This is a genomic window from Phyllobacterium sp. TAF24, from assembly GCF_052113785.1.
In the GTDB taxonomy this organism is placed as follows: Bacteria; Pseudomonadota; Alphaproteobacteria; order Rhizobiales; family Rhizobiaceae; genus Phyllobacterium.
Genome location: NZ_JBFRDN010000004.1, coordinates 1 through 115,343, shown reverse-complemented (window position 1 = coordinate 115,343; position 115,343 = coordinate 1). Strand labels below are relative to the sequence as shown.

At 54.4% G+C, this 115,343-nt stretch carries 101 protein-coding genes (1 of these 101 running past the window's edge); 49 read left to right on the top strand and 52 right to left on the bottom strand.

Annotated features, from left to right (window positions below):
- The 3 genes in view from AB4Y96_RS05340 to AB4Y96_RS05330 are tightly spaced (at most 11 nt apart) and all read right to left on the bottom strand, a layout consistent with a single transcriptional unit that may run on beyond the window.
- Positions 1–49, bottom strand: the beginning of a protein-coding gene (locus AB4Y96_RS05340; protein WP_441916160.1) for an SDR family NAD(P)-dependent oxidoreductase. The gene continues 755 nt to the left of window position 1, outside the view; only the first 49 of its 804 coding nucleotides appear in the window; it begins with the start codon at positions 47–49; its stop codon lies beyond the left edge, outside the window.
- The gene (locus tag AB4Y96_RS05335) at positions 49–1,950 is read right to left on the bottom strand and encodes a TRAP transporter large permease (protein ID WP_441916159.1); all 1,902 of its coding nucleotides are present in this window, start codon (positions 1,948–1,950) and stop codon (positions 49–51) included. The genes AB4Y96_RS05340 and AB4Y96_RS05335 overlap by 1 nt, the downstream gene beginning before the upstream one ends.
- An 11-nt stretch (positions 1,951–1,961) precedes the next feature.
- The gene (locus AB4Y96_RS05330; protein WP_441916158.1) at positions 1,962–2,978 is read right to left on the bottom strand and encodes a TRAP transporter substrate-binding protein; all 1,017 of its coding nucleotides are present in this window, start codon (positions 2,976–2,978) and stop codon (positions 1,962–1,964) included.
- Between the two features lie 213 nt (positions 2,979–3,191).
- Here AB4Y96_RS05330 and AB4Y96_RS05325 point away from each other — a divergent pair, with 213 nt between their 5' ends.
- Both AB4Y96_RS05325 and AB4Y96_RS05320 read left to right on the top strand, forming a co-directional pair.
- Positions 3,192–4,070, top strand: a complete 879-nt coding sequence (locus AB4Y96_RS05325; RefSeq protein ID WP_441916157.1) for an IclR family transcriptional regulator — start codon at positions 3,192–3,194, stop codon at positions 4,068–4,070.
- Complete coding sequence (locus tag AB4Y96_RS05320; RefSeq protein ID WP_441916156.1) at positions 4,067–5,674, top strand: acyl-CoA synthetase; 1,608 nt, start codon at positions 4,067–4,069, stop codon at positions 5,672–5,674. The genes AB4Y96_RS05325 and AB4Y96_RS05320 overlap by 4 nt, the downstream gene beginning before the upstream one ends.
- On the opposite strand, the gene AB4Y96_RS05315 is transcribed toward AB4Y96_RS05320, so the two are convergent.
- Together AB4Y96_RS05315 and AB4Y96_RS05310 are read right to left on the bottom strand one after the other, a co-directional pair.
- Entirely contained in the window at positions 5,675–6,295 is a 621-nt protein-coding gene (locus AB4Y96_RS05315; protein ID WP_441916155.1) for a class GN sortase, read from the bottom strand.
- Positions 6,292–8,550, bottom strand: a complete 2,259-nt coding sequence (locus tag AB4Y96_RS05310; RefSeq protein ID WP_441916154.1) for a marine proteobacterial sortase target protein — start codon at positions 8,548–8,550, stop codon at positions 6,292–6,294. Before AB4Y96_RS05310 ends, AB4Y96_RS05315 begins: the two co-directional genes overlap by 4 nt.
- A 179-nt stretch (positions 8,551–8,729) precedes the next feature.
- Between AB4Y96_RS05310 and AB4Y96_RS05305 the strand changes: the two genes are divergently transcribed.
- Positions 8,730–9,509: a helix-turn-helix domain-containing protein gene (locus AB4Y96_RS05305; protein WP_441916153.1), complete on the top strand. Its 780-nt coding sequence runs from the start codon at positions 8,730–8,732 to the stop codon at positions 9,507–9,509.
- On the opposite strand, the gene AB4Y96_RS05300 is transcribed toward AB4Y96_RS05305, so the two are convergent.
- From AB4Y96_RS05300 to AB4Y96_RS05285, 4 genes are all read right to left on the bottom strand, one after another.
- Complete coding sequence (locus AB4Y96_RS05300) at positions 9,506–10,474, bottom strand: ABC transporter permease (RefSeq protein WP_112526249.1); 969 nt, start codon at positions 10,472–10,474, stop codon at positions 9,506–9,508. The two genes, AB4Y96_RS05305 and AB4Y96_RS05300, sit on opposite strands and share 4 nt — an antisense overlap.
- The gene (locus AB4Y96_RS05295) at positions 10,471–11,985 is read right to left on the bottom strand and encodes a sugar ABC transporter ATP-binding protein (RefSeq protein WP_441916152.1); all 1,515 of its coding nucleotides are present in this window, start codon (positions 11,983–11,985) and stop codon (positions 10,471–10,473) included. The genes AB4Y96_RS05300 and AB4Y96_RS05295 overlap by 4 nt, the downstream gene beginning before the upstream one ends.
- A 92-nt stretch (positions 11,986–12,077) precedes the next feature.
- Positions 12,078–12,977 (bottom strand): substrate-binding domain-containing protein, encoded by a 900-nt coding sequence (locus tag AB4Y96_RS05290; protein WP_441916151.1) that lies wholly within the window; start codon positions 12,975–12,977, stop codon positions 12,078–12,080.
- Between the two features lie 208 nt (positions 12,978–13,185).
- Positions 13,186–14,346, bottom strand: a complete 1,161-nt coding sequence (locus AB4Y96_RS05285; protein WP_441916150.1) for an FUSC family protein — start codon at positions 14,344–14,346, stop codon at positions 13,186–13,188.
- Between the two features lie 182 nt (positions 14,347–14,528).
- Between AB4Y96_RS05285 and AB4Y96_RS05280 the strand changes: the two genes are divergently transcribed.
- From AB4Y96_RS05280 to arsH, 5 genes are all read left to right on the top strand, one after another.
- Positions 14,529–15,914 carry an FAD-containing oxidoreductase gene (locus AB4Y96_RS05280; protein ID WP_441916149.1) on the top strand — a complete coding sequence of 462 codons (1,386 nt, stop codon included), beginning with the start codon at positions 14,529–14,531 and terminating at the stop codon, positions 15,912–15,914.
- 136 nt (positions 15,915–16,050) lie between these two features.
- Entirely contained in the window at positions 16,051–16,353 is a 303-nt protein-coding gene (locus tag AB4Y96_RS05275) for an ArsR/SmtB family transcription factor (RefSeq protein ID WP_441916148.1), read from the top strand.
- A gap of 155 nt (positions 16,354–16,508) precedes the next feature.
- Positions 16,509–17,570 (top strand): ACR3 family arsenite efflux transporter, encoded by a 1,062-nt coding sequence (arsB, locus tag AB4Y96_RS05270; RefSeq protein WP_441916147.1) that lies wholly within the window; start codon positions 16,509–16,511, stop codon positions 17,568–17,570.
- Positions 17,570–17,992, top strand: a complete 423-nt coding sequence (gene arsC / locus AB4Y96_RS05265; protein ID WP_441916146.1) for an arsenate reductase (glutaredoxin) — start codon at positions 17,570–17,572, stop codon at positions 17,990–17,992. The genes arsB and arsC overlap by 1 nt, the downstream gene beginning before the upstream one ends.
- Positions 17,967–18,695: an arsenical resistance protein ArsH gene (gene arsH / locus AB4Y96_RS05260; RefSeq protein WP_441916145.1), complete on the top strand. Its 729-nt coding sequence runs from the start codon at positions 17,967–17,969 to the stop codon at positions 18,693–18,695. The genes arsC and arsH overlap by 26 nt, the downstream gene beginning before the upstream one ends.
- A 188-nt stretch (positions 18,696–18,883) precedes the next feature.
- Here the strand turns inward: arsH and AB4Y96_RS05255 are convergent, their stop codons facing one another.
- The 4 genes from AB4Y96_RS05255 to AB4Y96_RS05240 form a co-directional block, all read right to left on the bottom strand.
- On the bottom strand, positions 18,884–19,852 hold the full coding sequence (locus AB4Y96_RS05255; protein WP_091882568.1) for an ABC transporter permease: 969 nt from the start codon (positions 19,850–19,852) through the stop codon (positions 18,884–18,886).
- A gap of 48 nt (positions 19,853–19,900) precedes the next feature.
- Positions 19,901–21,475, bottom strand: a complete 1,575-nt coding sequence (locus AB4Y96_RS05250; RefSeq protein WP_441916144.1) for a sugar ABC transporter ATP-binding protein — start codon at positions 21,473–21,475, stop codon at positions 19,901–19,903.
- A gap of 32 nt (positions 21,476–21,507) precedes the next feature.
- Entirely contained in the window at positions 21,508–22,500 is a 993-nt protein-coding gene (locus tag AB4Y96_RS05245) for an ABC transporter substrate-binding protein (protein ID WP_441916143.1), read from the bottom strand.
- A 134-nt stretch (positions 22,501–22,634) separates the two neighbouring features.
- Positions 22,635–23,621: an aldo/keto reductase gene (locus AB4Y96_RS05240; RefSeq protein ID WP_441916142.1), complete on the bottom strand. Its 987-nt coding sequence runs from the start codon at positions 23,619–23,621 to the stop codon at positions 22,635–22,637.
- 193 nt (positions 23,622–23,814) lie between these two features.
- On the opposite strand from AB4Y96_RS05240, the gene AB4Y96_RS05235 reads away from it, so the two are divergent.
- Positions 23,815–24,726, top strand: coding sequence for a GntR family transcriptional regulator (locus tag AB4Y96_RS05235; RefSeq protein WP_441916141.1), 912 nt, complete (start codon positions 23,815–23,817; stop codon positions 24,724–24,726).
- Here the strand turns inward: AB4Y96_RS05235 and AB4Y96_RS05230 are convergent.
- Positions 24,723–25,388: a TetR/AcrR family transcriptional regulator gene (locus AB4Y96_RS05230; protein ID WP_441916140.1), complete on the bottom strand. Its 666-nt coding sequence runs from the start codon at positions 25,386–25,388 to the stop codon at positions 24,723–24,725. The two genes, AB4Y96_RS05235 and AB4Y96_RS05230, sit on opposite strands and share 4 nt — an antisense overlap.
- Positions 25,389–25,629: 241 nt before the next feature.
- On the opposite strand from AB4Y96_RS05230, the gene AB4Y96_RS05225 reads away from it, so the two are divergent.
- The 5 genes from AB4Y96_RS05225 to cysE all read left to right on the top strand — a co-directional run bounded on the left by AB4Y96_RS05225 (position 25,630) and on the right by cysE (position 31,785).
- On the top strand, positions 25,630–26,106 hold the full coding sequence (locus AB4Y96_RS05225; RefSeq protein WP_441916139.1) for a (2Fe-2S)-binding protein: 477 nt from the start codon (positions 25,630–25,632) through the stop codon (positions 26,104–26,106).
- Positions 26,103–27,086 (top strand): FAD binding domain-containing protein, encoded by a 984-nt coding sequence (locus tag AB4Y96_RS05220; protein ID WP_441916138.1) that lies wholly within the window; start codon positions 26,103–26,105, stop codon positions 27,084–27,086. Before AB4Y96_RS05225 ends, AB4Y96_RS05220 begins: the two co-directional genes overlap by 4 nt.
- On the top strand, positions 27,083–29,377 hold the full coding sequence (locus AB4Y96_RS05215; protein ID WP_441916137.1) for a xanthine dehydrogenase family protein molybdopterin-binding subunit: 2,295 nt from the start codon (positions 27,083–27,085) through the stop codon (positions 29,375–29,377). Before AB4Y96_RS05220 ends, AB4Y96_RS05215 begins: the two co-directional genes overlap by 4 nt.
- Before the next feature lie 258 nt (positions 29,378–29,635).
- Positions 29,636–30,967: an NAD(P)/FAD-dependent oxidoreductase gene (locus tag AB4Y96_RS05210; RefSeq protein WP_441916136.1), complete on the top strand. Its 1,332-nt coding sequence runs from the start codon at positions 29,636–29,638 to the stop codon at positions 30,965–30,967.
- An 8-nt stretch (positions 30,968–30,975) separates the two neighbouring features.
- Positions 30,976–31,785, top strand: a complete 810-nt coding sequence (gene cysE, locus AB4Y96_RS05205) for a serine O-acetyltransferase (RefSeq protein WP_441916135.1) — start codon at positions 30,976–30,978, stop codon at positions 31,783–31,785.
- Positions 31,786–31,806: 21 nt separating this feature from the next.
- Here the strand turns inward: cysE and AB4Y96_RS05200 are convergent, their stop codons facing one another.
- Positions 31,807–31,968 carry a hypothetical protein gene (locus AB4Y96_RS05200; protein ID WP_162700364.1) on the bottom strand — a complete coding sequence of 54 codons (162 nt, stop codon included), beginning with the start codon at positions 31,966–31,968 and terminating at the stop codon, positions 31,807–31,809.
- 289 nt (positions 31,969–32,257) lie between these two features.
- Here AB4Y96_RS05200 and AB4Y96_RS05195 point away from each other — a divergent pair, with 289 nt between their 5' ends.
- The 8 genes from AB4Y96_RS05195 to AB4Y96_RS05160 all read left to right on the top strand — a co-directional run bounded on the left by AB4Y96_RS05195 (position 32,258) and on the right by AB4Y96_RS05160 (position 41,052).
- The gene (locus tag AB4Y96_RS05195) at positions 32,258–33,232 is read left to right on the top strand and encodes a GAF domain-containing protein (protein ID WP_441916134.1); all 975 of its coding nucleotides are present in this window, start codon (positions 32,258–32,260) and stop codon (positions 33,230–33,232) included.
- A 195-nt stretch (positions 33,233–33,427) separates the two neighbouring features.
- The gene (adh, locus tag AB4Y96_RS05190) at positions 33,428–34,945 is read left to right on the top strand and encodes an aldehyde dehydrogenase (protein ID WP_441916133.1); all 1,518 of its coding nucleotides are present in this window, start codon (positions 33,428–33,430) and stop codon (positions 34,943–34,945) included.
- A 65-nt stretch (positions 34,946–35,010) separates the two neighbouring features.
- Positions 35,011–35,367, top strand: coding sequence for a DUF779 domain-containing protein (locus AB4Y96_RS05185; RefSeq protein ID WP_441916132.1), 357 nt, complete (start codon positions 35,011–35,013; stop codon positions 35,365–35,367).
- 208 nt (positions 35,368–35,575) lie between these two features.
- On the top strand, positions 35,576–36,580 hold the full coding sequence (locus AB4Y96_RS05180; protein WP_441916131.1) for a LacI family DNA-binding transcriptional regulator: 1,005 nt from the start codon (positions 35,576–35,578) through the stop codon (positions 36,578–36,580).
- A gap of 72 nt (positions 36,581–36,652) precedes the next feature.
- The gene (locus AB4Y96_RS05175; RefSeq protein ID WP_441916130.1) at positions 36,653–38,029 is read left to right on the top strand and encodes an ABC transporter substrate-binding protein; all 1,377 of its coding nucleotides are present in this window, start codon (positions 36,653–36,655) and stop codon (positions 38,027–38,029) included.
- 27 nt (positions 38,030–38,056) lie between these two features.
- Complete coding sequence (locus AB4Y96_RS05170) at positions 38,057–38,983, top strand: carbohydrate ABC transporter permease (protein ID WP_441916129.1); 927 nt, start codon at positions 38,057–38,059, stop codon at positions 38,981–38,983.
- A complete protein-coding gene (locus AB4Y96_RS05165; RefSeq protein ID WP_441916254.1) occupies positions 38,976–39,827 on the top strand; it encodes a carbohydrate ABC transporter permease in 852 nt (283 codons plus the stop codon). The genes AB4Y96_RS05170 and AB4Y96_RS05165 overlap by 8 nt, the downstream gene beginning before the upstream one ends.
- Before the next feature lie 28 nt (positions 39,828–39,855).
- Positions 39,856–41,052, top strand: coding sequence for a glycoside hydrolase family 172 protein (locus tag AB4Y96_RS05160; RefSeq protein WP_441916128.1), 1,197 nt, complete (start codon positions 39,856–39,858; stop codon positions 41,050–41,052).
- Between the two features lie 25 nt (positions 41,053–41,077).
- On the opposite strand, the gene AB4Y96_RS05155 is transcribed toward AB4Y96_RS05160, so the two are convergent.
- Both AB4Y96_RS05155 and pepT read right to left on the bottom strand, forming a co-directional pair.
- Complete coding sequence (locus tag AB4Y96_RS05155) at positions 41,078–42,118, bottom strand: LacI family DNA-binding transcriptional regulator (RefSeq protein WP_441916127.1); 1,041 nt, start codon at positions 42,116–42,118, stop codon at positions 41,078–41,080.
- Positions 42,119–42,268: 150 nt separating this feature from the next.
- Positions 42,269–43,501, bottom strand: a complete 1,233-nt coding sequence (gene pepT, locus AB4Y96_RS05150) for a peptidase T (RefSeq protein ID WP_441916126.1) — start codon at positions 43,499–43,501, stop codon at positions 42,269–42,271.
- 364 nt (positions 43,502–43,865) lie between these two features.
- Between pepT and AB4Y96_RS05145 the strand changes: the two genes are divergently transcribed.
- The gene (locus AB4Y96_RS05145) at positions 43,866–44,255 is read left to right on the top strand and encodes a nuclear transport factor 2 family protein (protein ID WP_441916125.1); all 390 of its coding nucleotides are present in this window, start codon (positions 43,866–43,868) and stop codon (positions 44,253–44,255) included.
- 94 nt (positions 44,256–44,349) lie between these two features.
- Here AB4Y96_RS05145 and AB4Y96_RS05140 read toward each other — a convergent pair whose 3' ends face one another.
- The 3 genes from AB4Y96_RS05140 to AB4Y96_RS05130 all read right to left on the bottom strand — a co-directional run bounded on the left by AB4Y96_RS05140 (position 44,350) and on the right by AB4Y96_RS05130 (position 46,901).
- Positions 44,350–45,804 carry a DHA2 family efflux MFS transporter permease subunit gene (locus tag AB4Y96_RS05140; protein WP_441916124.1) on the bottom strand — a complete coding sequence of 485 codons (1,455 nt, stop codon included), beginning with the start codon at positions 45,802–45,804 and terminating at the stop codon, positions 44,350–44,352.
- 208 nt (positions 45,805–46,012) lie between these two features.
- Entirely contained in the window at positions 46,013–46,558 is a 546-nt protein-coding gene (locus tag AB4Y96_RS05135) for a hypothetical protein (RefSeq protein WP_441916123.1), read from the bottom strand.
- A gap of 100 nt (positions 46,559–46,658) precedes the next feature.
- Positions 46,659–46,901 carry a YciI family protein gene (locus tag AB4Y96_RS05130; RefSeq protein WP_441916122.1) on the bottom strand — a complete coding sequence of 81 codons (243 nt, stop codon included), beginning with the start codon at positions 46,899–46,901 and terminating at the stop codon, positions 46,659–46,661.
- Positions 46,902–47,226: 325 nt separating this feature from the next.
- On the opposite strand from AB4Y96_RS05130, the gene AB4Y96_RS05125 reads away from it, so the two are divergent.
- Entirely contained in the window at positions 47,227–48,342 is a 1,116-nt protein-coding gene (locus AB4Y96_RS05125) for a branched-chain amino acid ABC transporter substrate-binding protein (RefSeq protein ID WP_441916121.1), read from the top strand.
- Between the two features lie 83 nt (positions 48,343–48,425).
- Here AB4Y96_RS05125 and AB4Y96_RS05120 read toward each other — a convergent pair whose 3' ends face one another.
- Entirely contained in the window at positions 48,426–49,571 is a 1,146-nt protein-coding gene (locus AB4Y96_RS05120) for a helix-turn-helix transcriptional regulator (RefSeq protein WP_091882503.1), read from the bottom strand.
- 375 nt (positions 49,572–49,946) lie between these two features.
- On the opposite strand from AB4Y96_RS05120, the gene AB4Y96_RS05115 reads away from it, so the two are divergent.
- The gene (locus AB4Y96_RS05115) at positions 49,947–50,636 is read left to right on the top strand and encodes a GntR family transcriptional regulator (RefSeq protein WP_244518403.1); all 690 of its coding nucleotides are present in this window, start codon (positions 49,947–49,949) and stop codon (positions 50,634–50,636) included.
- A 252-nt stretch (positions 50,637–50,888) separates the two neighbouring features.
- Positions 50,889–51,260 (top strand): hypothetical protein, encoded by a 372-nt coding sequence (locus tag AB4Y96_RS05110; protein ID WP_441916120.1) that lies wholly within the window; start codon positions 50,889–50,891, stop codon positions 51,258–51,260.
- 53 nt (positions 51,261–51,313) lie between these two features.
- On the opposite strand, the gene AB4Y96_RS05105 is transcribed toward AB4Y96_RS05110, so the two are convergent.
- Positions 51,314–51,838 carry a DUF1003 domain-containing protein gene (locus AB4Y96_RS05105; protein WP_441916119.1) on the bottom strand — a complete coding sequence of 175 codons (525 nt, stop codon included), beginning with the start codon at positions 51,836–51,838 and terminating at the stop codon, positions 51,314–51,316.
- Positions 51,839–51,976: 138 nt separating this feature from the next.
- Positions 51,977–52,891, bottom strand: coding sequence for a LysR family transcriptional regulator (locus tag AB4Y96_RS05100; protein ID WP_091882496.1), 915 nt, complete (start codon positions 52,889–52,891; stop codon positions 51,977–51,979).
- A gap of 87 nt (positions 52,892–52,978) precedes the next feature.
- Here AB4Y96_RS05100 and AB4Y96_RS05095 point away from each other — a divergent pair, with 87 nt between their 5' ends.
- On the top strand, positions 52,979–53,812 hold the full coding sequence (locus tag AB4Y96_RS05095; protein WP_441916118.1) for an NAD(P)H-dependent oxidoreductase: 834 nt from the start codon (positions 52,979–52,981) through the stop codon (positions 53,810–53,812).
- 18 nt (positions 53,813–53,830) lie between these two features.
- Here the strand turns inward: AB4Y96_RS05095 and AB4Y96_RS05090 are convergent, their stop codons facing one another.
- The 11 genes from AB4Y96_RS05090 to AB4Y96_RS05040 form a co-directional block, all read right to left on the bottom strand.
- Positions 53,831–54,508, bottom strand: coding sequence for a DUF2161 domain-containing phosphodiesterase (locus tag AB4Y96_RS05090; RefSeq protein ID WP_441916117.1), 678 nt, complete (start codon positions 54,506–54,508; stop codon positions 53,831–53,833).
- Between the two features lie 90 nt (positions 54,509–54,598).
- Entirely contained in the window at positions 54,599–56,224 is a 1,626-nt protein-coding gene (locus AB4Y96_RS05085) for a GMC family oxidoreductase (RefSeq protein ID WP_441916116.1), read from the bottom strand.
- Complete coding sequence (locus AB4Y96_RS05080) at positions 56,221–57,750, bottom strand: FGGY-family carbohydrate kinase (RefSeq protein WP_441916115.1); 1,530 nt, start codon at positions 57,748–57,750, stop codon at positions 56,221–56,223. The genes AB4Y96_RS05085 and AB4Y96_RS05080 overlap by 4 nt, the downstream gene beginning before the upstream one ends.
- Before the next feature lie 32 nt (positions 57,751–57,782).
- Positions 57,783–58,625 (bottom strand): class I fructose-bisphosphate aldolase, encoded by an 843-nt coding sequence (locus AB4Y96_RS05075; RefSeq protein WP_441916114.1) that lies wholly within the window; start codon positions 58,623–58,625, stop codon positions 57,783–57,785.
- Positions 58,609–60,345 (bottom strand): FAD-dependent oxidoreductase, encoded by a 1,737-nt coding sequence (locus AB4Y96_RS05070; protein WP_441916113.1) that lies wholly within the window; start codon positions 60,343–60,345, stop codon positions 58,609–58,611. The genes AB4Y96_RS05075 and AB4Y96_RS05070 overlap by 17 nt, the downstream gene beginning before the upstream one ends.
- A 12-nt stretch (positions 60,346–60,357) precedes the next feature.
- Positions 60,358–61,353, bottom strand: coding sequence for an aldo/keto reductase (locus tag AB4Y96_RS05065; protein WP_441916112.1), 996 nt, complete (start codon positions 61,351–61,353; stop codon positions 60,358–60,360).
- On the bottom strand, positions 61,350–62,354 hold the full coding sequence (locus AB4Y96_RS05060) for a sugar-binding transcriptional regulator (protein ID WP_441916111.1): 1,005 nt from the start codon (positions 62,352–62,354) through the stop codon (positions 61,350–61,352). Before AB4Y96_RS05060 ends, AB4Y96_RS05065 begins: the two co-directional genes overlap by 4 nt.
- Positions 62,355–62,356: 2 nt before the next feature.
- Complete coding sequence (locus AB4Y96_RS05055) at positions 62,357–63,346, bottom strand: ABC transporter permease (RefSeq protein WP_441916110.1); 990 nt, start codon at positions 63,344–63,346, stop codon at positions 62,357–62,359.
- Positions 63,347–63,371: 25 nt separating this feature from the next.
- Positions 63,372–64,919, bottom strand: coding sequence for a sugar ABC transporter ATP-binding protein (locus tag AB4Y96_RS05050; RefSeq protein ID WP_441916109.1), 1,548 nt, complete (start codon positions 64,917–64,919; stop codon positions 63,372–63,374).
- Between the two features lie 66 nt (positions 64,920–64,985).
- Complete coding sequence (locus AB4Y96_RS05045; RefSeq protein ID WP_441916107.1) at positions 64,986–66,014, bottom strand: substrate-binding domain-containing protein; 1,029 nt, start codon at positions 66,012–66,014, stop codon at positions 64,986–64,988.
- A gap of 185 nt (positions 66,015–66,199) precedes the next feature.
- Positions 66,200–67,687: a carboxypeptidase M32 gene (locus tag AB4Y96_RS05040; RefSeq protein ID WP_441916105.1), complete on the bottom strand. Its 1,488-nt coding sequence runs from the start codon at positions 67,685–67,687 to the stop codon at positions 66,200–66,202.
- 517 nt (positions 67,688–68,204) lie between these two features.
- On the opposite strand from AB4Y96_RS05040, the gene AB4Y96_RS05035 reads away from it, so the two are divergent.
- The 3 genes from AB4Y96_RS05035 (at position 68,205) to AB4Y96_RS05025 (ending at position 75,315) form a co-directional block, all read left to right on the top strand.
- Positions 68,205–71,423 carry a M10 family metallopeptidase C-terminal domain-containing protein gene (locus AB4Y96_RS05035; RefSeq protein ID WP_441916104.1) on the top strand — a complete coding sequence of 1,073 codons (3,219 nt, stop codon included), beginning with the start codon at positions 68,205–68,207 and terminating at the stop codon, positions 71,421–71,423.
- Between the two features lie 215 nt (positions 71,424–71,638).
- Positions 71,639–73,819 (top strand): type I secretion system permease/ATPase, encoded by a 2,181-nt coding sequence (locus AB4Y96_RS05030; RefSeq protein WP_441916102.1) that lies wholly within the window; start codon positions 71,639–71,641, stop codon positions 73,817–73,819.
- Positions 73,816–75,315: an HlyD family type I secretion periplasmic adaptor subunit gene (locus AB4Y96_RS05025; protein WP_441916100.1), complete on the top strand. Its 1,500-nt coding sequence runs from the start codon at positions 73,816–73,818 to the stop codon at positions 75,313–75,315. The genes AB4Y96_RS05030 and AB4Y96_RS05025 overlap by 4 nt, the downstream gene beginning before the upstream one ends.
- Before the next feature lie 41 nt (positions 75,316–75,356).
- Here AB4Y96_RS05025 and AB4Y96_RS05020 read toward each other — a convergent pair whose 3' ends face one another.
- The 4 genes from AB4Y96_RS05020 to AB4Y96_RS05005 all read right to left on the bottom strand — a co-directional run bounded on the left by AB4Y96_RS05020 (position 75,357) and on the right by AB4Y96_RS05005 (position 79,501).
- Complete coding sequence (locus AB4Y96_RS05020) at positions 75,357–75,869, bottom strand: hypothetical protein (RefSeq protein WP_441916098.1); 513 nt, start codon at positions 75,867–75,869, stop codon at positions 75,357–75,359.
- 26 nt (positions 75,870–75,895) lie between these two features.
- The gene (locus tag AB4Y96_RS05015; RefSeq protein WP_441916096.1) at positions 75,896–76,486 is read right to left on the bottom strand and encodes a tetratricopeptide repeat protein; all 591 of its coding nucleotides are present in this window, start codon (positions 76,484–76,486) and stop codon (positions 75,896–75,898) included.
- Positions 76,487–76,673: 187 nt separating this feature from the next.
- On the bottom strand, positions 76,674–78,761 hold the full coding sequence (locus AB4Y96_RS05010) for an ATP-binding protein (RefSeq protein WP_441916094.1): 2,088 nt from the start codon (positions 78,759–78,761) through the stop codon (positions 76,674–76,676).
- Positions 78,758–79,501 carry a response regulator transcription factor gene (locus tag AB4Y96_RS05005; RefSeq protein WP_441916093.1) on the bottom strand — a complete coding sequence of 248 codons (744 nt, stop codon included), beginning with the start codon at positions 79,499–79,501 and terminating at the stop codon, positions 78,758–78,760. The genes AB4Y96_RS05010 and AB4Y96_RS05005 overlap by 4 nt, the downstream gene beginning before the upstream one ends.
- 232 nt (positions 79,502–79,733) lie before the next feature.
- Between AB4Y96_RS05005 and AB4Y96_RS05000 the strand changes: the two genes are divergently transcribed.
- The 5 genes from AB4Y96_RS05000 to AB4Y96_RS04980 all read left to right on the top strand — a co-directional run bounded on the left by AB4Y96_RS05000 (position 79,734) and on the right by AB4Y96_RS04980 (position 91,058).
- Positions 79,734–80,753: an ABC transporter substrate-binding protein gene (locus tag AB4Y96_RS05000; protein ID WP_091882447.1), complete on the top strand. Its 1,020-nt coding sequence runs from the start codon at positions 79,734–79,736 to the stop codon at positions 80,751–80,753.
- Between the two features lie 70 nt (positions 80,754–80,823).
- Positions 80,824–82,980, top strand: coding sequence for an ABC transporter permease (locus AB4Y96_RS04995; protein ID WP_441916090.1), 2,157 nt, complete (start codon positions 80,824–80,826; stop codon positions 82,978–82,980).
- 22 nt (positions 82,981–83,002) lie between these two features.
- Positions 83,003–84,103, top strand: a complete 1,101-nt coding sequence (locus tag AB4Y96_RS04990) for an ABC transporter ATP-binding protein (protein WP_441916088.1) — start codon at positions 83,003–83,005, stop codon at positions 84,101–84,103.
- 1 nt (position 84,104) lies between these two features.
- The gene (locus AB4Y96_RS04985) at positions 84,105–84,596 is read left to right on the top strand and encodes an SRPBCC domain-containing protein (RefSeq protein WP_441916087.1); all 492 of its coding nucleotides are present in this window, start codon (positions 84,105–84,107) and stop codon (positions 84,594–84,596) included.
- Positions 84,597–84,722: 126 nt separating this feature from the next.
- Entirely contained in the window at positions 84,723–91,058 is a 6,336-nt protein-coding gene (locus AB4Y96_RS04980) for a DUF4781 domain-containing protein (protein ID WP_441916085.1), read from the top strand.
- A 35-nt stretch (positions 91,059–91,093) separates the two neighbouring features.
- Here the strand turns inward: AB4Y96_RS04980 and AB4Y96_RS04975 are convergent, their stop codons facing one another.
- Positions 91,094–91,906, bottom strand: a complete 813-nt coding sequence (locus AB4Y96_RS04975) for a helix-turn-helix domain-containing protein (RefSeq protein WP_441916083.1) — start codon at positions 91,904–91,906, stop codon at positions 91,094–91,096.
- Positions 91,907–92,115: 209 nt separating this feature from the next.
- On the opposite strand from AB4Y96_RS04975, the gene AB4Y96_RS04970 reads away from it, so the two are divergent.
- Together AB4Y96_RS04970 and AB4Y96_RS04965 are read left to right on the top strand one after the other, a co-directional pair.
- Positions 92,116–92,586: a hypothetical protein gene (locus AB4Y96_RS04970; RefSeq protein WP_441916081.1), complete on the top strand. Its 471-nt coding sequence runs from the start codon at positions 92,116–92,118 to the stop codon at positions 92,584–92,586.
- Between the two features lie 517 nt (positions 92,587–93,103).
- Positions 93,104–93,601, top strand: a complete 498-nt coding sequence (locus AB4Y96_RS04965; protein WP_091882428.1) for a PaaI family thioesterase — start codon at positions 93,104–93,106, stop codon at positions 93,599–93,601.
- Between the two features lie 11 nt (positions 93,602–93,612).
- Here the strand turns inward: AB4Y96_RS04965 and sctT are convergent, their stop codons facing one another.
- The 12 genes from sctT to AB4Y96_RS04905 are packed head-to-tail and all read right to left on the bottom strand — an operon-like array spanning position 93,613 to position 101,624.
- Positions 93,613–94,434, bottom strand: coding sequence for a type III secretion system export apparatus subunit SctT (sctT, locus tag AB4Y96_RS04960; protein ID WP_091882426.1), 822 nt, complete (start codon positions 94,432–94,434; stop codon positions 93,613–93,615).
- 8 nt (positions 94,435–94,442) lie between these two features.
- The gene (sctS, locus tag AB4Y96_RS04955; protein ID WP_091882423.1) at positions 94,443–94,709 is read right to left on the bottom strand and encodes a type III secretion system export apparatus subunit SctS; all 267 of its coding nucleotides are present in this window, start codon (positions 94,707–94,709) and stop codon (positions 94,443–94,445) included.
- A 4-nt stretch (positions 94,710–94,713) separates the two neighbouring features.
- Entirely contained in the window at positions 94,714–95,367 is a 654-nt protein-coding gene (sctR, locus tag AB4Y96_RS04950) for a type III secretion system export apparatus subunit SctR (protein ID WP_091882420.1), read from the bottom strand.
- The gene (locus AB4Y96_RS04945) at positions 95,360–96,409 is read right to left on the bottom strand and encodes a FliM/FliN family flagellar motor switch protein (RefSeq protein WP_441916079.1); all 1,050 of its coding nucleotides are present in this window, start codon (positions 96,407–96,409) and stop codon (positions 95,360–95,362) included. Before AB4Y96_RS04945 ends, sctR begins: the two co-directional genes overlap by 8 nt.
- Before the next feature lie 2 nt (positions 96,410–96,411).
- On the bottom strand, positions 96,412–96,855 hold the full coding sequence (locus AB4Y96_RS04940) for a hypothetical protein (RefSeq protein WP_441916077.1): 444 nt from the start codon (positions 96,853–96,855) through the stop codon (positions 96,412–96,414).
- Positions 96,856–96,896: 41 nt separating this feature from the next.
- Positions 96,897–98,210: a FliI/YscN family ATPase gene (locus AB4Y96_RS04935; RefSeq protein ID WP_441916076.1), complete on the bottom strand. Its 1,314-nt coding sequence runs from the start codon at positions 98,208–98,210 to the stop codon at positions 96,897–96,899.
- Positions 98,211–98,239: 29 nt separating this feature from the next.
- A complete protein-coding gene (gene sctL, locus AB4Y96_RS04930; protein ID WP_441916074.1) occupies positions 98,240–98,848 on the bottom strand; it encodes a type III secretion system stator protein SctL in 609 nt (202 codons plus the stop codon).
- Positions 98,848–99,498 (bottom strand): hypothetical protein, encoded by a 651-nt coding sequence (locus AB4Y96_RS04925; protein ID WP_441916072.1) that lies wholly within the window; start codon positions 99,496–99,498, stop codon positions 98,848–98,850. The genes sctL and AB4Y96_RS04925 overlap by 1 nt, the downstream gene beginning before the upstream one ends.
- Positions 99,495–100,289, bottom strand: coding sequence for a type III secretion system inner membrane ring lipoprotein SctJ (gene sctJ / locus AB4Y96_RS04920; RefSeq protein ID WP_441916070.1), 795 nt, complete (start codon positions 100,287–100,289; stop codon positions 99,495–99,497). The genes AB4Y96_RS04925 and sctJ overlap by 4 nt, the downstream gene beginning before the upstream one ends.
- Positions 100,290–100,308: 19 nt before the next feature.
- On the bottom strand, positions 100,309–100,719 hold the full coding sequence (locus AB4Y96_RS04915) for a hypothetical protein (RefSeq protein WP_441916069.1): 411 nt from the start codon (positions 100,717–100,719) through the stop codon (positions 100,309–100,311).
- Positions 100,720–100,754: 35 nt separating this feature from the next.
- A complete protein-coding gene (locus AB4Y96_RS04910) occupies positions 100,755–100,940 on the bottom strand; it encodes a hypothetical protein (RefSeq protein ID WP_091882401.1) in 186 nt (61 codons plus the stop codon).
- 12 nt (positions 100,941–100,952) lie between these two features.
- Complete coding sequence (locus AB4Y96_RS04905) at positions 100,953–101,624, bottom strand: type III secretion protein (protein WP_441916067.1); 672 nt, start codon at positions 101,622–101,624, stop codon at positions 100,953–100,955.
- Between the two features lie 358 nt (positions 101,625–101,982).
- On the opposite strand from AB4Y96_RS04905, the gene AB4Y96_RS04900 reads away from it, so the two are divergent.
- The 7 genes from AB4Y96_RS04900 (at position 101,983) to AB4Y96_RS04870 (ending at position 107,874) form a co-directional block, all read left to right on the top strand.
- Positions 101,983–102,153, top strand: a complete 171-nt coding sequence (locus tag AB4Y96_RS04900) for a hypothetical protein (RefSeq protein ID WP_162700357.1) — start codon at positions 101,983–101,985, stop codon at positions 102,151–102,153.
- Between the two features lie 102 nt (positions 102,154–102,255).
- Positions 102,256–103,161, top strand: coding sequence for a SctD/MshK family protein (locus AB4Y96_RS04895; RefSeq protein WP_441916065.1), 906 nt, complete (start codon positions 102,256–102,258; stop codon positions 103,159–103,161).
- Between the two features lie 19 nt (positions 103,162–103,180).
- Positions 103,181–103,576 carry a hypothetical protein gene (locus tag AB4Y96_RS04890; protein WP_441916063.1) on the top strand — a complete coding sequence of 132 codons (396 nt, stop codon included), beginning with the start codon at positions 103,181–103,183 and terminating at the stop codon, positions 103,574–103,576.
- Complete coding sequence (locus AB4Y96_RS04885) at positions 103,557–103,916, top strand: tetratricopeptide repeat protein (RefSeq protein WP_091882391.1); 360 nt, start codon at positions 103,557–103,559, stop codon at positions 103,914–103,916. Before AB4Y96_RS04890 ends, AB4Y96_RS04885 begins: the two co-directional genes overlap by 20 nt.
- 2 nt (positions 103,917–103,918) lie before the next feature.
- Positions 103,919–106,030: a type III secretion system export apparatus subunit SctV gene (sctV, locus tag AB4Y96_RS04880; protein ID WP_441916061.1), complete on the top strand. Its 2,112-nt coding sequence runs from the start codon at positions 103,919–103,921 to the stop codon at positions 106,028–106,030.
- Between the two features lie 52 nt (positions 106,031–106,082).
- Positions 106,083–107,420, top strand: coding sequence for a type II and III secretion system protein family protein (locus tag AB4Y96_RS04875; protein WP_441916059.1), 1,338 nt, complete (start codon positions 106,083–106,085; stop codon positions 107,418–107,420).
- 10 nt (positions 107,421–107,430) lie between these two features.
- Positions 107,431–107,874 (top strand): hypothetical protein, encoded by a 444-nt coding sequence (locus AB4Y96_RS04870; protein WP_441916057.1) that lies wholly within the window; start codon positions 107,431–107,433, stop codon positions 107,872–107,874.
- 41 nt (positions 107,875–107,915) lie between these two features.
- Here AB4Y96_RS04870 and AB4Y96_RS04865 read toward each other — a convergent pair whose 3' ends face one another.
- Complete coding sequence (locus AB4Y96_RS04865) at positions 107,916–108,710, bottom strand: tetratricopeptide repeat protein (RefSeq protein WP_441916055.1); 795 nt, start codon at positions 108,708–108,710, stop codon at positions 107,916–107,918.
- A 133-nt stretch (positions 108,711–108,843) separates the two neighbouring features.
- Here AB4Y96_RS04865 and AB4Y96_RS04860 point away from each other — a divergent pair, with 133 nt between their 5' ends.
- From AB4Y96_RS04860 to AB4Y96_RS04840, 5 genes are all read left to right on the top strand, one after another.
- Entirely contained in the window at positions 108,844–109,881 is a 1,038-nt protein-coding gene (locus AB4Y96_RS04860) for an EscU/YscU/HrcU family type III secretion system export apparatus switch protein (RefSeq protein ID WP_441916054.1), read from the top strand.
- A 63-nt stretch (positions 109,882–109,944) separates the two neighbouring features.
- A complete protein-coding gene (locus AB4Y96_RS04855) occupies positions 109,945–110,511 on the top strand; it encodes a L,D-transpeptidase (protein ID WP_441916253.1) in 567 nt (188 codons plus the stop codon).
- A 151-nt stretch (positions 110,512–110,662) separates the two neighbouring features.
- The gene (locus tag AB4Y96_RS04850; protein WP_441916052.1) at positions 110,663–110,941 is read left to right on the top strand and encodes a metal/formaldehyde-sensitive transcriptional repressor; all 279 of its coding nucleotides are present in this window, start codon (positions 110,663–110,665) and stop codon (positions 110,939–110,941) included.
- Positions 110,938–111,882 carry a CDF family Co(II)/Ni(II) efflux transporter DmeF gene (gene dmeF, locus AB4Y96_RS04845; RefSeq protein ID WP_441916051.1) on the top strand — a complete coding sequence of 315 codons (945 nt, stop codon included), beginning with the start codon at positions 110,938–110,940 and terminating at the stop codon, positions 111,880–111,882. Before AB4Y96_RS04850 ends, dmeF begins: the two co-directional genes overlap by 4 nt.
- Positions 111,883–112,276: 394 nt before the next feature.
- The coding region (locus AB4Y96_RS04840) for an autotransporter outer membrane beta-barrel domain-containing protein (RefSeq protein ID WP_441916049.1) at positions 112,277–115,343 on the top strand (3,067 nt) is incomplete at its 3' end.

The following is a 115,343-nucleotide window of genomic DNA, read 5'->3' as shown; positions in this document are numbered from 1 at the left end:
AGCCCGCCCCGAAAACGATGGCGATTTTGTCTTTCAGTCTTTCAGTCATTACAGGAAGCCAATCGAAATCCACGGAACGGCAGCCACAAGAATGATGCCGAGAATAAGAGCTGCAAGATAGCCCCATATGGGTCGCATACCCTCATCCGGGTTGACCCGGCCAATGGCGCAGGCGGCATAATAGCCGACGCCAAAAGGCGGCGCGAAAAGACCGATACCCATCGAAAGAATGACGACCATGGCGTAATGCACCTCATGCACGCCGACCTGCCGGGCAATGGGGAAAAGCAATGGTCCGAACAGAACAATGGCGGGAATGCCTTCAAGCACACTGCCAAGAATGATGAAGGCCACAATCGAGACTGCAAGGAAGGTTATAGGCCCACCGGGCAGGCCTGTCATTGCGGCAGCAAGATCGCGCGAGAAACCGGATTGCGTCAGTGCCCATGCCATTCCGGTTGCGGCGCCGATGATGAGCAGGATTGCGCCGGAAAGTGAGGCGGTATCAACGAGCATCGGTTTCAACCGCGCCCAGTCAAACTGCCTGTAAATAAAAAGCCCCGCTAGCACCGAATAGACAATACCAATGGTTGATACTTCAGTGGCAGTCGCCACGCCTTCAACCACGGAAGCGCGGATGATGAAGGGCAATGCAAGGGCGGGCAGGGCAATGATAAATGCCCGTCCGATTTGCCGTCCCGTCGCGCGGGTCACATGCGACAGGTCTTCGTGGCGATAGCGCCGCCAGACGACGAAGCACAGCATGACAGCCAGAACCACGCCGGGCAAAAGGCCGCCCGTGAAGAGTGCCGCGATGGAAACGCCTGTCACCGAGCCGATGGTGATCAGCACGAGGCTGGGCGGTATAGTCTCGGTCTGCGCGCCGGTGGCCGAGAGCAGCGCAACCAGATCACCGGGCTTCGCACCGCGGGCTTTCATTTCGGGAAAGAGGACGGGCGCAACGGCGGCCATATCGGCAGCTTTAGCGCCTGAAATGCCTGACACCAGATACATCGCGCCGATGAGCACGTAGGAGAGGCCGCCACGCACATGCCCGAGCAGGCTTGCCAGAAATTGCACCATGGCGCGTGCCATGCCGGTCATTTCGATGAGCACACCCAGAAACACAAACAGGGGCACGGCCAAAAGAATGAGATGCGACATGCCTTCATCCATGCGGCCGATAACGACGATCATCGGCACATTTGTCGTCAATGCCAGATAACCAAACGTGGCGAGGCCAAAGGAAAAGGCGATGGGAACGCCGCTGAGCACAAGCGCTGCAACGACGCCAACAAAGAATATCAACAGATTGATGTTGCCGAGCGGTTTGAAGAAGGGCCCAATCAGCCAAAACGCCAGCGTCAGACCGCCTATAAGCGCAATTGCCGCCACAACATTGCGCAGGTTCGAGACCTGAAAGAGCTTGATCAGAGCCGAGATAATCATGAGGCCAGCACCCACAGGCAATGCTGCCGCGCGCCACGCATTGGTTATCTCCAGTGCCGGGGTGGTGATGTAGGTTTCCTCATGGGCGTAGTCATAGGCGGGGTAAACAATCAGCAGCAGAAATGCCATCGCACCGACAATGGCAATAACATCGAAAAAGGCTCGGCGCTGCGGGCTCATCATGCCGACAAGTGCCGTCATGCGCATATGTTCGCCGCGCCGGAACGCGACGACGGCGCCAAGCATGGCGAGCCAGAGAAACAGGATTGAAGCCAGTTCATCCGACCAGATCAGCGGTTGGTGCACGACATAACGGGCGATGATACCGGCGAAGAGAATGACCACTTCGGCAACGACGAGAATAGCCACCGGAAACTCGACAAGATGGCCAAGCAGCCGGTCGAGTTTGGAGGCAATCGAGTGGTCATTGCGCGGTGGCGGCGAAAGAATACTTTCGCCTTCCGCCGCAACGGCGCCTTCGGTCAATCTGATCCCTGCCATCGGGTTCGCCCCTATGCCAGCTGGCCGACGACTTTTTCCAGAAGGCCCCAGGCCTCTTCGCCATATTTGCCCTTCCATTCAGAATAGAAGCCCGCCTTGCGCAGGGCGTCACGGAAAGGAGCGGAATCGGGTGTATTGAATGTAAGCCCTTTTGATTTCAGGTCGGCCTGCAAGGTTTCCGTAAGTTTTGCGACATCATCGCGCTCGGCAAGACCGGCAGCATTGATATGTTTGGCAACAACAGTCCTGATATCATCGGGCAATGCTTCCCAAGCACGACGGTTCGACAGGAACCAGAAACCATCCCACATATGGCTCGTCAGTGAACAATATTTTTGCACTTCGTAGAGTTTCGCTGTGGAGATGATCGCGAGCGGGTTTTCCTGGCCCTCAACAACTTTGGTCTGCAGCGAGGAATAGACCTCATTGAAATTGATGCTGGCTGGTGAAGCCTGGAAGGCCGTGAACATCGATGTCCAGAGCGGGCTGACCGGAACGCGGATCTTGAAATTCTTCAGATCGTCAGGCGTTACAATCGGCTTGGTGCTCGATGTGATGTGACGGAAGCCATTGTCCCAGATTTTTTCCATGGCAACGAGATTGGATTTCTCGATCTGCTTGCGCACATGGGCGCCCAGTTCGCCATCCATCGCTTTCCAGACGGTGGCGCTGTCAGGGAAGGCGAAGCCAATACCATTGATGGAAGCGGCTGGAACCAGTGTGGACAGGATCAGGCCTGATAGCGTGAAGAATTCAACCGCGCCGGAGCGAAGCTGGCTCAGCGTGTCCGTGTCCGAGCCGAGTTGGCTCGACGGGAAGATCGATAGCTCAAAGCGTCCGCCGGTTTCTTCCTTGATCTTATCAGCGGCTTCCTGCGCGCGCAGGTTCATCGGATGCGTAACCGGCAGGTTATTGGCATATTTATAAGAGAATTCGGCTGCAGCGGCCGGACGCCTGAGGATGAAGGGGCTGGCAACGAGCGTTGCGGCAGTGCCGATCAATACCTTGCGGCGTGACAGATTATTCATGTGATTTCCTCCCGAACAGCGTGATGCATTCTTGCGGAACTCATTGAGCGGGTGCAACCTCCATTGCATCAGCTCAACTCATAGGTCCATATTGTAGAATGCAATTCCTCTTTGAACTGGATAAAACCATAAACAAATGCTGACATCTTGCAATATTTTTTATGTCATTGTTCAATAGTTCGACAAAATGATCCACAATATGGATCGACAAACATGTGGGGAAGCATGGAGGAACGGATCACGGCACCAGCCAGTCTCAGCGGATCGCAAAGCGTCGATAGGGCGCTGGGCCTCCTCAGCCTTGTCAGCTATTTCGGTGATCAGGGTGGATCGCTGAGCGAGATTGTCGAGCAGAGCGGTCTGAACAAACCGACGACGCGCCGGTTGTTGCTGGCTCTCATCCGGTCCGGTCTGGTTGAGCAGGACGTGCAAACCCGTCGATATTATCTTGGACAGGAAGCCTATGTGCTTGGCACGCTGGCAACCCGCCGGTATGGATTGCTGCAGATCGCTCGCGACAGTTTGAGCATTCTTTCGGCCAAGACGCAGGACACGAGCTTTCTATCCATCCAGCGCGAAACCTATACCGTGTGCCTGCATCGGGAGGAAGGGACCTATCCGATCCGCACCCATGCGCTACAGGCGGGTTATCGCCATCCTCTTGGTGTCGGCGGCGGTTCTCTGGCTATTCTTGCCACAATGCCCGATGACGAGATCGATATTATTCTGGCGGCCAATGAGACAGTGCTTCTGGCTGATTATCCCAATCTTTCGCCACGACAGATCAGGGAAGATATCGCAACGGCACGGGAGCAGGGTTTTGCGCTTAACCCCGGGCGCATCCTTGCCAATTCCTGGGGTATCGGCCTTGCGATCCGTTTCCCTGATGGCAGAGCTGCCGGTGCGCTGAGCATAGCGGCCATTGACAGTCGAATGCAGCCCGAACGTCAGCTGGAACTGGCGGAGCTTATGCGTATTGAAGCGAAAAAGATCGAGGCGCGTCTGGCGCATTTGCAGCCGCTAAGCGACCGGCCAAAACGCCCGATAACACCAGCAATGAAATCCAGAAGACCGGAACGGATGAAGGTATGAGCAGCAAGGATGCGGTCCTGATTACGGCCATGTCAAAACGCGTGATGAACCTGTCGGGCTTTCTGGCGCAAACCGCGCGCCGCCTGCCTGAGGAAATCGGATTCGTCTGGGGCGAAAAGTGCTGGAGCTGGGGGACGTTGCAGCGACGTGTTGATGCGATGGCTGCGGCGCTGCAAAGCGAATTCGGCGTGGTCAAAGGCGACCGTATTCTGATCCAGTCGCAGAATTGCAATCAGATGTTTGAATCCATGTTCGCCTGCTTCCAGCTGGGCGCGGTATGGGTGCCGACAAATTTTCGCCAGACGCCGGATGAGGTGGCCTATCTTGCCAAGGCGAGCGGTGCCAAGGGGATGATCTGCGGTCATCTTTTCCCCGAGCATGTGGTCGCAAGCCGGAATATGAACTCTGATCTTGGCTTTGTGATTGCGATCGGCAAGGCGGACTTCGGCGAGGATTACGATAACATTGTTGCGCGCTTTGACGGTCAAAGAATTGCGACTGCTGCGGTTGATCACGATGATCCCTGCTGGTTCTTTTTCACCTCAGGCACGACGGGACGGCCCAAGGCTGCGGTCCTGACTCATGGCCAGATGGCGTTCGTCATCACCAATCATTTGTGTGATCTCATGCCGGGCACAACGGAAAAAGATGCCTCGCTTGTCGTGGCCCCTCTTTCCCATGGCGCAGGCGTCCATCAACTGACGCAGGTCGCACGCGGTTCGAAAACGATCCTGCTGCCGACGGAAAAGTTCGATATCGCCGAAGCGTGGCGGTTGGTTGAGAGATGGGGGGTGAGCAATATGTTCACCGTGCCGACAATCCTCAAAATGCTGACGGAACATCCTGCTGTGCATGAGCGCGACCACTCATCGTTGCGCTACGTGATCTATGCCGGAGCGCCCATGTATCGGACCGATCAGATTCATGCCTTGAACACATTAGGTCCTGTGATTGTCCAGTATTTTGGTCTTGGCGAGGTAACAGGCAATATTACCGTCCTGCCACCCACCTATCACAACGTAGAAGATGGTCCCGATGCACGCATCGGCACCTGCGGCTTTGCGCGGACAGGTATGCAGATTGCGATTCAAGATGAGACCGGGCAGGAGGTCAAGCCCGGAGAAACCGGCGAGATTTGCGTTATCGGTCCAGCGGTGTTTGCCGGTTACTACGACAATCCGGAAGCCAATGCGAAAGCCTTTCGCGATGGCTGGTTCCGCACCGGTGATCTCGGCCATATGGATGAGCCCGGTTTCGTCTACATCACGGGCCGGGCGTCGGACATGTATATCTCCGGTGGTTCCAACGTTTATCCGCGGGAGATTGAGGAGAAGATCCTGACCCACCCGGATATCAGTGAAGTCGCTGTTCTCGGTATTCCTGATCCGGTTTGGGGCGAAGTTGGACTGGCCGTATGTGTAGCCCGGTCCGGCAGCGCCCCGGATGGTGACGCGATCACGGCGTGGCTCAATGGCAAGATGGCGCGTTATAAACTGCCGAAGCGTTTTGTCTTCTGGCCGGAGATGCCGAAATCCGCCTATGGCAAGATCGCGAAAAAGCTGATCAAGGAAGAGTTGATCCGCCGTAATGAGTGGGATGGGTAGTCATTCCGCAATCTGTGCTTTTACCAGATAGCGCATTGGACCCGAGGTCGTGGCATTGAACGGCCAGCAGGTGGCGAGAACCAGATTCTTGCCGTTGGCATTGCTATCAATGCCTGACTGGTCCCAGCGCACAACGGATGTTTCCGTAACCTGATAGGTGAAGGCTATGCCGTCACGCCGGGTAACCTTGATCTTATCTCCGATCTGGACATTCTTCAGAAAGGCAAAATGCGTGTCGCGGTGTGCTGCATAAACAGCTGTGCCATTCTCACCGGCCTCGGCACTGCGATCCACATGACCGGGGCCAAAGGCCAGCGCCTGCCCGCTTGCGCCATGCAAAGCGATAGACGTCTCACCAATACGTGGAAATTCAATACGGGCAACCGGCCATGTATCGGCCCATGACCAGGGCTTTACGGGCTGACCGGTCTCGATGCTTTGGGTGAAGGCGCGATCAAGAAGCACCTGCGCCAGAATGGCTTTCGCATGAATCCATATCCCTTGGCTGAACAACAGAAGGCCAAACAAAGCCATCGCAATCATTCCGGCCCGGAGAGCAGGGCGGATAACCGCCCTGCCTTTCTGCTTTGAACCATTATTGATTGTTACGGTCGCACTCATGATGCTTTCCCAGTTGTCTTGCGGGTGAAGAAGAACAGTCCGGCGCTTGCCAGCAACATCATCAGGCCAGCGATTATGCGCAGTTCCGCATCTGTTGCTGTCTGTGGCAGAGGGAGTTCGTCGGCAGGTGCCTGTTTGGTCACTGGCTTGTTGCCTTGAACCAGCTTGGCCAACTGGATGTTCGAGTCGCTCTCAAGACCGGCCTTGCGTGTGGTCTGTTCACCAAACACCTTGTCGAAATCCCAGCCTGCAGGCAGGTTGAGTGGAACATCGGCGCGGGTCAGCGGCTTATCCTGCGACCGGGTTACGGTCTTGTCGACGGCAACCAGACTGGTCAGGCGCGAGACGAGGCTGTTTTCAAGGGCGAGTTTGAGGATGCGCTTGTCGGCTTCTTCGCGGCTGATTTTGCCGAGCGTGCTTTCCACTTCCGCATCGGAAATCTTGCGGCGTGCCCAGAGTTTCGATAGGCCTTCGCCTTCAGCAGCCTTGGCAACTGGCAGGGTAACTTCCCATGGCTGTTTGCCGATCATGCCCTTGATTGTCAGCGTACCAGACAACGAACCAAGCTTGGCCGCAATAACCAGCGGCTCGCCACGATAAAGGTCCGGCAGGATGGCTGGCGTTACGTCCGCATTGCCGGCAGAGAATGTTGCAACGAGGTTGGTGATCACAGGGCTTTCCAGCTTGGCAAACAGGTTGCGCATACGCTCATCCACCTGATCGGTCGAGCCGATGGAAGTGAACGTGCCACGGCCAAGTTCGGCAGCGCGGTTCATCAGGTAGTTGTTGGGTGCAGAGCCAATGCCGACCATGAAGACCCGCGAACGGCCAAGCTTGGCAGCAATCGTATCGAGCAACTGTTGTTCATTGCCGATCGCGCCGTCGGTCAGGAATACGATCTGGCGAACAAAAGCCTGATCATTGGGGCGTTTGTCATTCAAAGCTGCTTCGAGCGGTGCGAGCATTTCAGTGCCGCCGGATGCTTCGAGGTCGCCGACAAATTCGCGGGCAGTGGAGACGTTATCGCGGTTGGCAGTGACTGTATCTTGAAACAGCGCGGTCATGGTGTCGTCAAAGCGGATGACGTTGAACCGGTCGGCTGGTTTGAGACGGCTCAAGGCATAATCAAGGCTGGCTTTGGCCTGATCCATGGATGTGCCGCCCATCGAGCCTGAATTATCGATGACAAAGACAATCTCACGCGGACGTTCTTCCTGCTTCTGCTCGACAACAGGCGGTGTAACATAGGCAAGCGCATAGTCGTTCTTGCCTATGGTTTCGCGAAACAGGCCAACAGCAGGGGCTTTGGAATTTTGTGGCTTCCAGGTCAGCTCAAAGTCGCGATCCGCATGGTTCTGGCCGGTGAGCGCAACGATTTGCGTCTGTGCGTCAACGGTTTCGGTCCTGATGGAATGGTGGGGGCTTTTGACTTCACCCAAGGCAAAACCGGCCTGCAAGCGTACTTTGATGGTAACCGGATTGACTGGTGCATTGATGCGGGGGTCAAGCGCGGGCGGGGTGATCTTGTCACGATCCGGAACAGGATCAGCTGTTGTGCCCCAGCCGGAACCATCCGCAGCAAGATTGGCTGTTTGTGTTATCGGCGCGGGATTGTAACGGGGTGCTACAACGAGCGGCACACGCAGGGAGAATTCATCGCCGGAGAGGCGGACGGGTTCCTGATAGTCGATCTGAACCACAACCTGCTCATGCGGACCGATATTGGCAACGGAGTTGGTGAAGAGGTTGGGGCGTTCCTGCTCAACAAGGCTGGCTTTCTGGCCTGCGGCCTTAGCCGTTTCGTAAATTGCCTTGGCTTCCTTTTTCTCTTTGATATCGCCAATGATCACGCGCTTGCCGATGACCATTTTAAGGGCATGGACGGCACTTTCTTCCGGCAGGGGATAGGCATAAACAGCCTCTACCCAGCCATTGGAAGGGTTAGTAAAAATCTGGGTGATGCGGGCGCGCACGATCGGGCCGCTGACGATGATATCAACATCGGTGGCAACGCGCGGGGCCTCGATATAGCGGCCAGCTTCGGAGCTTTTTAGCAGCAGCGTACCGGATTTGACCTCATCCATGGTGATGAGGGGAGATTGGGCTGTTTCGGCGCGGGCGGGTCCGGCAAGGAAGACAGCCAGAAGCGCCACGAGCGGCAAGACAACAATGTTGATGAGCCAGACGGCCTGGCAAGTGTAGCGCAGCCAGCTTGGCAGGGGTTGCGGGGAAGGTGAGTGGGTTACAATTTTCATCGGGAAAGCTCCTGTTGGTGCTCCCATCGGGAAGCTTTCCCCATTTCATACATGGGCCTTTTCCGCGCCAGCGTAAGCTTCGGGAATGTTCCGCACGGCTGCGTCACATCATGTCTTGCTCCTGATGGACTTGTGTGGATATGTGAAGGAATGTACGTGATTGGGAAAGCAGGGGCATCATGGCCGGGGATATAGACAGCCAGTTATCGGACCGGCAGAACGATACGGTCGCCACGAAAATCCGCGAGGAAATGGCGCGCCGGCGGATTTCGCGGCAGTATCTGGCCGATCAGGCGAAAATCAGCCTTTCCACGCTGGAGAAGGCTCTGTCAGGCCACCGTCCATTCACGCTGGCAACAACGATCAGGCTTGAAGAGGCGCTTGGCATGCGTCTGCGCGGGGCTGACAGTCATGATAACCCACCGCTGCCAAGCCACGGTCACGCCAGCGAGGATTTTGGTGCCTACTCCCGCGCCGCCGTCGGATGGATTGAGGGCCGCTATCTGACTTTGCGCCCCTCATTCGGTGATCCGAAAGCCATTTTTGCCTATTGCACCGAAATTGGCTGGAACGATGCCTCATCCAACCTGCGTTTCATCGAAAAGGAACGGCTGGATGCTGCCTTTACCCAGCAGGGTACAGTGGCCATTCCAAACCTTTCAGGTCATATCTACCTTGCGACCAATACATCGGGTCAGCATCGCCTGATCATCATCTCGCGCCCGTCCATCACAGGGGAGATGTATGGCATCCTTACCACATTGCAGGCCGGGCGCGGTGCGCAACTGACACCGGTTTCAGCGCCAATTGTGCTCATTCCGATGGGATCGGCACCGGATGCACAGTTCGGGCGTATCGCCCCTGATCACGCCAGCTATGCATCTTATCTCGCCTATCTCAAGCGCACGGTGGAGGAACCCTTTGCCGTGTTCCTGCCCGGACCGGCTGCAGTCGATTAAGTGCGCATCGACTTGCTGCGCACATCGAGCCAGACAGCAAAGAGAATAACGATACCCTTGAAGATGAGCTGGTAGAAATACGGAACCGCCAGCATATTCATGCCGTTGTTGATAACGCCGATAATCAGCGCGCCAAGGATGGTCCCAACCATTGTGCCGACACCGCCTGCAAGACTGGTGCCGCCAAGCACAACAGCGGCAATCGCATCCAGCTCATAGCCCATGCCCGCATTGGTTTGTGCCGAGGAAAGCCGCGACGACAGCAGGATTCCGCTGATAGCTGCCATCACGCCGGAGATCATGAAAATGATAATCTTCAAGCGGTCAACGCGAATGCCGGAATAGATTGCAGCCTCGCGATTGCCACCAGCAAGATAGGCACGGCGGCCGAAGATCGTGCGGGACAGGACAATGTGATTGATCGCGAAGAGCGCAATGACGATCCAGATGATAATGGGCAAGCCAAGCCAGCTTTCGCTGCCAATCGCCAGCCAGGTTTCGTTGTCGATGGAAGCCGGTGCGCCATTGGTCGGCAGGCTGACGGCTCCGCGATAGATACCCATCGTGGCGACCGTAACGATAAATGAAGGCAACATGAGTTTTGCCGAGAGAACACCGTTAAGCCCGCCCATGATCGCACCAGCTGCAAGCGTTATGAACACTGTTGGGACAAACCCAAAACCCATGGAAAAGGCTTGCGCAGCGACCATGCCCGCCACGGCAATGATCGAGCCGACTGAGAGGTCAATATCGCCAAGCAGGATCACATAGGTCATGCCATAAGCAGCAACAGCAATCACAGCCACTTGCTGCATTATGTTCATGAAATTGTTGAAGGCAAGGAAGCGCGGGCTGATCGTTGAAAAGACCAGACACAGGATGATCAGCGAGATGACAATGCCACCATATTGCCGGATGAGGGGGGAAGCCAGAAGCGCCTGCTTCGTCTCGGTAGAATTGGTCATTGGTGTATTCCTGCTGCGTAGGTCATAACGGTTTCGGGGCTGAGGCCCTGCGCGTCCAGCATTTTTGCCACGCGCTTGTTGTGCATGATGACGAGCCGGTCGCTGAGGCCAAGCACTTCGGGCAATTCTGAGGATACCATCAGGATGGCGGTGCCAGCGGCGGCAAGCTCGCGGATAATACGGTAAATCTCGAACTTGGCACCGACATCGACACCACGCGTTGGCTCGTCAAGGATCAGTATTTTGGGTCGGGTCTGCAGCCATTTGGCGATGACGATTTTCTGCTGATTGCCACCGCTGAGCGACCCGGCGGGCGTTTCCATCGATGCGGTCTTGATGGCAAGTCGCAGGATTTCCGTCTTCGCTGCAGTGCGTTCACAGGCAGGGCGGGTGAAACCGAACTGTCCGGCGAGTTGACCCAGCGCAACCATGTTGATGTTGCGCTCGACACTATGCTGCAGCACGAGCCCTTCTTCCTTGCGGTTTTCGGTTACGAAGGCAATTCCGTGGCGGATCGCATCGGCCGGGGAGCGCAAATGCACCGGATTACCATTGAGGCGAATGGTGCCGGTTGGTTGCCCGAAACCGAAGAGTGCCTTCATCACATCAGAGCGGCCTGAGCCGATGAGACCGAACAGTCCAACGACTTCGCCGGGGCGGACATCGAGCGAAACATTCTCAAACCTGCCTGCTTCCGAGAGATTCTCAACCGCAAGGACAGGCACGATTGCAGACGAGGGACGCTCGACCAGACGTGGCGGATAGATATCCTTCATCTCGCGTCCGACCATCAGGGCGATCAGGCCTTCAATGCTGGTGTTCTGCTTTTCTGTCGTTGCCACAAAGGAACCATCGCGGATGACTGTAATATCATCAGAAATCCGCATGATTTCTTCCATGCGGTGGGAGATATAGATGATCGCGGTACCCTTGGCCTTCAGCCGGTCGATGATGGTGAAAAGGATTTCCGCTTCGCTGTCCGACAGCGAGGATGTCGGTTCGTCAAGGATGACCACATCGGCGGGACGGCTAAGCCCCTTTGCAATTTCGACGAGCTGACGCTGGGCAATGGAAAGGTCACCCACCTTGGTCCTCACATTGACCGGCAAGCCAAGCTCACTGACAATCTGCGCCGCCTGCGCATTGAGATCGCGCTCTTTGATGAAGCCAAAACTATTGGGCTCATGCGTGGCCAGAATGTTCTCGGCAACTGACAGATTGCGGCAGAGGCTGAGTTCCTGAAACACGATGCTCAATCCCAGTGCTTTCGCCTCGATAGGGTTTTTCGGCGCATAGAGTTTGCCGCGCAGGGTGATCGATCCGGAGGTCGGCTGGAACAGACCGACAAGAATTTTCATCAGCGTGGATTTGCCCGCGCCGTTCTCACCAAGCAGCGTGTGAACACGTCCGCTCCGGACGGAAAGGTTCATGCGCTTGAGCGCTGTCACCGGACCAAAAGTCTTGGCAACATCCTTGATTTCAAGCACGGGGGCATTGGGTGAAGCGATCATGAACGACAATCCCTACCGGAGGTCTTTCCATACGGCCACCCGCGAAGATGTATTCGCGCGGGTGGCATTATTGAGTGGAGACCTTTGCGAGGTTACTTTTCTTCGCCAGCCTTGGTGACGACACCAGGAACGATTGGCTGCATGGCTTCAACGGTCTCGCCCTTGATGATCTTGCCCGCGGTCTCGACCGCGACTTTGCCCATCTGGTCCGGATACTGCGCAATAACGCCAACCATAACAGGGTCGTTCTTCACCGCATTGCGGGCTTCTTCCATACCGTCAAAACCGATGACCTTGACCTGTTCCTGAAGCTTTGCCGACTTGACTGCAGAAGCAGCGGCCAGCGCCGCATCATCGCCAAAACCGAAAATGCCGACCACATCCGGGTTTGCCTGCAAAATGTTCTGGGCAGCGGCTAGTGCCTCCGGCCGGGTAATGCCGGTCTGGATGGAGACGATCTTGATATCAGGATGTGCAGCAATTGCCTTCTTGAAGCCTTCGACGCGATCCACGACGGATTGCACTGTCGGGTAGTCGATAACCGCAACATTGCCCTTGTCGCCGATCTGCTTGGCCATCAACTCGCCCGCCTTGACGCCGCCGGTGTAATTGTCGGTACCGACATGCGAAGTCACTTCAACACCCTTGGCGGGAACATCCACGGTGATGACCTTGATGCCTGCCTTCTGGGCTTTGGTGATGGCGGATTTTACGCCCGTGCTATCTACAGGCGAAATGATGATGACACTGACGCCCTTGGTGATGAAATCTTCCACATCGGCGAGCTGCTTGTTCAGATCCTGATTGGCAATCGCAATTTCAAGCGGCACGTTTTCCGCCTTGGCTTCTGCGGTCATGGCGGAAGCAAGCGAGATGTAGAATGGATGCTGCTGCGTGAGCAGGGAAGCGCCGATGCCTTCGGCATAGGCACCTGTAGCCATGAGCGCTACTGCGCCGGCAAGAAGCAGTTTGGTAAAATGGGTGCGGATCATTGTTCCCTCCAGAACAGTTGTTTTCTAGAAATCCGGCGGTTGGGCATTGGCGCAATATTGCCGGACACTGCACAGCCTGTTTGCCGTGCTCAAGTCCATTGGCGATGGCCATGCTCCTCCCACCTTCGTCCACTGCATGGATGTGCAATTTATATTGCTATGTCAATATAAAAATTGTCGCGCGTAAAGTTTTGCGCAAGGATGTGGCTTACTCGTTTGATGATGGCTGCTTCATCTCGATGCCGTCATTCCGGGGTGGATGATCGCGAAACAGATAGTGGGAGATGAGCAGGACCGGCTCGAGAATAACCACACCAAACAGGATGCCAGCAAGGCGCTCCATGCCGGGTTCAAGCGCCGCATTGGTATAGGTATCAGGCACAAGCACAACAAGAAAAGCCAGAACAAATTGCGTGCCGATATAGCTGATCGACGAGTTGCTGTTTTCGATATGCCGTCCGACAAGAACACCGATACAGACACCCATTGTCATGAGAATGGGCGACTGATGACTGCTCAGCAGAATTGCGGTGGCGATCAACCCACCCACGCTGCAACCGACGAAGCGCAGGATCAGCCGCGATGTGATCGGGTTCAGCACACTGGTTGATAGGCTGGTCACGGGGATCATCATCACGGCCATGATTGTGATGCTCGACTGGCTCAGTGAAGTGATGCCGGTCCATACCCATATCCATGGAATGAGCCCGAGAGCGATTGCCGCCTGTACCGAATGCTTTGCTGCGCCCTTATGCCAGACGACGGAGTGTCTTATGGCCGCTTGAACGGGCGTTTCCTTTGATTGTCGCGGCAATCTGCGCCTGATTGTGAAGGTCGAGACAGCACTGACTAGAATGCAGGCCAGGGTTCCCGCAAGGATTTCAACAAGACGCGATTGGGCAAAGGGTAAAACTGACCCTGATGGGTGCTTCATGCCATCGATCAGTACCATGCAGAATGTCAGTCCTGTAAACAGCCAGGCGTAGCTGCGTTTTCCAACAAGTGCGAAGTAGAGTGTAACCCCACCAAAAATGACAAGGGATAGGCTTAAAAGTAATGGATTGCCGATAACCAAAGGCGCCAAACCCAGAGCCGCGCCTGCGCCTGCTGACGTTCCGATGATGCGCAAAATCCCTCGGGTGAGACTTTCCGATACATGGGACCGCATGACCATGTAACCGCTGAAGGCAGCCCAGCCGACATTCTGTGCGCCAAGAATATGCGCGAAGATGATGGCGAGGAGAACGGATACAACGCATTCGAATTCATCGACCATTCTTGGTCCGGGCTTTGCCAGTGACCGGAGTTCCCGTACGCTTGTCGTCGCGAAAATGGAAAGGCTGGCTATGGCTTGCCTGACATAGTTCATTGTTTGCTTCTAACAGAATGTGGATTGGTTTGTGCAGATGGAACCATTTTCTTTCCGCTGTTCTAAAGGTCTTGCATACGGGTGTCGATACGTTCACTCCGCAGCATGAATGCCGAACCACGCCTTTCATGACGACCTCACTGTTGCTACCTTATCCCAATCTTTCTTGATGGAGCATTGCCATGAGCCAGTCATTTGACGCGATCATTATCGGTGCCGGACAGGCAGGTCCATCGCTGGCGGGCCGGCTGACCACTTCGGGTATGAAGGTATTGATGGTCGAGCGAAAACTGTTCGGCGGCACCTGCGTCAACACCGGCTGCATGCCAACAAAGACGATGGTCGCCAGCGCCTATGCGGCGCATCTCGCCCGCCGGGGTGGGGACTACGGCGTTGTCATCGAGCAACCCATTCGGGTTAATATGCAACGGGTGCGGCAAAGAGCCGATACCGTTACTCTTAACGCCCGCACAGGTGTAGAGAACTGGCTGCGCGGCATGAAGAATTGCACTGTTATTGAAGGTCATGCCCGATTTACTGGCCCGCATACGATCAGCATTGACGGGGTGCTCTTTGATGCTCCTCGCATTTTCCTGAATGTGGGCGGGCGTGCCAATATCCCTGACATGCCGGGTATCGGTGATGTCGACTATCTTACCAACACTGGCATGATGCAGCTTGATGTTCTGCCGAAACATCTGGTGGTGATCGGTGGCAGTTACATCGGCCTCGAATTTGCGCAGATGTACCGGCGTTTTGGATCGCAGGTGACCATTGTCGAAAAAGGTCCTCGCTTGGTCGGGCGCGAAGACGAGGATGTTTCCGAAGCCATAAAGGATATTCTGGAAAACGAAGGTATTTCCTGCCGTCTCAACGCAAACTGCATCGCTTTCAAACCCCATGAAGGCGGTACGGAAGTTCACCTTGATTGCGACTCTGACGAGCGCAGTGTTGTCGGTTCGCATGTGCTTCTGGCGATTGGTCGCCGTCCCAATACTGACGATCTCGATCTGGAAAAGGCGGGTATTGCCACCGACGAGCGGGGCTACATCAAGGTCGACGATTATCTCGCAACAAGCGTTGAAGGCACATGGGCTCTTGGAGATTGCAATGGCAAGGGTGCTTTCACCCACACGGCCTATAATGATTTCGAGATTGTCGCGGCCAATCTTCTGGACGGGGAAGACCGCAGGGTTAGCGAGCGTGTGCAGGGCTATGCCCTCTATATCGATCCGCCACTTGGCCGGGTGGGAATGAGCGAGACGCAGGCCAAGGCAACGGGTCGCCCTATTCTTGTATCCAAACGACCGATGACGCGTGTTGGCCGCGCTGTGGAGAAGGACGAAACACAGGGCTTCATGAAGATCGTTGCTGATGCTCAGACAAAGCAGATATTGGGCGCGGCTATTCTGGGAACAAGCGGTGATGAGGCGATCCACGGGATACTCGATGCCATGAGCGCGAAGATGGACTATCCAACGCTCAAATGGGCAGTGCCGATACACCCGACAGTCTCCGAGCTTATTCCAACCGTCTTGGGCGATCTGGCGCCTTTGGATCATACATAGCAAGGCGTCTGACCGCTGATTGACGAATGCTCACATGGGATTGACTTGACAGTCTGATATTATATCGTTAAATCCAGATATATGGAAAAAAAAGCAAACCATTGAGGCTTTTTCGGCCCTTGCCCAATCATCACGCATGGATGCATTCAAGCTGATTGTCATGCATGAACCGGAAGGAATAGCAGCAGGAGAGATATCGCGACTGCTGGATATTCCGCAAAACACGATGTCGGCGCATCTGGCGATATTGTCGCGCGCGGGACTGATCTCTTCTGTCCGCCACAGCCGTTCCATTATTTATCGCGCGAGGTTCGAGAATCTTCGCGCTGCGATCAGTTATCTGCTGAAGGATTGCTGCGCAGGTCATCCGGACATTTGCACTCCGCTCATCACTGATATCGTTCCATGTTGCCCGCCCAAGGAGAAGTTCAATGACTGATCGCGTCTATGATGTCCTGTTCCTGTGTAGAGGCAATTCTGCACGATCCAACAGCGGGTGCCGTGCCGTTTGACATTCTGCCTACGCTGCAAGTCCTGAGGCTGTGTCCGGCCCCAATATCCATTTTGACGCGATCCGTTTCTATAGGAAAGCCAATGTCTGTCTTTGAACGCTATCTCACTCTGTGGGTTGCCCTATGCATTGTTGCTGGGATTGCGCTTGGCCATTTTATTCCGGGCGTGTTTCAGGCTATCGGCTCTGCCGAATACGCCAAAGTGAACATTCCGATGGCTGTTCTCATATGGTTGATGATCATTCCGATGTTGCTGCGTATCGACTTTGCGTCGCTGCGTACGGTCGGCGCTTATTGGCGTGGAATTGGTGTAACCCTGTTTATCAATTGGGCTATAAAACCATTCTCCATGGCGTTGCTTGGCTGGCTATTTGTCGGCTGGCTCTTTCGACCATATCTGCCTGCTATACAGATCGATTCCTATATTGCTGGGCTGATTATTCTAGCTGCTGCACCTTGCACAGCCATGGTTTTTGTCTGGTCGAACCTCACTAAGGGCGAACCACATTTCACCTTGTCTCAGGTGGCTTTGAACGATGCGATTATGGTCGTTGCGTTTGCCCCTATTGTGGGCCTGCTTCTTGGTCTTTCGGCAATCACCGTGCCATGGAATACGCTTATCCTGTCGGTGGTTCTATACATCATTGTTCCGGTCATCATCGCCCAGATCATTCGCCGGTGGTTGCTGGCAAATGGAGGCAAGGCGGCCTTTGATCGATTAGTCGGTATTCTTCAACCGCTATCGCTTGTGGCATTGCTGACGACATTGGTGATGCTCTTCGGCTTTCAGGGGGAGCAGATTCTCGCTCAACCGCTGGTGATTGCGCTTCTAGCCGTACCGATCTTGATACAGGTCTATTTCAATTCAGGCCTTGCCTATCTCCTTAATCGTATCAGTGGTGAGCAGCATTGTGTCGCCGGGCCGTCTGCATTGATTGGGGCAAGTAACTTCTTCGAACTGGCGGTGGCCGCTGCGATTAGTTTGTTTGGTTTTAACTCCGGCGCCGCACTCGCTACTGTCGTCGGTGTTTTGATTGAAGTGCCAGTGATGTTGTCGGTGGTGTGGATCGTCAACCGAAGCAAGAATTGGTACGAGCGCGGCGCCGCCGTCCAGAGCCTTCAAAAAGCGGAAAGGGCCATCTAATGACTGTCACCATTTATCATAATCCTGCTTGTGGCACGTCGCGCAATGTGCTCGCAATGATCCGGAATGCAGGTATTGAGCCAACCATAATCCAGTATCTGAAGACACCTCCAGCACGTCAGGAGCTGAAAGATCTCATTCGAAGAGCAGGGTTGACGGTGCGCGAAGCCATTCGCGAAAAAGGCACGCCCTATGCGGAGCTTGGGCTCGATGACCCGGATTTGACAGATGAACAATTGCTGGATGCGATGGAGGCCCATCCGATCCTGATTAACCGCCCGTTTGTGGTGACTGAAAAAGGCGTACGCCTAAGCCGACCGTCTGAGCTTGTCCTTGACATACTCCCGAGCCCACAAAAGAGGGCTTTCACCAAGGAAGATGGCGAAGTGGTCATTGATGCTAAAGGAAAGCGCATTGTCTGATTTAGCCAATACTCTATCCGAGGCCCTGCAGATTCCCGATCCTGAAAAGTTATCTGTTCAGCTCTCGACACACCGGCCGCGTATCCTGTTGCTTTACGGCTCCATCCGGAAGGTGTCCTACAGCCGCTTTCTAACGCAAGAAGCAGCGCGCCTGTTGGAGTATTTTGGTGCGGAGACTCGCGTCTTTGACCCAGCAGGGTTGCCTTTACCGGATGACGCGCCCGTTGATCATCCAAAGGTGCAGGAACTGCGCGACCTTTCACTCTGGTCCGAAGGGCAGGTCTGGACCAGTCCCGAGCGGCATGGTGCCATGACAGGTGTCATGAAATCACAGATCGACTGGATACCACTTGCCATGGGCGCGATTCGTCCTACTCAGGGGCGAACGCTTGCGGTTATGCAGGTTTCTGGCGGGTCACAGTCGTTTAATGCAGTCAACCAGATGCGGGTTCTCGGACGGTGGATGCGTATGGTCACAATCCCGAACCAGTCATCCGTTGCCAAAGCCTATCAGGAGTTTGACGAAAACGGCCACATGAAACCATCGGCCTATTACGATCGCGTTGTGGATGTCATGGAGGAGCTTATGAAGTTCACGCTGCTGACACGCGACGTGTCGGATTATCTCACCAACCGTTATAGCGAGCGTAAGGAAAGCGCCGTGGCTCTTGCACGGCGCGTTAATCTCACGGGTGTCATATGAACTCTGTTTCCGCCGCCGCATCCTGTGAGAAACGGCAGTCTCTAGTGGATAGAACGAGGTCTGGGAGTATCGAAGGATGAAGTTCCACGATGGCTCGACCAGACCTCTGACGAAAGCAAGAGCTCTCCCAAAACTCACTCTCGGTATTATAGAAACCCTTGAATAGGTCAAATGTTCCCGAATAACGCCTATCTTCGCCTACGGCGCAGCTGATCGAAGTACACAATAACAATGATCAGAACGCCTGTTATAACCCGCTGCCAGAATGAATTGACGTTGAGCAGGTTGGCGCCATTGTTGATTGTCGCCAGAATGAAAGCGCCCAGCAGCGGCCCATGAATGGAGCCGACCGCGCCGAAAAGACTGGTGCCGCCGATAACCGAGGAAGCGATGGCTTGCAGTTCCCATCCTTCGGCCTGCATTGCATTGCCAACGCCGATGCGGGAGGCAAGCAGCAATCCTACGAATGATGCGCAGACGGCTGATAATGTGTAGGCGAGATAGATCGTCCCTTTGACATTGACGCCGGACAGACGCGAGGCTTCCGCATTTGATCCCACGGAAAACAGATAACGTCCCCAGCGGCTGTGACTTAGAAAGATGTAGGCAGGAATGCCGACGAGGACCACCATCAGGAACAGGTTGGGTACTCCGGCAAAATCATTGCGGGAGAATTCGGTAAATGGGTCATTGTCGATTGAGATCGTGTTGCCATTGGTGATCAACAGGCCGATGCCGCGCAATGACGTCAGCGTTGCAAGCGTGATGATGAACGGGGGAAGTCCGAGACGTACGATGCCGAAACCGTGGAAAAGCCCGATACACACACCGATGCCCAGCGTAATCAGGATCGCTGCCCAGACCGGAAAACCATGGGCTAAAAGCCAGGCAACGATAACACTGGTGAAGCCAACAATCGCGCCAACAGAAAGATCAATGCCGCCGGTAATGATGACGAAGGTCTGGCCGATGGCGAGGATTGCAATCATCGAGCCTTGCCGCAGCAGATTGGAAATGTTGTTTCCGGTCCAAAAACTATCTGTTGCAAGGCTAAGGACAAGCCACAGCACCAGCAACAGGGCAAAAAGCGTCAGTCCGAACAGGACATTGAAGCGCCGCTTTGGGGTGGTGCCGGTGTCTTTGGTTTCAAGGCTCATCGGGACAAATCTCCAGATAGTCGAAGCGAATAATCGCGGCGGAACAGATCAATTGCGTGTGCTGGCGTCGGTTGATGCAGAGCCGAGCGCTTGGGTCAGGATATCTTCGTGCGTGACGGATTTGTGAGGATGGCTTGCCACCAGATGTCCACGCCTGAAGACATGCAGTGTATCGGCAAGCTCATAAACTTCGGGAAGATAGGACGAGATCAGAATGATACCGGCGCCGTTTTCAAGAAGGGTCGAGAACAGCCGGTAGATTTCGGCCTTTGTGCCCACATCGACACCCACCGTAGGTTCGTCAAAAATAAAAAGCTTGGCACCGTGGTTGAGCCATTTGCCGATGACAATTTTCTGCTGGTTGCCGCCGGAAAGGCTGGCAGCGCTGGCACTGCGCGAGGACGTCTTGATGCGAAGGTCCGAGATCTGATTGTCCGCATGTCTGGCTTCTTCGCGATGGGAAATCAGAACGTTCCTGCTGAGCTGCTTGTAGATCGGCAGATTGAGATTGAGCGACACGGGCAAGGACAGGCATAGGCCCTGATCGCGGCGGCTCTCCGGTGCCAGAGCGATGCCAAGTTTGATCGCATCGCGCTCGCGCTCGATACGCACCTCTTTGCCGTCCCAGAGAATTTTGCCTGAAGATTTCGGATGGCGTCCAAAGATGGTTGTAACGAACTCACTGCGACCAGCGCCAATCAAGCCGTAGAGCCCGACAATTTCGCCCTCACGCACGTTAAGACTGATATCTTCAAAGCCATTGCCGGTGAGATTTTGTGTCTCAAGGATTGTCTTGCCAAAGGTAAATGGCACCTTGTGATAAATCTGCTCGATTGAACGATTGATCATCAGGCCGATCAGTTCATTCTCGTTGGTTTCCCCGATGTTGCGCGTGCCAACCAACCGTCCGTCGCGCAGAATGGAAACCCGGTCGGCGAGTTCAAACACTTCCTCCATCCGGTGGCTGATATAGACAATGGTGACGCCGCTTTTCTGCAGACGGCGGATCAGCGCAAAGAGCTGCGCTGCTTCCTCGCGCGTCAAATAGGCAGTTGGTTCGTCGAAGATGAGAAAACGTGCGCCGCGTGTTGCTGCGCGCGCCGTTGCGATCAATTGCTGCTGCCCGATGGTCAGGTCGCTTAGCAGCGCATGGGCCGGTAGTGCAAAGCCAAGATCATCAAGGATTTTTTGTGCTTCCCGGATCATATGGCGATGCTGCAGGAGACCGAAACGGCGCTGTTCCTCACCCAGAAAGATATTGGCGGCAACGGTCAAATGCGGGCAGAGCACGACCTCCTGATGCACGGCATTGATCCCATGCTGGATCGCTTCCAGCGGTGTCGTCAGCGCTACGGGTTCGCCTCGAAACAATATCTCGCCGGCGGTGCGGGGGATGACGCCGGTCAAAAGCTTGATCAGCGTCGATTTTCCTGCGCCGTTCTCACCGACAATGGCGTGAATTTCTCCAGCCTTGAAAGCAAGATCGGCAGGTTTTAGCGCGTGGGTTCCAAGATATTGTTTCTCAAGCCCACGCAATTCCAGAATAGGCAGGTGGGCCGCCGCTGCGGATACATCTTCACTTTGCCCGCTGCTGGAGCGATGCGAAATATCATGATCTGTCATGGCGACCCCACTGACTGTTGAGCAAATCTGGATCAGTCCAGCTTGGGGTTGAGCAACTCCTGCGCGCGTTTGTCGTTCATATTGGCTTTGGTGATCAGGTTTGCACCGGTATCGACATTGGCCTCTGTCTTTTCGCCTTTTGAGGCGGCCAAAGCGGTCTTGATGCCATCATAACCCATGCGGTAGGGGTCCTGAACGATCAACCCGGCCAATGTCCCGTTTGACAGGAACTTGACCAGCTTTTCGTCGCTGTCGAAGCCGATAACCTTGATCTTGTCCTGCGCCTTGTTTTCGGCAATGGCCTGACCCGCGCCCTGAGCCATGATCAGGTTGGATGTGAAGATACCGCGCAGGTTTGGATTGGCAGTAATCAGATCAGTCGTGATGTTGAGACCCGTCGTGGCCTGACCGTCAGCAACCTTGTCGGCAATCAGCTTGAGACCGGGATATTTGGCTGCAAGCTGTTCTTTGAAACCTTTGGCGCGCTGGTCGAGCGAACCGACACCGGGAAGTGCCGTGATGAGAGCCACTTCGCCTTCAGCCTTGCCATATTTTTCTGTGATTGCTGCAGCGAGACCGTCGGCTGCCACACGTCCACCCTGTACATTGTCCGTTGTCAGGAATGACGTGAATGATTTGGAATCCGCAGCGGAATCGATGCCAATGATTTTGACGGATTTCGCCGCTTCATCAATGGGCTTGCCGAGTGCTTTGAACTCGGTGGGGGAGATGACGATGGCAGCCGGTTTGCCGGAGACGGCATTTTCAAGAATGGAAATCTGACCGTTAATATCGGATTCAGCCTGGGCCCCAAGCTCGGGTACTTTGACACCGAGATCCTTGCCCGCCTTGCGCGCGCCGGCAAGGACGATCTGCCAATAGAAAGACGTCGTGTCCTTGACGATAATAGGGATGGTTACATCCGCGGCACGGACCGGTGCGACGGATATCATTCCTGCCAGCAGAGCCAGAGCGGCGGTACCAAGAACGGTTCTGCGATTGATGCACTTTCCTGTAGAAATCATGGTTGTGTTCCTCTCGTAGCGCCGGTTTTATTTGCTTATGTCCGGATTGAGAGGGCGCTTTTCAATCCGCTCTTTATCGATAAAAAACATCGATCATGCGAAGCTAATTTAAATGCGTATTCTTTGCAAGCATCTCAGCGGATCGTGAAGGGTTCACATTCTGCGTAGACGCTTTCAGGGACTTTTGTTGAAAGAAGCTCGATATTTCGGGTGAGACTCGACGGTTTTGCGGTACCGATCAGCACATTCGCCACCACCGGCTCGCGGAACGGAAACTGAAGTGCCGCTGCCGCCAACGGTACATGATGGTTCGTTGCAACTGCCTGCATTGAGCGCACGCGATCCAGAATGTCCTGTGATGCGGGCCCATAGTCAAAATTTGCACCGGTAACCGGGCCGGTTGCCAGAATGCCTGAGTTAAAGACGCCGCCAATCACCAGTGATATTTGCTGTTTCCGGCAGATATCCAGCAAGCCGCGTTCGGCCGAACGGTCGAGCAGGGAATAGCGCCCTGCGAGCAGAATGCAGTCAATCGGGTGTCTGGCGGCGACCTCAAGGCACACTTCGACCTCGTTGACGCCGAGGCCATAGGCTGAGATCGCACCCGAAGATTTAAGCTCCTCCAATGCCTTCAGTCCGCCTCCAAGCAGTTGGGCCATGTAGACGGCGTTCTTGTCGGCACCATGGGTGTAGGCGCCAATATCATGCACGTAAAGTATATCGATCCTGTTCAGGCCCAGCCGCGCAAAGCTGAACTCGAAGGACCGCATGATACCGTCATAACTGTAGTCATAGTCGACAGCGAAGGGCAGGGGATTGACGTAGGAATGATCGGGGACCTGATCTTCCGGAACAGGTCGCAGAAACCGGCCAACCTTCGTTGAAAGAACATAGGTTTCACGCGGTTTGTCGCGCAGAAAATCACCCGTTCGCCGTTCTGAAAGGCCGAAGCCATAAAAGGGCGCCGTATCGAAATAGCGTAATCCAGCATCCCACGCGGCCTGCAGCGTTTCCATCGCTGCGTCACGCGTGCACTCGCGATAGAGCCCGCCAATAGCTGCCCCACCAAAGCCGATCGTTGTCACGGCCAGCGGCGTTTTACCAATCTTCCGGATATCCAACTGTTCCTCCCAGAACAAACCAATGGTGCGAGCACTGAGCTAACATGTCAATATCTGCACAATTCGTCTTTTATCGACAAAATACATTTTGCCGTCAACGCCTCTTACGGATAAAACACAAATCAGCTCGAACTATAGGCGGAACTGCAAGTCCCGGTCGGATTGGGTCGGTTCTGGATCATGAAAGAATAGAATGTCGAAGCAGAATACGGTGTTCAAGGAGGGCTACAACAGGTGTCTTCGCCTTCTCAAAGATATTGAGGAGCTTCCATCAGAACCCGAGCTTGGAACACGCCTTGGCATCAGCCGGACCACGGTTCGCGCCATTCTTGGTGCTTTGGAGGAAAAAGGCCTGATCGAATGGACAAAGCGCAGCAAGACAGTTCTGCGTAAGCCTGTCAAATCAGACTATTTTCCCGATGAGGAAACGGACTCATTGTCGGAGATCATCGAGCGTAGTTTCATGCAGCGCATTCTGGCTGGCGGAGCCCAGCCCGGAATGCAGATCAATGAGCTTGAACTTGCCCGCGATATTGGTGTCGGCACGTCAAGCGTGCGCGAATTTCTGATCCGGTTCAGCCGGTTCGGGCTGATTGAAAAACGCAAGAACAGCCATTGGGTGTTAAAGGGGTTTACCCGCTCATTTGCGCTTGAACTCTTTGAAATCCGGGAGATTTTTGAGCTGCGCTCCGCCGTTGCTTTCCTGAACTTGCCCGATGATCATCCTGCTATTGAGGAACTGGATGTTCTGGAGGCCGACCACCTTGCGCTGCTACGCGATATTGATACGCGCTATATGGATTTTTCCGCGCTTGATGAGCGGTTTCATCGCATGATCCATTCCGCTTCGCGCAATCGCTTTGTCATTGATTTCTACGACGTCATCGCGATCGTGTTTCACTACCATTATCAATGGAGAAAGGTGAACGAACGGGCTCGCAACGCCAAGGCTCTGGAAGAGCATCTGGCGTATATCGATGCCTTGCGTTCGCGCGATGCGGCAAAAGTTGACATTGCCTGCCGTAATCATCTGCGCTCGGCTCGCGAAACCCTGCTCCAGTCCATGCCCGCCGATGAGGCGGTATCGGACATCATGGGGTCCTAGCCATTGCGAGGGCTCTCATCGCGTTGGGCTGTGCTCCTGTCACGAGCGCCCCACCGCAATCCGTCCATCAGCAGCTTTACCAGGCGGCGCGACCGGTCATGCCAATCGGGAGCGTCGGGGATGGAATAGATTGTAAACAGGGCGTGCAGCAGGTCAGTGCTGTCAATATCCCGGCGGATAAGATCATCATTGGCCGCTGCTTCGACGAGATTTCGAAGCGAGACGGCGACCATACCCGAACTTCCGGCAAACAGCTCGGAATTGCTGGTAACGAGTATGCGCAGACTGTTTGCCATGCCACGCTTTGCAGCGATATATCCGACAAAGCGATGCATCCATTCTTCAAGCGCAACATCCGGCGGGTGATGCAGCGATAATTCCCCCGCTGCCGCACAAAGGTTCTCAACCTCGCGTTTGTAGACGACCTCCACGAGATGTTCGCGGGTCGGAAAATGCCGGTATAGCGTGCCAATGCCAACGCCCGCCCGCCGGGCGATATCTTCAAGAGAGCCTTCCACGCCATGTTCGGAGAAAACCACGGCGGCCACTTCGAGCAGCTTTTCCCGGTTGCGACGCGCATCGGCGCGCATACCTTTCACACTCAAAGGCGCTGGCTCGGCATTCTCTGATGGCTTGGCGACCAAATTCTGCTCCACGCTCATGGGGGCTTGACCATGAGCAACAAGTTCTTAAGATAAGCGGAGGCCCCTCCGTTTAAGTGGAGTCCTTTTGCCTTCTTATCGCAGAATGGGTCCCAATGTCATGTCTCTAAACACAGGTAAACTCGATTCGACCCATCTGACAGGTAGGTAAAGCGCACAGCGATGTGAACTTCTCCTGACGCTTGGCGTTTGGGTATCGGGCTGTCGAATGAATCTGCATCCGCAAAGCAGGAGCGATATAATGACCGGAACAATCAACTTGAAGCTGGATATAAATGGCAGGAGTCGAGAGCTTGCCGTTGAACCGCGCGTCACTCTGCTGGATGCGCTGCGCGAGCATCTTGACCTTACCGGGACCAAAAAGGGCTGTGATCAGGGCCAGTGTGGTGCCTGTACTGTTCATGTTGATGGCAAGCGGGTGCTTGCCTGCTTGACCCTTGCAGCACAGGTTGAAGGGCGGACAATCACAACGATTGAAGGTCTCGCCGATGGCGATGGTGGCTTGCATCCCGTTCAATCTGCATTTCTGGAGCACGACGCCTTTCAGTGCGGCTATTGTACCCCCGGCCAGATCATGTCGGCGGTTGCCTGTATCCGCGAAGGGCACACGAAATCCGACAACGAAATCCGCGAATATATGTCCGGTAATCTTTGCCGGTGCGGTGCCTACTCGCACATCGTGGCCGCAGTACGCGAAGCAGCGGAGGCAGCATCATGAAGAATTTTTCCTATCTTCGCGCCCATTCTGCCGATGAAGCCCGCAGGGCCGCCGCGCTGGCGGGCAATATGGTGCTTGCTGGCGGCACGACGCTGCTCGATCTGGCAAAATGCGGGATTGCCGAACCTGACACCGTTGTCGATATCACCCATCTTGCTGGCCTTGACGGCATAGAGGTTGACGAAACGCAGGCATCCATCGGGGCGCTTGCCCGCATGAGCGCGGTGGCGGATCACCCCGCCGTTCAAAAAGGCTTTCCGGCTGTAGCGGAATCCCTCGCGCTGGCCGCCTCGGCACAAATCCGCAATATGGCAACTATCGGCGGTAATCTGTTGCAGCGGACGCGTTGTTCCTATTTCCGCGATGCGGCGGTGTTTCCCGCATGCAACAAGCGTCATCCGGGCTCCGGCTGCTCTGCTCTCGGGGGCGTCACCCGCAATCATGCGGTTCTGGGGACGAGCGATGCGTGCATTGCTGGCTATCCCGGCGATCTGGCCGTTGCGCTGGTGGCTTTCGATGCAATTGTGCATCTGGGCGAAAGACAAGTGGCGGTGGATGATTTCTTCAGGCTTCCCGGAAATACACCGGATCGCGAGCATGCGTTTGAGCGCGGCGAAATCATTACGGCAGTGACAATACCCGCCTCGGCTGCTGCGAGGCGCTCGACCTATATCAAGGTGCGCGACCGGCAATCCTACGAGTTCGCCGCTGCCAGTGCAGCGGTAGGACTTGAGCTTGAAGCGGATGGCACGACTGTCCGCGACATACGCATAGCCCTTGGCGGCGTTGCAACCAAACCTTGGCGAGCCCGCACGGTTGAGGCGGCGTTGATTGGCAAAGTGCTGGAACCGGAATTGGTCCGCAAGGCCAGTCTGCTTGTCATGGAGGGGGCGATTGATCACGGTGCAAACCACTACAAAATCGATCTTGCTCCACGCGTTATCACGCGTGCTGTTCTGAAAATGGGAGGTCTGGCATGACTTTCGTAACGCCTAAACCCAAACATGGTGATGCGTCCGATGGCAATCTCGGCGGGCGCCTGTCACGTATCGATGGCCCGGAAAAAATTACGGGACGCGCCACCTACGCGATCGAACATCAGATCGAAGGGCTGGTCTACGCCGTTACCGTGCAGAGCACGATTGCTGCCGGGACAGTGAAATCAGTCGATAGCAAGGCAGCGGAGGCATCGCCCGGCGTCCTGTTGGTCTTGACACCAGATAATATCACCCACCTGAAATCAGCGACGACATGGGCCGGCACGCCGGGACCTGAAGGCCCGTTTTTGGCACTGCCGAAGACCGTCAGCTTCAATGGTCAGCATGTGGTGGCCGTTGTGGCGGAAACGCTGGAGCAGGCCACGGCCGCTGCTGCCCTCATCAAGGTAAGCTATGAGGAAACGGAGCATGTCTATGGTCTTGAGGACCCCAAGGCCGGTGAGGGCGTACCAATTGATCCCATGACCAAGTCGTGGGGGGATGCGGAGACGGCATTCGCCGAAGCACCCGTGCGTATTGAACAGGAATACAAAACCCCGCGCGAATACAATGTTGCTATCGAACCGCATGGCATTATTGCGCAATGGGAGGGTGACAAGCTGACCCTCTGGGAGCCAAGCCAGTGGGTGGACGGCATGGCCCGCTCCTATGCTGAATGGTTCGGTATACCCTTTGAAAATGTGCGGATGATTTCGCCCTATATTGGCGGAGGATTTGGTTCCAAAGCATTGTCGCTGCCGCATGGGGCCGTGGCAGCAATTGCTGCGCGCATGCTCGGCAAGCCGGTCAAACTTGCGGTCACACGGCCGCAGACATTTACTGCGTATGGCGGTCGTCCGGCCACCCGTCAGACATTGGCACTTGGCGCGACGAAGGAGGGGAAACTCCTTTCCATTATCCAACACGGGGTCAACGAGACATCCAAGCTTGGAATGGCAGTCGAGCCACTGGGATCAGTCACCGCGATCATGTATGCGGTGCCCAACTTCAGCTCCCGCCAGAATGTCATTCCACTGAACACGGTTACTCCGGGGGCCTTGCGGGCACCCGGCGAAAACCCGAGTGCTTTCGGCATTGAATCGGCAATCGACGAGCTTGCCTATGAAATCGGCATGGACCCTCTGGAAATCCGGTTGCTGAACTATGCTGAAGAGGACCCGCACGCAAAAATACCGTGGTCAACACGGCAGTTGCGGGAAGCCTTTTCCGAAGGCGCAAAAGCCTTTGGCTGGTCGAAACGCACACCGGCGCCAAGATCAATGCGGGATGGAAACCAGCTCATCGGCTGGGGTGTTGCGGCTGGCACCTATCCGGTGCGGCGCACACCGGGCGAGGCTCTGGTTCGTATTCTCGCAGATGGTACGGCGGAGGTGGCAAGCAGCAGCATCGATATGGGGCAGGGAACCTATACAATCCTCGCCCAGACAGCGGCCGAAGTTCTGGGTATTCCGGTTGAACAGATCCGTGTGAAGCTTGGAGATTCTGCATTGCCACGGGCACCGGTGGCGGGCGGCTCGCAACTTGCCAACCTTATGACCGGTGCAGTGCATAAGGCAGCGCTTGCCGCACGCGAGGAATTGATTGGCCTCGCGCTCAATCATCCCAACTCGCCGTTCCTCGATCTCCAGTTGAATACACTCACTATCGCGGATGGTACGATCTCGACGCCGCGCGGCGAACGGGCAGATATTTCAATCGCCGATTTCATGCAGCATATCGGACAGGAAAAGATTGAGACCCTGCGCGATACCCTGCCGGAGGAGAAAAAAAACACCGTAGATCGCTATAATAACTTTACGACCATGATGGCGATGAAGTCACCAACGGAAGGTGGCTACTCGCTTCACAGTTGGTGCGCGCACTTTGTTGAAGTGCGGGTTGATGAGGACTTTGGCACGGTCCGGGTCTCGCGCATGGTGTCGGCGCTTGATTCAGGCCGCCTGTACAACCCCAAACTCGCCGAAAGCCAATGGCGAGGCGGTATTATCATGGGCATCGGGCAGGCTCTGCTTGAGGAAGGAATTATTGATCCGCGCAACGCCCGGGTGATCAATAATAATCTGGGCGACTATCTGGTGGCGACGAACGCGGATATTCCCGATCTTCAGGTGATCTCTGTCGGCATTCCGGATCACCATGCCTCGGTGCTCGGGGGCAAAGCTGTTGGTGAATTGCCCATTGTTGGTGTGGCACCAGCCATTGCCAACGCGGTCTTCCACGCGACAGGAAAACGCATCCGCGATCTGCCGATCACGCTCGATAAAATCCTCTAAACCTGGCTCAGCGCTCGATGCTTCGTATCCTTGCGAAGTGTCGGGCGTTGACAGCAAATCTGAGTGCGTGAGAACTTCATTTTGAGCATGTTTCCACTGAAATAAACATTTATTCGCAAAAAGATGCCTCCCTTCACGATGGTTCTGCTCTACCTTCCGGCAGCGGGGATAGAGAGGTACGATTGGAAGTGCCTGCGCACGACCTTGCAATACTGATACAGCTGCGCAATCGTCCATTCGTGAAGAGGTACCCATTCAATGCCCGGCCCCTATGTTGTGCGTGTTCACGGTGATGAAGAAATCCCGAAAAAAGTGGATGTTGTTGTTATCGGCGGTGGTATTATCGGGGCGTCGACAGCACTGGAACTGGCAGAACGCGGCCTGAAGGTCGCCCTTTGCGAGAAGGGTGGTATCGGTCAGGAACAATCGAGCCGCAACTGGGGCTGGGTGCGCATCTCTCGCCGCGACCCGCGCGAAGTGCCGCTCATGGCGGAAGCACTGCGTCTATGGTCGGGCTTTGACAAGCGCCTTGGCCGCGATACGGGTTACAAGCGTGCGGGCATTCTGTTCACATCCCCTGACGATAAATCCTATGAGGACAATGAGCGCTGGCTGCAAAACCTTGAGGGATATCAGCTGGAAAGCCGTATGGTCAGCGGCAAGGAACTCGATGATCTGCTGCCGGGCGGCAAGATGAACCTCAAAGGCGCGCTATACACACCTGTTGATGGCCGAGCCGAGCCGCAAAAGGCAGCACCGGCAATTGCCGAGGCAGCGCGCGACAAGGGTGCTTCCATTCTTACTGAATGTGCGGTGCGCGGCATCGAGACGGCAGGCGGCAAGATCTCCGGTGTGGTCACAGAGCGCGGAAGCATTGCCTGTGATGCTGTCGTGCTTGCGGGCGGGGCCTGGTCCAACCTGTTTTGCGGTCTTTACGGGATTGATCTGCCACAGCTTAAAGTGCTGAACACGGTCATCCGCACCAAACCGCTTGAAGGCGGGCCTGAATCGGCGCTCTGGTCCAAAGATTTTGCCATCCGCAAACGGCAGGATGGCGGTTACACCATCGCATCAGGTGATGAGAACATTGTCGATATTGTACCGAAATCATTCCGCTACGCGTTCAAATTCCTGCCAGCCCTGAAACTGGAATGGAGTTCGCTGTCTTTTCGCCTTGGTGGACGCTTTTTCGATGAAGCGCGTATTCCGACAAAGTGGAAAATGGATGAGGCAAGCCCGTTCGAATATAACCGCGTGCTTGATCCCAAGCCGTCGCTCAATCTGTCAGACAGATTTTTCGATAGTCTGAAGGCCGCATTTCCGGTGTTCAACCAAGCCGAGATTGCGCAGCGTTGGGCCGGATATATCGATGTCACTCCGGATGCTATTCCTGTTATCTCCGCTGTTGACGCGGTGCCCGGCTTTCATATTGCCACTGGCTTTTCCGGGCATGGCTTCGGAATTGGGCCTGCTGCGGGTCGTTTGATGGCCGATATCGTAACGGGACGCTCGCCTGTGGTTGATCCAAAGGATTTTCGATTTTCGCGTTTCAGTGATGGCTCAAAGATCACGCCACTCACCGGGTTTTAAGGTGCAACATGACCAATGCAGCAGCGACGTCAAAAAGCCGATCCCTGTGGTCGCGTATCCTCTTCGAGGCGCTTGCAACGAGTGAACGTGAGCCGACACTGGCTCCGGTCCTCCAGCATTCGGTGATACGCTTTGACAGGCTGGAACACGCTTTGTGTTTTCAGTTGGCAGAGGTCTTGGCCAGCCAATTGGTGACGAGCGAAAGATTATTCGATCTTTTCAGTGATCTGCTGCAACAGGACCCTACGGTGCTCGCCGGTGCCGAGAGAGATATCAATGCGGTTCTGGAGCGGGACCCGGCGACCAAAAGCGTGCTGCATGTGCTGCTCTATCTGAAGGGTTTTCACGCCATCCAGATCCATCGGTTTGCTCATCTCCTGTGGGGAACAGGCCGTGAGGACCTTGCCGCCTATTTGCAATCGAGATCATCGCGCGTTCTGCAGGTCGATATTCATCCGGCTGTACGGCTGGGAAAGGGCGTCTTTTTTGATCATGCCACCGGTATTGTCATTGGGGAAACGGCTGTTATCGAAGACAATGTTTCCATTCTGCAGGGCGTCACATTGGGCGGCACCGGAAAAGATACCGGCGACCGGCACCCCAAGGTAAGGCATGGTGTTCTCATTGGTGCCAATGCCACCGTGCTTGGAAATATCGAGATCGGCGTCAATTCAAAGATTGGTGCCGGATCGGTTGTACTCAAATCCGTTGAGAACAGGAAAACAGTAGCGGGCGTTCCCGCCAAGGTTATTGGCGGCGTACAAGAAAGAGAGCCTGCTCGTTCGATGAACCAAATTCTCTATGATGTCGGGCTTTGAGACCGGCAAAGGCAAGCGAAACTATTTGATATCGGAATGCCCGGCTGGATTGTCGTTGGCTGTGCCGCGATTATCGGGTTCTTTCAACCGCGCCATCGAGAATTTCAGAACGTTTTGTATGACATCGAGTTCATGGCGGCCGGTGGATGTAGCACCCCGCGCATTTTCGGTGAGCTTCAGCATTTTTCTGAACAGCTCGCGAATTTCCAATTCGGATAATGTCGCCGTCGATTGAATGTCTTTTATATGCATCATCCTGCCGTAACAGTCGTCAAACACTTCAGCGCCATTGAAATACTTTTAGGCGTGCATGTCTGGATATGAGATTCCCTAACTTGCTCAAGAACTGGAAATTTTATCTTTCGGGAGCGATTAGACCAGATGACAGCGGCGTCGATTGTCTTGACCAGAACGTCAACTAGCTTAACGTAAGGGAACGCATGAAGGGCGCCTGGACTTTGGGAGGAGACCAATGGCTACGCGACATGATGGACAGCATGCCGAACAAATTCAAGCCGCGCTCACCGGAAGTGCCGCTGCGCAATCCGCGCTCGTGGCATCCTGGGGGCGTTCCATGCGCCTTTATGGCTTGAACCCGGAAGAGGGCGCACCACCTGATTTTCTCGGTGAACGTGAACTTGCTGATGCCCGCGAGCGCTTGGGATCGTTGATCACGACTGCGCAAGCAACGCTGGACCGGCTTTATTCCGCCGTTGGCGGTGCCGGTTGCTGCGTGCTTCTGGCGGATAAGGATGGCGTTCCGGTTGATCGCCGCGGCAGCGTGTCTGACGATGACACCTTCTGCAAGATCGGCCTTTGGACAGGGGCTGTGTGGAGTGAAGAGCGTGAGGGCACGAACGGCATCGGTACTGCGCTTGCCGAGCAACGCGCCCTGACAATCCATAGGGATCAGCATTTCCGCAGCCGCAATACGGCGCTATCCTGCACCGTTGCTCCCATATTTGACCATTGCGGACGCCTGATGGCAGCAATCGATGTTTCGTCGGCGCGCCGGGATCTCACCGAAGACTTTGTCAAACTGATTGCTGTTGCTGTTGTCGATGCGGCGCGCCGGGTGGAGGCGGAGAATTTCCGTCTGGCTTTCCCAAAGGCACGGATCATGCTGGCAAAGCTTGGGCCGGATGTGAGCTATGAACGCAGCGCAAGCGCGCTGATTGCCGTGGATGAGGATGATCTCGTTATTGGCGCGTCCCGGACTGTCCGGCATTATCTGGGTCTCACGGATGAAACCTTGAGCAAGCCGCTGCCTGCCGCCAATCTTCTCGGGCAGAACATGGGAATAGATCAGGGGTTTGCCGCAGCCGAGCGCAGCGTCATCCAGCGTGCCCTTGCCAATGCGGGCGGCAACATATCGACCGCCGCCACCATGATGGGAATGGGCCGTGCCACGCTGCACCGCAAGCTGAAAAAGCTCGGGATCAACTGAAGCCAAGGCGGCTTGCTGAATCCAATCCGGCATTGTCTCAAAAGTGAGACAACGGGCAATGCCCGGTCATTGGTGCAGGGTGACACATGTCTATCCGCGCGCGATCCTTCCTCAGCCGCAGGAGGCGGCATTAATCAGTGCGCACAGGCAAGTGGAGCTTTTGCTTTGCAAGCCTCTGCGCCAGGGAGGAACACAATGAACAAGGTAGAATTTAACCGCACAGTTCGCCCGAATTTCAAAAAGCGCTACGGCAATTTCATCGGCGGCAAGTTTGTCGAACCAAAGTCCGGGCGTTATTTTGACAATACCTCGCCAATCAACGGTCAGGTCCTCTGCGAAATCGCGCGGTCCGATGCGAGCGATGTTGAGGCCGCTCTCGATGCTGCCCATGCCGCCAAGGATGCCTGGGGCCGCACTAGCGTTGCCGAGCGCAGTGTTATCCTGAACAAGATCGCGCAGGTGATGGAAGACAATCTGACCCTGCTGGCACAGGCCGAGACATGGGACAATGGCAAGCCGATCCGCGAGACAACCGCTGCCGACCTGCCTTTGGCCATTGACCACTTCCGCTATTTTGCCGGCGTTATCAGGGCACAGGAAGGCGGAATCTCGGAAGTCGACCACGACACCGTCGCCTACCACTTCCATGAGCCGCTGGGTGTTGTTGGCCAGATTATTCCATGGAATTTTCCCCTGCTAATGGCGATCTGGAAGCTTGCCCCGGCACTCGCCGCCGGAAACTGCGTCGTCTTGAAACCGGCGGAACAGACGCCCGCTTCAATTCTGGTACTGGCTGAACTCATCGGCGATCTTTTGCCGCCGGGCGTTCTTAACATCGTCAACGGATTTGGCCTTGAGGCAGGCAAGCCACTCGCGTCCAGCCCGCGCATCGCCAAGATTGCTTTTACCGGCGAAACGACAACCGGCCGTCTGATCATGCAATATGCCAGCCAGAATCTCATTCCGGTGACGTTGGAACTGGGCGGCAAATCCCCCAACATCTTCTTCAAGGATGTGACATCAGAAGATGATGATTTCTTTGACAAGGCGATTGAAGGTTTTGTCATGTTCGCGCTCAATCAAGGCGAGGTATGCACTTGCCCGAGCCGCGCTCTGATCCACGAATCCATCTATGACGAGTTTATGGAGCGTGCGCTCAAGCGCGTTGAGGCGATCGTTCAGGGTGACCCGCTTGATCCTGCCACCATGGTCGGCGCGCAGGCTTCCAGTGAGCAGCTGGAGAAGATCCTTTCCTATATCGATATCGGTAAACAGGAAGGCGCCGAGATTTTGACCGGCGGTGAACGCAATATGCTGGCGGGTGATCTGGCCGGTGGCTTCTATGTAAAGCCGACCGTGTTCAAGGGCCACAATCGTATGCGGGTCTTTCAGGAAGAGATTTTCGGCCCCGTCGTTTCAGTCACCACCTTCAAGGACAATGACGAAGCGCTGTCGATTGCCAACGACACACTTTATGGCCTCGGCGCGGGCATCTGGAGCCGGGATGCAAATACCTGTTACCGCTTTGGCCGGGCCATTCAGGCCGGTCGTGTCTGGACAAATTGCTACCATGCCTATCCGGCGCATGCGGCCTTTGGCGGCTACAAGCAGTCAGGCATTGGGCGGGAAAACCATCTGAAGATGCTGGATCACTATCAACAGACCAAAAACATGTTGGTGAGCTACAGCCCGAAGAAGCTTGGCTTCTTCTGATCACTGTAGAGTCATAAAGCTGGTGGCGCTCGTGTGGCGCCGCCAGCTCCATCTTGGAGGGCATCATGAAAAATCAGGTCAGCGCCACAAATGCTGCTCTCGATCTTATAAAAACACTGCAGGCTGAGTACGGAGCGATCATGTTTCATCAGTCCGGTGGCTGCTGTGATGGCTCTTCACCCATGTGCTACGCGCAGGGTGATTTTATTGTTGGTGATAATGATGTCTGTCTTGGCGAGATTGGTGGCGCGCCTGTCTATATCAGTGCATCGCAATATGATGTCTGGAAGCACACCGAACTGATTATTGACGTCGTTCCGGGCCGGGGCGGTATGTTCTCGCTCGACAATGGCCGGGAAGTGCGGTTTTTGACGCGATCAAAAGTTTGCGCTGTTGATACGGATATCTCAGCAACACAATAGCAATCGCTTTGATTGCCGATGATCCAAGAAAACCAAATGCTGTGTGGCGCCCGGGAAACAGGTGTGCGCCAGCCCCCACATAAGACAATGAAACGTTTCATCACTGCATTCCTTTGAAAGAGGAGGAATGCCTTATCTCACGATGAATTACCCAAAATTATTTGCAAATCGATTTGCAAATGCATTCAAAGCGCGATATTTTGCAATTATGAGCACAATAGCGGAAGTTGCAGAACGCGCGGGTGTGTCAAAGACAACGGTTTCGCATGTCATCAATCATGCGGATCGCGTGTCGAAATCTCTGCGGGAACGCGTTCACCGTGCAATCGATGAGTTGGGCTATGCGCCAAACCCGCAAGCACGCAGCTTGAGGACCGGGCGCACAAACATCATCGCCATGCTCATTCCGGATATACGCAACCCGTTTTATCCGGAGCTTGTAAAAACCGCACAATCGGAGCTTGAGGCAATCGGCTTTGACACGCTGATTTTCAACACGGATGTTCCCGGCGGGCGGTCGCAGGACCATGGCCGGGAATATCTCAGCCAGATCAGCAACAAACGCGTCGACGGACTTATCGTCGGTGATTTCGCCCTGCATGGCATGCACGATGCCCTGCTGAAGATCGATATCCCATCCGTCTTCATTGGGCATCTTCCAAATCAGGCAGTCGACAGCGTCAAAATCGACGACCACGGGGGTGGTTATCAAATGGGGGAATATCTTGCGAAAAAAGGCCATCGCCGTATTGCTCATGTTACCGGTCCGTCCTTTTTCAAGGAAGCAATGCAACGGGCAGAAGGATTCGAGCAAGGCTTGCACGATTATGGAGTTCCCCTCATCGAAGGGATGCGTTACGAGGGTACGTATCTCACACCCTCCGGCAAAGACGCTGCCCAGTGGCTACTGGCCCGTCATGCGGCAAACCTTCCTTCGGCTGTTTTTTTCGGCAACTACCTGATGGCGGCGGGCGCGCTGGCAGAGTTTTATGATCGCGGCATTCGTGTGCCTGAAGACATCGCGGTTGCCGTGTTCGGCGACCAGCCGCAGCTTGAATATATCAGACCCAAACTGACCCGGGTGGGCAATAGTCCGGCGGTTCTTGCGCGCCGCGCCACCGAAATGCTGATCGACCGTCTCAATGGAACCTATGACGCAGAACCGCGCACGGAGGTGGTGCCCTGTATCCTGCATCCTTTTGATACGGCCTGATCTGACAAAACACGGGCGAACACCGGTGGAGGAGCATTGGCGTTGCGTCTGACAAGGAAGAGGGAGGAAATCATGAGCAATGAATTCAAGGGACACGATAAACGGTCGCGGACTGATCTGTCGCGCCGCAAGATATTGACCAATGCCTCGGCTTTTGCCGCTGCCGGGCTGATCGGTGGCGTCACGGGTTTTCCGTTTATCAACACAATGGCTGTCCGGGCACAGGATGCTCCGCTCAAGTTCTGGCAATTCTATGCGCCCGGTGGTCAGGTTCCATCCCAGATTGCCTGGTTCGAGAAGACCGTGGCCGACTGGAACGCCAGCCATCCGCAGAAGGTTGAACTCGAATTTGTGCCGAACTCGGAATACATCAACGGCACCAAACTGGCGACGTCGTTTGCCTCGGGAGATGGACCGGATATTTTTCTGATCTCGCCCGGTGATTTCCTGCGCTATTACAATGGCGGTGTGCTGCAGGATTTAACGCCGCATATCGATGCCACGGCTCAGGCAGACTTCCCGGAGAGTGTTCTTGCGAGCCGAAAGGTCGATGGCAAGATCTACGGTATTCCGATGGAAGTCGAGCCGATGGCTATGTATTATTCCATCAGCGCCTTTGAAAAAGCCGGGCTCAATGAAAATGATGTTCCCAAGACATGGGACGAACTGCTTGAGCTTGGCAAGAAGCTGACAACGCCGGAACGCTTCGGCGTCCTGTTTGAGACCAATCCCGGCTATTACCAGAACTTCACCTGGTATCCGTTCCTGTGGCAGGGCGGTGGGGCCTTTCAGGGTGCCGATGGTAAGAGTGCCTTTGACTCTCCCGCGACTATTCAGGCGCTGAAATTCTGGCAGGACGCAATCAATCTCGGGGTGGCTCCAAGGCAAGTGCTGGGCTACGGCGCCAATGACGTTGTTGCCAATCTCGGCTCCGGTTATGCGGCGATGCAGAATGTCGGTATCTGGGCTATTTCTGCCATGCAGAACAATGCCAAGGATGTTCCCTACGGCATTTTCCGGTTGCCGACCCCTGCCAACGGGAAATACGTGACCGTTGGTGGTGGCTGGGCGTTTGTCGCCAATGCCAAGGGTAAGAACCCTGATGCTGCCGCTGCGTTTTGTGCATGGGCACTGGCTTCCATGGATCAGGGGTCGGTCGACCGTGTGGTCAATTGGTGCACGGTCGGAAAATCCGACATGCCGCCACGCAATAGCGCGCTCAAGTCAGGCGCCGAGGTTTACAGCAAAGGCGGCATGGGCATCTTTGCCAAAGACATCCATCCGGGCACTCGAGCCGAACCGCGACTTCCGCCTGAGGTCTACAAGATCATCTCGGATGCCATTCAGCAAACCCAGTTGAACGGTGCCGACCCGCAGGCCACCGCAACGGCGGCGTCGCAGCAGATTGATGCGTTCCTTGCTTCCTATAAGGGCGCGCCGATCCTTTGACGCACTGCCAGAAGGGGACCTGTATCGATGAATGACCGGCCTCTCGTTATCAACAGGCGTCGCGGTCTGTCGGCAAAGCATCGCGAGTGGATTGCAGGCTACCTGTTCGTCTTGCCGGATGCGCTGGGTCTTCTCATCTTTCTGGGCTTGCCGATGGTCTTGTCATTCGTCATCGGCTTCTTTGAAGTCGATGGCTTTGGCGCATACACGTTTGCAGGTCTTGGAAACTACGCTCGCATGATCAGGGACCCGTTTTTTTGGTCGGCAGCAAAAGCCACCGCACTTTATGCGTTTATGCTGGTGCCCTCGCTTTATGTCTGCGGGTTGGGCCTTGCTCTACTGATCCAGAAACCCGGGCGTTTCAATGCCGTCATCCGCGCGATGTTCTTTGCCCCGCATATGGTCAGTCTGGTTGTAGTGGCGCTTGTCTGGCAATTTATGGTTGTCGACAAGATTGGCGTGATCAGCCGGTTGCTACCCAAACTCGGATTGCCTGCCATCTCGTTTCTTGGCGATCCCAGTTTTGCCCTTGTGGCGGTTGTCGTCGTCAGCGTCTGGTTCCTGATGGGCTTTTACATGCTCATCTTTCTGGGCGGATTGCAGGATATTCCGGCAGAGTTTTATGAGGCTGCGGAAATAGATGGGGCAGGGCCGATTGCGCGGTTCTGGTACATAACGCTGCCGCTGCTCAAGCCGACAAGCTTCTTCGTTCTGCTGGTCTCGATGGTGGCTGCTGTTGCGGGGGCTCAGGTCTTTGACATCATCTATGTGATGACGCGGGGCGGCCCGGCCAATTCGACCTCTGTGCTGATCGTTTATATCTATCAGCAGGCGTTCAATTTCGGCGCCTTTGGCTATGCCGCGGCCATGGCCTCAACGCTTATTCTTCTGCTCATGCTGCTTACGCTGGTGCTCTTCCTGTTCACGCGTGGAGGGCGATTTGACCATGAGTAGTCCGCATCGCGGTTCAGCCTATTTTGCCCGCTCGCAGATCACCCTTGTTCGTATCATCTGGATGGCCGTCGCAGCGGTTCTGGCGCTCATGACGATCTTTCCACTGCTGTGGATGGTGTCGATCGCTTTCAAACCCGCCGCAGAAACGTTCTCATCCAATCTCATTCCCGGCGCGCCAACCTTCGACAACTTTATCTATGTGCTGACCGGCGTGCCGTTTCTGCGCTTCATGTTCAACAGCCTCTTCGTCTCTGCGGCTGTTACCATCATCGCACTGTTCTTTCACTCCATGGCCGGATATGCACTGGCGCGGCTGCGGTTTCCGGGACGGGAACTGATTTTTCTCACGATTTTCTCGACGTTTCTGGTGTCGCTGCCCGTCATTATCGTTCCGTTGTTCATCATCGTAAAATGGCTCGGTATGCTCAATTCCTATGCGGGGCTGATCATCCCCGCCATTTTCAATGCCTTCGGTATTTTCCTTTTGCGCCAGTATTATCTCTCGATCCCGCGCGAGATGGAGGAGGCAGCGCTGATGGATGGCGCCAGCTATTGGCGCATTTACTGGAACATCATTCTGCCGCTGAGCCGCCCGATCCTGTCAGCTCTGGCAATTCTGTTCTTTCTTGCCAACTGGAACTCATTTCTTTGGCCGCTGACCATCACCTCGGATAGCAAGCTCTGGATGGTGCAGGTCGGCATTGCCAATTTCAAAAGCCAGTACGCCGCAGCCTGGAACTACATGATGGCTGCCTCGACCATCGTCGCCATTCCGACGCTTGCCCTGTTCGTGATTTTCCAACGGCAAATCATCAATTCCATCAAGACCAGTGGCCTGAAATGACCGCGTACCATTCCACAGGAGAACTGATATGACCGATGCCGCACTTTCACCGCTTCGCGGTCTGGCAAAATTGCGCAAGGCAAAAACCCGCCGGTTCTCGAGTTTTGACCGCACGGGAGGAAATGATGATCGTCTGCATATTGAACCCGGCGAGACAGTGGTGATTGCTGAACATGCCGGGGCCGGTATTGTGACCCACATCTGGGCGACCCTTGCCTGCGAAAGCGAGAGTTTCCTGCGCAAAATCGTCCTGCGTGCCTGGTGGGATGGCGAAGCGGAACCGAGCATCGAAACCCCGATCGGAGATTTTTTCGGTATGGGCCATGCGCAAACCCGCAATTATGCGAGCTTGCCGATGCAGGCCAGTCCCGAGGATGGCAAGGCCTTTAACTGCTATTTCCCGATGCCATTTGCTTCCCACATGAAGTTCACGATCACCAACGAGGCGGAGCATGATCTCCTGTTTTATTACTACGTCGATCTTGAACTGCATGAGACGCTTGACGAGGATATGGGACGTTTCCATGCCCAGTACCGGCAGGACCGGCCACACGCGCCAAGCGAGGAAGGAAGGACGAACGAGCAGGTTTTGTTCGGCAGCGAGAATGTCGATGGCAAGGAGAATTACACCATCCTGAATGCAACAGGGCATGGTCACTATGTCGGTGTTCTCTTCAGCGTTTATTCACGTAGGCGGTCCGCCGTCTGGGACTGGTACGGCGAGGGTGATGACATGATCTTCATCGACGGTGAACCCGGAATCTCGGTTCCTGATACGATCCGCAAGCCTGATCCGCGTATTGGTCCCAAAGCGGAACTGATTGCAGATCGTGCTGAATCTGTGCCGGGTGCGAATGATGCCTGGCCGCCGACCCTGCATGGAACTGGGACCGAGGACTATTTCAATACGGCCTGGTGCCCGACCCAGACCTATAGCGCGCCCTATCACGGCATAATTGCTGCGGGCGGTCCCAACTGGACAGAGCCGGTTACGCTCTATCGCTGGCATATAGAAGACCCGGTTATCTTCCACAAAAGCATCCGCGTTACGATTGAACATGGCCATGCCAATGGCCGTTCGGATGACATTTCTTCGGTAGCATTCTGGTATCAATCGGAACCACACCAAAGCTTTGACAAACTGCCGGAGGTTGCTGAACGCGTGCCAACATTTCGGTCGCCGTACCGCAATTGGTCCGCCGTGGTGAACAAGACAAGAAGCTGATCACGCAGCCCTTACCGGCATTCGGCTATTCTTCTGCTTGAACACCCGCATCATTGGCGGCCAGCCGTTGCGACCGGCGGTGGCTGGCGCGGGGCAGAAATTCCACCGGATGGATTTCCTGCAGGGCTTCCGGGGCTTCTCCGTCAATGGCCCGTAGCAACAGGGAGGCTATGCGAACGCCGATATCGTCGCCCGTCACACGCATGGTGGAGAGCGGTGGATCGGTAAACGCACTCATCGGCAAATCATCATGGCCGATAATGCTGACCGTATTTCCATGCGTGATTTCACGCAAGGCACGTAAGGTGCCAACGGCCATTTCATCGGTCGCACAAAGGATAGCTGTGGGTTTGACTGAGCCGCTCATCAGGGCTTTTGCGGCGGCATAACCGCCTTGCTCGGTTGGATCCCCCTCTGCCAGAAACGCCGATGACAATCCAGTCTGGCCAAGGGCAGCTTCCCAACCCATGCGGCGGTGGTGGGCAAACGAAAACGCCTGTGGCCCCGCAATATGCCCGATATGAATATGACCATCGGCGATGAAACGCAGTGTCGCATCGCGGAAGCCAGCAAAGCCGTCGCCATCGAGGAAAGCGTGGGGTTTGGCAGATTCTGTCCGGCCCAGCGTAACAAAAGGGATACCGCGCGACTGAAGCAATTCCACCCGTTCGTCATTGCGTTTGGTGCGCACCAGCAGCATGGCGTCGACACGCTGGCCATCGACAAAGCGCTGGCACATTTCCAGCTCGCTTTGGCCGCGCGGGACAGGAGCAATGACAAGATTAAGGCCGGATAGCGCCAGATGTTCTGCACATGCCGAAAGGATATCGAGGAAATGCGGTGGTCCGATATGACCGGGAGCTGTTGGGAGCGTAACGGCGACAAGTTCGGCGCGCTGACGGCGCAAACGGCGGGCGGCTACGTTGGGCTGGTATCCCGTCTTGGCCGCGGCTTCCAGAACCCGCGCCTTCGTTTTTGCCGATACGTCCGAATAGCCGTCCAGAGCCCGAGAAACCGTGGTGATGGATAGACCAAGCGATTGCGCCAGTTGTTTAAGATTGGACATGCCCCCTCCCGGAAACGCTCATTTTATAGTTTTCCGAAACGTTTTGGAAGTCAACTACCAAAGCTATGCTAGCAATTTCAGGGGAACGGATGGGAGTCGCAGGTCTTCCGCAATCACTCAATACTGCGGAAAACCTGCGAAAAAGGGTAATCAGGCGCGCTCTTCCCAGATCTTCGCCACCTCGACGAGTGTCTTGACGGCTCTTTCCATATCCTGCCTGCTGACCCATTCGAGTGGTGAGTGAAAGGCATGGCCGCCAGCAAAGATGTTGGGGCAGGGCAAACCCATGAAGGACAGCCGGGAGCCGTCTGTGCCGCCCCGGATACTGCCGCGCACCGGTTCCATTCCTGCCCGGCGTACCGCTTCAAGTGCGTTCTCGACTATCTCCGGATGCTGGTCGAGAATGACTTTCATATTGCGATATTGCTGCGTGACCTTGAAGGTGTAGGAAGAGCCGGGATATTCAGCAATGACCTCTTTCACGATCGCCTCAATCAGGGCTTCCTTGGCAGCAAGCCCATCATCATTGAAATCCCTGATGATGAAACTGAGAGCGGCCTTTTCCATCGAACTGGTCACACCGGTTGGGTGAATAAAACCGTCTCTGCCGGATGTCGCCTCTGGTGCAATATCTTTAGGCAAGCGATTGATGATCGCACCAGCAATCTTGATCGCGTTCTCCATTTTATCCTTGGCAAAGCCGGGGTGGATGGCAACACCTTGAATGGTGACGTCTACACCGTCGGCCGAGAATGTCTCGTCTTCGATATGCCCGGCGGTTTCACCATCGACCGTATAGGCGAACTGGGCGCCAAGTTTTTCAAGGTCAACTTTATCTGCACCGCGCCCGACTTCTTCGTCGGGAGTGAAGAGGATCTTGATCGTTCCGTGTTTGATATCAGGATTATCAACCAGGAATTGGGCCATGCTCATGATCTCGGCAACGCCTGCCTTATCGTCGGCGCCCAGCAGCGTTGTCCCATCAGTGGTGATGATATCGTTGCCGATCTGGTCACGTAGCACCGGATTGTTGGTGACGCGGATGACCTGTTGCGGATCGCCTGAAAGCTGGATGTCGCCGCCAGCGTAATTGCGCAGGATTTGCGGTTTGACATTTGTGCCGGTGAAATCAGGCGCAGTGTCCATATGCGAGCAGAAGCAAATGACCGGCACCGGCTTGTCAACGTTCGAGGGAATCGTCGCGTAGACGTAGCCGTGCTCGTCAAGATGCGCATCGGACAAGCCGATTGCCAGCAATTCATCGACCAGAAGCCGTCCCAGATTCTTCTGCTTCTCGGTGGTGGGCTGCGCGGATGACTTGGGGTCCGATTGAGTATCGATAACCACATAGCGGAGGAAGCGATCGAGGACAGTGTCAGTCATAGGCAGATCCAATCTTTGCACGAGAATGATGCGCTGATGTAGCGTCTATCGCCGTCGCCGTGAATAGATTTTCATTTGTTGGCGTGTTTTTCACCGGGCAATATATAGCCGAATTGCGCGTGGCATCTCCCGGCTCTGCACGGAATGTCGCAACGGAGTTTATTCCAGAGAGTTTTTATGGTTAATGCCTTGTTCAGGTATGATGGGTTAGCTTTTTATGGGTTGGCCTCCGCCGAGGCCTGCTAAAGGTCCGGTCCACTTTGGTATTGAGTATCGGGTGAACAGGACTATAGATTTTGCTTTTACGGTTCAGTCCATAGCCTCCATGGCACGGGCCGATGCGGTATATGGAGGGGATAACACGATGACAATCGCATCTGACACTATTCATGAAGCTGTTATTGAACAATGCGAGGAACGTCTGCGGCTTGCCATGCTTGCTGGCGATGTCGAGGCGTTGAACACGCTGCTGGCTGACGATCTTATTTTCATTGATCATCAGGGTCGCCGTGCCAGCAAGGCAGACGATCTTCAAGTCTACCGCAGTGGTGTTCTGGAACTCGTACAGATCGAGATTCTTGACCGTATCATCAAGCCGCTCGACAATGCGGCACTGGTTTCATTGAGAGCGCGGGTCGCCGGAGCCTATTACGGTGAAAAGTTCTCGGAGAAATTGGCCTATACGCGCGTCTGGAGCCGCACATCGGGCGCTTGGACCATCATTGCAGCCCATTGCTCTCGTATAACCATGTGACAAGCCAGACGGATTGCCGTTGTGGCTCTTCAAAAAAATAAGCCCACGATATTTAAATCGTGGGCTTGTTCGTCTCATGACAATCAACGGTTGGTTATGCCGCAGGCTTCTTGACGAAGAAGGATGCCAGAACCGCGCCAAGCGAAATGATCGCCCCGCAAAGAAACGCCGTTTTGATGCCGCCGGTTGTTGCGGCGAGGATATCGCCCCCGCCAGCGCTGACACTCGCTGCACGCAAAGTCATGATGGCAACAAACAGTGCTGTACCAGCGGCACCGGCAACCTGTTGGGTGGTGCCGATCATGGCACTCCCATGGGAATAAAGTCTGGGTGGCAGTGATCCCAGGCTGACGGTGAACAGCGGTGTAAACATCAAAGCAAGCCCAATGCTCAACACGATATGCGCGATTAGCAACATCCAGTACGGCGTATCCTGCTGCACGAAGATCAGTCCCCACATTACCAGACTGAGCAGAATTGCACCCGGAATAACCAATGGTTTTGGACCGTATTTATCAAACAGGCTCCCGACCTTTGGCGCACACAGACCCATGATCAACCCACCCGGCAACAAGAGAAGCCCGGTTTGCAGAGTGGTAAGCCCCAGTACATTTTGCAGATAGATCGGCAGAAGAATGAAGACGCCAAACATCGACATCATCAAGATGGCCATCATGACCACCGCAATCGTGAATGTTGTTGTCGTCAGCGTGCGCAGGTCAAGAAGTGCCCGATCCTGCTTTTGCAGCTGCAGCTGACGCAAAACAAAAATTGCGATCACGGCTGCACCGATCAGAAGCGGAATCCAAGGCGAGACGACCGGAGGATGAAGCGCAGCTTCACCCAGTCCACTGAGACCATAGACAAAACTGCCAAAGCCGATGGCAGAGAGGAATATGGAGAGGACATCGATTGGTGCCGTCGTGGGTACTGTAACGTTCTTTATCCGCGACGCACCCAGTGCCAGCGCGCCAAGTGCGATGGGCAGCACCAGAAGGAACAGCCAACGCCAGTCGAGTGCTGACAGGATCAAACCTGAGATTGTCGGCCCGATTGCCGGTGCAACCGAAATGACAATCGAGATGTTTCCCATGGTTTTGCCGCGCGTTTCCGGCGGTACAAGGTTCATCACCGTTGTCATAAGCAGCGGCATCATGATCGCTGTGCCTGATGCTTGAACAATACGCCCGACGACAAGCTCGGCGAAACCCGGCGCAAGCGCTGAAATCAGTGTGCCGGCACTGAACAAGGACATGGCAAGAATGAACACAGGACGTGTATTGAGACGTTGCAGCAGATAGCCGGTAACAGGGATGACAACAGCCATTGTGAGCATGAAAGCTGTCGTGAGCCATTGGGCGGCGCTGGCGGTAATGCCAAGGTCGGACATCAGGTGTGGTAGTGCGACAACCATGATCGTTTCGTTGAGAATAACGACAAACGCCGATACTAAAAGTAGAGCGATGACGAGCTTGTTACGCGCACTATGATCTTCCACAGCAGGTGTATCCGACGATGTGCCGGAATAAGTCGAGGATTCATCTGTCATGATCTTGCCTTAGCTGGAATTTGAACAGGGATAGTTTCAATAGCCGAAATCGCCAAGCGACGGATATATTTCCCCAATGATGAATTGTCATATGTGATTATGACAGATGTGATGAACTATTATAACATCGTCACATGAAAAGGGAGTGGGCATGCTGACACATGCTGCCACCCCATATCCTGGATAAGATGGAAGGAAGCTGCGCTAACTAGCGTAGACAACCGACCAGGGCGGCGATGCCAGCCCCGGCTTGCGGACCCAGATTGACGCCTGCCATGACAAGGACCGCCGGTGCGTTCCGGATGGCATCTTCCCCTAAAAATCCCGCCAACGGATTAACGATGCTATTGATCATAGGCAGCGCTTCCATACCCAGTATCATCATCGTTCCACCGATGCCTACCCCCAACCCGAATCCAGCATCAAAATAAAGAGTACCGCCCTTAATGTCGGACTCTGCCAATTCGCTACCTTTGAACGCATCAGTCATGTAGATTTTTCCGCCACTCGGAAAGGCTTTTATCGATCCAGCTCCTGCGACCGCAGTTTTTTTAATCAACAATGGCGGCACCCTGTGCTTGCCAAATCTGGCTCCCACGCCGATGCCAGCACCCAGACCACCATACCAAAAGTCTTTTTGTGTTCCTGAGGGATCGTTCAGGACGACAGTCCCGCCCGAGATAGCCAATTCGGCTATACCGATGCCGCCAGTAGCACCTGTTTCATAACTCCAGCCACTTGGTCTCAAGAACATGAATTTATCCCTTTCGCATGACAGCCGTTAGAACCGCCTATTCAAATCCCGGCAAACCACTCTTTCAGACTTAACTGACTTATGGCCGGGTTGAACTCCATTATCTTGTTGAGCGCATCATCTTTGCTTTGGTGAATGGCTCATCGGAAAGAAACTGTTCCAGCTCGGGCAGGGTCTTTGCCCGCGCTACTACAATGCCGCCGCGAGCTGCAATATCGGGACCAGAGAATAGCAAAAAGCCATCATCATGCCCTTTCTGCAGAAACTCGATATGTTGCGGGAGCAAAGAAAAAAGCTCTTCAGAGGCGATGAGGTGTTCACCTTCGACCAGAAAATGCTTCATGTTCGAACCTCTTTGCTAGAGCCTGAGCTTGATCTCAAACAATGCCAAGCGAACGTTTTAGGTAAATCATAGATTCTGAACAGTTGTCATATGACAATGCTGAAAAAAATTACCGTATCGGAACGGGACCCTTGTGGTTGAGTCTATCCTATAGGCCAAGCCGAATAATCATATGGATGGCATATGCCAACTGTTCAGAACTCACCGCAATTGTAAAAAGTTAGCCATTCTCGCTGCGCCGTCGAAAGAGCGCGGATGACGAAATGGTTGCCGGGCAAAACCTTGCCAGATCAGCCAATTATTAACATTGAATCTGGAGTTCAAGATGAAGACGTCATTACTGTCGGGTGTTGCGGGCGCCGCAATGTTGGTGTTGGGCGGAACGGCATATGCGGATCTTTTGGTCGGTATCGGTGCTCCTCTGACTGGTCCAAATGCTGCTGTCGGTGCGCAGATCCAAAAAGGGGCCGAAGCCGCTATTGCCGAGATCAATGCTGCCGGAGGCATCAACGGCGAAAAGGTCAAACTTGTGCTCGGCGATGATGTTTCCGATGCAAAACAGGGTGTCTCAGTAGCCAACAAGTTTGTTGCTGACGGCGTCAAATATGTGATTGGCCACTATAATTCCGGTGTTTCCATTCCGGCATCCGAAGTCTACGCGGAAAATGGCATTGTTGAAATCACGCCCGGCGCGACCAACCCTGTGTTCACCGAGCGCGGCCTTTGGAACACATTCCGCACCTGCGGGCGTGATGATCAGCAGGGTGGTATCGCTGGCGAATATATTGCCAAGCATTTCAAGAATTCGAAAATTGCTGTTATCCACGACAAGACGCCCTATGGTCAGGGGCTTGCCGATGAAACCCGGAAGATGCTGGAAGGCAAAGGGATCAAGACAACCCTTTATGAAGGTGTGAATGTTGGCGACAAGGATTTTTCTGCGCTTATCTCCAAAGCCAAACAGGCGGGGGTCAGCGTCCTTTACTGGGGTGGGCTGCATACGGAAGGCGGTTTGATCATTCGCCAATTGGCTGATCAGGGCCTGAAGGTTACATTTATATCAGGTGATGGCATTGCAAACACCGAACTGGCTGCGATTGCGGGCGATGCCGTGGCGGGAACACTGAACACATTCGGCCCTGATCCGCGCACCAATCCTGCCAATAAGAAGATTGTCGAAAAGTTCCGTACCTCTGGCTTTGAACCTGAAGCCTATACGCTGTATTCCTATGCGGCGGCTCAGGTTCTTGCTGCAGCCGCAACAGCTGCCAAGTCCAATGATCCGGAAACTGTTGCCAAGACCCTGAAGACCAAAGGACCGTTCAAGTCGGTTTTGGGAGAGATCGCCTTTGATGACAAGGGTGATCCAAAGCTGCCGGGTTACATCATGTATGAATGGAAAAAGAACAAGGACGGGGCTTACACCTACGTTCCACAATAAGCGGCGATCTTCCCAAGCGACGCGAGGTGATGCCCGGTCGATTGACCGGGCATCTTTTTTCCGCAAGCCGTTAAATTCCTGTTCTAATGCCCATTCTTCAGCAGGACAGGCGCAGCATTCTTGAGCAAGGCCACCAGCTGACTTTGCTGATGGGTCCCGGTCTTGTGGAACAGGCGCTCGAGATAAGCGCGAGCCGTACTGTTCTTCAGGCCTGTTTCTATCGCGGCGTCCTTCAGGGAAAAGCCGCTGGCGAGCAGCGCAGCCAATCGGGATTCCGACGGTGTCAGTTTAAAGATTGCCCTGATCTGCTCATCGAAACCATCAGGATTACCCATGTCGATCTTCTTGATGATGACAATGGCGCAGCGACCGCTCGTCAATCCGGCAAAGGGTGAATCAAACACGGGTGCAATTTCCAGCACATAATCGGCCACCTGCCCGGCATCCGTGGAGGATTCAATAATGACACGACCACCTGAGCCGACGACGCCGTTCATGTGAAGGCCACATGCTTCAGCAACCAGCTTTTTCAACTGACGCAATGACTGGGATTGGACCGTCAGAAAGCCATTACGCCGCGTCAGCTCAGCATGGCCCGTATCAAGCAGCACTCCGGCCGGGTCATTCATTTCGAGAATGCGCAGATCCGCATCCACCACCACCGCGCCAAAGGGCAGGCGGGAGAAGGTTGCCGTCAAGGCATTGGCAAGCCGCATCTGTTCATTGATCTGGCTTGCCCGTTCGAAGTGTGGAGTAAGAAGCGCAAAAAGTTCGGCTTCGCTGTTTTCGAAAGATGGCTGGTTGGGGCCACGCCTGATGTCGACGAATGTAAGGCCCGTCGCCGTGTGGTTAAGTTTGCAGCATAAGCCATCATACATATCCTGCGGCTTCATCCATTCGTTCCAGAAGGTGCTGCGCCGGAACGTATCCACATCGAAAAGATTTCTGTCAGCGACGATGCGATGTAATGGTCCTGCCGATAGCGAGGTCACGTAGGGATTTGTCTGGGTGTGTTCTTCGACGTATTTGCGAAAGTAACCCTCATCCTGATCGGTATTGAACGACCAGGTTGCTGTTCCGTTGTTGGCGTGATTGGTGAGGCATACGGCCGAACTGTTGAGCAGTTGGCGTGTTGACTGAATGGCTGGCGTCCATTGCGTTGGATCGAAGGCGGCCAGATAAATCTGGCCGATCAGCCCAGTAATCTGCGCTAGGGATGTTTCAATCATTCTCAATTCCTTCTGATCCCGACCGCTCGCTGCGTCGTCAATTTCGCAAATGCTGGAAGCTACGAATTCGCTGAACAGCGCGGCGAACGGTCAAATCTATTGTGAATATGGATACCGAGATTCTCGATTCGCCCAGTCCTCGCGATCTTTTCGGGTCGCGATGGTCTGAACGAGCGAGGTGACATGCTTGAACCTTTTAAGTCTGCGAAATCAGCATTGATGGAGATGAAACTTGAATGGCCCGGAGGAACAAGGCCGTCTGGAGTTCCGTCATTTTCTGTACCGGCTTAATTTGGGATACTCGTATACAAGTTCGTGAGTTGACATTCAATAGCCCTCTCAGGCATGTCCAGATGAAAAGTATAAGGGGGTGAAATGAGTCCGTTGGACAAGCTGTTCGGCAGTGAGATGAAGAAGCCGCAGACGGCGGCAGACCAAGTTGCCAACACTTTGCGCGAAGCTATCGTCAAAGGTACGATTTCATCAGGTGCGGCTTTGCGGCAGGACGATCTGGCATCACGATTTGGTGTCAGCCGTATGCCTGTTCGTGATGCATTGCGATTGCTGGAGGCGGAGGGATTGGTTTCCATTCATCCGACTCGTGGTGCTTTCGTCGCGCAGATGGATGCGGTGGAAATAAGCGAGATTTTTACGGTGCGGGAGTTGCTTGAAAGCGCAGCATTGCGTCTGGCCTTTCCCTTTTTGACCACAGAGATTTTGGATCAAGCGGAACGCATACAGGACCAGATTGACGAAGAGCCCAGTATCAGCCTTTGGGGCACGTTGAATCTGGCGTTTCACATGACGCTGTACAATCCATGCCACAACACACGGCTGCTGTCGCTTATTGAAGCCCAGCATGGTGCCGCTGACCGCTATGTTCGCATCTTCATGTCAAATATCGATTTTCGAAGTATTTCGAACACTGGACATAGGGGAATTATAACGGCGTGCCGTCAGGGCGATGAATTGCTCGCAGTACAGAAATTGACGGAACACCTTCAGGACGGGCGCCACAAACTCATTGGTTCCGTCAAGAACCTGTCAGAAGCGGCGGCCCGATGACGGCGAGTTTCAGATATCTCTCCGTTTGATCTAGGATACCGCGATCCAACCAAACAGGCTTATTTGCCGCGCAACTGGCTGTCAAATGACAACTGTTCACACCCCGTCGCTCTCGGGCAAAGACAGCACATATGACGAAGAGGCGCATCATATTTCCTGAGGGAAGAGGGATGCATTGCCTCGGTCAACAAAACAGGCTCGCCACCCGCGATATCATTTTCGCGGTGCGGCAGCACAACAAGAGAGCGCATCATGCCACGGATTTCACACCTCTATTTCAAGACCGCAACGATCCTCTTTTTAGCTGGCATCATCATGGGCCTGCATATGGGCATATCAGGTGATCATAGCGCCTATCCGGCCCATGCTCATCTCAACCTGCTTGGCTGGGTCAGTTGCGCCATATTCGGGAGTTATTTTGCGCTCAATCCGGCAAAGGCAAGCGGCAGACTGCCGATAATACAATTTGCCATCTACACGATTGGCGTTGTTGTCATGATTGTCGGACTCTATTTGATGGCGCTGGGTAACCCTGCAATGGACGCGTTGGTTGGCATCGGGTCATTCATCGTGCTTGCCGGGGTTCTGCTTTTTACGGCAATCGTATTTTCCCGGGACGCGTGACCCCGCAGTGCAGCCATGCTTGCATGGCTGCACGCATCCTGTTCGTGCTATAGCTATTTACCGGCTCTTTGATCGCAGAGACGCCGGACTTCCTCTATGAGAGACAGCACTTCCTTTTCTCTTAGAAAATCGATCTTCTGGTGCAGAAGCTCCATCTTCTCGTGCAGCAATTCGATCTCAAGTTCAGCTTTGATATTGATCTTGTAATCATTTTCCGCATCTCTCCGATCTATATCCTGTTGGCGGTTCTGGCTCATCATGATGAACGGTGCCGCATAGGCTGCCTGAAAGGAAAGGGCGAGGTTGAGGAGAATGAACGGGTAGGGGTCCCAACGCTGTACATATGCGGTTACATTCAACACAACCCAGACAAACAATATTAACGTCTGAATGATGATGAAGGGCCACGACCCCATGGTTGCGGCAACCTGATCGGCTATCCTCTGACCCGGAGTTAGATTGGGTGCCAGTTTGGCAGGCTTGAGATCGCGGTTTTTTCGCCGGTGTATTCTCAAGTGACTCAAGAGCTTTCGATCGCTGTCGCCGAGGGCTCGTTTTTCCGGTTCGGTTTCTGTCATTACATCACACCTCTTAGACCGTCCTGACGGAGCGGATCAAATAATCTTGCTGCAATGGGATTTAGCACAAAGGGATAAAGTTTAACTAAAGCGTGAAGGGCGGTAAGACGCGGGACCAGTTTGCCTTGCGCGCCGTTATCACGCGGGGCCGGGATCGCCGGTCGCAATTGCCGCGATCTTCTCCCGCAGCCAGCGTTGCACGGGATGCGTCGTCGTCCTGTCGTGCCAGACCATCGCTATATTGAAGCCCGGAACGATCAGGGGCGGCTCCAATATTTGCAGCCGCTGCGAGCGATCCCGCGCTATTCGGTAGGGAACCAGCGCGATCATATCCGACCGCTCAATCAGTTCCGGCACCATAAGAAACCCCGGCGTGGACAGGACAACACGCCGGTTGCGCCCGACAGCTTCAAGAGCTTCATCCGTCGGTCCGGTGAAGCCGCCGCCCTGCGGCGAGACAATGACATGATCAAGTGCGCAAAAAATATCCAGATCGATGCTTCCCCGCACGATTGGATGGTCAGTGCGGACAATGGCAACATAGCGTTCGCGATAGAGTTTTCTCATGCGTAGCTGTTCCGGCGCGAAATCGGGCGTGATGAGCGCCAGATCAACTTCGCCGCGTTCCATCGGCGGTATAAGTTGCGACGCTTCAATGGATCGCCAGGCGATCCTCACTCCCGGCGCTTCCGTGCGTAATGCGTCGGCAAGAAGCATCAATATGGAATATTGCACGTAATCGCTGGCGACGATGGATATCGTGGCGACGGCGGTAGATGGTTCGAATGAAGCGCCTTCCGCAACAACCCGCCGAACACTTTCCAGTGCCTCATGCAATGGCGTCTGCAACTCCAGCGCACGCTGGGTGGGCACCATGCCGCGCTGAACCGGTAATAACAGCTGGTCCCCCAGAATATCCCGCAACCGGGCAAGTCGCGCCGATAGAGCCGGTTGACTGAGGTTCAGCCGCTTGGCTGCACGGGTGACGTTCCGCTCGGCAAGCAGCGTATCCAGAGTAACGAGGAGGTTCAGGTCTAGACGGTTGATATCCATATAAATTATACCAGCACATTAAAACTTCGATTTCAAGAATGGCAGAGTCTGGGCCACATAAAGTTCATTGAAATCAGGAGTAAGCCAATGAGCAATGTTCTAATTATTCACGCGCATCCCGAACCGAAATCGCTGACCAGCGCTCTGAAAGATCTGGCTGTCGAAACCCTCATTGCGCAGGGGCACGAAGTGCAGGTATCCGATCTCTATGCCATGGGCTGGAAGGCTATCGCGGACCGGCAGGATTTTCTTGAGGAGGCCAAGCCTGATCGCCTGAACTATATCGCGGAGTCTCGCCATGCTCTTGCATCAGGCACCCAGTCTCCTGACATCGCTGCCGAGCAGCAAAAGCTGTTATGGGCGGACGCCGTGCTGTTCAGTTTCCCGCTATGGTGGTTTGGTATGCCCGCCATTTTGAAAGGCTGGGTTGATCGGGTTTTCGCCTTTGGCTTTGCCTATGGCATCGGTGCCCATGGTGGCGAGCGATGGGGAGATCGTTATGGCGAAGGCACTCTTAGCGGGCGACGAGCTATGCTTGCCGTCACGATTGGCGGCCGGGAACCGCACTACAGCGAGCGCGGTGTAAACGGACGGATTGAGGATATTCTCTGGCCTATCCAGCACGGAATGCTTTTCTATCCGGGTATGGACGTGCTGCCGCCCTTTACAATTTACCAGAGCAACAGGCTCTCCGAAGCCGATTGGCCAGTGATAGCCGAAGCATATAAGCTCCGCATTGCGAACCTGTTCAACGAGCAACCTATCCCGTTCCGCACCCAGAATGGCGGGCATTATGATGGTCAGCAGGTTCTGAAACCGGGATTGGGCGCGGGAACAAGTGGTGCGAACATCCACCTGGTGCAGCCGGGAGATCCCGAGCAGGTTCTCGACAGTACCGTGCCGGAACTAGAACAGGCATAAGCCTATAGTAAGTTCGTACTATTCGGGCAGATTGACTTCGCTCACCGGTCGCGGCGGCCAACGTTTGAGAGCTTCGATACCCAGCTCTGTCAATGCGTAAACGCCGCGATCGACACGCTCGAACCAGCCGTAAACATTCGTCAGCAGAATCTTTGCCGCATCTGGCGCCGTGTCACGCAAATCGCGTGGGCGCAATTGACCCTGTTGCAAAGCCTGAGCACAGGCAAGGGCGCGCTGACGATAGGCCGTCATAATGGGTTTGCGCGTTCCGCCGCCTAACGTCGGATCTCCCTTGCGTCGCTGATGTTCCCTGACAAGACGTGATCGTTTACGCGCATTCTTTCGAGGCATCGGCGCTTCGGGGCTCACAATGACGCTGACGACGTCGTTATCGGCAACGCCAAGCATGCCAAAGCCGAGGCGGCGGCAGAGGTTACGAAAACGGCGATCACTTTCGCGTCCTTTCCCCTTGGCTGAAACCCGAGCTGCAATCCAGACTTCATCGCTTGCCATGGCGCGGTCGACAGCCTGTAAAATAAGTTCAAGATTGAAACTGAGTTTTAGTTCGCAAATGACAACGAGCGGTGGCTCGCCGTCGGAAAGTGCGACGATGTCACAGCCAACGATTTCGCCCTTTACGTCATAACCGGCCTCTTCGAGGAAGCCTTTGATGGGAAGGTAAAGCGCCGTTTCCAAATCATGTCCTTTGTCTTGGTCGGCAGTTTACAGTTATTCGCGGGAGATTGTCTCTATGTCCCAATTCTTCACAGACAAATTTTGACGCTTTCAGCGCCGTTCCAGAATAAGATCGGCAGCCTTTTCTGCGATCATGATGACAGGCGAGTTTGTGTTACCGGAGACAATTGTCGGCATGATGGAGGCATCGACAACGCGTAGTCCTTCGAGCCCATGCACCCGCAAGTCATGGCCAACGACAGACCTGTTGTCATTGCCCATCTTGCACGTACCCACGGGATGAAAAATCGTTGTGGCAATATCTCCGGCGCGGTGGATCAACTCGTCATCGCTTTGATATTGCGTACCCGGTAGCATCTCAATCGGCTGATATCTCTCCAGAGTCCTAGTCGCCATGAGATTGCGCGCATGGCGGATCGATCCGGCAGCGAGCAGCCTATCACCGGTAGTGGACAGATAGTTTGGCCTGATATGAGGTTGCTCACCTGCATCTCGTCCGCAGATATGTACCGTACCGCGGCTTTCCGGGCGCAGATTGCACACTGAAACCGTCACAGCGGGATAGCGGTGCAGCGGTTCACCAAGCCGATCGGTGCTGAGTGGCTGGACATGATATTCAAGATCTGGCGTCAGCAATGCTGGGTCGCTCTTGGCAAAAATACCGAGCTGGCTCGGTGCCATGGAGAGGGGACCGGATCGACGAAGAATATACTCCAATCCCATACCTGCTCGTGTGAAAAGGTTATGGTAAAGCTGATTCAGTGTCTTCGCACCTTCAATGCGGAAAACCGTGCGTATCTGCAGGTGATCCTGCAAATTCTCGCCAACACCGGGAAGGTCGTGGAGGGGCTCAAGTCCCGCTTCCTTGAGTATTTCGGGATTGCCAATTCCTGAGAGTTCGAGAATTTTGGGTGAGTTGATCGCACCGGCTGACAGGATGATTTCCCCGGCAGCCGTTGCCCTGCAAAGCCGCCCGTCCCTTTGGTAGCGGATAGCTGTTGCGCGCTTGCCGGTGAATTCCAGCTTTTGGACCTCCGCACCCGTCAATACGCGAAGATTTGGCCGCTTCAGAGCCGGGCGAAGGAACGCCTTCGTTGTGTTCCAACGAACACCGCCACGCTGATTGACTTCAAAATACCCTGATCCTTCATTATCGCCTGAGTTGAAATCATCGGTCTTCTTGATACCAAGCTCTTCCGCTGCATCGCGGAACGCATCAAGAATGGGCCATGAAAGGCGTTGCTGTTCCACGCGCCACTCACGGCCCCTGCCGTGCATGGAAGACGAGCCACGATAATTGTCTTCGGATTTCACGAAGTAGGGAAGTACATCATCCCAACCCCAGCCGGTATTACCGGCCTGCCGCCAGCCATCATAATCGGCTGCCTGTCCGCGCATGTAGATCATGCCATTGATGGACGAACAGCCGCCAAGCACCTTGCCGCGCGGGTAGGGAAGCGAGCGTCCGTTGAGGCCGGTTTCCGCGTTGGTTTTCATCATCCAGTCGGTTCGAGGATTACCCATGCAATAGAGATAACCGATGGGCACATGAATCCAGTGATATCGATCACTGCCACCTGCTTCGAGCAGGAGAACGCGATTCTTCGGGTTTGCCGACAGCCGGTTGGCGAGCACGCAACCCGCTGACCCCGCTCCAATAATGATAAAGTCATAGACGCCTTCATCTACTGTCGTTTGACTGTGCCTCCGGTTCACGCGGCTACTCCGGTCGCTGCAGGTTCATGCGCCGCCATACGCTTCCAGATCGGGGCCATTGCATCGGCAATATCCCGGTAGAGCTGATAGCGGCGGGCATAGTGAACCGCCCTTGTTGCGTCGGGTCGATAATGGCGATCGGCGCTAACCATCGCACTGGCACCAGCCTCAAAGTCAGCGAATATGCCGACGGCCGTGCCCGCCGCTATCGCTGCACCGAGTGCCCCGGTCTGGCTTGACCGCGCGACTGTGACGGGGACACCCAGCACATCAGCGAAAATCTGTGGCCAGAACAGGCTGCGTGAACCGCCGCCTGACAGTACCGCTTCGTCAAAATTGGCACCCGCTGATCGCAATGTTTCGATATGCTGGCGGTGGCCAAATGCCACGCCTTCCAGCAAAGCGCGGATCAGATGGCCTTTGGTGTGCCATCCGGCAACACCATAAAAACCTGCCCGGGCATTGCCGTCCTGCTGGGCTCCGTAAAGGAATGGATGATAGATCGGGTCGTTCGCGGCTGGTTCTATCGCTGATGCCAGTTCACAGCAGACATCGAATGGCGAGCGCCCGTCCGGCTGTTCGCCATGGAAAAACTCGCGTACGAGCCATTCAAGGTTGGCCGCCGATGTCGCGCTCGACTCGATTGCCATATAACGCTCGCGATCAAAGGTCGATGACATGAAGAACGGTTCTTCAAGGCGAGGCGTATCGACAACCACCTGATTGATGCTCCATGTACCGGCGATGATTGAGGCTGCACCTGTTCGGGTTACGCCCGAGCCAATCGCCGAAGCGATCACATCGAAAAGCCCGCCAATAACTGGCGTTCCGGCGGCGAGACCCGTCGCTTCCGCAGCTTGCTGCGTCACTGTTCCGGCTATATCGGCGCTTTCAATGAGTTTTGGCAAAAGATCCATGCACTCACCAAGCCCGAATGCGGTCATGAGTTCCTGATCATAACGGCGCTCTGCGACGTTCAAGAGGCCACATCCAGCCATATCGGACATCTCGCTCACCCGTTTACCAGTCAATCGGTTGACGATGAAATCCTTGCACAGAAAGACCGTGCCAATTTTCCCAAATGTTTCGGGCCGGTGGCGCTTGATCCAGGCGAGGAGCGTCGGCGTCTGCGATGGCCATGGCCGCTGTAAGCCAATCGGATAGGTGCGGTCGCCGACACCCTGCGCCTGCCATTCTTCCACCAGATCGGCTGCGCGTGTGTCGAGAGACTGGATGGCGAGCAGGGGTTTGCCCGCGCGGTCGAGTGTGTACAGTCCATTGCCGTGTCCGGCACAGCCGATTGCAGCAATCTGCTCGGGATCTATTCCGGCCTCGTTGATGCATCTTTGAATGACCGTTCGGGCATTGGTCCAGAGTTCGTCCAGCCCGCGCTCAACATGGCCGGGGTAGGGCATGTTGCTGTGCCCTTCCTCAGCCGCCGATGCAATTTCATTGCCATGCCGGCCGAAGATGATCGCCTTGATGATGGTGTTGCCAGCATCAAGACCCAATAGATACTCTCCCATACGGAACCCCTCCTCAGGTTCTTGTTTTATTCTCAGCTCTGCTGGTAGAGCGCGTAGGCTTGCTCGCCGCTGGCATTGTCATGGATAATGGCCATCAACCCGCGTACCACGGCGCTCGGGTTAGCGTGCTGATAGATGTTCCGCCCGTAAACCATGCCAACGGCACCCTGCTGCATCAAAGCCGACGACTTTTCGAAGACGATACGCAGGTCCTCCTTCCCGCCGCCCCGCACGAGAACCGGACAGCGTGCGGCCTCCACCACCCGATGAAAATCTTCCGCTGATGTCGTAGGGTCCGCCTTGATGATATCAGCGCCCATCTCGCGGGCAAGGCGGGTCAGCGTGACGATCTTGTCCACATCACCATCCACCATATAGCCGCCGCGTTCTGTCACCGGCTGCATGACAAGCGGTTCGATCATCAGCGGCATACCATATTTGTCGCAATCAGCCCGCACGCGGGCAATGTTTTGGACGCACTGGCGGAACAGGTCTGGCTCATCGGGAAGCATGAAGAGATTGACGACAACGCAGGCCGCATCCATCGCAATTGCACCGATCAGTGGCTCGGCCTCATTTTGCAGGACGGCCCACATATCGCGATGACGGATGGAATTATAGGGATTTCCCATGTCGATACGCATGACAAGGGCGGGCTTATCCTTGCCGGGCACATTCTGCAAAAGATCAGCCTGACCATAATTCATCTGAATGGCATCTGGGCCAGCCGCTACCAGTGCACGCACCACGCCTTCCATATCCTCAAGGCCGTTCAAAAAGGATGGTTCGTTGCAAACGCCATGATCGATTGCCACATCGAGGCAGCGTCCGGCACCAAATAGGCGGTTCATACGAACCTTATGATTGTGTCGCATAGTGTATTCCTTGTTCATTGCGTGCGGTGAGTGTGTCGATGCCGACGCCATGGCGTTCGGCGAGAAGCTTGAGGGAGCGGTTCAGCTCCGCCGTTCGGCGTGCTGGCGCCCAATCTCTTTCGTGTGCAAGCAGATCGAGCGCTGCTTGCGCCATGTCGAGCGACAGTTGGCCGCTGATGGCCAAAGTGGTGCGCCTCAGCAGAAGGTCGTCAAGGTGTTCGACGGCTTCATTGAGGATGAGAAACAGCATTTCCCGAACCGAATATCCGGCGTGGGGCATAGCTTTATCAGGACTCTCGGCAATAAAGCGCGCCACAGCTTCCGCATCGGTGCCATAGCGTTCAAACAGTTCGATCATCCGTTTCTGGGAAACGCCCGTGGCAGATGACCGGCGAGCAATCCATTCACTTATATTATCCGGGAATTCCCGTCCGCCGCCGATGGCGCGCGCTGTGGTTGTTACTTGCCGTATCCGCTTCAGCCGTTCCAATGTCATGTCGGCTGCGAGTTCACCGAAGGAGCGAAAGGTCGTCCATTTGCCACCGATCATGCACAGCACCGGCGGTTCATTTTCACCGGCTTCAACAATCGTGCAATAGTGGTCGCGCGGGATGCGGCCTGTGAAATTATCCTTGCTTGCGGGGAGTGGACGAACGCCTGAAAACTGGAAAACGATTTCCTCCGGATGAATGCGAATATCAGGCAGCACGAAGGCAAGCGATTGCAGGATGTAATCCCGCTCGTCAGGTTCGCAATAAACGCTCTCCGGATCATCGACGCGGATATCGGTCGAACCAACCAGAACTTTGCCGAGATAGGGAAAGAGGATGCAGATGCGCCCGTCCTCATTCTCGTAATAGATCATGTGACCGTCTAGGGCGGCGGCGAGTTCGGCATTATCGATGATCAGATGCGAGCCTTTCGTGCCTCCCATCAATGAGGTGGACGGTGCCGCTTTGGGGAGCAGGGCGGTATTTGCGATGTCGATCCAGCCACCCGTCGCATTGATGATGAAAGCGGGATCGATTGACATCGTCGTACCTGCGATATGGTCTTGCACGACAAAACCGCCCTGGTCGGTTCGCCTAAGCTCGGCATAATTTAGCGCATATGCATGGTTCCCGGCTGACAAACCATCCTGCAGCAGCTCAATCCCGATACGCTCTGGATGTTTGACCCAGGCATCGTGATAGGTGGCCGAGCTTTTGATAGCAGGATTAAGCGCTGGCCATTTGGCAAGTGTTGCCTGCCGTCCGCGAAACCTATGGCGCGGCATCAATGCGCGCTTGCGCGTCAGAAAGTCGTAAATGCTCAAGCCAGCTTTGACTGCAATAGCGCCGCGCCGACTTGGTCTGCGGCTCAAGCCCAGAAACCGGACAATGCCATTGGCAAGGCCGGAGAAAATATCAAAGACCGGAACCGTTGTCGGCAATGGCGCAACAAGGTGAGGCGCGTTGCGCAACAAGCGATCACGCTCAACGAGAGACTCGCGCACCAGACTGAATTCGCCATTTTCGAGATAACGCAGGCCGCCATGCACCATACGTGACAGGGCTGCGCTCGCGCCGGAGCAATAGTCATGTTTCTCCACAAGCAGCACGTTGACGCCCTGCAAGGCCAGTTCGCGGAACACGCTGATGCCGTTGATACCGCCACCGACAACGCACACGTCCACCTTCGGACTCCGACGAAGTCCGTCAAATATCTCTTCACGGTTCATGATGCAGCCTGTTTACCTGTCCATGTCTGCCAGTTTCACTGCGATGGCCGCGTCAATGGCCGATAGGTCTCCGGTATCGAGCCGGATTGTTCCAGCCCGCGCATTGTCAAGCGCCTGATCGGGATTGCGCGCCCCGCACAGCGCAAAGGTCACGCCCGGTTGGGCCAGTGTCCAGGCAATCACGATCTGAGCGATACTGGCACCATGCTTGTCCGCAACGGGACGGATGGCATCGGCAAATTGCTTTGCCTTCAACCGGTTGCCGACGGAAAAGCGCGGATTGTCTTTTCGCTGATCGTCACCAGAGAAAACACGGTCCGGATCAATGGTCCCGGAGAGTAGCCCCAGTGCCAGTGATGAATAGCTCAGCGTTGCAACACCAGCTTTTCGCGTTGTTGGTAACAAGTCGGTCTCGAGTTCGCGGTCAATCATGCTGAACCGCTCCTGTATCGCGTCCAGAAAACCGGTTCCGATATAGGCGTTCAATTCGGCAAGATTGACATTGCTTGCACCAATGGCCCGGATTTTTCCGGCCTTGCGCAAATCTTCCAGCGCCCGCACGGTTTCCTCGATTGGTGTGGTCGGGTCCTGCCAATGGGTGATGTAGAGATCGATATAGTCAGTGCCAAGACGCTTCAGGCTTGCCTCGATTTCATGAAAGATGGCATCGCGACCGAGATACCGATGAACCGGCTTGCCGTCCTGATCGAAAAAGTGCGTGCCTTTTTGGGTATGCCAGACAAGGCCGCATTTGGTGGCAATGACTGCCTTGTCGCGGCGACCTTTTAGTGCCTTGCCAACAATCTCCTCTGATCGTCCCAGCCCGTAGGCGGGGGCCGTGTCGATGAGTGTCACGCCAGCATCCAGTGAAGCCTGAATGGCGGCAATCGACTCCTGCTCATCCGTGCCGCCCCACATCCAGCCGCCGATGGCCCAGGTTCCGAGCCCAACGGCCGATGCCTGCACGTCTGACTTGCCAATGGCCCGCGTCAGTTGTTCGTTGCTCATATCCGTCCTCCTTCAGCGGCAATATCAAGAATGCGTTGCCCCGTCGCTTCGTCTGTCACCAGCGTATCCAAGTGATTACCCCGCATAATACTCAGGATTGGCCGCGCCTTGTTTTGCCCGCTTGCCACGCCAATTTTGGTTGGAATGGATGCAAATTCCTCAAGCGTCAGCGAAACCAGCGACCCGTTCAGGCTGTAGTCACAGACCTGTCCGCGATCATCAAGCAGGTGAGCGAGCAATTCGCTGCGCGCACCGGAATGCTCAATAGCCTTGCGATCCGTGCTGGAAGAGGGATGCAGGTCATAATAGCTCGAGTCATCCGACAGGATGGAACCAATACCCACCACGGCGATTTTCGCTTCGCGTGCCCGTTTAAAAACATCAGCAACCGAACGCATATTGATCAGCATGGCACGCTCGGCGGAACTGTCGGCAAAGAGCGGCGCATGAATCTGGTAAGCGCGCCCGCCGAGCTTGTCAGCCATCAGGGTCGAGACATGATTCACGTCGGTATAGTGCTTGCCCTGAACACAGCCAGTTGCCGGGATTACCTCGACATCAAAACGGCGCGGCGCCTGCAACCCGGCAACCACGGCGCTGACGCCCTTGCCACCGGTAATGCAGATCGTATCGCCATCGGTGATCTCTTCGAGCAGCAGGCGTGCAGCCGCTTCACCCACCGCCTGAAGGGCCGTTTGCGGGTTGTCTGATACGGTTGGTACAACAATTGCCCGGCTGATGCCGCCAAGCGCCAGCAATTGCTCTTCCATATCAACAAGAGGCTCAACCGGCGATTTGATCTTGATCTCGACAAGGCCAAGCTGGCGGCCCCGCTTGATCAGACGGTTGACCGTCGGCTGGGAAATCCCGAGCTGCTCGGCAATCTGCGCTTGCGTCAGTCCTTCCAGAAAATGCAGGACGAGTGCCTGATGCATCTGCCGCGCAATGACGATTTCCTCGCGTGGTGCCACATGTTTCTGGTTGAATTTGATAAGTGCCATGATCAGGAGGCCTTCCGCTTATGCAGGAAATGGTCGATGGAGACTGCGGCCAAAAGAATGCAGCCTTTTATCATGTCCTGCCAATAGACGGAGACATCAAGCAGAACCAGAGAGCTGGTGACGAGGGACAGCAAAGCTATGCCAAGGATGGCGCCGAGAATTGTGCCAGATCCTCCGTTGAGCGAGGCACCGCCAATGACCGCTGCCGCAATAATATTGAGCTCCATGCCAACCCCGAATGTGGGCGTCGCTGCTCCAAAGCGCGACATGTAGATAACACCGGCAAAACCAGCGAGCGTCGAACAAAGAACCGTCACCCAGAACTTCACCTGTTTTGTCCGGATGCCGGAATAGAGAGCAGCCTTTTCATTGCTGCCCGTATAGAAAACCTTACGCAGAGCAGTCGCGCGCCGAAGCAGAAAATCGAAGAGGACGACAACCGCAAAGAAGATGAGAATGACATAGGGCACGCCATGGAAGGAACCTTGACCCACGGCTTTGAATGCTGGTGGCAATGTGAAGAGCGAAAGCGGCGTTCCCTTGGTGATGATCAGGCAGAGGCCGCGCACGATCACCATGCCCGCCAGCGACGTGATGAAGTGATTGAGACCCACCACCGTTACAAAGAATCCCATGACACCGCCAATCAGCCCGCTGGCAATAATACCAATGAGCGAGGCTATCCATGGGTCAAGCCCGGCGAGGAACAGCGTGCCTGACAGCACCATGGCGAAGCAGACAACCGACCCAACGGCAAGATCGATGCCGCCGACGATCAGAAGGATGGTCATACCGACAACGACAATACCCTCCACCGAAAAACTCATCAGCATGGCGCGGAAGTTGCCGAGCGTCAAAAAGTGCGGAGAGACGAAACTCATGGCAATGCAAAGGGCGAGGATGATGGCGATCAGGCCTGCTTCGCGCATCGATCCCAATTTCTTCCAGGGCGAACCCCGCATATCCTTTGCCATCATCGTATCGACTGCCATTGGTGTATCTCCCACTGTCTTCTCTTCAGGCTGCATGTTCTGATGCATGCGTTGTTTGCCCGTCTTGTGTCTGTTTCAGGCCCGATGCGAGCCGGATAATTGCTTCTTCGCTCATCTCCTCACTGCCAAGCTCGCCTGCTACGGCGCCCTCGCGAATGACCAGCACCCGGTCACACAGGCCAAGCAATTCGGGAAGTTCGGAGGAAATAACGATGATGCCGATGCCTGAACGCGCAAGCTCGCGCAGCAGAAGATGGATTTCCGATTTTGCGCCAACGTCAATGCCGCGCGTCGGTTCATCCATCAGGATGACCTTGGGCTGCACCGCAAGCTGCTTGGCAATGGCGACTTTCTGCTGATTGCCACCGCTGAGCGATGATACCGGCATGTCTACATGGCTCATGCGCACGCCAAGCCGCTGCGCGAAATCGCGAGCAAGCTGCCCCTCGGCCTTTGCATCGATCAGGCCCAGATGACCGGTTACGGCTTTCAGATTGAGGACTGAAATGTTCTGGGCAATCGACAAATCAAGGAAAACGCCTGAACCCTTCCGGTCCTCCGAGAGATAGACAATTCCCGCTTTTACCGCGTCCGCATAGTTTCGAATGCTTTGCGGCTTATTGTGCAGGCGTACCTCACCCTCGGTGATCGTGCGCAGTCCGCAAATGCCCTCGGCGATCTCCGTGCGTCCAGAGCCGATCAACCCGCCAATGCCAAGGATTTCACCCTTAGCCAGATCGAAGGACACATTGCCAAACCGGTTTCTGTCGCCAAGATTGCGAACCGACAAGATTGTCTCATCCGAGCGCGCGGCTTTCTCCTGCTTTGGCGGATAAAGCTGCGTGATCTCGCGCCCAACCATGCGGCGCACCACATCATCCGGTGTTACGTCAGCGATATTTTCAGTGGAGACATAGCGCCCATCGCGCAGGACCGTGACCCGGTCGCAGAGGCTGAAGATTTCTGCCATCCGGTGGCTGATATAGATGATGGAAATACCATGGGTCTTCAACTCGCGTATGATCTCAAAGAGTATGCGCGTTTCGGCCTCGGTTAATGCAGCAGTCGGCTCGTCAAAGATCAGCACCCGGCAATCGAGTGTGAGTGCCTTGGCAATCTCCACCAATTGCTGGCTGGAAATTGTCAGATCACCGACCTTCTGGCGAACATCGATGGATGCAAGCCTGTTCATGACCTTTTGTGCGTCGCGTTCCAGCTTGCGGTAATTCATCAGAAAAGACCGGCGGCGACTGGTTGTCGCCATAAAAATGTTTTCGGCAACGCTTGCATCGGGGCAAAGTGCGATCTCCTGATGCACAAGCCCAATGCCAAGGGATTGTGCCACAGAAGGGGACGAAATCTTCTGAGGCTTGCCGTCAAGCAGGATTTCCCCGTCATCAGGCTGAAGCACTCCGGCCAGAATATTCATAAGGGTGGATTTGCCAGCGCCATTCTCGCCGCAAAGCGCGTGAATCTCGCCTTTCGCCAAAGCAAAATCGACATTTGTCAGCGCTTTCACCGCACCAAAATGCTTGGTGATATCGCGGATACTCAAAACCGGTTCCTGTGACATCGCGCTTTCCCCCGTTGTTTCCAAGGCTACCCAGACCTTGCCGGTCTGGATAGCTGACGACGAACCTTACTCGTCGATACCCTTGGTGCCGCGGCGCTTCAGGTATTTGTCCCAGAAGAAGTCATCCGCATTGTCAGCTGTCACAATGGACAGGCCATTGTCGACAAAGGGGATGCTCATCGGGTTGGAACCAGCACGCTTCGCATCGTTCATCGGATCGATCAGTTCCGGATGCTTGGCGAACCACAGAAGCATGAAGCCCATATAGCCCTGCATGCCCTGATTTGGATTGATCGAACCGAAGACCTGACCGGCCTTGATCATATCCAGAATATTGGCATTGACGTCGGCGCACATGACGAGAATCTTGCCGCCGCTTTCCTTGTTGGCTTGCGCCGCACCAATCGCCGAATTTGCCTCCGGCATGAAGACAGCAGCCAGATTGGGGTTGGCTTGAGCAATACTCATCAGGCCTTGGTAAGCTTTGGTCGGGTCCTGATTGGATGCTGCTCTGCCGACCAGTTTCATGTCAGGCCATTTCTCCTTCATCCGGTCAACAAAGGCTGTAACGCGCCGGTCGTGATTATCCTGTCCCGGATTTTCAAGAACGGCGTATTCGCCTTTTCCACCCAGCTTGGTGGCGATCGCGTCGGCGGCATAAATGCCTTCGCGCTTGTTGTCTGATGTGATGAAGGAAATCCGCTTGGAAAGCGGCGAGTCCGCAGCAAAGGTGACAACGGCTGTACCCTGATCAACGGCACGGTTGATCGGCTCGATGAAAGGATCGGAATTCATTGGATGAACAAGAATACCGGCCGGGTTCTGTGCCAGTGCCTGATCAAAACTGGCAATCTGCTTATTGACGTCATATTCAGGTGTGCCGGTATAAGCGGTCTCACAGCCCAGTTGTTTGCCCGCCTGTTTGAACATTTCATAGACGGGGAACCAGTATTCAACGCCGGAAACCATTACGTTCATGACGTATTTTTCGCCGGGCTTACAGCGAAAGGGATTTTCCGTTTCCGCGCTGGCTGGTGATGCAAAAAGTGTGGTCGCAAGGACCGCCATGGCGGTCGTGCCCAAAAAAGTGCGCAAGTGTCCTCCTCGAGGCCGAAGCCCCTCCCATTGGTGTGTGGCGCCTTGAATGGCGACCGCTGTTCCTTATGAAGGCCAGCAATCCTCCTCGAGTGCTGGCAGGGGTAACTAAGCGCATTGCAAAGGGGGTGTCAATATAATTCATTCAATGAATTATAATTCACGATACTCCGCCATTGTCCTGTTTATGCTGCTCCATATCGCTTGCGTATATGCCCGATGAAATGGTCCGCGTTGAGCTTTTCGCCGGTGGCGCGCCGGAGCAGTTCCGGCGTGGACCAGCGCGAGCCTTGCGACCAGATATTATCGCGGCGCCATTGATTGACAGCTGTAAAGTCACCTCTGGCAATATCATCATCGGCTGCAGGATGCTCTTTTGTCAGTGCCGCCCATTGCTGCGCAGCCATCATTGCGCCAAGTGTGTAGGAGGGGAAATAGCCGAATGCACCACCAGCCCAATGCACATCCTGCATGGGCCCATCGGCAGGATTATCTATCGTGGAAAGACCAAGATATTCGCGCATCTTTGCGTCCCACGCTTCCGGCAAATCAACCGCCTCAAGCCGGCCTTGAATCAGATCCTGTTCCAGTTCGTAACGCAGGATCACATGCAGCGGGTAGGTGACTTCATCGGCATCAACTCGAATGAGCCCACGCTCTACCCGATGCACATGGGGAATGATGTCATCGATCGACCATGTTTCACCCAGATGCTTTTCGACAATAGGCAGTGCCCAATGCCAAAATGCTGGATTGCGCCCAAGCTGCTTTTCGACAAACAGGCTCTGGCTTTCATGCACCGCCATGCCGCGGGCTTTTCCCACGGGCCAATGGGCCCATTGCTTGGGAAGATTCTGTTCATAGAGCGCATGGCCTGTTTCATGCAGCACACCCATGAGTGAGGAGAGGAACTCCGTTGTCCTGTAACGGGTCGTGATACGAACATCACTCGGTACGCCGCCACAGAACGGATGGTGCGATATGGACAGGCTGCCGTGTGAAAGGTCGAAACCAACCGCTGCCATCATGGCAAGGCCAAGCTCGCGCTGCTTGTCGATGGAATAAACGCCCGACAGTGGTTTGAGCGGATGTTTTGCCAGACGTTCCTCCTGCACGGCAAGCGCTTCGGGAACGAAATCCTTCAGGAAGTTTTTCAGTTCGGCAAATACCGGCGAGATCTCGGCRGTGCGGTTGCCCGGATCGTGCTGTTCAATCATCGCGTCATAGAGACCAAGACCAAGCACTTCGGATCGCATGGCTGCTTCTTCGCGCGCCAGTGTAACGACGCCCTCAAGTGCCGGTAGAAATCCCGACCAATCGTTTTTGGCACGCAGATCGCGCCACAACTGCTCACAGCGAATTCGTGTATTCATCTGCCGCTCGACAAACTCGGCCGGTAGGCAGGTCAGATTGGTATAGTTCCGCTTGAACTCTTTGACAGCCGTCTCCTGCTCCTCACTGAGCGGTTCAGCTTCTGCGGCAGCAATCCAGTCTGCAATCTCGGGCGCTGACGCCTGACGATGGTACATGCCGGCAAGTGTGCTCATGGCTTCAGCACGCTTCTCGCCCCCACCAACGGCCATATGGGTCGCCTCATCAGCGCCAAGGATCGCAAGTGCGTGTTCCAAAGCCTCAAGTTTGTGGCCAAGTTCATCGATTTTCTGGAAGGACATTCTATTCCCCTCTGGGCGATTCCCGATTCAAAGCAGGGCCAGAGAGGACTTCAATTCGTCGGGGAGCGCAAGATTGAATCGGGCAGCAAGGCAATGACCGATTCCTCTGAGAATTTGCAAACAACGCCATTATACGAAAGGTGAAGGCAGGGAATGTATATAAATTATGCGACCAATATATTAGGTATATATGATTGAAATTTACTTCAAAATTTGAAGCGTTTTTCGATAAAAGTGAGAGTTTTCAGCCTATTTCCGCCAGCAATATTTGTTGTTCATTCCAATCAACTGTTTGTCACGCGTCCAGTGATTTTATACTGACATAATTAGTTACGATTGTTGATAGTTGCAGATATTGACTGTTGGTTTTTTCGACCATGAATTGCCGGTCAGGTAAAGTTACCTCGGGCGGAATGGGTCAACTTCCGTTCGTTCACAGTTACGACAGGTGATTACAAAAGCGTACTCCAAATGAACAAGGGGATTCGTTACAATGTGCATTTTGTGTCAAAATGGTATGCCTCAAAAACATGCGCCTACCAGCACTCAGCAGTTCTCTGCGAGTGAAGTAATATCCAGCGCCGCGAGTGTGCCCGGCGATAAATCATGGCAAAACATCGATCAAACTCCACTCAACACATTCGGCAAGAGCACCGATTACGAGGCATTCCTCGATTATCTTGGCGCACTGCAACGGGATCTCACGCCCGAGATGGCGCAGCAGCCCATCAAAGTGAATCTGGAGGAACTCAACAATCACCCGGATTATAAAGCAGCGGCAATGGCAGCGCTGCAGCAGTGGTCCACGGTCACGCCGCTCAAGTTCGAGTTCGTCACATCGGGCGAATATTTGAAGGTTGTCAGCCCTGAAGTCGGGGAGAAGGATGACGGGAGCGCCTATTCCAGCGGCCATTATGTCAGTGTCGGGCAACGATTCCACGATACAGAGGTGGATAAGACGGCCCCGGGCGGATATATTTTCAACACGTTTATCCATGAATTCGGCCATGAATGGGGACTGAATCACCCCGGTGTCTATAATTACGGTGGACCCGGCGGCGAACAGATCACCTATCTGGCCGGTGCCACATGGGTATATGATCAGCAGCGTTACAGCGTCATGTCCTATTTTGACGGTATTGACGTTGGCGAAACCACGGCATGGTCGGCAACCACCCCGATGATCGGTGATATTGAGGCGGTCATTCGCCACTATTATTCCACGGTCACAAATGGAGTGCGGACATATCAGGACGTTCAGCTGAATACCGGCAACGACGTCTACGGGTTTGGCAGCACCAAGCTTGGATATGAACTAAAGACGACTGGAAACGGTCATGATATCGGCTTTGTCATCCACGACACAGGCGGTTTTGATACGGTGGATTTCTCCGGATCAACAGCAGGTACGACGCTTGATCTACGGGCAGGCCGCTGGTCCAGCGTCAATGGCCATAACAACAATGTTGTTATTTATCAGGGCCATAATGCCGATGCGACAGACTACTACATCGAAAAGGGTGTCGGCAGCGCGTTCAACGACATCATTCTGGGTAATGATGGCAATAACGAGCTGATTGGCGGCGCCGGTGATGACAAAATCGCTGGCTTTGCGGGCAATGACCGGCTTTCCGGTGATGCTGGAAACGATGAACTTGACGGCGGCGCCGGTAATGACCTGCTGCTCGGTGGTGCAGGGAATGATTATCTGGATGGCGGCGACGGTGCCGATTCCATTCGTGGCGGCAATGGTGATGATCACATCATCGGTGGTCGGGATTCTCTCGCCAGTCGTGATATCAACAATACCATTCCGATTTCGCAGTTGCCTGATCAGACTGAAAGTCTTGACGGTGATGACAAGCTATATGGCGAAGGCGGCAACGATATCATCGAGGGCGGACAGGGTAACGATATTCTGGACGGCGGCGCAGGCGATGACATTCTGCGTGGTCAGGATGGTGTGGATGTCTTCATCGGTGGTGCCGGTTCTGACACTGTCGATTATAGCCATGAAAGCCCGTTCCAGTTGCTCGTCAATCTGGAAACAAATGTTGCAAGCGGCGGTACAGCCACTGGCGATACGTTCTACAGCATTGAAAACCTGATAGGTTCGGATGATCGCATTGATCGGTTTATCGGCAACAGTGCGGACAACCATTTCCAGGGCCTTGGCGGCGGCGACGTCTTCAATGGCGGTGATGGAAATGACATACTCGATGGTGCCCGCGATGCCGATATTCTCTACGGCGATGCCGGTGATGATATTCTGATCGGCGGTGCCGGTTTCGATTATCTCAACGGTGGTGAAGGCAATGACACCGCAGTTTATACAATCGGTGCCGACTCCCGGAGCAAGCAGGGCGTTAACGTCAATCTTGCTACAGGTGTTGCCAGTGGCGGCGACGCTGAAGGTAATGCCACCGGTGGCGTCAAAGGCGATATACTCGTGTCGATCGAAAATCTCGTCGGCTCGGCCTATGACGACAACCTCTTCGGTGATGCCGGTGTAAACAGGCTCAGCGGCGGCGGCGGTAACGACACAATCGGTGGCGGCGCTGGCAAGGATTATATCGATGGCGGCGAAGGCCTTGATATGGTTGCCTTCTACGACAGTACTCAGGCCGTAAACATCGATCTGGCTGGTAATACCGGCGAGGACACTCTTGTGTCGATCGAAGGCATTGCCGGATCGAGTTTTGATGACACTTTGTCTGGAACCGCTGGCGATAATCGACTGGTTGGACAGGGCGGTAACGATACCCTGAACGGCGGTGACGGCAACGATATCCTCGACGGCGATTTCGAACCGTTCCCGGTTTCCGGAATTGGTCTTGGTGATAGTTATGCCACCCTGGGAGCCGATGCGACGAACACTTCGTTTGCCAACGCTTTCGACCTCACCAGCAAGTTCTCGACATTGGCCGATGCAGACATCGCCAATGCTGAAACAAAGCCGCACTCAACCATTAACGCGGTTGGTAATGGCGCTGCCGGTTATTATAAGGTAACGCTGAATGCCGGGTCTATCATCACTGTTGATATCGACCACACCGTTGGTGCGTTCGACAGCTATATCAGGCTGATGCAGGACAATGGCGGAGCTGGTATCGAAGTTGCCAACAATGATGACGGTGGCGGCGATCCCGGCTCGGTTGGTCGCAGCACAGATTCGGCGCTGACATATACCGTCACGACAACCGGGTCTTACTATATCGTTGTCGGAAATTACGACAATCCGAACTCCGTTCCGTCGCAAGTTCCATACGAAGTCAACGTATCGGTGGCTCCGCCGGTTCCATCCATGCCGCATATCGGCGTTGCCGGTAACGACACGCTCAATGGTGGAAAGGGCAACGACACCCTGTTCGGACGGGAAGGCAATGACAAGCTCAATGGTGGTGTGGGTAATGACACATTATCAGGTGGGTTTGGCAACGACACCTTCTCTTTCAACGCCGTCGGGTTCGGTAACGATGTCATCAGTGACTTCAACATCTATGCTGGTGAACAGGATGTGCTTGAGTTCAGCTCGTCCATCTTCGGCAATCTGGATGAAGTATTGAACAGCGCAGTGCTTCAGGACGGAAATGTCTTGCTCAAGGACGGCAATAGCAGCATCCAGTTGGCGGGATGGAACGACGTAAACGCGTTCAAGCAGTTCGCCAGCTCTCACGCGGATAGCTTCCACTTCGTCAGTCAGCCTGCATCCAATTCCAGGGCTCTTGCTGCTTGATTTGAAGCTGTTATCGCATTGGGGCCCAGGGGTGTTGACGCACTTCCTGGGCCTCGTTAAAGCTCTGAAGACAATTTTTAGCGACATGGTAATGTCGGCAAACGTTTTTGGATATACGACGCGCCTTTGTGCGCGGGGGGCATGGATTTTGTTGCCGTTGAGGTAACGGATTGTGGGGGAGACAATCATGATCACAAGCACGCGACGGCTTCATCATGGATAATGTGAGCCCAGGGACAGAGTCCAAGGATGCAGGCGTCTTTGGTGGACAAGCACCTGACAGTGGCCTCTCGGCGCTGGCAGCAATCGCAGGATATTACCGGATTGCCACGCGCCCCGAGACGCTCGCACGGGAATATGCACTGAAGGGGGCTGCGGGGGCTGAGGATATTCTCCGGGCCGCCGGCTCCATTGGTCTGAAGGCGCGCATTGTCAAAGCAAGCGATGCCAAACGGCTTGCAACGCTGCCGGTTCCGGCCATGGCCTGCCTTGATGACGGAACATTTGCCATCTTCGGCGGCGTGAATGCCGAAGGCAGATGCCGGCTCGTCAATCCATTGGGCTTCACATCCCGTGAGATACCGGTTGCCGAATTGCTGCAATTGACGGCAGGCAAGTTCATTCTGGTGCAGCGGCGATTTGCCGGAGCAGGTGCTTCACGCGAGAGCTTTGGTTTTCGCTGGTTTCTGCCATCACTCTGGCGTTACCGGCGCGTTTTTGGCCATGTGTTGCTGGCCTCGCTGTTTGTGCAGCTGTTTGCCCTTGTTACACCGCTGTTCTTTCAGGTGGTGGTGGACAAGGTGCTCGCGCATCGCAGCTATTCAACGCTGATCGTTCTGGTGATCGGCCTTGCAGCTATCGGCCTCTTCGATGTTGTGCTGCAATATTTGCGCACCTATGCCCTGTCGCACACGACCAACCGCATCGACGTGGAACTGGGCCGACGCCTGTTTCGTCATCTCCTCAACCTGCCGCTGAGTTATTTCGAAACGCGGGCCGCGGGCCAGACGGTAGCGCGTGTGCGCGAGCTTGAAACGATCCGCAATTTTCTGACTGGGCAGGGGTTGTTCTCGGGGCTCGATCTCATTTTTACGATTGTCTTCATCATCGTGCTCTTTGCCTATTCGGCAAAGCTCGCATGGATCGTCGTTGCTTCCATTCCCTTCTATCTTGCCATCGGCTTTCTCATTCGTCCGTTCCTCAAAGAGCGCATTGACGAGAAGTTTGATCGCGGTGCCTATAGCCAGCAGCTGCTGGTGGAGACGGTGGTAGGCGTGCAGACACTGAAGGCTGCTGCCGTGGAGCCGGTTGTTGCGGCGCAGTGGGAAGAGCGGCTTGCCGCCTATGTCCGCTCCTCGTTTGCTGCAACCATGCTTGCAGCCAAGGGGCAGAATGCCATTCAATATGTCAGCAAGGTCACCAGTGCAGCGCTCCTTCTCTTTGGGGCGCAGGCTGTGATCAATGGCGAACTGTCAGTTGGCGCGCTCGTCGCCTTCAATATGATTGCGGGTCAGGTGGCACAGCCGATCCTGCGTCTGTCGCAGCTATGGCAAGATTTCCAGCAGGTGCAGGTATCCATCTCGCGATTGGCTGACATTCTGAACGCCCCGCAGGAGCCGCGTCCGGCGATTGCCGTCAGCCTGCCTGTGCCCAAGGGCGCCATTGAATTCAAGTCGGTCAATTTCCGCTATTCGCCCGATGCGCAGGATGTGCTGAAAGATATCAACCTTTCGGTTCGCCCCGGCGAAGTAATTGGCATTGTCGGGCCATCGGGCTCGGGCAAGTCGACGCTGACCAAGCTCGTACAGCGGTTCTATATTCCCAACAATGGACAGGTGTTTGTTGACGGGCAGGATATCGCACAGGTTGATCCGGCCTGGCTGCGCGCCAGTATTGGCGTGGTGTTGCAGGAGAACATGCTGTTCAACCGCACCATCCATGACAATATCGTGCTTGCAGCCCCCGCCATGCCGCGGGAAGGCGCCATGCGCATGGCAAAGCTTTCGGGTGCAGAAGAGTTTATCTCGAAACTACCCCGAGGCTATGACACGCTGATCGAAGAGCGCGGCGCCAACCTTTCCGGCGGGCAGCGTCAGCGGCTTGCCATTGCCCGGGCACTCGCCACCAATCCGCCCATTCTCATCCTCGACGAAGCGACAAGCGCGCTCGACTATGAGAGCGAACGCATCATTCTTGCCAATATGCGCGAGATCGTGCGGGGACGAACTGTTATCATTATCGCTCACCGGCTTGCCACTGTGCGCTACTGCAACCGTATTATCGGCATGAAAGACGGCCGTATTGTCGAAGAGGGCACGCACGACACGCTCATTACCAAAAAGGATGGTCTCTACGCGCATCTGTGGCAACTCCAGTCCGGGAGCAACAACGCATGAATGCGCCCATGAAGCCTGAGCAGGCGAAGTCGGAAAAGATCACGAAGGACGCGCTGAAGAGGCTCAAGCGCCAGCGCGAAGACAACCAGTTTCTACCGGCAGCGCTGGAGATACTGGAAACGCCGCCGTCGCCGATCAGGACAGCCTTTATCTGGTTTATCTGTGTCCTTGCAGCAAGTGCCATCCTGTGGGCCTATTTTGGCACCTTCGACATTGTGGCAACGGCGCAGGGCAAGGTGCAGCCGACAGGCCGTGTGAAGATCATCCAATCGATCGAGCTGGGTCGAACCAAGGCTGTCCCGGTTACCAATGGCATGGCAGTCAAGGCCGGTGATGTGCTTGTCGAACTTGATGACATACAGATCAAATCCGAAGAAACGGCGCTCGCAGTCAGTCTTCAGGCATATCGCGCCGAAGTTGCCCGCCGCGAAGCGGTGCTTGGCACGGTTGCCGACTGGCAGAAGAACGGGTTGCGCAATGCGGAACCGGTGACGGAGCAGTCGGTTACTTTTCCTGATGGAATCTCCGACGCCATTCGTCGCCGTGAACAGTTGATCTACCGGGCTGATACATCGCAGCTGCGTTCTTCGCTGGACAATCTTGGCGCTACGGCCAAACAGCGCCAGACCGAGATTGAAAGCCTGACAGAAACCATCACGGCCCAGCAGGCTCTGGTCAAAACCCTGACAGAGCGCGTGTCCATGCGCACTGATTTGATCCCGACAGCCGCGGGTTCGCGCGCGCAGGTCATTGATGCCTTGCAATCGCAACAGGAGGCGGAAGCAAGCCTCGTTACCCAGACGGGCCAGCTTGCAGCAGCGCGTGCTGCTCTCACTGTTGCCCTGAGCGAGGCAGCAAAACTGGTGAACGGATTTATCGCAGACAATGTGCAGAAGCAGTCCGAAGCTTCGCGCAAAGTCGATGAACTGGAACAGCAGCTGATCAAGGCAAGCAAGCGGTCGCAGGCCATGACGATCATCAGTCCGATTGATGGTGTTGTTCAGGCTTCGGCCATCACGACGGTCGGTCAGGTTGTTTCTGCCGGGACCGAGCTGATGCGCATTGTACCCAGCAATTCAATGCTCGAAATCGAAGCCTATCTTCCCAACCGCGATATCGGTTTTGTCTCGGCAGGTCAGTCTGCCGTCATCAAGGTCGAGGCCTTTCCGTTCACCCGGTTTGGTGTTCTTGAAGGCAAGGTCACACGCGTTGCCACCGACGCTATTCCTGAGCCTGATGCACAGGCGCTGGAAGGCGCAGCGGCCAAGGAACTGCAAAGCACCATTCCAATCGGCAATGTGCAGCGCGTGCAGAACCTTGTATTCCCTGTCACCATCCAGCCTGACGTCACCACCATCAAGGTTGACGGCAAACAGATGCCACTCTCGCCGGGCATGTCCGTCACCGTCGAAGTCAAGACAGGCAAGCGCCGCATCATCGAGTATCTCTTCTCACCTCTTGCGGAAGTTTCATCACAGGCCATGCAGGAGCGGTGATTGTGTTCGACCTGGTTACGATAGCTGCTGACCAACAGCAGCTATAATTTTCCAAATGCAACGGGGCGCCAACGCCATCCGTGATTGGAAACAATGTCTTGCAACGGTGACTTTAGCTCCTTTGTCGAGAAGCGATACTTGTAGACTTGGCCGTATTGCAACTCTTCTGTGAACGCATAGCCCGCACCAAATTCGATCGAGGTCTGCTGGCCGCGAAAATATTCGCCTGAAGCACTGAGATTGGGCACACCTGCATGCCATTCGACGGACCATATTTCGTCGCATGACCTTACTTCTTTTTGTGCCTCGTCAAGGCGCATCAAAACCCGTGCAACCTTGGTCAAATGCGCACGGCCGAATATTTCGTACCAGCCTGCATCGACGATCTTCCATTCGGCAATCAGGTCTGCCGAACCAGTATTCTCCTCACGAACAATGAAGGGAGCTGAACTGCGGTTGATGGCAAGCAGTGCCCTGTGCAGGTCTGTCGCAACCGCAGGGGTAACACCCTCCTTTGGTGCCTTGGCGCCACTCATCCAATCAAGCAATCCCATGATCTTCTCCCTTTAACTGCATCCGCTCAGTTGGCAGCCTTGCTTTGACGCTGGACCTCCTGCTCGTCGGCTGCTGCTTCGGTCTGGTGACCCAATTGCCTGTGGCACTCGGCGCGGTGCTGATACGCCTCGGCGTTCTGTGCCGGTTTAAGTTCGATTGTGCGGGTGAAATCCTCAATGGCCTCGTCTGGCTGCTTTGAACCCTGATAGGCGAGCCCCCGATAGTAAAAGAAGTCGGGGTTGCTGCCGTCAAGCGCAATAGCTTTGTCGAACATGCCAACCGCCGGAATGGGGGCATTTTGCTGGAGGAAGGCGTAGCCAAGATTATACCATCCCAGCGTGAGCTTTGGATCGAGCGAGACGGCAATGCCGAGATCATTGATGGCTTGATCGAGCTTGCCTGCCTGTCCATAGGTCATGCCCCTGGCAGCATAGGCAGTCGGCTTTTGCTTATCCAACGAGGTATCGACGGCTTGGGTACAGCTGGCAATTCGGCTGTCAAAACTTTGAGCATCGTCTTGGCATTTTGCCAGCGTGTCGCTGAAGCTGTCAGCCAGAACAGGCCCTGACGAAAAAACGCCCACTGCCATTGCGGCCAAGATTATTCGACTGAACATGCAGAGTCTCCATTCTCTTGTTCTGGGTATGAGAGTTCGATTTCAGAGATTCTCGCTTTTATCGTGTCGCTTTTCAGGCCATCTCTCCCAAAAGCCGGGACTTCTCTTGGGCTGACGCCCGTTACAATCTCAACAGGAGATAACATGCCAAAGATCGATGATGGAAACGGTAGAGTGTTCTTCGCCCCTACCCAGTTGCTTCGAGGAATGACATGATGATCGTGGTTCCGATATCGACTTTTGACGTCAGCGTTATTTCGCCGCCCGCTTGGCGTACAAAACCATAGACGATCGCCAGTCCAAGGCCCGTCCCGCCTGATGATCTTCGCGTGGTGAAATAGGGTTCGAACACGCGGTCGATGAGTTCTGGCGGGATGCCGTTACCCGTATCAACAACAATGACGCGGACGCGATCCGCGATCCGTTCGAGTGTTATCCTGATGTCACCGCCCTCAGGCATGGCTGCCGCCGAGTTACGGCAGATATTGACGACTGCCTGCTCAAACAGGGCAGGATCAAGCGATACCTCCGGCAAGTTTTCGGGCACGGAAATTGTCAGCTTGATGTCCGGCCCCAGAATGACGTGCAAAACGTCTTCAATCCCGCGCAGCGTTTTGCGCAGATCGCAGCGGACAGGGCTATTGTGCTGCTTACTGGCAAAGGAGAGCATTCCTTCAACGAGTTCCTTGCCCCGTTCAGAGGCTTTCCTGATGCGTGCAACATTGCGCATCTCGGAATTCGAAAGTGTCCCCATCTTTTCCAGCATGCCTACGCTGCCGACCACAATACCGATCATGTTGCCAAGTTCGTGGCTGAGCTGATGGCTAAAGCGCACCATACCATCGAGCCGCTTGGCCCTTTGAATTTCCCGCTCCTGCGTTTCCTGTTCGGTGATATCGCGTACAACAAGGATAGAGCGGTCACCCGGCTGGTCCGTGCGTGAAACTTCAAGAATCCTGTTGTTCTTGCTGATCCGCGTTACGCTGGCAGCGCTATTATTGTCCGAAGGATCAGCATTGGCGGGTATCGTGAACGCTGAAGCCAGTTGTTGCAGGCTCCAGGTGCGAACCGTTGCTCCGGCGCCAGCAAATTCGACGATGCGCCGGTTCATGGCCATAGCTTTTCCATTTGCATCAAACAGGGCGATACCCTCATTCATACTGCGAAATGTCCAGCGGATGGTCCGAGCAGCCCGCGTGGCTCTGATATGCAGGTGATTGAAACGCTCGACGCTGCTTTTAAAGGCATTAAATGCCCGGATAAGATCCTGCAACTCCGTCTCATTCGTACCGACAAGAGGAAGGCGGACATCTCTTTCGCCTCTGGCCAATCGGTTCAGCGCATCGGAAATTCGGGCTATCCCCGCTGAAACCCGGCTGATGGAATAATAAACAGTAACAACACAAAGTATGATCACAAGCAGTACCGTTGCGAGAACAAAGGTTCGTATGCTGTCCAGATTGTTGGACACTGCCGCAACGCCAGCGTTAAAATCACTGCGAAGCAGTTGGCTCTGCTGTTCAAGCCCGGCTGTGAGCTTCTGTGATGCTTTACGCATTTCACTCAATATGCTGCGCACCTCGATGAAACGGCGCAGATAAATCTCGCGCATTTGAAAGATCTGGTCGTAGATGCTGTATTGAACCGATGATAATTGCTGTCCACCGGTGGCAGCCGTCTGCATCGACGCGGAACGGCGAAGATAGGACCGGCGCATTTCACCGAGGCTGAACAGACTATCGGCTGAAGCCGCATTCAGCGCGAATTGCCTCAATTGCAGGTCTGGTTCTGGATCTTTACTCTCGAAGTGGCGAATTGTTTCGACGCTGCGGGCAATCTTGTCCTTGTAGAGCTGTGCCTCTTCTGCGGCTGCAGCAAGCTTCAGGGTGGTTTCACGAACCAATCGCAGTGCATCGACCAATTCACTTGTGCCCGGTGTAGGGCTTGCTCCGGATTCTGCACCGTTGCGGGCGATATATCCGCTAAGGGAATCGATCTGTTCGGCAATGGACAGGCTTTCGTCAGAGAGCCGGTAGGGTGATGTCGTGTTGAGTATAAAGGGCGCTGAGGAAAGAAGGGCCGATGCCTGCCGTGAAATGTTGGACGCCACCGCAAGATCCGCATAGGTCTGCACGCCATAGGACGTCATTTGGGTCTTGGCATCCGTCAGGCTTTTCACTGCCATGAGAGACAGAAGGAGCACAAGTGTACAGATGAAGCCGATGGCGAGGGGAATGCGGAAAGCAATGGAATTGAGGAACCTGTCCGCTGTCACGGTGCAGCCTGCTCTGGCGCATCAAGAACCAGCATATAGCCTTTTCCGCGATTGGTTTTGATGTGCTTTGGCATGGATGGATTGCGCTCAATCTTGCGTCTTAGCCGCAAGACCAGGACGTCGATGTTGCGGTCGATATAGAGCCGCCCATCAGAGCCAAGACGATGCAGGATTTCAACGCGATCAATAGGCACCCCAGGTTTTGCCGCCAGAATTTCCAGCAGGGAAAATTCAGAGTTTGTGAGCGTCGCAACAGGATTGCTGGTGGAGTAGGCCAGACGCGCGTCAAGATCGATCAGCCAGTCGCCAATTTTAATGGCTTTGGCATTTTCATTTCTTTCCGGTTGGTCCGAAATGCGGCTCGTCATTGTGGACCGCCGCAGAACTGCTTTAATACGTGCAGCCAGCTCAATCGGCTCAAATGGTTTTACCACATAATCGTCAGCGGCTGTTTCCAGCCCCAGCACGCGGTCAACCGAGCTGCCCGCTGCGGTCACCATGATAATGCCTTTGTCGGTGTCACGGCGAAACCGTTGTGCCAGCGAACGGCCTGAAATGCCGGGCAGGTTATGATCCACCAGAAGCAGGGAGATTGACGTGTCGTCGATCCTTTCGAGCGCTTCTTCTGCAGAGAAGACGCGGATGGCTTCCCAGCCTTCCGATTCCACCAGATCAGCGATGACCTCGGACATATCAGGATCGTCTTCGACAATCAGAATTCGAACCGGTGAAATATTCAAAACAGGTCCTCCCTCCTGAGTCATAATCACAGTGTGTGTTCTAATATGAATAATGAGCTTTGTCAGCAAGCCAATGACAACGGTATGTGACTAAGTATTGTAATAATTGAAAGGAAATACCTCCCGGGATGTCATGCAGGCAATGAAATGAAGATTGCGGATGCCCTCATTACTCTCTTATGTGAGAACATGTGAACGCTTTGACGTTTGCGGATTTTCGGGGAGGACTATGATGAAAAAGCTTCTTTTCACTGCCGCGATCTTTTTTGTGGCCACGGGTAGTGCGCTGTCAGCCGAACGGTTGAGTGTGCTGTGCGGCGCGGATGAACGCTGGTGCGCTGAAATGAAGACGAGTTTTGAAGAAAAGTCCGGTATCCGGGTTGCGATGGTCAGAAAAAGCACTGGCGAGATATTGGCTCAGCTCCGCGCGGAAAAAGATAATCCCAAGGTCGATGTTTGGTGGGGCGGCACTGGAGATTTACAGCTGCAGGCGGCTGAAGAGGATCTGCTGGAAAAGTATGTCTCGCCAAACAAGGCTGATCTCCTGGGCTGGGCCAACAATTTCGAGGAGATATCCAAGGGACGCGCTTCGGGCATTTACGCGGGCGCACTTGGTTTTGCGTATAATGCGGATATCCTGAAGAAGAAGGGATTACCGGCGCCAAGTTGCTGGAAGGATTTGACGAACGCGGCCTATCGCGGTGAAATCCAGATCGCCAATCCCGCTTCTTCAGGCACCGCCTATACCGCACTTGCGACCCTCGTGCAGCTTTTCGGTGAGGACGAAAGCTTCAAATATTTCAAGGCACTCGATGCCAATATCAATAGCTACACCAAATCTGGGTCGGCACCTGTCAAAGCGGCATCACGCGGCGAAACCCTGATTGGCATTGCCTTCATGCATGATGCTGTGACCTTGAAACAGGCGGGTTTTCCGCTGGAGATTGTCGCTCCGTGCGAGGGAACCGGCTATGAAATCGGTGGCGTCAGCATCGTCAAAGGCGCGAGAAATCTCGAAAGCGCAAAAGCCTTTGTTGATTATGCTTTAAGTCCGGAAGGGCAGGCGACAGGGAAGAAATCGGGTCAAAATCAGGTGCCCTCCAATGCCAAATCCGAGGTTCCCGATGGTGCGCCTGACATCTCGTCCCTGAAGCTGATTGACTATGATTTTGCCATTTACGGCGCGTCAGACACACGCAATCGATTACTCTCGCGCTTTGCCACGGAGATCAAGGCCGCAGACTCGCAATAGGCTAATCACCCGGCATCATTGACAACTGTGATCCTCACTGCGGTGAGGCTCCGATTTCAAGACAGACATCATGAATCGCTCACTTCAACTCATCGCAATGTTGGGTCTGGCGGCCTATTGCCTGCTGCCTTGGTACGGCGTTGACTACGGCATATTCGAACTGGACTGGATCGAGGCCGGTGGTCTTCTGTCGGAAGCAGGAGCATCGGGATTGCTTCGCTTGTTCCTGTTCTCCGATGCGGCAATGGCAATTCCGGCAATTGTGCTCCTGTTGCTTGTTGCCGTGGGGTCAACACCCCAGCTGTCGCGCCGCCTAGCCATGTTTTCTATGGCGGCAACGATCTTTGCGTTGTGTGCGATTATCATTCACGCCATGGCAGGCGCTGGCCCGATGCGTTCATTCGGATACGGCTCGACGATTATCCTTACAGTGCTCTTTCTGTCGGCAACCAATCTCTGGTCCCGCCTTGGCAAGGGAAATCGTGATGCATTTGTCGTCTCGTCGATTGCCTTTGTATGCGCGCTGATCCTGCTGTTTGTATTCTATCCGATTGCGCAGATTTTGGTTCAGGCATTTGTCAACAAGCAGGGCACATTCAATGTGCTTGGCGCTCTGCATATTGCAACCGGTGGTGATATCTGGAGCATTGGTTGCCTTGTCGGAAGATCAAGGTGCGGCGTCGCCGTGAATTCGATCATTCTGGGACTTCTCACAGCAACAAGCACGACCATTCTTGGCCTGGCCTTTGCGCTCCTGATGAGCCGCACGCGCTTTCCCGGAAAACCACTTTTGCGCGCGCTGGCTGTTCTGCCGATCATCACCCCACCATTCGTGATTGGCCTTGCCCTGATTCTGCTGTTTGGTCGCGCCGGCTTTGTCACCGATACGATTTCCAACCTTCTGGGGCTGGAAGCCAGCCGCTGGCTGTACGGCCTTTGGGGCATCTGGCTTGGCCAGACACTGGCCTTCACGCCAATCGCATTTCTTGTGCTGACAGGCGTTGTGCAGGGTATCAGTCCCTCGCTCGAGGAAGCATCGCAGACATTGCGCGCCGATCTGTCAGCAACATTGCGCACTGTATCTCTGCCACTGATGAAGCCGGGAATAGCCAATGCATTTCTATTGGCATTCATCGAAAGTTTGGCGGATTTCGGCAACCCCGTGGTGCTTGGCGGGAGCGATAATGTGCTGTCGACGGAGATTTACTTCGCCATTGTCGGCGCTCAAGCCAATATGATGCGCGCGGCCGTTTTGTCACTCATCCTTCTGGCACTCACATTGACTGTCTTCATAATCCAGAAAAGATGGCTCGGGCGTACTGATTTCACGACCATCACAGGCAAGGCCGATAATGGCGCAAACAGCATGTTGTCGCGCGGGCATAAGGTCATTGTCTATGGCCTCACGCTGCCATGGATGCTCTTCACGACCCTCATCTATGTCATGGTTTTCTATGGCAGCGTGGTCAAGCTCTGGGGGCAGGATCACACCCTCACACTGGCTCACTATAAAGAGGCGTTTGAAGTCAGCTGGTCCGATGGGGGTATCTGGTGGAAGGGTGCGGCCTGGGATTCGTTCTGGACAACCATCAGTATTTCCGCCATCGCCGCTCCGCTGACCGCTGGTCTTGGTCTCCTCACAGCGTGGCTTCTGGTAAGGCAGAAATTTGCCGGACGAAGCACATTTGAATTCCTGACAATGCTCAGTTTTGCCGTCCCCGGAACAGTGGTCGGCGTCAGCTATATTCTGGCGTTCAACAACGCACCGATAGAGCTGACGGGCACCGGCACGATATTGGTTCTGTGCTTCATATTCCGTAACATGCCTGTTGGCGTTCGCGGCGGTGTTGCCGCCATGAAACAGCTCGACAACAGTCTGGATGAGGCATCGCTGACGCTGGGTGCGAACAGCTTCAAGACCTTGCGGCATGTTGTACTGCCACTGATGCGTCCGGCTATCGTCTCCGCCATTGCCTATAGCTTCATCCGCGCAATCACCTCGGTCAGTGCGGTGATCTTTCTGGTGGGTGCGGATCACAACATGGCAACGGCCTACATCATTGGGCTGGTTGAGAACGGCAGCTATGGCTTGGCAATTGCCTATTCCACAGTGCTCATCATGGTCATGCTGGTGGTGGTCACAGTTCTTCAAGTCGCATTCGGAAAACGGCGTTTACGCCGGGAAGACAGGATCGGACAGCAACTGTCCCGTCCTGTTGTCGCCTGATTGAACGGAACGAGGATAGAAAATGAAACTGGACACAAATTGGCAAGCCTCCGAACAGACCAGCATCAATCTGAATGATGCGCGCGGCAGCATTGTCTTCAGGAATGTCGTCAAAAAATACGGCACGGTACAGGCCGTCAATGGTCTCGATCTTGATATTGATCGCGGAGAACTGGTGACGCTGCTTGGTCCGAGCGGTTGCGGTAAAACAACAACCTTGCGCATGATTGCCGGGCTGGAATTGCCAAGCACGGGAACGATAGTCATCGGCGGAACGGATGTTTCGAGGCTTCCAGCAACATACCGCAACGTCTCCATGGTGTTCCAGTCCTATGCATTGTTTCCGCATCTAACGGTGCTGGACAATGTGGCCTACGGCTTACGCATGGGTGGATTGAAAACACCATTGGCAAGGGAAAAAGCTGAGGATGCGCTTTCAACTGTCGGACTTGCAGGTTTTGGGGGCCGTCTTCCGAGTGAATTGTCCGGGGGGCAGCAACAACGCGTCGCCCTTGCCCGTGCTATCGTGCTCGAACCTGAGGTTTTGCTGCTTGATGAGCCATTGTCCAATCTGGATGCAAAGCTGAGACGATATGTGCGCGAGGAAATCCGCACACTGCAGCAAAGGATTGGCGTCACAACGGTTTACGTGACGCATGATCAGGAAGAAGCGATGGCGGTGTCTGACCGCATCATCGTCATGGAGCAGGGCAAGATTGCGCAGGCAGGTTCCCCGGCAGACCTTTATCACAGCCCCCAATCGGCGTTCATTGCCAGTTTCATCGGTGAAGCCAATTTGATTTCCTGTATCGCCAGCACGGTTGCGAACGGGGATAGGGTCGCCAAGATCGGTGAGTACAGGTTTACGGTGCCGGGGAGCAATGTATCGGAAGGCCAAGCAACATTGGTCATTCGTCCGGCTGCGATCTCATTTTCAACCAACGCTGATGAAGGCATGCCGAGCATGATCACTTCAGCAGCTTTTCTGGGGGACCGTGTGTTGTACAGCATCGAAACGCCCATCGGACGCCTGTTCTATGTCGAGTACACGTCATCGATCCGGCATCCTGACAGAACCGAGATCAACATCACTCTTGATCCTGCGAAGTTGCATCTTGTTTGAGATGGCCAGTTCCAGACCAGGCATTGAGCTTGAGAATCCGGAGGAAGCGCCGGTGCGGGCGATAAAGCGTGGGACAGCTGTTTTTGAGAGACGTCTGGGCATCTCGCCACAGGCCGCGTTCGGCGAATGGTCCCGTCCTGTTGATCTGCATCTGAGGCGGGACCGAGCCGGAAATCTGTTTTCCTATGTCAGCTTTGACTTTCGTCTAGATAGCGAAACGGTCTTCGGCTTCGGCACCCCTGATGGCAAATGGTACCGTGCAAAAATGCGTTACGAAGAAATCGCCGAGGGCCAGCGCATCACATATGTGCTCACAATAAAACGTCGTCACAGGCTCATCTATCTCAGTACGGTAACGATTTCATTCAGAGAAACGACGGATGGATGCGTGCAGACCTATTCGGAGCAAGGCACAAGTTTCGACGGTGAACCCGTACCGGATCACCTGCAATGGTATGCACAGAGGTTGTTTGGCAAGGGTTTCACGGGCTGAGCGTGAGCAGGGAGCTTTTGTGAGAGGCTCTCCGTAATGTGGAAGTTGTAAGTTTTGTAATCAAAAACCTGCTGGGTTTTTTCACAAAATACTCACAATAATTTATCACATGTTGTATGAGTTGTGATGAGTATCCTGGGCCGGCGTTTCGATGGCCGCAAAGCAGAGCAACTGGGCTTTGCCCGAGACAAAGGTGATTTCATGTTTGGTCCCGACGGTATTTCGTTTGCAAAGTTCTTTCGTGACATTGAAATCCTGCGCCAGAATGCGATTGCCGCCGCGGCAGCTGCCGCAAAACCCACCTATACTGCCAGTAAGGGGCAAACGCCGCAGGTGATTGCCAAGGCGCTGGGGCATACGGATGGCGGACAGGCTATCGCCAAGGCCAATAAGTTGCGCGTCGATCAGGTAATTGAACCGGGCGTTGTTCTCGTCATTCCGAAAATCGAGCCCATTGCTGATCCTGCAGAAACCAATTTCAAAAATGTAGTGGCAACGAAAAAGGATGTTCCGCCTCCCGTTGATCCCAAATTGCTGGCAGCTGATGTGAAGGGCGGAAAAACGATCGAGCAGATTGCCGCGGAACGCAAACTGAAGACTGCGGACGTGACATCAGGGCTGGAGACGGCAGGTCTGCAGATCAAGACCACCGATCCAACCAGCAATAATGGTGATGTCAAAACGACGGAGATCATCGATAAGGCAACCAGCAAGGTCGTCGCCACGCATTATGAAGATTTCCAGCATGGTGGCACCACATCGAAAATTACAGATGCCGATGGCAAAGAAGTAACGCAGAGCCAGTATGGCGATGGCACGAGCAGTCGCACGGTCAACGACCAGAAAAAGGGGGAAACCACCACTCGCGTCGAAGATCCCAAAACCGGCAAGGTTACAGAGACTGTTGTCGATAAGGAAAAGCGGGTCAAGGAAACCACGACCGAGAAGGTTGGCAATGAAACCCGCAAGACTGAAAAGCTTTCGTTCAACGGCTATACGCTGACCACAGCGCCAGATGGTACCGCGACCCTCGTGCGCGAGGCCGATGGCATTCAGATTGCCATAAAACCCAAAACGCCCGAAGCGTCGCTCGCCAGAACCTTGTTTGACGTCAATCCAAACAGCACTGATCCGGCAAAAGCGAAAGAGGGTGCGGTTGTCAAAACCAGCATTGATGCCATGCTGCTGGGGCAGAACTATCAGGAGCTTGATGCGGCGGCCCAAGCCAGGGCAAAAGACACGAAAGCGGCGATTGATAAGTACGGAGCAGGGCAGTCAACGACCCCTGCACAGCCCTTGGCTCCATCCGGCAAGCCCTGGGTTCAGGTTGGCGAACTTTGGGTTGATCCTGAGGTTGCCAAGGCCATGGCTGCGGAAAACACGGCTGGCGCCAAGCTGATCGAGACCTCGGCAAAGATCAAGCAGGCCGACGATCAGTTGAATATCTATGCCCTTGATCCGGCTTATAAGTCAGCGATGAATGGGGCGGCGAAGATTCTCGACAGATCTCTGGCGCCGCACAAATTGAGCTGGGTCAGGCCGGAGGGCACAGGCACTCTTGATGAAGCGCGGCAACAGCTTGCCGCCACCGACAAGCAGGTAACGACATCAAGCACGACCGCGAAAGAATATGCCGAAGCCGAGCGGCTTACGGGCGAGGCAATTACCAAGCAGGGACAATTGCCACCGCCGGTAAGAAAAGACGCTACCGTAGCGACGTCCTCATCATCTCATTACGATCCTGAAACGGCAACGATCGAGTGGAATGCCAAAAATGCCGAAGTGAATGACCTGTTTGCCAAGGCTAATACACATACCGCCAATGGTGACAAAGCCTTTGCTGATTATCTGGTTGGTATGAGACAGGAAAATTTCGCTGCCACAAAACCGGGCACGAAGGAAAATACTGAAGCCAAGCAACTGCTTGATCAGGCACTGTCCCAACAGGACAAGGCGGGAAAAAATGTGGATGCCGCAGGCATCTATGAAAACTATCATAATGCCAACAAGACCGCAGCCGATCTGCAGGTAAAAGGCCAGGGAATAAAGCAGCAGATAATAGCGGAAGACCGCCGGAAGAATCCGGATCGCTATGACTGGAGCATAGAGAACAGCACCTATGGTGGCGATTATCTCGGCAAGATAACGGATCAGAAGGTTGTCGAGGACGCAAAAAACAATCAGCTTTATGTCGAGACAACCTATGAGCATGGTGGCACGAAACGCATCCAGCTCACATTCGCCCGCAGTGACAAGAATGTACGCGGTGAAGTCAAGGACCGCGAGCTGAACAAACAGTGGCAATCGCTTGTCGATGGCCCAGAGGGACAATGCGGTCTGGGTGGTCTCAGGAGCGCTCAAAGCGCGGTTATTACGGGTGGCGACCAAATCAAAAAGCTCCAGATCAATGATCTCGGTCTTCAGATCAAGGATCTGGAAAAAACCATTCCGGAACTGAAAAAAGCCCGCGATGACGCCATTACGAAATATGGTCCAGGTACACCAGACGCACCGGCTGGCAACAAGACCAATGGGCCCAATGTGGTCAATGCCGGTTACACGACGCCGCTCGGCAATGGTACGGAAAATGCTCCGGCGAATGGCGAGTCGGTTCGCATCCAGATGGATGGGCAATGGATGTGGGTGCATCCGGAAGTGGCTAATGCGCAGCTTGCACTGGACACCGCTACGAACCAGAAGCAGTCAGCCGAACGCGCCCGCGACGAGGCCAATGTCGCACGCAATCGCTTGAACTTTGCCTTGACGCAACCGATCAAACTCATGGTCGACGAAGGCTCCGACGATTATGCCAAGAATATGGAATATGCCTATCTTGAAAAGCACAAGGATGAGGCTCTCGGCGAATATCAGCTCAAATTCAATGACCTTAACAAAGCTGGTTACACCAATGATTTCAAATCCATAAAAACCGGAAACGAGCTTGACACCACGGTTGCGAAGGCGTTGGGCCTGAATGCAAGTCAAGACGCCGAAACTCTTGGAAAAATCACCGGGGAAATTCATGACATTGCCGGTGACAACGTCCAGTACAAAATCGTTCCGATGTTCCATGTCAGCGAGGATCAGGGTTCCCAGCAGACGGCGCTTGTTGCGGTAAAAGAAGGCGGCGGCAAGGTTTATTATGTCGACGTAACAGGCAAGCGCTTTGAGAATCTGAAAGATTTTCAGGACAACAATACCCAATTTGGCGAGGGCGGGCGCCTCGTGGTGCCGCGCAGTCTCGACATGCGAAAAGGCCCTGATTCAACTATTCCGCTCGAAGTTGTCAGCGCACGCAATTTCACTGTCGCGGAAAAAATTATCGATCCAGTGGTTGGGACGATCACTACGGTTGCAACAGTTGCATCCTTCATTCCACCGTTTGCGCCGGTTGCTGCGCCCATTGCCATGACCGGCGGTGCCTATCTCGGCGGTCGGGCGATTGCACGGCAGGTCAACCACCTCCAGCATGGCGGCGAATGGGGTGACTCGGAATCCTGGATGAACATGGGATCGGTGGCAAGCTCGTTCATTCCCATGGCAGCCGGCGGATTGCGCACACTCGGCATGTTCCGCGCGGTTGATGACATGTCGGCATTGCAGGCGGCCAGAGGCAGTATCGGCGCCCTCAAGGTGGATTCACCAATGGCTCTGAAAGCCGCCGAATATATGAGCAATGGCGGTAAACTCAATCGCACCGCAAGAGGACTGGACTGGTCATCGCTTAGCATCGGTGTTCCGATGGTGGGCGTATCAGTGCATGATATTGCTTCGGGCAACCTTAAGGGTCTTGATCTTTTCAATACAATTGCCGGCGTTGCCACAGGTGCCGTTGGAACGGGGTTCGGCATACGCGGATTGTTGATGACGCGGCCAAACAAAGGCGCGTCGGAGGAGGGCGGTGCCTCGAACCCGGCATTCATCCAACCAGTGCTTCCGGAACTCAAGACCAATAAATTCAATTCCCAGAGCTTTGATGATGCTCAAGTGGTCAACAATGTAAAAGATTTCGTTGATTTTGCGCAGTCAAAGCAACCACGCAACTTGTCTGCTGCCGGACGCGAAAAGGACTGGGGCGAGCTATGGAGCGATTATCAACGGCATTTGGGCAAAGACCCCAATGCTGGACCACGTCCCGAGCCTTTTGATATCCCCGGATTGGCAAATCCTCTGCATGCGGGAACCGATCCAAACAAAGGTATTGGTCCAATCACCTATAACAAGCCTGAGATCACAGCAGACACTACGCCCGAGCAGATCGGCTCGATGCTGCCGGGTCAGCTTGCGCGGCTTGAGCCGAGAGAGTTCGAAAATTTCACTCCTGTGCAAGCCGAGAGTGTCAGAAAGGCGGCCCGGCAGAGCCTGAGTGACGAGCAGCTGGCAGCGCTCGAAACCGCCAGAAAGCGACGCCCAAGTACATCAGGGCCCAAACAAACGGTGCAGACCGCCGTGGCAAGCAGCGAAAGCACGCCTGTGGGCGTGACAAATGTTGCTGCGCCAGATGGACCTTCCAAACCAGTCATTACGCTGACGACCAAGCCCAAGGAAATTAAGAAGCTGTCTGATGAAGAGATCGCTCTGTTAAGCCCGGAGGATTTGCAAGCTCTACGCAGAAAGCAGGCAAAGGCTGTTAATCCGGATAAATTGGAGACGGACGAACATCTTTCGGCTTTGCTTTATGCCCAGAGGCGGCGCGGCGCAAACGAGAAGAGGCATGAACTTCTTGATGTGATGAGCGAGCGCAGTCCTCCGAAACTAAGAACGGGTTGGATCAAGGGAGGTGTCGCTGGCGCGAATATCGGTGCTGAAGCGCTCAAACGTTCATTGGGGATATCTGAGGTGTCCAACACGCTTGGCGGGCCTTACTCGGCTGTTTTTCTCTCTGTTCGCTCCAATGTTTCAAAATATGCCTGGTGGTCAAACAATCATGGCGTCCAGCGTGCCTTCGGGTATGCCATGGTTGGAAACGAGAAACGCGCGGTCGAGAGAGCCGAGCAGCTGTTGGCACGCGCTGGAACAAAGGGTGCTGCAAAACCATCGGCAGAACAAAAAGAATTCCTTATTGCAACCCTCAAGGAGGTAGCTTCGTTGGGGAAGGCATATCGCGACGCGCGCAATGGCGTCTCAAAAGCGGACCAGCCGATTCTGCCCAAAATTGATACCGACAAATTGAAACATCCCAGCGTCTCAGAAGAGAAGACCCTCAATGCCATGAACAAGCGGGTCAACTACAAGGTTGACAAGAGTGTTGATCCAAATGATGTCGCAACAGCACAGCAGCGAATAGAAGATTTAGGGGCTTTGGACCCGGATAAGTTCGGCCCTGCCTATGATCGGTATTCGCGCACTGAAGATGCCCGCAAAGCCTATGATGATCTTCATGGTTATCTCCTCGACAAGTTCGAGCATGAACAGGGTGAGTTCAAGGGCACAATCGACTGGAAGAGGGCCGAAAAGCTTGTCGGCAGTTCCATGTCTCCCGAAACGCATTTGGGCTTTGCCTTGAAAGCTGGCGCCTTGGCTGCCCCGGCCAATGCGCTTGCGGCAATCATGCTAAGCTCACATTCAAGCCATATGAATATTGCGCAATGGCTTGCTCAGGATACGGGTAACGTTTTGCGCGCACTTCCAGCTGTCCTGATCCAGACGGCCTATCTGAAAGCTGTGCAGAACGCTGCGGATATCAAGATGGACAAAAGTCCAATGACGCCTGAAAAACAGGAAAATATAAAGCAGCTGGACCAGAAAAAAGACGATATGAACAAGGCGAGCGATGAAACCGCCTGGAAATTCAGTCTGCCCGGTTTTGCATTGCTTGGTGGTGTCGCCGCATCAATGCCAGAGGGTGGTTTGAAATCTGCCTTGTACGGTGCGCAGGCTATCGGAGGACTCGCATGGTATGCCGCCCAGCGGCCGCCAAAATGGATGCCGACCTTGCCGGGCCGCGTCAATGAAGGGATGCGTTTTTTCGGGATCGCAACCAGTGTGGCGGTACCATTTTATATATTGATTGACTCCTTCTTTGCCGAGAGCAAGGACAAGAGCAACGATAAATCCAATCTGGACAAGTTGATTGAATTGTCGACTTGGGTATTCAGCGATAAGCAGCCACTGGCTCCCGGCCCCGCGATAAAAAGCACCTTGCCCCCACGGCCGACAACAATAATCCCGCCTTCAACGGCGCCTGTGATTACCCCGACGGCACGCGCAGGACTGAAGCCTATCAACTTCAATATGCCAACAGGATCGGGCAGTGTTGAGGACGAACTGAGTTTTCACCTGCAGCGCGCAAAGGTGATGCTCGACCCAGCCTATGCCGGTACGAGGGAGCGAGCCCAGTACGAAGCGGCCGGACCGAGCAGTTCGGTGTTTGCCTGGGAGAACATGCGCAATTCGGCCGCGGATATGGTGACGCTGCTGGACGTGGATGCCAGAAGGATGGATATACCGCTCTCTGCCTGATCGGATATTTCTGCAACTAACAGGTTCAAGCAGTTTTATCCTGCTTGAACCTTGTTATCAGGAACGGGCGGGCAGTTCGCATAGATAATCTCACGGGTTTTCTGGTCATCAGCAAACCACAATTCGGCCCGCGGGGATGATATTGTGACATCCTGAGGCAAACCGGGGACGGTCTGTATTGTGAAGAACGACAAAGGACCAAACCGGCTGTTGAAGCGCAATACGAGATGCGTATCCACCGCTTCGCTCACACGGGATTGGGTCGAGATGTTGAAACGCTTCCATAGGCTTTTTTCAAAACGATCGATCCGAGGGCGTAAATCCGGTGTTACCCATTCCTCCACGCGAAGCTGGTTCAGGAACGCCAGAGCCACACAGACCGGGTCCAGCAATTGTGACAGCATGCCGTCATCGGCAGTCAGGCAATCGATCATGTCAATGTGCGCTGCAGCCCCGCCCAAGCGGTTCATATAGTCAGGCATCAGTTCGCTACATAACCACTTCCCGCCATGGTTGATTTCCATGATGTGCCATTCTGGACAGAATATATGCGCAGGCATTGGACTATGCGCTTCGATTGCACCGCGCATGCCTCTCAAAGAAGGCGATTTCATTACCTGTGTATAGTGCAGCGCGGTATATCCGGCTAAGAGCAGCATCGCGTTTGTTACAGAAACCGGCGCATTGAGTTCGGTCAACCATTTGGTCAATAGAGCCTGGCTCGGCCGGGAGCGGTCCCTTTCTATAAAGCTCACATGTCGCTGTGAAATTCCCAGACGCAGTGCCAATTCCAATTGTGTAACATTGCTGGTGACGCGTAGTCGCCTCAGTTTATCGCCTAAGTTCATAATGATGTCCCCTGCGATTAGTCATTCAGATGCCATTGCTCACAACGCTGTTCTGGATCGAAGGTGGTGCAACCGATGAAACGCCTTATTTTCCCCATCGTTTGAGAGATATGACTTTTTGTGAACGGTCCCATGCACCGGAAGCATTGGCTTATTAACTAATATGTTTTATGTTAATCTCAAACACTTGGGGTAGCTGGTATATCGAAATGTCGAACGCGAAAGTACTAATTAACACACAATCACTCACAATCGAGCTTGAAGGGGAAGATGAATTCGTCAGAACCTATCTCGACAAGCTTATGCCTATTTTGGAGCGATCAAAATTCGGCGAAGACGGTCATGCTGACGGCGAGGCTGGCTTGCAGGAAAATCTGCGGGCGGTTGCCTCTGCAAAATCTGTCGGCACAGCCGGAGCCCGAAAGCGCGTAAGATCGACCATGGCCTCAGGCGGCTCTTGCCGCGAACGTGTTAAAAAGATTCGTGAAGACGGTTTCTTTGATAAGCCGCATGGCATCGGCGAAATCGTTAAAGCATTGAACGATCATGGCTATCCACACAGCATCAATCAGGTTGGTGCAGCACTGTCGACGATGTTTGGCCGTAATGAAATCGAACGCAGCAAGGTCGACAAGAAGTATTCCTATTTCTGGAGTTCGAGCCAGATCAAGGCTGCCTGATATAATTTGAGCAGACGTTTGCTTAGTAAAGCATCCAAGTTTCGACCGGGTTCAAACGCACACTGAACCCGGTTGTTCTGTTATTCCAGTGTCATATCTATATCTTTTAACGCCTATGCACATGCTGAAGGCGTATATGTGTATTCCATAATAATTGTGATTCGAGAGCGCATGCAGCATTTGCACGGCTGCAACAGCAATCTTTCATATTCAAAAAAATTGAACGTGTATCATTTCATGACAGTTTTATGGTTGAATACGTTCAAAGATGTCTCACAAATGTTAAGAGAAATTGTTTTGACCTAGACGTGGAGCAACACTATCGTCTAATGGCCAAATCGTTTTGGAGAGTTTGTCTGGAATTTTTGTTCTCTTGAAAAATGTATCTCACACATAACCTCGCAGGTAATCGCCAAACGGTAACTGCGATGTCATGTTGCCCCTCCCAAAAGGGTGCCACCCTACGAATTAGGTGGCATTCCTCGTTGCAGTCACCCTGAAACAGGATCCCAGCCAAATGCGGTCACTTGCCCGAGAATGGATAGACGAAATTCTATTGAGGACACCTTTTGCACGCAGTCTTGGAATCATGTTCCTTTCTGCTCATGGTGATACGGTAAAGATGAGACTCCCGGTTCAGGGAGATGTAACCCAAATACCAAACAATGTTCATAGCGGTGCAATTGCTGCCTTGATCGAAGTTGCCGGATCGGCGGCGGCGGTATTGGGGGCAGGGAATCTTTCTATCGCCGGTTGCGCGACAACACAGCTGAACATCACGTTTCTATCGCTGGGTGATAGCCGCTATCTTGATGCTAACGCGACCATAGTGCATCGCACGGGCACTCAGGCTGTTGTGGATGTAACCATAACAAGTGATGACGGCCGTCCGATTGCCAAAGCCACAACCGTTTGCCGTATCTTCGAAAAACGCGCCGTGGTACCTGCACCGCCGGTCTCGTTTTTCAGGCCCTTCGTCGTCAAGAACTCGGCTGATCAACAAAACGCCCGGTAGAGCTTCTGCATCTATCGCGTGTTCTCAGGCTTGATCTCAAAAAAAGTGTCGACGTTTTGACGTAACCGGCCAAGCTCGGTTTGCATCTGCGGGATAAGAAAAACGGCGTATAGTGCGATCAGCAGCGCAAATATCAGGTTCTTGACTGCCATTGACAGATCGAAAACATGAAGCTGCGGCGCCATGCGCGAGAGAAAGGCCAACATCAGATCCGCGATCAGTAGGGCGAGGACGATGGGCCCAATCTGAACGAGCGCCATCTGCATCATGCCATTCACGGTTCCGATAAAAAGCGGCAAGGTCGCCCCTGTGAGAACAGGCACGAAGTCGGTCACGGGCCATATCCGATAACTGTTATAGAAACTGTCGAGCAGGACCAGAAAACCACCCGACGAAAAGAACAGAACAATCACAGCAAGAGCAAAGAATGTTCCAGTGATACTGGTTTCTGTTACCGCTTGCGGGTCGAGAAGCTGAGCGGCGGTGGACCCGCGTTGCAAATCGATGAGATCACCGGCAATTTCTGCCGCCCAGAACGGAATGCTGAACAGGAAGCCGATGGCAAAACCGATGACGAATTCCTTGAGCATCATCGCGCCCAACCACGGGATGGTCATTGGAGGCCGGCTGGCGAGAGTCCGCATCACTTCAGGAATAACCGGCACGCAAATGGCCAGCGCAACACCGGATCGTATTGGCCCTGTGATGCCTAGCCGTACAAATATGGGTGAGATAGTCATAAGGCCAAAACCGCGCGCCATCGCAATCGACGTCGCCAGAAGTATGGCGTAGCCAGCTTCGAACAATGGCAGCGTGATCATCTGCTGTTCCATCAGCGCACTCAACGCGTCATGGCGGGGAACTCATCAAGCACGCGGCTGGCCAGGGACGTGACCTGCACCCCGAGCGCTGGACCAGCCAAGATCAGAACCAGCATGACCGCCACGAGTTTAACCGTTTGCGGCAGCGTCTGATCCTGAATTTGCGTCAATGCCTGAAGCAAGCCGACGCTGATGCCAATGACGATAGCCACGATCAATGCCGGCGCTGAAACCATGAGAACGGTGAGCAGCGCAGTTTGCATCTGTGCGAGAAAGGCAGTCTGCATATTTTCACCTGTAACTGAGAATGAGTCCGTGCATGAGCCGCGACCAGCCATCGACGGAAACGAAAAGGAATATCTTGAGCGGGATGGAGATCAGGGTGGGGGACACCATCATCATACCCATTGCCATGAGAACATTTGACACGATGAGGTCGATGACCAGAAAGGGGATGTAAAGCAGGAACCCGATCTGGAACGCGCGGGACAATTCCGAGCTTACAAATGAGGGTACAAGAACGACCAGATCGTCAGGCTTTACGTTCGCCCGTGCTTCCTCCGACCAGATGCCTTCGGTGGATTGCAGGAAGAACTGTCGCTCGCTGTCTGTGGAATAACGCGCCAGATGTTCCTGCAGGGGGCCGCGCACAACATTGGCGGCGCGGGTTATGCCCTCAACATTGCTGAGATCAATCGATTGCGTTTCCGCTGCCCGGTAAATATTTCCCACCAGCGGCGCCGTGACATAGACGGTCAGGATAAGTGCAATGCCATACAGCACCAGATTGGGTGGCGATTGCTGGATGCCCAGCGCGTTGCGCACGAGAAAAAGGACAATAGAGATTTTAAGAAAACCGGTCATTGTCACAATGGCGAGAGGAATGAATCCAATCGACGTAACGAGCAGCAGAATTGGTAGGATATTGCCCTGAAGGTCAGTCATTTGCGCCGAGCTGCAAGATGCGAACGCCGAGGCCTTCACCCAGCCGTACAATGTCGCCCCGGCCGATCTTGCTGCCATTGGCGAGGATTGAGACCGCTCCCTCGCTGATCGCTGCTACGGGCACAATGCTGCCTTCGGCAAGCTCCTTCACTTCGCGCAGCGACATATCAGTGCGCGCGAGTTCGAATATGACGCGAACAGAAAGATTTTCGATTGTCCCTTCGTCCATTGCCGTTCCCCTTTCAACGAAAATTTCATTGTCATCTGGCCGCGAGATTGTGGCCGTGCTCCAGCCGCTGGTCAGCATGACCCCTTGTTCCGATTGGATGCAGCGGGCCTGAAGCTGGCCTGCACAAAGTGCGTATAGCTCCCCCGGTGTGCCGCCCTCGCTCATGATTGTATCACCCGGCCGCAGGGCGGAGATTTCTGCCACACTCAAGGTCTGGGCGCCTGCCAACAACTGGATGGGAACCGGCAGGTCGTTCAAATCGAGTGGTGCGCGCGAGGAGAATCCATCCCAGGCCCTGCTGATGAGTTTGCTTGCCTCTGAATTCACTCCAAGCCGTACAATTCCTTCGAATGAAGAAAATGCGACATTAAGATCAAGCTTGATGTCCGCCGCATGCAGATTTGCATCCGCAACGAACTGTATTGGCTTCAACACGGCGGCTTCAAACGGAGAAAGCAGGTCTTCAAGAACTGCTTCGATCAGAATCGACTGCTGAAGGCTCGACAGTCCATGGAACGAGCCCGGTTTGCACAGTCCACCCATCAACTGTTCGACAAGGCTTCCGGGCAAATCCAGTTGAAAATTCCAGATTCCTGCGGAAACAACAAAGCTGCGCGCCGTATCACTCGTTACCCAAGGCCGGCCCGATAGCCCGACGGATAGTGGTCTGCCACGCACTTCAGTCATTAGCGGCTGACGGCGCCGATAAAGTGCGTTGTGTGCGAGCAACGCTGCGGGCGAAACAGCCGGAAACGGCTGGTGCTCAACCGTCAGATCTGGCTGTTGTGCTGTGTTTCTTTTGCTGCGCGGCATGATCAGGCCCGCCCTGCGTTAAGAGGAGAGCTGTGGAAATCGTCGCGATCCTCATCTTCCATTTCTGCCCGTAAAAGGGCCTCCGCGCTCATCTCCTGCTGAAATGCCGCCTCCAATTGTTCGAGCGATTTCTGCCGGGCAAGATAGTCCGCTGACCTTTTTTCAAGGTCGACCCGCATTTGATCGAGATAGGCGCTTGCCCGCGAATGGGCATTGGCGCTCGCGGCAAGTTGGCGGTCTATGTCCTGAATGTCCTGGTGATATCGTTCAAGCGTCGCCTGACTGACCGTATTACCTGTCATATTGCGCCTGTTTTCATCATCGCGCGCATTCAACTCTGCTGTGAGTTCGAGCATATTGTTATGAGCCTTGAGCTTCTGCGATTCAGCGTCGTTGACATGTCTCTGTTGGACGGACAGAGCATTGATGGCGATCTGCAGGCGCATTTTTCGCAACCGGACAAGTTTTTCAAATCTTTGCCGGTTTTTCAATTTGCAAGCTCCCACATCCTGTCCAAGGTGTCATTGAACGTCGAATGCTCGTGGCTTTCCTGCCGCAGGAAATTGGTAATGGCCTGATGTTTTTCAACGGCCTTATCCGTGACCGGGTCTGATCCTGCCTTATATTCATTGACGCGAAGCAGCAGTTCAACTTCTTCGTAACGAGCCATCATTTCACGAATTGCTGTAGCGCTGGCCTTGTGCGTTTCACCAGCAACAGCGTCCATCAATCGGCTGCGGCTGCGCAAAATATCGATTGCGGGAAAATGGTTTTTCTCAGCCAGTTGGCTGCTCAATGATATGTGGCCATCGAGAATGGCTTTCACCTCTTCCGCAACCGGGTCGAGTGTCTCATCGCCTTCGGTCAGCACCGTATAAAGTCCGGTGATCGATCCGCCAACGCCAGGCCCTGAACGTTCCAGCAGGCGGGGAAGGGCGGCGAACAGTGATGGAGGATAGGCGCGTCTCGTGCCCGGTTCGCCCGCGGCAAGCCCGATTTCGCGCTGTGCCCGTGCAAAACGTGTAACGCTGTCCATGAGCAGCAGCACGTCTTTGCCTTCATCGCGAAAATATTCAGCGATGGCGGTAGCGCAATGCGCAGCCTTGACGCGCTCGATGGCGGGCCGGTCGGATGTGGCAACGACGGTGACCGCACGTTTTCTGCCCTCGACACCCAACTGAACATCAATAAATTCGCGCACTTCTCTGCCACGTTCGCCAATCAGTGCAATGACCACGACATCAGCCTTTGTCCCCCTGACGATGCTTGATATCAGGGACGATTTCCCGGCACCCGGCGCACCAAAAATACCGATGCGTTGACCGCGTGCGACCGTCAAAAGTCCGTCTATCGCCCGTATTCCGAGTTGCAGCGGATCGCGAACCAGATCCCGATGCAGGGCATTCACCGGCTCAGCGAGGGTTGGATAGAGCGCTAGAATGTCTGCATCTGCTTCGGGGTCGTGGCTGTTGTCGCTGACGATCTCGCCAAGCGCATTGACCACACAGCCCAACAGGCCGGGTCCGACAGGCACCTGCATGATGCTACCGGTAGGGATGACCTCGGCACGCGTGGACATGCCCGCCATATCGCCAATGGGACTGAGAACGGCCTCATCATTATCGAAACCGATGACCTCGGCGGGAATGGTTCGACCGGATACGGGATCACGTATCTCGCATAATTCGCCAATCCGTACCATTGGCAATGACGCATGGATGATGACACCCGTTATCCGGCGCACGCGTCCGTGAACCTGCAGCGGATGCGCACCGATCGCTGCCTTCTGAAAGCGGTTCATGAGTCGGCTGAGATCACTTTGCATGGATGTCAGACTGCTCCGAATTCGGCTTCGTCGCGTGCTGCGATCAAAGCCTGACGAATGATGGACAATTGCGCATCGAGACCGGCATTGACCACGGCACTTGGAGAGACAATCAGGCAGCTTTTATTGTCCAGCCGGGGATCGCCGGTGATTCTGACAGGCAAGCCTTTTTCAAGACCGGTCGATATCTCATGCAGAATTCTTCCCACGTCCTTCTCAAGTTCAGGCGCGACATAGATGGTCAGGGAGCGTTCGTAGCGCAGAAGCTCAATGGCATTGCTTGCAAGCTTGGCAATAACAGCCGGATTGTCGATCTCGCCAATCAACTGCTCAACTACGGACAGGCTGAGATCGATAACCTGTTCCTGCAATGCTTCAAGATCACGGTCGACTTTGGTTGTAGTCTCGGCAACGAGGATTGCTGCATCCAGTTCACCCTGATGCAGGCCCTGCCGGTAACCTTCTGCCTTGCTTTCATCGAAGGCAGCCTGTGCCGCGCTGCGGATTGCAGCCGCTTCCTTTCGCGCTGCTTCAAGCATTTCCTGTGCGTCAGTCCACAGTGCCGTGTCGCGCGCTGATACAATCCGAGCCACTGGGGTTCTGGGTGAATCCATCACGCGGCCGCCTTATCGGTGACCGAGTTCGATGGATGCCGCACTATAGCGAGCGCACGCTTCCCGGCATCGCCACGATGTGCCGGTTGTATCTCTTCATCGGAGGGATATTTCAGGCGGAACCATTCATTGATGTAGGTGGGCATGCTTTCACGCCAGGTAGAGAGACAGGCTTGGCCATCTCGCCGCATGGCAGCGAGCAAGGCGTCTGGATCGGTTATGACGTCCCCCGAAATTGCCAGATGCCGGTTTGCGAGTGCAAGGCTGTAAACCTCTTGTCCCAAAGTCTCCCGTAATCTGTGAACCGCTGCCGACTGAATGATCTGGGCGAGTGAGTTTGCCAGAAACATCGCGCCGAAGCGCAGCTCATAGCCTTTGACGTCCTCGATGGGCATCAGCAATAGCTGCAGGTCCGGTCCTTCCATGGTGAGTTCAACAGGTAAGGCAGGCAGTCCAAAATGCTCGCGGATCAGGCGCTGCGTATTGTGACCGATACGTTGCGCGTTGCGCAGAAACTCAATGCCTTCAGGCAAGAGGATACCGTCAAAACATTCCAGCAAGCGGCTGGGATGAATAAATCTGACTGTATGGTTGAAATAGGTGTCCCAAACGGGCGCGGTTTCCTGACTGCCGGGCTTAGACACTGTCATTGTGTCTTTCCATTTCTGACAATATCGGCAGGTTCAAGGGCGTAGGTTACCGGTACCCGGCGCTGCCAGAGAAGAAATCCGATCGCGCCCAGCAGAGCCAGAACAAGCGCCCCAACGGCTGCAGCAATCCAGAACACACGGCTTTCGCTGTCTTTCGTCAACCACAGACCCATATATTCCCGAACCTCGAGTGCAGGCGGAACTTCGCGTGTCTTCTGCGGCGCCGCGACCGGGATGACCGAGACTTTTTCGTAACTGAGGCCGGCAATGCCGTTTGCAACAAGGGTTTTGATCTGGGGGATCAATGCATTGATATTGAGCGACGGCTCATGCCGGATGAAAACAGATGCCGATGCTGGTGCCGCAAAACGATTGAGCGGGTCATTGTCAGCCAAAACGACATGAACACGAGCGGAAAGGACCCCGTCAATTTCCGAAACCGTGCGGGATAGCTCTTCACTCAGGGCATAGATCATCTGCGCCCGTTCCTGAACCGGCGAGGCGACAAGACCTTCCTTTTTAAACACGCTGCCTATGGTGGCGAACTCGGCCTTTGGCAGACCATTTTCGGCGAGCAGCGTCACCGCTTCGGCAAACTGGTCCTCATCGACGACGACGGTCAGTTTCCCATCCTTCTGCGGCTTGCGGGTTGCGGAAATCCCATGCGTCAACAGCGTAGCCACAATCTGGTTGGCCTCACGCTGATCAAGATTGGTATAGAGATCCGATTTACAGGCCTGCAGGAAACATACGGCGACGAGCGCCAGAACCATGCGTTGGAACTTATGCATCATGGGTTTGCTATTGACCTCAACCACCGCCGCGTGTCGTTTCACGAACACTTGTGGTCAACTGAACAGGCACATTTGCGATCATATGTTGGCGCTGCATCAGATCAAACGACATGGTCAGCCCCTGTATGAGGTTTCCCATCTTGTCCTTGCTCAGCGAAGACGGATCTTTCGGCTGACCAGCGGTTGCTGCATTTCCGTCACCTGATGCGAAGAAGCGTTGAACTTCAAGTCGTCCACTTTCAAGCCGGTCTGCAACTGTCTTGAATGCAGTGCCGAGACTGCGGCCAACATCGACAGGGCTGGCACCATGGGGCATTGATTGAATAGTCGTTGCGACATGCTCGTAGATATTCTGCTGATTGGCCGAGATCGGCTCGACAAGCTGGTGCTGCGAAACGCCGCTGACCGGAGCAATTTGAGTGACCATTGGAGACTACCTCGTTGATGGGTTACGGCTGATACTTACTCGGACGAATTGGCTTCGCTCATTTGATCACCCGCAATATCCATGATGAACTGGGTGAACATCGACGTGGCGCCGGAAAGCATTGAGTTCTGCAACTCTTCTTCGAATCGCTTCTGTGCCGCATCATCCGCCGGTGATGTTGCCTGCTGCGGGGTGACCGCTGTTGTCCGTTCTACAGTCATGCTTGAATCTCCTCAGTTTGTCGTTTTGGGCGACGCGTTGGCGGGTTTTGATCCCTGGCTATCCACGCGTTTGCGGGCGGACTGCAATTCAACGGTTTCATCAACGGTTGAACCGCGACCACGAAACACGCGTACTCTGGGATCGTCGTCAGCTGCAGGGGGAGGCTGGATGGTTGAGATAACCTCCCTTGTTACTTCGATATAGGACGGCGGCCCGGAGACGCGCAGCGCCGCGGCATTCTTGCTGTAGTTGATAGAGAAACGCTCGTCGTACAGCTTCATACGTTTCATTTCACCCAGCACGACATCGCCAGTGAGTCGCCCCAGCTCGATAACCTGCGTCTTGAATTCGTCACTGGGGCTGACGTGAAGAATCGCGCCGTCGAAATACCAGTTCAGGCCATTGCCTTCTGCGAGTTCATCGAGAAATTGCCCAGCCGTTTGCGCTTTGATCTGTCCGCGGATTTGGCCACGTACCTGACCATCAAGCACCACGGGAAATCCAAGGTTCCGACCGAATTCCTTCATGGCTCCTGGCAAGTCCTGATTGATCAACACATAATTATAAGGTCTGTTCGTCCATTCCGGCAGCGCAGCTGCGGCTGACACGCCTGCTATTACCACCACTGCGGCGAGTGCCGTCAGGAAAGCGGAATAACCCAAATAGGCGATATTTTCTCCCACGCTTTCACATCCCGGTTCAGCAAACTCACCGTTGAAGGATTACAATTGTGAGTATTCACTGTCAATGTTATTGTGATGTGGCTGTGAGCGGATAAAACCTCATATGCGTGTCGCAATATTATCAGTCGTTTATGGGAAAAACATTATAAAACAATATGTTAATTATAAATTATTCCAATTTTCCAAGGTGGGGTTGTAATATTTGTAAGACAAAAGAGTGATTGGTAAGTGCGATCTCCTTTCTGTAATATTGCCAACATATGAGTATGCTGTTAGTTGTGAGTTAGCACTGATTTGTGCTTTAACAAGGCTCGCAGTGTCGAGCTGATGGTTAATTGAAACGCAAAAGGGATTCATCATGGCTCAGTCAGGTTCCGTAAACGCTTCCTCATCATCCACCAACTTCGACAGCAATCTTGCTTCCCTGAAGGAAGCATTTGATCGCATCCAGAAAGAAGCAACGCAGACAAAGCTTGCAACAATGGATGGTCAGAGCGTGCTGGATATTGCCAAAGCAAAAATTGGCTAATTTCTACCGGAGAGCGGGTGGCCCCAAGCCGTCCGCTCTCTTTTTTCTTTGCGCGCGCCATGGGGCGCGAATGCTGGCGACCACAACAAATGCAGGTTTCACATGATGTTGATGAAGCAAATTTCTGGCGCCACAAGTGAATTGACGTTGAATGTTCTTGATGGTGTCCATCGCGGTGTAACCGTTCCTATTTCGGGCGACGATTGCGAGATCGGCTCGTCAACGGACTGTGACCTGTTTCTGAGCGACAGCTCGATCGAGGGTCGGCACTTTTCAATTCGCCGCGCTGGAGCAATGGTGGTTATTGGCGCCCATGGCGGCGAAGTGATCATTAATGACCGCACTAAACTTGATATCGGTAAGGGAATGCGCACCAAGCTGCCCGTGAAAATCTCGGCTGGCGGTGTCTCCATGGTTCTAGATGGTCCAGCCAATGCGCGGCACAGTCTGCAACCCTATCTTCAGCCTTTGCGCAAAGTCGGGTTGTTCGGTGGTTGCGTCGCGCTATTGGGCTTGTCGATCGCACTTGTTCAAGCCGGTGTTGCCAGCAATCTCGATGGTCGTCGTACCGATTCGACAATTGCGGCTGCGTCGCAGGTTGTTCCCGATGTTTCGGCTGCGGCTGATCCCCAGCAGGTGCTCAACCAGATGCTGGCGGATAATGGCCTTGGTGCCCTGGATGTTCAGTGGGATGGCTCGCGTGTCCATGTGGATGGCGCAGTCGATCCAGCGCAGATGAAAAAATGGGCTGATGTCCAGTACAGATTTGATAGCCAGTATGGCAGCCACAACGTCGTGTCGAGCAGCGTGCATGAAGTGGCAAAGAAGATTCAACCAAAGTTCAAATTGCAGGCGATCTGGTTCGGAGAAAAACCCTACGCAATTGCAGCTGACGGTTCGCGTCTCTACACAGGCGCCGCGCTGGAGGATGGCTGGATCATCAAGGAGATCGGGGCTGACAGGCTTGTCGTCAAGCGCAATGTCGAAGAATTCACATTGACATTCTAACGGGCGGGGAGAGAGGCCAATGGCGCTTGATCTGCGTCGTACAGAAGGGCGGGAGCGGGCGGAGCGGCTGTTGCCGGCTGTTGGGGATCGTGCTGGCGCGAATGCAGCAACGGATGTTCAGTCTTTTGAGGCAGCGCTGCGCAGCACCAAGCTTTTCAACGAACGCGGGAAGAATGCAAACCGCAAGCGTACGGACAAATTTTCGCGGGTTGACACATCTGCAATCGGCAAGCTGAAGGGCTTCCATAGCGAAGAAATGCTTCTGCACATTCTGGAACATGTCTTGCCCGTTCTTGAACTTGGGCCGGAAATTGCCGCCATCGCCGCGGAATTGATGCAGGAAGAAATCGACAAATGCCGGGATGTGAACGGTCGAATTGCAGAGGTAAAGTCCGTTGAACTTCAGCGAGCGTGAAAGCGCCGAATATCTTCATACATTAGGTCGGCTCTATTGGCGGGCAGGAAATCTGGATCGTGGTCTGGTATTCCTGCTGCTTGCAGCGCGTGTTGCGCCAGATGATGTGGCCATTCTCAAGACGCTCGCCGTGGTGTTCATCGAACAGGGCGCGGCCGCCCGCGCCCTCACGACCATAGATCGCATTGCGGGATTGGGTGAGGAGTTTGAGCTGGAATTGGCGGCGCTGGAGAGCCGTGCCTTGTGGACGGCAGGACAGTATCAGGAAGCCCGTGAGACGTTCTCTGACTTCATGACCAAAAGATCCGCATCCCCGACAACTGCTCCGGCGGGATCGTGACGATGAAGATACTTTTGCAGCTTAACCAACTGGCCCGAATGGCGGCGAAACGTACTGATCTGATCGTCGCGGTCATGGTGCTGCTGGCAATCGCCATGATGATCCTGCCTTTGCCCACGGTGATGGTAGATGTGTTGATCGGTATCAACCTCGCTTTCAGCCTGATGGTCCTGATTGTATCCTTCTATATCTCCAAGCCTGTGGAGTTCTCGGCGCTGCCCTCTGTGGTCTTGCTGGGAACATTGTTTCGCCTGTCTCTTACCATCACGACAACGCGTCTTATCCTGCTCCAGGCGGACGCGGGCGATGTGGTCAATACATTCGGGAATTTTGTCGTGGGCGGCGAGATCGTCGTTGGCCTCGTTGTCTTCCTCGTGATTACCGTCGCCCAGTTTGTGGTCATCACTAAAGGTGCGGAACGTGTGGCTGAGGTGGCAGCGCGCTTCACACTTGACGCACTGCCGGGCAAACAGATCAGCATCGACAACGAAGTGCGCAATGGCGACATAGACGCCGCTGAAGCCAAGGTTAAACGGCAGAATCTCGAACGGGAAAACCAATTTTATGGCGCCATGGACGGCGCTATGAAATTCATCAAGGGCGACGCCATTGCCGGTATTATCATTATCGGCATCAATTTGATCGGTGGCCTCAGCATTGGTATCTGGCAGCGCGGATTGTCCTTTGGCGAGGCGGCTCATACCTATTCGCTGTTAACAGTCGGTGACGGTCTGATTGCCCAGATACCGGCGCTGCTTGTCTCTGTTGCTTCGGGTGCAGTCGTAACACGCGTTGCCTCACACGGTAATCAGGATCTGGGAACCGAAATCATTGGCCAGCTTGGTGCCGATCCGCGCGCGATCTCTCTGGCTGCTGTCATCCTTTTCCTGCTCGCCTTTGTCCCAGGCATGCCCGTGACTGTATTCCTGTCACTTGCAGCCGTGGCTGGTGGCCTTGCATTCATGCGCAAGCGTCAGATCAAGGCTGAGAATGCAGTCTTTGCGCTGGAAAATGAAAGCAAGGAAGTTGAACTTGCGGCACCGGAACCATCGCGTGAAACCATGTCGCGACTTGCAGTCTGGCTTGGTGAGAACCTTGGTAAAGCGATTTCGGCTGAAAAGTTCGCCACGGGCGCCGATACAATCAAACGCCGTATCTTCATTGATCTTGGCATCAATATTCCGCAGGCCCAGCTCTGGCCAACCGAAGACGGCGACAAGAACGATTTCCGCATTGATCTTGAGGGTGTGCCGATTGTCGAGGGTGCGATTGAACCCGAGCATCTGCTTGTTCTGGATTCGGCGACAGATCTGGATTTGATGAGCATAGACTATGAGGATGCGGGATCGCTCATAGGCCGCAGATCGACCTATTGGGTTCACAAACAGCACGAGCAGCAGCTCATTGATGCAGGCATAACGTTCCACGCTCCTGATGCTGTTCTTCTTGAAATCATGTTCCACGCCTTGCGGCGTTACGCTTCGCATTTTGCCGGCATTCAGGAAACAAAAGCCCTGCTTGCCGCTTGCGAAAGCCAATACGGGGAACTGGTGAAGGAAGCGGTTGAAGTCTCTTCTGTGCAGAAGATTTCCGAGGTTTTGCGCCGTCTCGTTGAGGAAGATGTGCCCATCACCAACATGCGGGCTATCCTTGAAACGATCGTGGAAAATGCACCGCAAGTCGAAAATGCCCATCAGATGGCCGAACTCGTTCGGGGCGGTCTGGCACGGCAGATCAGCCATCGCCGTGCGGAGAAGAACCGGATCATTCCGGTGTTCATTCTGACACGGCAGATTGAAGAAGCGATCCGGACCGCTTTGAGGCAAGGCAATTATATACAGGACGACGTGTTGAAGCCGCTCATTGACCAGGTAAGCGCGCTCCTGAATTCCGGCGACCCGATGTTGAAGCGCTCGGTGCTGACATCGATTGATATCCGCAGGCAGATTTACAGCGTTCTTGCTGGCCAGAATGTCGATATTCCGGTGCTTTCCTATCAAGAAATCGCCTCTGAATTCAACGTGCAATCACTGGCAACTATTGCACTGCCTGCACCGGAAAAACCTTCATCGCTGAAGGCTGAACGCAATGACCAGACGGAAACAGCCGGATAGTCCGGCATGCAAGGTCGGGGGACCCAGAATAGTGAAATACCTGATACTCAATATGAAACGGTCCTTTGGCTTGCGGCGCGGCATGATGCTGTGTGCTCTGCTTCTGGGCGCAATATCGATGATCTTCATGGACGGAACTGCGTTCTCGCAAACAATCAGCGTGGATGCGATGACCGGTCAGCCGTTGAAACTGATAAAGGGGCAGGGCGTCATTATCCGCTTTGACCAGCCTGTTGAGTCAGTCTTCGTTGCCGACACCCAGATAGCCGATGTTCGCGTCGTCTCCCCCGGAGCGATCTATGTATTCGGTTCGGCTGTTGGTACCACAAACCTCATCGCGCTCAATGCGGATCAGACTTTGCGTGGGACGATGAAGCTTATTATTTCCGGCAATACCGACCCTGCAAAACAGTCGATGAAGACGTTGCAGCCCAACACGGTCATCGATGTAAAGCTCTTTGGTGAAAAGACGGTTGCGACGGGTAAAGCCCGGTCTGTCGGCGAAGCTGTCGATACGGAATCGGTCATCCAGTCCTATGCAAAACCCGGCAACCCTCCCGTCAACAATACCACGATACAGGGTGCCAATCAGGTCAATATTCGTGTGCGATTTGCCGAAGTTTCGCGTAATTCGCTCGAACGCTATGGATTGAACTGGAGCGCCTTGATTGATAGCGGTTCATTTTCATTTGGCATCGTAAAGGGTAGCCCTCTTGCGACGGTTCCCGGTGGCATCAATGCGCATCTTGGGACGGGGAATGTGAATGTCGATGTTCTGCTGGACGCTCTGCAGAACAATGGCATTTTGACGGTTCTTGCGGAGCCGAATATCACAGCCGTAACCGGCCAAACCGCCAGTTTCCTTGCCGGTGGCGAAGTTCCGATTCCGGTCCCAGCTGGCGACCGGCAAATCGGTATTGAGTACAAGCAATTTGGTGTCTCGCTGCAATTCACACCGGCGCTTCTTCCCAACAACCGCATTTCGCTGCAGGTAAAACCCGAGGTCAGCACGATCTCGGCTGCCACGGGTGTCTCCATCGGTGGTATCAGTGTGCCGGGGTTCAAGGTTCGCAGGGCCGATACAACTGTTGAAATTGGCAGTGGTCAGACATTTGCCATAGCGGGTCTGTTCCAACGGGAAGAGACGCGAGAGCTGGAGAAAACTCCTATTCTTGGGGACGTTCCGATCCTTGGAAGCCTGTTCAAATCGAAAAAGTTTCAACGCAATGAGACCGAGCTTGTCATTCTCATAACGCCCTATCTGGTTCAGCCACGATCCGACAGGTCGCTGAAAACGCCGCTGGACAGTCCAAGTGGTGCACTATCTGCGCCGGTTGCCAAGAAACGGCAGGTAGCGAAAAAAGGATACGGGTTCTATGTGGGAGATTAAGAATATGAGAATGAGCCCACACCAGATCCTTCATTTTGCCGGGTTGTGTGCCCTCTTGGGTGTGGGCGGCTGCCAGACCCAGCCTGAACCCTATTCCCCCAATTATCACTATGTTTCCACCGGCCCTGTTGCGGCAGGCAGCAAAGGCAAGATCGTGCGCAAGGGGTATGACAGGCCGGGTGACAGAGGTTATGCCGCTGAGGGCCGAATGCTTGTTCCGGACGCATGCACCACCCCTGACAACACGCCGGATGCGCTGTATCTGCCTTCAGGTTGCGCCAACAATCTCAATCTGCAACTGATGGCGGAAAAAGAGGGCGACCTGGTACGCGGTCGAGACATGGGTCCAGCCATGGCAGCGCCTGTTGCGCGTGCAGCCAAGCGCATAATCGAGGGTGACGAGCGCGTTGGAAGCAAGCCAGCGGAGTCCACCACCAATCTCGGAGGAAACTGATTTCAAGCAGGTTCTGCTTTATGCAGAACTTGCTGTGCGTATCAGCCGGAAGCGATCACACCGATCGCTTTGGCGCGGGACGCAGGATCTTTGATTGTCACAGCATTGGCAGCCTGGCGAAGAATGGTTTCCTTGCCTGCTGCTGTCATCTCAGGGACATTGACCGCGCGGGCTTCGTCGGTACGGCCTGACATACGCAAGATAACCGCGTAATTGATAAGCTGGCGTCTTTCCACCAATGGCGAATTGACCACGTCCTGCATTGTCGAGGTGGCAACGGGGAATTTCCCGCCAATTGCCTGTGCCAATGCGAGATTTGTACGGGTGTCGAGCTTGCCGGGTTCGATTGCGAGCGCCTTGTTGAAAGCGCTTTCCGCATTTTCTGTTTGCCCGAGCAGGATATAGGCTGTGCCCAGTTTGTTATAGATTCTGCCCGTTGGCTTCTGCGCCGCTGCGGCGGTGAGCGAGCGAATGGCACCCTGCGCATCGCCGCTTTGCAACTGTATTGAGCCTAACCCCGTCAATGCTTCACTGTTATTGGGGTTTGCGGTCAGGATGCTGCGATAAACCGTTTCGGCGCCTTCGAGATCATCCGCAGCCTCACGCGCCTTTGCCAAGCGCAGTTGGATGGCCGGATCTGTCGAGGATGTTGCTGCGCGCTCGTAAAGCGCAAGCGCTGTTCCCTTGTCGCCACGCTTCTCGACATCGGCAGCAAGTTTCATCAGCCGGGCTTGATCGGTCATTTGCGGAGTTGGCTTTTCGGGTGTGGTATTACAACCGGACAGCGCGAACATCACCCCGCCATATGCCAAAGCATTCGCCCAACGTAGTGCCATGCGACTCTCCCCCCGCGAATATTCACAGCTAACTCAATAGCGCATATGATATCAGTTTCACAAGTTTCATAATTCGTTTTGTGAGTGTTGCTGTTTGTGGCACAAATGACGGACTGAAATGCGGATATGAGCAGTGACAGACACCAGTGAAGAAAAAAACCTACCGGCGTCAGACAAGAAAATTGATGATGCGCGCGAGAAGGGACAGGTGGCGCACAGCACAGACATGGTATCGGGAGCGACATTGCTGGGAGGAATCGTGTTTCTTTCCAGCATATTGGCATCGCTGCAGTTTCGCGCTGAATCAATGTTTGAGGAAGCTGCGCGATTTTATGAACAGCCGTTTGCAGATGTGTTGTACCGCATGACCCGGATAGCCATTGGCGGCTTCCTTACATCTGTACTGCCTATCCTCATCATCACAATTGCCATCATCATAGTCACAAATGCGGCCATTACCGGAGGCTTTGTGTTCTCGACAGACCCGTTGAAGCCGGATTTCAGCCGGATCAGTCCTACGACGGGGTTCAAGCGGATATTCTCCCTGAAAAGCGTCGTGGAATTTCTGAAGGGCATCGTGAAGATATCATGCCTCGGCGTGGCTTTTATCATTGTGTTCCGGTCGGGGCTGGAAGCTCTGTTTCAATCGCCTTCCTGTGGCGGCGCATGCACGCAGGAAACCTTTTGGGCGATGGTTCGCCCACTGGCGATAACGACGATCATTGCCTTTTTGATCGTTGGTGCCATTGATGTCGTGCTGCAACGCTGGTTGTTCATGCGTGAAATGCAGATGACGCAAAGTGAGCTTAAGCGCGAGCGCAAGGATATTGAAGGCGATCCGGCAGTGCAACGTGAGCGGCTGGCAGAGCGGCGCGCCACAAGTGCGGTGAGAGTTGGTCTCAAACACAGTTCACTTCTTATCATAAGCCGCGATCGCCTCATCATAGGTGTGCGCTATGTGGCGGGAGAGACGCCTGTGCCAGTACTGACCTGCCGTTCTACAGCAGACAATTATCTCGTCATGCTTGCCCGGGCTCAGGCGCTGGCCATTCCGATGTATGAGGATGAAGAACTCGCACAGGATCTTGAGGCTGTCAGCATCGGAACCCCTGTTCCTGAACGCAGATTTAGTGCCGTTGCCAATTATCTGGTGGCAGCCAAGGTGATTTGAATTAACGACAGCCGGAGACATCTCTTGTTATCATTCAGATATTTTGCAGTTCTTGCCGCCCCCATGCTTCTGTTTGTGGTGCAGTCTGCGTATGCACAGAACCAACCGGTGGATGCTATTTCACCCGAATACCGAGATTTTCTGTTTGGCGAATCCGGATCGAACTCCCCGCAGCGGACGCATCGTCCGACCCGGATAGCAGATCCGAGATACGTCACATACAACGGCAATGAAGCTGCTGGAACGATCATTATCGACACACGGAAGATGTCACTTCTGTTTGTGCTTGGAGACAGGGCGCTGCTCTATCCGATAGGTGTTGGCCGCGAGGGTTTCGCATGGCACGGTGTTGAACAGGTGAGCCGCAAGGCAGAATGGCCAAGTTGGACTCCACCAGCCGATATGCTGAAAAGACGCCCGGATTTGCCCGTTTCAATGTCGGGAGGACCTGACAATCCGCTTGGATCACGGGCGATTTATCTCGGTCAAACTCTTTATCGAATTCACGGTACGAACGAGCCGGAAACCATTGGAACAACATCGTCATCAGGATGTTTCCGGATGCTGAACAGCCACGTCAATGATTTGTATGGGCGGGTCAAAATTGGCGCGAAAGTTGTTGTGATGTGAGGCTGAGACAGAGCCCATACCCGTCGTACATCTAAACAGTTTTACCGGCGCGGAATGAACCCGGCACGGTTGATTTGATACCTCTCTGCTCAACGGCTGGCTGGCGCGTTCATCTTGCATGAAAGCAGAATATAGGGTAGGGGGGTATATTATGAGTCATACAACCGCAGAAAAGACGAAACTGATCGCTCGTATCCGTCGCCTGAAAGGGCAGATGGAGGCTGTTGAGCGTGGCCTTGAAGCGGAGGTGCCGTGCGGCGAAATCCTGAACCTGGTCGCTTCCGTGCGGGGTGCAGTGAATGGCCTGATGGGCGAACTCATTGAAGATCACATTCGGATGCATGTGGTCGATCCGGACAAAGACGAGGATGCCGAGAGGGCGCAAGGGGCGGCAGAGCTCATTGATGTTGTAAGGAAATATCTCAAATGACGCAGAACCAATCTACGCATTCAGAGCCAGGTTCGCACGATCATGTGTTCCTTGGTGACAATCATGCCCGTAACGAACGCCGGACATGGCTCGTCATCATCCTGACGACTGTGATGATGGTTGCAGAAATTATTGCGGGCACGGTCTATGGCTCGATGGCATTGGTCGCTGATGGCTGGCATATGTCCACTCACGCGGCAGCTATGCTCATCGCGGCTCTCGCCTATCTCTACGCAAGGAAACATGCCCGTAATCCGCGTTTTACCTTTGGAACCGGGAAATTCGGTGATTTGGCTGCGTTTGCCAGCGCCGTGGTTCTTGCCCTTATCGCCATACTGATCGGCTGGGAGAGTTTTCTGCGCCTGGCCAATCCGATCCCGATCAATTTTCCGCAGGCGATATCCATCGCCGTCGTTGGTCTTGCCGTTAATCTGATCTGTGCCTGGCTTTTGCGGGATGATCATGCGCATCACGGGCACCATGACCACGACCATAATCACCACCACACTCATGCGCATGATAACAATCTGCAGGCGGCATATATGCATGTGCTGGCTGACGCGCTGACTTCAGTACTTGCAATCGGAGCGCTCACGGCTGGAAGTCTTTATGGATGGCTCTGGCTTGATCCGGCAATTGGCATTGTTGGTGCGCTGGTCATCGCCAACTGGTCGTGGGGCCTTATCCGCAACGCTGGTGGTGTTCTGCTTGATTATGTTCCGTCAAACGAGGATTTGCCGGAAGAAATTCGCACTGCCATTGAACTGGAAGGCGATGTCATTACGGACCTTCACGTGTGGCAGCTGGGACCGGGTCATCACGGTGCGATAGTATCAATCATAAGCGATCATCCGGAGGCGCCTTCTTCCTATCGTGCAAAACTGTCGCATATCCATGACCTGTCGCATGTGACGGTCGAAGTTGAGCAGAAAGCGGCCTGAATCAGCGCCGGTTGAAGTGATTTCGGATCAACCGATACTTATCCAGACAAGCCACATAATAACGACGTCAAACATGGTCAGGTCACGAGCCCAAAGCGTGTTTCATAGCGTGCAGCCGTTATAGTGCAATCCGCTTGCGCCAAGCTGCCAAAATTGTCTTCCGGATATTCCCTGTCATTCCAGAGGGTTGGTTTGTTCGACGCTGTTTGTGTTGATCAAATGACGGGAAAGCAAGACTCTCCGCAAGAAATGTTGTTAAACTGACATATGCATCGTCTAATGTTTGAAAAATAACATTTTGAATTCGTCAATTTGACATTGATCGTAAGGCGGGGGCTACATCATGCACAAGCAGCAGAAGCGGAATAGCACACTGACAGCATTGAGGATTGGAATGGCTAGCAGCGCCATTGCAGTCTTTGCCTGCGGGGTTTCATCCCCGGCATTGGCACAGGATGCAAACACAAAAAATTACTCTGTAAAATTCATGGCCTTTAATATCTGGAATCTTGGGGCCAACTCGAAAATCTGGGACCCGGCGCAAAAACTGGCCGGTAATCTTGTCTACACCGACGCAATGAAGCAACTGCTTCGCAGCGTGGCACCGGATGTACTGGTGCTCCCGGAATTGAACAATAACGGAAGCGCTACTTTCAAAGGTACAAGTGTCGCTGATTGGTTCGCGCAGAACACGCTTGATGTGATGAACAGCGGACCACGAAAGCAAAACAGTTTTGTGGCCGCTCAGAAAAACCCGGATGAAGGCGCGAAGGGCAGCGGCAGCCTCTTTTCATCCGTTGCCTTTCAAAATTTACCCGGAGACTCAGTCAGGATTAATCCGGGTAACGGCTTTCCCACCGCGATCGTCAACAGCGTCCATCTGAACTATTACGACGAGTCGACAAACCGGATAAGACAATCAAAGGAACTCAACATTGCCGCTGCGGCCAGCCCCGTTCCAACAGTCATCCTCGGTGATTTCAATGCGGGCGATATATCCGAGCGCGGGCTGAACAGGAAAGAGCAGCAGCTGCTGGTCATCAAAGCGGCTGGCGGAAACAGCTTTTATAAAAAGCTCGCTAACGAATATCTGGCGCTAGCCGATACGGCAAAATATCGGCAGACAATTCAGGATGCATTTCCCGGCCAAAACATTGATTCATTATCGTGGACGCAGTGGGGAACGGCTCTTGAGACAGCCATGAAGGCTGGAAAGGATACCGGCCTACAGGATGAAACCTATCCCGTTGCCGACAATCTGCCGGTGACGATGAATATTCTGAAAAAGCAGTATCAGCTTTTCCAGCTGGAGCGAAACAGGGAGCAGTTTCAGCCAAGCCGGGTGGGTGATGAACGTGCCACCTGGACCAGCGATGGCGAAGATGCAACCAATACATGGGCCAGCTGGGATCGCGTCACCATTGATCATATCATGATGTCGCGGCCGTTCGCGAAATGGACCGAGATTGGCGATACGGGTAAATCTACAGGCAATCTTTCCGGTAGCGCCCGCTTGCCCTCGGGAGGCTCTTTGTCCGATCATGAACCTGTGGCACAGGATTTGCGCTGGATTGGGCCGCAGCTTGAAAATTATACCGAGGGTGCTGGAGAAAAAACCCGGCTCGTCTGGGGCTCTGGTGCTTATAATTTCGCCGGGCGAAACAAGGAATTTTATCTAACCCGCAACAATAACCGCAACGATGCCTATCTCGGCCAGATTGCCGACGCTGATGGCAATCCTATCCTCACTGGTCTGACACTTGCCGAAAAGAAGACCCTGCTGAATTGCAAAAGCACAGACGCCCGTTTCCAGCAGGCGATCAAGGACTATTGCATCGACGATCATTCATTCATTGGCGAAACGCTCGTTACCGATGGTGGCACTGTTATTGTTGATGAAGATGCGGCTTTGGGGGGACGTCAAGCCAAACTCAGGCTCGCCTATGGTGGCCTTCGAGTCGTTGGTCAATCCATGCACAATCTCGACCGCGCTGTGTCTTTGGAACAACCGGGCTGGATTGATATATCCGATGCCGGCAATACTGTATCTGTGGATCAGGGCGTGACGGGTGCCGGCAGCCTGACAAAGCTCGGTGCTGGTACCCTCGTCTTTGCCAGTGCCAACAGCTACATGGGCGGAACCTTTGTCGAGAAAGGCACGCTGAAATCAGGCATTGCCGGAGGTTTTGTCGATGGTACCAGCTATCAGGTCAATGGCGGCAGTCTTGACCTCAACAATTATAACCTGTCGATGTCGTCGCTATCGGGTCAGGGCGGAAGCATCAAGCTTGGCAGCGCGTCACTCGGTGTGAATCAGGCGATCAACACCCGCTATAATGGCAATATTGACGGCACCGGCAATCTGACCAAATCGGGTACTGGCTGGCTGATCCTCAACGGACAGAGCAGCTATAGCGGCTCAACCTTGATTAACGGTGGCGGATTGGTCATTGGTGACGCTGATCATCCGGGCGCCAAGCTTATGGGCGATGTGACAGTCGGAGCAGGTTCGACCCTTGGTGGTAGTGGGACAATCGGCGGTTTGACCGTAGCAAGCGGCGGTACGATTGCTCCCGGAAATTCGATTGGCACGCTATCTGTGGCTGGCAATGTCAGCCTCGGCGCTGGCTCAACCTATCGTGTCGAGATTGATCCTGCTGGATCAAGCGACAGGATTGCGGCAAGCGGATCGGCTGTTATCGCGGGTGCCAATGTGGATGTGGTCAAAGTCTTGGGCAACTACATGCCGGGACGTCGTTATACCATTTTGAGTGCAGATGGCGGCATCACCGGCACTTTTGGAAACCTCAGCCAGAATATGCCGTTTGTTGACCTTGGTCTCGCCTATGATCCGCGTACTGTTTATCTTGATATTGCCCGCAATAAAGTCTTGTTTCCCTCCGTTGGCGTGACAGGCAATCAGCGGATGACGGCAGCAGCGGTTGAAACATTGGGTGGTGGCAACGCTGTTTATGATGCTGTTGTTCTACAGGCGAGCGCCGATGAAGCCCGTGTTGCCTTTGACCGCCTGTCCGGTGAGGCACATGCCTCGACCAAGACAGCACTGGTCAATGACAGCCGCCTGTTGCGCAATGCGGCCAATGACCGGATCAGGGCAGCCTTCGGCGATGTGGCGGCCGTTGATGTGCCTGTCATGGGTTATGGCCCGGATGCCAAGGCGCTGGTTCCGTCCGATGCACCTGTCATGGCCGCCTGGGGTCAGGCCTTCGGTGTGTGGAGCGAGACAAAGTCCAATGGCAATGCCTCCAAGCTCGACCAGTCATCAGGCGGCTTTGTCACCGGCTTTGATACGGCGATTGCCGAAAGCYGGCGTCTGGGCGTAATGGCAGGCTATAGCCGCTCGACCTTTGATGTCGATGGCAAGGGCTCTTCCGGCAACAGCGACAATTATCATGTCGGTGTCTATGGCGGTGGTCATTGGGGTGGTCTGTCCCTGTCCC

Excerpts from the sequence above, each read along its gene's own strand:
- AB4Y96_RS05140 (WP_441916124.1), bottom strand. The coding sequence starts at position 45,804 with ATGACAGATGAATCCTCGACTTATTCCGGCACATCGTCGGATACACCT.
- AB4Y96_RS05035 (WP_441916104.1), top strand. The coding sequence starts at position 68,205 with ATGCCTCAAAAACATGCGCCTACCAGCACTCAGCAGTTCTCTGCGAGT.
- AB4Y96_RS04945 (WP_441916079.1), bottom strand. The coding sequence starts at position 96,409 with ATGCCGCGCAGCAAAAGAAACACAGCACAACAGCCAGATCTGACGGTT.
- AB4Y96_RS05070 (WP_441916113.1), bottom strand. The coding sequence starts at position 60,345 with ATGAACCGTGAAGAGATATTTGACGGACTTCGTCGGAGTCCGAAGGTG.
- cysE (WP_441916135.1), top strand. The coding sequence starts at position 30,976 with ATGACCAATGCAGCAGCGACGTCAAAAAGCCGATCCCTGTGGTCGCGT.
- AB4Y96_RS05185 (WP_441916132.1), top strand. The coding sequence starts at position 35,011 with ATGAAAAATCAGGTCAGCGCCACAAATGCTGCTCTCGATCTTATAAAA.
- AB4Y96_RS05180 (WP_441916131.1), top strand. The coding sequence starts at position 35,576 with ATGAGCACAATAGCGGAAGTTGCAGAACGCGCGGGTGTGTCAAAGACA.
- pepT (WP_441916126.1), bottom strand. The coding sequence starts at position 43,501 with ATGACTGACACTGTCCTCGATCGCTTCCTCCGCTATGTGGTTATCGAT.
- AB4Y96_RS05295 (WP_441916152.1), bottom strand. The coding sequence starts at position 11,985 with ATGATCGCTTCACCCAATGCCCCCGTGCTTGAAATCAAGGATGTTGCC.
- AB4Y96_RS04995 (WP_441916090.1), top strand. The coding sequence starts at position 80,824 with ATGAATCGCTCACTTCAACTCATCGCAATGTTGGGTCTGGCGGCCTAT.
- AB4Y96_RS05320 (WP_441916156.1), top strand. The coding sequence starts at position 4,067 with ATGAGCAGCAAGGATGCGGTCCTGATTACGGCCATGTCAAAACGCGTG.
- AB4Y96_RS04985 (WP_441916087.1), top strand. The coding sequence starts at position 84,105 with ATGGCCAGTTCCAGACCAGGCATTGAGCTTGAGAATCCGGAGGAAGCG.
- AB4Y96_RS05100 (WP_091882496.1), bottom strand. The coding sequence starts at position 52,891 with ATGGATATCAACCGTCTAGACCTGAACCTCCTCGTTACTCTGGATACG.
- AB4Y96_RS04980 (WP_441916085.1), top strand. The coding sequence starts at position 84,723 with ATGAGTATCCTGGGCCGGCGTTTCGATGGCCGCAAAGCAGAGCAACTG.
- AB4Y96_RS05250 (WP_441916144.1), bottom strand. The coding sequence starts at position 21,475 with ATGACAGATCATGATATTTCGCATCGCTCCAGCAGCGGGCAAAGTGAA.
- AB4Y96_RS04940 (WP_441916077.1), bottom strand. The coding sequence starts at position 96,855 with ATGCGCCTGCAGATCGCCATCAATGCTCTGTCCGTCCAACAGAGACAT.
- AB4Y96_RS05065 (WP_441916112.1), bottom strand. The coding sequence starts at position 61,353 with ATGAGCAACGAACAACTGACGCGGGCCATTGGCAAGTCAGACGTGCAG.
- arsC (WP_441916146.1), top strand. The coding sequence starts at position 17,570 with ATGACTGTCACCATTTATCATAATCCTGCTTGTGGCACGTCGCGCAAT.
- AB4Y96_RS05165 (WP_441916254.1), top strand. The coding sequence starts at position 38,976 with ATGAGTAGTCCGCATCGCGGTTCAGCCTATTTTGCCCGCTCGCAGATC.
- AB4Y96_RS05130 (WP_441916122.1), bottom strand. The coding sequence starts at position 46,901 with ATGAAGCATTTTCTGGTCGAAGGTGAACACCTCATCGCCTCTGAAGAG.
- AB4Y96_RS05125 (WP_441916121.1), top strand. The coding sequence starts at position 47,227 with ATGAAGACGTCATTACTGTCGGGTGTTGCGGGCGCCGCAATGTTGGTG.
- AB4Y96_RS05235 (WP_441916141.1), top strand. The coding sequence starts at position 23,815 with ATGTCGAAGCAGAATACGGTGTTCAAGGAGGGCTACAACAGGTGTCTT.
- AB4Y96_RS04875 (WP_441916059.1), top strand. The coding sequence starts at position 106,083 with ATGAAACGGTCCTTTGGCTTGCGGCGCGGCATGATGCTGTGTGCTCTG.
- adh (WP_441916133.1), top strand. The coding sequence starts at position 33,428 with ATGAACAAGGTAGAATTTAACCGCACAGTTCGCCCGAATTTCAAAAAG.
- AB4Y96_RS05245 (WP_441916143.1), bottom strand. The coding sequence starts at position 22,500 with ATGATTTCTACAGGAAAGTGCATCAATCGCAGAACCGTTCTTGGTACC.
- AB4Y96_RS05025 (WP_441916100.1), top strand. The coding sequence starts at position 73,816 with ATGAATGCGCCCATGAAGCCTGAGCAGGCGAAGTCGGAAAAGATCACG.
- AB4Y96_RS05015 (WP_441916096.1), bottom strand. The coding sequence starts at position 76,486 with ATGTTCAGTCGAATAATCTTGGCCGCAATGGCAGTGGGCGTTTTTTCG.
- AB4Y96_RS05055 (WP_441916110.1), bottom strand. The coding sequence starts at position 63,346 with ATGGCAGTCGATACGATGATGGCAAAGGATATGCGGGGTTCGCCCTGG.
- sctV (WP_441916061.1), top strand. The coding sequence starts at position 103,919 with ATGAAGATACTTTTGCAGCTTAACCAACTGGCCCGAATGGCGGCGAAA.
- AB4Y96_RS05335 (WP_441916159.1), bottom strand. The coding sequence starts at position 1,950 with ATGGCAGGGATCAGATTGACCGAAGGCGCCGTTGCGGCGGAAGGCGAA.
- AB4Y96_RS04925 (WP_441916072.1), bottom strand. The coding sequence starts at position 99,498 with ATGACAGTGTCTAAGCCCGGCAGTCAGGAAACCGCGCCCGTTTGGGAC.
- AB4Y96_RS05155 (WP_441916127.1), bottom strand. The coding sequence starts at position 42,118 with ATGTCCAATCTTAAACAACTGGCGCAATCGCTTGGTCTATCCATCACC.
- AB4Y96_RS05115 (WP_244518403.1), top strand. The coding sequence starts at position 49,947 with ATGAGTCCGTTGGACAAGCTGTTCGGCAGTGAGATGAAGAAGCCGCAG.
- AB4Y96_RS05075 (WP_441916114.1), bottom strand. The coding sequence starts at position 58,625 with ATGCGACACAATCATAAGGTTCGTATGAACCGCCTATTTGGTGCCGGA.
- AB4Y96_RS04870 (WP_441916057.1), top strand. The coding sequence starts at position 107,431 with ATGAGCCCACACCAGATCCTTCATTTTGCCGGGTTGTGTGCCCTCTTG.
- AB4Y96_RS05030 (WP_441916102.1), top strand. The coding sequence starts at position 71,639 with ATGGATAATGTGAGCCCAGGGACAGAGTCCAAGGATGCAGGCGTCTTT.
- sctT (WP_091882426.1), bottom strand. The coding sequence starts at position 94,434 with ATGGAACAGCAGATGATCACGCTGCCATTGTTCGAAGCTGGCTACGCC.
- AB4Y96_RS04890 (WP_441916063.1), top strand. The coding sequence starts at position 103,181 with ATGGCGCTTGATCTGCGTCGTACAGAAGGGCGGGAGCGGGCGGAGCGG.
- AB4Y96_RS04910 (WP_091882401.1), bottom strand. The coding sequence starts at position 100,940 with ATGACTGTAGAACGGACAACAGCGGTCACCCCGCAGCAGGCAACATCA.
- AB4Y96_RS04935 (WP_441916076.1), bottom strand. The coding sequence starts at position 98,210 with ATGAACCGCTTTCAGAAGGCAGCGATCGGTGCGCATCCGCTGCAGGTT.
- AB4Y96_RS05195 (WP_441916134.1), top strand. The coding sequence starts at position 32,258 with ATGGCTACGCGACATGATGGACAGCATGCCGAACAAATTCAAGCCGCG.
- sctJ (WP_441916070.1), bottom strand. The coding sequence starts at position 100,289 with ATGCATAAGTTCCAACGCATGGTTCTGGCGCTCGTCGCCGTATGTTTC.
- AB4Y96_RS05330 (WP_441916158.1), bottom strand. The coding sequence starts at position 2,978 with ATGAATAATCTGTCACGCCGCAAGGTATTGATCGGCACTGCCGCAACG.
- AB4Y96_RS05175 (WP_441916130.1), top strand. The coding sequence starts at position 36,653 with ATGAGCAATGAATTCAAGGGACACGATAAACGGTCGCGGACTGATCTG.
- AB4Y96_RS04990 (WP_441916088.1), top strand. The coding sequence starts at position 83,003 with ATGAAACTGGACACAAATTGGCAAGCCTCCGAACAGACCAGCATCAAT.
- AB4Y96_RS05325 (WP_441916157.1), top strand. The coding sequence starts at position 3,192 with ATGTGGGGAAGCATGGAGGAACGGATCACGGCACCAGCCAGTCTCAGC.
- AB4Y96_RS05230 (WP_441916140.1), bottom strand. The coding sequence starts at position 25,388 with ATGAGCGTGGAGCAGAATTTGGTCGCCAAGCCATCAGAGAATGCCGAG.
- AB4Y96_RS04850 (WP_441916052.1), top strand. The coding sequence starts at position 110,663 with ATGAGTCATACAACCGCAGAAAAGACGAAACTGATCGCTCGTATCCGT.
- AB4Y96_RS05135 (WP_441916123.1), bottom strand. The coding sequence starts at position 46,558 with ATGTTCTTGAGACCAAGTGGCTGGAGTTATGAAACAGGTGCTACTGGC.
- AB4Y96_RS04975 (WP_441916083.1), bottom strand. The coding sequence starts at position 91,906 with ATGAACTTAGGCGATAAACTGAGGCGACTACGCGTCACCAGCAATGTT.
- AB4Y96_RS05120 (WP_091882503.1), bottom strand. The coding sequence starts at position 49,571 with ATGATTGAAACATCCCTAGCGCAGATTACTGGGCTGATCGGCCAGATT.
- AB4Y96_RS05110 (WP_441916120.1), top strand. The coding sequence starts at position 50,889 with ATGCCACGGATTTCACACCTCTATTTCAAGACCGCAACGATCCTCTTT.
- AB4Y96_RS05210 (WP_441916136.1), top strand. The coding sequence starts at position 29,636 with ATGCCCGGCCCCTATGTTGTGCGTGTTCACGGTGATGAAGAAATCCCG.
- AB4Y96_RS05285 (WP_441916150.1), bottom strand. The coding sequence starts at position 14,346 with ATGAACTATGTCAGGCAAGCCATAGCCAGCCTTTCCATTTTCGCGACG.
- AB4Y96_RS05080 (WP_441916115.1), bottom strand. The coding sequence starts at position 57,750 with ATGGGAGAGTATCTATTGGGTCTTGATGCTGGCAACACCATCATCAAG.
- dmeF (WP_441916051.1), top strand. The coding sequence starts at position 110,938 with ATGACGCAGAACCAATCTACGCATTCAGAGCCAGGTTCGCACGATCAT.
- AB4Y96_RS05200 (WP_162700364.1), bottom strand. The coding sequence starts at position 31,968 with ATGCTGAAGCTCACCGAAAATGCGCGGGGTGCTACATCCACCGGCCGC.
- sctL (WP_441916074.1), bottom strand. The coding sequence starts at position 98,848 with ATGGATTCACCCAGAACCCCAGTGGCTCGGATTGTATCAGCGCGCGAC.
- AB4Y96_RS05000 (WP_091882447.1), top strand. The coding sequence starts at position 79,734 with ATGAAAAAGCTTCTTTTCACTGCCGCGATCTTTTTTGTGGCCACGGGT.
- AB4Y96_RS05275 (WP_441916148.1), top strand. The coding sequence starts at position 16,051 with ATGGATGCATTCAAGCTGATTGTCATGCATGAACCGGAAGGAATAGCA.
- AB4Y96_RS04965 (WP_091882428.1), top strand. The coding sequence starts at position 93,104 with ATGCGGTCACTTGCCCGAGAATGGATAGACGAAATTCTATTGAGGACA.
- AB4Y96_RS05020 (WP_441916098.1), bottom strand. The coding sequence starts at position 75,869 with ATGGGATTGCTTGATTGGATGAGTGGCGCCAAGGCACCAAAGGAGGGT.
- AB4Y96_RS04970 (WP_441916081.1), top strand. The coding sequence starts at position 92,116 with ATGTCGAACGCGAAAGTACTAATTAACACACAATCACTCACAATCGAG.
- AB4Y96_RS05225 (WP_441916139.1), top strand. The coding sequence starts at position 25,630 with ATGACCGGAACAATCAACTTGAAGCTGGATATAAATGGCAGGAGTCGA.
- sctR (WP_091882420.1), bottom strand. The coding sequence starts at position 95,367 with ATGACTGACCTTCAGGGCAATATCCTACCAATTCTGCTGCTCGTTACG.
- sctS (WP_091882423.1), bottom strand. The coding sequence starts at position 94,709 with ATGCAGACTGCCTTTCTCGCACAGATGCAAACTGCGCTGCTCACCGTT.
- AB4Y96_RS05095 (WP_441916118.1), top strand. The coding sequence starts at position 52,979 with ATGAGCAATGTTCTAATTATTCACGCGCATCCCGAACCGAAATCGCTG.
- AB4Y96_RS05050 (WP_441916109.1), bottom strand. The coding sequence starts at position 64,919 with ATGTCACAGGAACCGGTTTTGAGTATCCGCGATATCACCAAGCATTTT.
- arsB (WP_441916147.1), top strand. The coding sequence starts at position 16,509 with ATGTCTGTCTTTGAACGCTATCTCACTCTGTGGGTTGCCCTATGCATT.
- AB4Y96_RS05145 (WP_441916125.1), top strand. The coding sequence starts at position 43,866 with ATGACAATCGCATCTGACACTATTCATGAAGCTGTTATTGAACAATGC.
- AB4Y96_RS05300 (WP_112526249.1), bottom strand. The coding sequence starts at position 10,474 with ATGACCAATTCTACCGAGACGAAGCAGGCGCTTCTGGCTTCCCCCCTC.
- AB4Y96_RS05060 (WP_441916111.1), bottom strand. The coding sequence starts at position 62,354 with ATGGCACTTATCAAATTCAACCAGAAACATGTGGCACCACGCGAGGAA.
- AB4Y96_RS05290 (WP_441916151.1), bottom strand. The coding sequence starts at position 12,977 with ATGATCCGCACCCATTTTACCAAACTGCTTCTTGCCGGCGCAGTAGCG.
- AB4Y96_RS05220 (WP_441916138.1), top strand. The coding sequence starts at position 26,103 with ATGAAGAATTTTTCCTATCTTCGCGCCCATTCTGCCGATGAAGCCCGC.
- AB4Y96_RS05215 (WP_441916137.1), top strand. The coding sequence starts at position 27,083 with ATGACTTTCGTAACGCCTAAACCCAAACATGGTGATGCGTCCGATGGC.
- AB4Y96_RS05255 (WP_091882568.1), bottom strand. The coding sequence starts at position 19,852 with ATGAGCCTTGAAACCAAAGACACCGGCACCACCCCAAAGCGGCGCTTC.
- AB4Y96_RS05160 (WP_441916128.1), top strand. The coding sequence starts at position 39,856 with ATGACCGATGCCGCACTTTCACCGCTTCGCGGTCTGGCAAAATTGCGC.
- AB4Y96_RS04865 (WP_441916055.1), bottom strand. The coding sequence starts at position 108,710 with ATGGCACTACGTTGGGCGAATGCTTTGGCATATGGCGGGGTGATGTTC.
- AB4Y96_RS05280 (WP_441916149.1), top strand. The coding sequence starts at position 14,529 with ATGAGCCAGTCATTTGACGCGATCATTATCGGTGCCGGACAGGCAGGT.
- AB4Y96_RS05105 (WP_441916119.1), bottom strand. The coding sequence starts at position 51,838 with ATGACAGAAACCGAACCGGAAAAACGAGCCCTCGGCGACAGCGATCGA.
- AB4Y96_RS04895 (WP_441916065.1), top strand. The coding sequence starts at position 102,256 with ATGATGTTGATGAAGCAAATTTCTGGCGCCACAAGTGAATTGACGTTG.
- AB4Y96_RS04855 (WP_441916253.1), top strand. The coding sequence starts at position 109,945 with ATGCTTCTGTTTGTGGTGCAGTCTGCGTATGCACAGAACCAACCGGTG.
- AB4Y96_RS05310 (WP_441916154.1), bottom strand. The coding sequence starts at position 8,550 with ATGAAAATTGTAACCCACTCACCTTCCCCGCAACCCCTGCCAAGCTGG.
- AB4Y96_RS04915 (WP_441916069.1), bottom strand. The coding sequence starts at position 100,719 with ATGGTCACTCAAATTGCTCCGGTCAGCGGCGTTTCGCAGCACCAGCTT.
- arsH (WP_441916145.1), top strand. The coding sequence starts at position 17,967 with ATGCTAAAGGAAAGCGCATTGTCTGATTTAGCCAATACTCTATCCGAG.
- AB4Y96_RS05305 (WP_441916153.1), top strand. The coding sequence starts at position 8,730 with ATGGCCGGGGATATAGACAGCCAGTTATCGGACCGGCAGAACGATACG.
- AB4Y96_RS04900 (WP_162700357.1), top strand. The coding sequence starts at position 101,983 with ATGGCTCAGTCAGGTTCCGTAAACGCTTCCTCATCATCCACCAACTTC.
- AB4Y96_RS05315 (WP_441916155.1), bottom strand. The coding sequence starts at position 6,295 with ATGAGTGCGACCGTAACAATCAATAATGGTTCAAAGCAGAAAGGCAGG.
- AB4Y96_RS05170 (WP_441916129.1), top strand. The coding sequence starts at position 38,057 with ATGAATGACCGGCCTCTCGTTATCAACAGGCGTCGCGGTCTGTCGGCA.